Below are 115,343 nucleotides of genomic sequence, written 5' to 3'. Positions count from 1 at the left end.
ACCTTACGAATACATTCTTTCTTATAAACTTTGTTCTATTTTATATAATTATTGCCATAATCATCAATGTAACTATAATTATGAAAAAGATCTTATTTACGCTGGTAATGATAGTAACTGGACTATCTGCCGCCCTCGCTCAAACTGAAAAAGGGAGTCGATTAGCTGGTGTTCAGGTTGGTAATATTGTTATTCCAACATCCGGCGGATCTGGTACAATCATTGGCCTTCAACCAGCCTATGGGTGGTTTGTCAGCGATGGTTTAGTTGTTGGGGCTGGCATCCCCTTTTTTTACGTCGGCTCAGGGGGAACGAACATTACTCAGATTGGATTAACTCCCTTCTTACGGTATTACATTGGTCCATCTCAGGTCAAACCATACTTTGGCGGATCGATAGGGGTGCTGAATACGTCTGTATCCAGAACGGGCAGTAGCTCTGAATCCAGCACCGATGCTTTATACGGATTAACGGGCGGATTGGCTTTCTTTATTAACCGATCAGTTAGCTTTGATTTGGCCTTAACGTATACGGGAGGTAATACAGGAGCTGTAAATTCACTGATCGCGGGTAGCGCAAACTCGTTGACGCCTAATATTCCCAAGTCATTGAATATCAATTTAGGCTTCCAGGTTTATTTTGGAAAATAATCGAACATTTTTTAAAACACAGAGCCACAGAGAACACGAAGCAAAACTCTGTGTTCTCTGTGGCTCTGTGTTTTAAAAAAATTACCACAGATAATGGACTGGATTTTTGATCTGTTCGTCATAAATCCGTTTTACAGCGATCATCTGCTCAGAAGTGGGTGCAGGTCGTTGGGTAGCTTCCAGGTTTGATGTTAAATGCTCGGGTTTCGACGCTCCGGGAATAATGCAGCTAACCGCGTCGAATGTCAGAATCCAGCGTAGCGCATCAGGCGCTAAATTGGTGTCACCAGGGAAAACGGAGCGCAGCTCGTCAACAGCGGCCAAACCGGTTTCATATTCTACGCCTGAAAACGTTTCGCCTTTGTCGAAAGCTGCCCCTTGCCGGTTAAAATTCCGGTGATCTTGTGCCGAAAAAGACGTATCCATTCGGAATTTGCCCGTTAATAGTCCACTTGCCAGGGGTACTCGAACAATAACTCCGACATTCCGACGCTGCGCTTCCTGAAAAAATAGCTCAGCCGGGCGCTGCCGGAACATATTGAAAATAATCTGTACCGTCGTTACGTTCGGAAACTCAATGGCTTTCAGAGCTTCTTCAACTTTCTCAACGCTGACGCCTAAGTGCTGAATTTTTCCTTCCTGTTTCAGCCGGTCGAATTCGTCAAATATCTCCGGACGGTAATAAACTTCTGTTGGTGGGCAATGCAGTTGAATCAGATCAAGCGTCTCAAGGCCCATGTTCCGCAAACTGTCATCCACAAAAGCACGTAGTGAGGCTGGCTGGTAGGCCTCATTAACGTGCGGCTGCAACCGCCGGCCACATTTGGTTGCTACGTAAATTCGTTCGGAGCGGGAGCGTATAAGCCGCCCAACGGCTTTCTCACTTTCTCCATCACCATACACGTCGGCGGTATCGATAAAATTAATTCCGGCATCAACGGCTTCATTCAGAATACGATCGGCGTTGTCGTGACTGAAAGGATCGCCCCATTTGCCACCTACCTGCCAGGTGCCTAAGCTGATTTCGGAAATGTTAAAACCGGTTTTACCAAGTTTTCGATAATTCATACGGATTTGATTGCTGTAGCGAGGTTCTTCAGGCCACATAGCCGTAGGCTAACTTCATAATTGTCTGTTTGGTTTCTTCCTAGTTAGCCTGCGGCTACGAGGCCCTACGTTACTAGGGCGATTATAATTTCACGCCAAACCGTTCGCCCAGTTCCTCCAGACTTTCCAGGACAGGTTCTACTACCGGGATTCCATTCGTCAGTCGTTCGGCTTCCATTTCGCGTTCGGGATCGCCGGGGATCAGGACTCGTTGGCCATCAACGGCTTTTGCCTGTCGGAACCGTTGTATCCACGTATCCATGTGGGTTTTAAACTCATTGGCAGGCCGGAAGGCATCAATTCGCATAGCCCCAAAAAAATGCCCTGTGCCTACACCAACGCCCTCGTTTGCCTGCATAAAGCCAGCCGTAGCAAAAGGCGGGACCCAGGGACCATAATTCGCTCCGGATAAGACACCCGAAAAAATATCGACGATAGCGCCTAAGCCGTATCCTTTGTGTGAACCATGTTCGCGGTCAGTACCGAGTGGCAGTAAGGCGCCCCCATTGCGAACAGCGTTGGCATCCGTGGTTGGCTGACCGTCGGCATCCTGCGCCCATCCGAGCGGAATATCCTGGCCTTTCCGTTGCAGAATTTCGAGTTTACCATACGCTACGGCGGTTGAGGCAAAATCGGCCAGAAACGTGGGTTCTGTTGCTGCCGGAATGGCTACGGCAATCGGATTGGTTCCCAGAAGTTTATCTAAAGAAAATGTTGGCGCGACGAGCGGAGCTGCGTGAGTCATGGCCTGTCCGATCATATCCTGTTCAGCCGCCAGCAATGCATGATAGCCCGCAATACCAAAATGATTGGAATTCCGTACGGCAACCCAACCCGTTCCGGCGATACGTGCTTTTTCGATGGCAACCTGCATCGCCCAGGGGCCAACAACCAGACCCAAACCCCGATCGCCATCCACAACCGCTGTCGATGGGGTTTCATGGACGACTTTAATACGTGGTTGTGGATTGAGTCGACCAATATCATACAGCCGAACGTAGCCTGGTAGCCGGGCTACCCCGTGGGAATCAACACCCCGAAGGTCAGCACTGACCAATACGTCGGCGGCTAAACGCGCATCGGTTTCGGAGCAGCCAATGGCTAGAAAAATCTGTTCGGTAAAGGTTCTGAGTTGGTTTGCTGTAATCATGAAGACAAAGGTAGGTAAGAGACCGTTAATGAACCTTTAAACAACAGCACAGTTTCCGAAGTTAGATGCTAAGCTACTACCAGCTACACATCCCAATTTTCACAAAACAATAGTTGATCCATGAAAAAAAGACAATTGATCTGGGCATTATCATTCACTGTTCTATGTGCAACAACACAAGTGGCTTGTAGCTCAAAACCCTCCGACAAAGCAGAGGAAGTACAGGACAAAAAGGAAGATGTTATTGAGGCCCAGGCTGAAGGAGACTCGTCCGTAAAAGATGAGCAGGCAGAACTTGATTCGGCTCGTAAAGACTACAAAGAAGCCGTAAAAGATTCTATCAAGAACCCTTAGGACTGAATAGAGTACCGATATAAAACCGACTTCAGTAAGGTCGGTTTTTTTTTGCATTTTCAGAAGAGGTCAGTTAAACGATCGTTAAAATGTCGGATTGATTTGCGGGACTTCAAACAATGACGACCGTTTCCGATTTATAGCAAAAATCAACCCACCTCCCGTATGCTTGCTACGTTCCGCCTGATTTTTTTCTTTTCGCTGTTTATTTCGACTGTTTACGCACAGCCACAGGATACCCTGACGACTGAACAACTTCTGCAACGGAAAGGCACTGCCTACTCGGCGCTGCTCCGTCCTTCCCGTTATCTTGCTCTCGATGTAAACCATACACTCGGTGGTTTCCGACGTTATCGTTTCTTTGTTGGCGATGAGGTACACTTTAAAGCACGGGGCGAAAAATACCGTGAAGAACTCTACGACGTAACCGATAGTACGTTCAGTGTGTTGATGGCGAATGAGGTAATGAATCGGGATGAACCTGTTACGTTCCGTCTGGATGAAGTGCAGAAAGTATATCTGCACCGTCGAATTCCGTTCATAACGGCTGCCGGAACGCTCTTTCCAATTGCTGGGGGCGTATATTTAGCCGCTGACATTGTCAACAATCGAGGGTTTTACGGCAATACGTTACCGGTTGTAGGAACATTTGTGTTGAGCGGCATTATATTTCATATCATTAGTAATCCACACAATCGTCTCAACAAAAACCATCGCCTGAAGGTATTGCGAACGTATTGAATGCCAAGTACTTTGTCTGTTATTTCAATCGGTGCAAACAGAGCGGGGCTGGTTTTCGGATGAAAATTGTATTTGTGAAAAATCAAGGTAAGGCAAACGCCACATAGGTTTATACAAGTAGTTGAACTAATCCCAGAATTGCCAGGGTCTCAATTGGTATCGGCGATAAAGCACGGTATCGGGCGAAGTGGGATGGCATTGCTTATACCGATCAAATCGACTAACTACACCTTCCCAGGTTTCCGAGGCCCCTTTTAAAAAGAAACCGCCTTCGGATGCGGCAAAATAACCATGCTTTGTAACGTACTGCCGCTTGGAAAAAATAGAATTATTCCGCCCCAGGAATTGGCCTAAAGCATAGCGCGCCGGGGAGAAAAAATTAGCCAGAAAGATGATCAACAGAAAGCCGGCAAGAAGTTGAATAAGCCATTTCATGTTGGTAATAATTTATGAAGTTGTAAACTAATTTTATAGCTTCAGAATAGATTAACAATTGTTATTACAGCCCTGAGCATTTTGAGATGAGGAATAGCTTTTTATCCTATTTGACTAACCAATGAATAATGACTGAATCGAGCCAAATAGATTTAATAGATGTTCCGTAAATGTTTTATATAAGATCGATGCGTTTCCAATTAATGACAGTAAGTAAATATAATGATTGAGAATGGATAGTAAGATATTTTGTTCTGTTTTGTAAAACAGATTTACATTTGTCTCATGTCGAAATCTATCGCCGATCTGCAAGCTACCTGGTATCAGCAATATGCTACCTTTACAGACGTGTATCAGTCTGGCCGTCAATCGTTTATTCCGAATCTTCTTCCGCAGACATCGGTACAGTTTTCCGTATATCAAACACTTGAGATTCTGCATAAACGGCTGGGTAACGAAACGTTACGTCGCGCGCTGAATCCGGCCGAAACCATTGACAGTCCAGTAAAAAGTTATGCCAACAGTGACTGGCTGAAACGTAGCAATATGGTTGGCGTTAATGTTCGAACTATTGGCTCGTTCTGGAATGTCATCAATTATACGCTGACTTTACCGGCCGGCCATGATAGCATTCACCTATTGCCCATCTGGGAGCCGGGCGTAGTTGGAAGTTTATACGGCATGGTCAGCTGGCAGATCAACCCTGAATTTTTCGATGTTGAATTGGCACGCTTTGTACCGGCGCTCGATTCAGTCGAAAAACAACTTAAAGTGGTTACGAATCTGCTCCACGCCATGGGTCGAACGGTGGGGATGGACGTTATTCCGCATACGGATCGCTTTTCGGAGATGGTATTGGCTTGCCCATGTTTGTTTGAGTGGGTACAGCGGGATGAAAAATCCGGCAAACCAGATCAGCTTGCCGATCATTCCAGCTTGGTCTATCGCTACGTAGAGGAAGCCATCTGGCAGTTTCTAAAATTTCGTGGCTCGGCAGACGGTACGCCGTTGACCTTTTCCAAAGACACGTTTTTCTCAACGGACACGGCTATTTTGGCCGATGATCAGCGATTACGAATTTTATTCGGCCCTGCTCACGACTACGGGGGGCGATTAAATCGCCGGATCGCGCTGATTCGTCATCTCACCGCGCAGGGGTTCGAGACATTACCCATGACGATGGCCCCGCCATACCGTGGCCTGCACATTGATAAGAGTAATTTCACCATTGATGAGTACGGGCAAACCTGGTACCAATATGCGTTCGATAAACCAGAGGCTATGTCGCGGGTATTCGGACCATTAGCGCGGTATCGGTTCTACGAATCAAAAGACAATAACCAGCGCTGGGAGCTTGATTTTAACCGACCGAATTTACCTGCCTGGCAATACGTATGCCGTAAAGTCAGTGACTGCCAGCGGGCCTATAATTTCGATTTCATGCGGGGCGACATGGCTCATGTGCAGATGCGACCGGGCGGTGTTCCGACGGCGGTTGATGAGTATTATGATCCACTACGAGCGATTAAGAAATTCGTACAGGCTACTGGGGTTCCTTACTTTGCGTTTTTCGCCGAGACGTTTCTGGCTCCGCCCGATACGATGAGCTACGGCAACGAACTAGATCATCTCGACGCTATAGAAGCCGATTCCACATTGGGCGATTTGCAATCAATGGTGGTTGAATCTGACGAATTCAGACACCATTTCGCCAATTATTACGGCTATATCAAAACACGCCGGTTTGCGCCGAACTTCACGGTAATGACTGCCGATAAAGATGATCCACGTTTCGATGAATTCTACCGAACGGGTAATCTGTTTCGCTATTTCACCGCTCTGTTTCTGACGGACATGCCCAGTTATGTAGGGCTTGGTTTCGAGGTACGTAACCTGCATGAAAACCGGGGGGCTAATGAAGAATATACCAAACTCTACGTCTTTCAGATTGGCGATGACCGTCAACCCGATAAAGTAACGCACGAACCCTTCGCATGGGGGCAAAACGCGGATCAGTTTGTAGCAATTGGACGGATACGAGCGTTCGCCGAAAGCATCTGGCCGGAGATTGCCGGGAAAGCAACGAAATGGTTAGTGGAACCGAGCGAAGGGAAAAACTACATTGCCTGGACACATATTGAACCGTTGTGCCAGACGGGCTACGTTTTTGCGGCAAGCATGACGGGTAATTTACCTCAATCAATGCCAGAACTGCCCAAAGGTGAGGTAGTTTTCGAGGAGGCAGGTTGCCGAATTTGGCGAGTGACCAAGTCTTGACAGAGCGTTCTATTTCAGTATATTTCTGAAAACATATGTAAACGAAAATGGAAGCGGTTTCAAGCGTACCTTTACTCCCACAAATCACGACTTGACGAGTAACGTTTACACCCAAGCAGATCTAGTTGAAAACGACAATTCGTTAGAGTCTAAAAAAAACTGCCTTTATGAGTGTTGCAGAAGCTTTCGGTAGTGTAGCCAGCAATCTGGCGCAAATGGCCCCCGATAAGATTATTAATCTAAAGGCTTCCGATAGCATGTCGGCGCGGGTGGAGCAATTAGTTAATCGAAAAAAAGACGGTTTGATCACTGTAGACGAAACGGCTGAGCTAGAGCGTTTTCTTGCGCTTGACTTATTTATAAGCCTGACAAAAGCTCGCGCCCGAATTTTCCTGGCAGAATGAAACGATCGGTTTCGGCTAAAACTCGTCGTTTAGTAGCTGAACGTGCTAATTATCGCTGTGAATATTGTCAATTGCACGAAGATGATTTATTCCTGTCATTTGAAATTGATCATGTCATTAGCGTCAAACATGGTGGGGGTAACGAGTTAGCAAATCTTGCCTATGCCTGTCCCCACTGCAATAATCACAAAGGATCTGATTTAACAACATTTCTGGATTCTTATGACGACATTGTTATTCTATTTAATCCCAGAATTCACAAATGGAACGAGCATTTTAGTTCAGATAAGGGACAATTAATTGCCAAAACACGTATTGGTCAGGCAAGTATAAAACTGCTACGTCTTAATGAACCGGATTTGATTATTCTTCGCCAACTATTAACTCAGGTAGGACGTTACAAATAGACTAACAATTGCCTTACCAACTAGTGTAATTGTACCTTTGTCCTATGAATCGCAACCTCGTCGATGGTTTTAACTTTGCTTCCAAGCTGACGCCCAAACGCGTGGCGAATGCGCTGAAAGTGCTGTCGAGTTACTACGTTGCCAAACAGACGGGTCGTCCGGTGCAACGGGGACTGCCCATGTCTGTGTCGTTTGAGCCGACAACTTCCTGCAACTTGCGATGTCCTGAATGCCCGAGTGGGTTACGTTCGTTTACCCGCCCAACGGGTATGCTTGGAGAAGATCTGTACAAACGAACCATCGACGAACTCCATGAAACGTTGCTGTACCTGATCTTTTATTTTCAGGGGGAACCGTATCTGCATCCGCAATTTCTGGATTTAGTACGTTACGCTACGGAGCGCAATATCTACACGGCAACCAGCACCAACGCGCATTACTTGACGGATGCCAATGCCCGAAAAACGGTCGAATCGGGGCTGGATCGACTGATTATTTCAATTGACGGCACGACCCAGGAAGTGTATCAGCAATACCGGGTAGGCGGGAAGCTGGAGAAAGTGCTGGAAGGCACAAAGAACATTCTGCGCTGGAAAAAGGAATTGAAATCCCGGACGCCCCATGTTGTCTTTCAGTTTTTGGTGGTGAAGCCCAACGAGCATCAGATTGCCGAAGTGAAAAAACTGGCTCGCGAATTAGGCGTGGATGAAGTGGGCCTGAAAACGGCTCAGATTTACGACTACGAACACGGTTCGGACCTCATTCCGACACTCGATCAGTATAGCCGCTACGCTCCTCAGACTGATGGAACGTATCGCATCAAAAACGGTTTTGGGGACCATTGCTGGAAAATGTGGCACTCCTGCGTTATTACGTGGGATGGACTGGTCGTACCGTGCTGCTTTGATAAAGACGCTCATCATCGCTTAGGCGACCTACAAACGCAATCCTTCACTGATCTCTGGCAGGGGCCTGCTTACCAGGATTTTCGTCAGACACTACTACGTTCCCGCTCTGAAATCGAGATGTGCCGCAATTGTACGGAAGGAACCAAAGTGTGGGCGTAAACGATCATCGGTTTGCCAGAAAATCGCCTTATCAACGAACCTTAAAAAGGAGTTCCGTAAACGATTCCGACGTAGCACGCTGATCCTTGCGGGTTATATCCCGGTCGAAGAGTCGGTTTACATTATTCCCGGCCAGGTCCTCCAGTCGGCTCTCGATGCGTAGCTTGTAGCGGCCTGATTGCCACACATTGTTCGGCTTGAATCGGATCAGTTTCTCCTCTTCGCCAGATTGCCACCTGCCCGGAACATTTGCTCCATCTTCCCGAATCACGCTCAGTGTTTCTGTCAGCAAACTATAATCAAGCGATTCGCTAAAGGATACGTCCAGGGATTGTAAGCTGCCCGACTTTGGTTCGAGAAGAGTCCACTTTTTTGGATTCGGCGATAAACTATCCCGTTGAATCGCTACAAATGATTTTGTTACGTCCTTCTCCAGCGTAGCGCCCTGCTCATCGGGCCACGAAGCCGTGACCACGAGTTTATACCGATTATGCGTTTGTAAGGGCGCTCCCAAGCGTTTGTTGGGTTGCAGATCGCGTTTGATACGTCCGGGGTCCAGCCAAAGAGTAAGGATAGTTCGGTCAGGATTCCAGAGTTCGGGTTGCAGATCCAGAAACACACCGGACAACGTATCGTTGTTGTTTTTAAGCAACGTAACGTATTTCTGTGACTGCCTTTCCCGCATAGGACGTGAAAAGTGCAGGTAGATCTTCAACAAATTCTCCGGTAGCGAATCCTGAGACGGATAAATCCCCAGCAAAGCGGGACGGTCATTCGAGTCTAATGCCGGAATACTGACCTCACCCAGGCGTTTATCGTTCAGCCATACAACATAACGTAACCCTCGGGTGAAGGGAATCAGTGGTTCAAAAATGACGGTACCGTCGCCTAGCTGATACTGACCAGCTATGGCGGTTTTTTGATTGGTCAGGCGTACTGACAACTGTTTTTCCAGCGAATCAGCATCGATAGTATCTATAAAACCTTTCGGTATAGAAATACCGATGGCGCGCCTATTTTGCCAGCGAATTGTGATTTCTTTCTCTTTAGCAGAATGGCACTCAATCAGCAAGCTGGCAATAAAAAAAATCAGGCTATACAACGCGTATAGCCTGATAACTACCTGATAACGATTGTTATAAATACCGATCATTGGACGTCCAAAGATCAAGACTACCGTTTGAGCGACGTTGCAGCAGAATCATTCGTGAATCATCCAGTTTATCCAATTGGATTACGTTGGTCAGCGGCAACGAGACAAAATCGACACCAGCCGTGGCAAAATTCTCTTCTACGGGTGTGGTCAGCGCGCCCTGATAGGCTTCCAGATTTTTGTGACGCACTTTAAAGACAGGGCGGTTTGAATTCGCCATGATCAGAAACGAATCATTGCCTTTTTTCAACGTAACGATATCCAGAGGAGAGTTTCCACTGCCCATCTCGGCGACCGTTCTTCCTTTTACGTGGCTACCCGCTTTTAATTCATCAAGCGGAAACAAAACCAATGGCGTGCAGGTATAGCTGGCCAGTAAATATTTCTTGCCCTTAATCTCAGTAGTGGTAAAGGTCTTGATCGGGGCCATTGTTTCATATTTGGCGTGAGCTGCGTGGTAAATTTCGAGCGAAGCCTGATCCTGCGTCTTCGTAAAGGGAAACGGAATGCTGCGGAACGTAGAGCCAAATTCCTGGTTCGATAACCCACTGATCAACAGCTTGCCATCGGCGTAACCCATATCTGAAATCGAAGCGATACGTAGTGATTCGCCCCGACGATCTTTGGCATCTTCAGCCGGGGCGTTCGTCAACGCTAAAGTTGAAAACGCGACCTCTTTCAACGAAACAGGAGTTATTTTGTCGCCTTCAATCTTGAGCAATACGGGCGTACCATCGCTGTGTTGAATAGCGCAGTAAACTTTCTTCGATGTTGGATTAACGGCGATGTCCTGAATGGTAATGTTCTTGGCTTCAGTGCCCAGCAGAGCCGCAATTTTCTCATCAATATTCTTTATATCAACCTGAGCGGCCTTATCGATTGCACTAGCATCTTTGGTATCGATGGCAAAAACTGTTGCGCTCTTTCCATCACCGATGAACAGAACACCATCGGGGCCAAACGTCAGGGCGTTGATGGATTTGATCTCGGGTGTTCCGGTAATCAATCCGTACTGGTTACGAGTCGAGTGGGTAGTGGTCGCCAGTAATAGCCAGCCGGCACAAGCAACGGTCAGCAGCGCGTATGTTCGTTTCATATTCGTAGAATTTGGTTTAGCCACTCGTGAGTAGGGTTGATACGTTTACCAGGTGAATATAAGCAGATTAATCAATGATTTTACCTAAAAAAATACCCGCTTACGGAGAACAATGTTTATTCGTCCGTAAGCGGGTAAATTATATCCGAAGTCCTCGGTCGTTGCGCCTTCCTACTGCTTGGTAAATTCACCAGCGGCTCTTAACTCAACCTCTTCGCTAACGGGCATACCCCCTGAAGAGCCTACGCCAAAATCCGTACGTTTCAGCGTTCCGGTCATTTTAAAGCCAACTTTTTCTGGCCCTGGTTTCCCGTCACGACCCGGCATCTGTTTGGGCCCCATCATCGCAACATCCATGGTAACCGGTTTCGTAACGCCATGCATGGTCAGATCGCCGGTCATTTTGTATTTTCCGTCGGCTCCTTTCTTGAAGGATGTGCTTTTAAACGTCAGGTTTGGGTATTTAGCCGCGTCGAACCATTTTTCACCTTTCAGGTCGCCATCGCGCCGTTCGTTACCCGTATCGATGCTGTTAACATCCGTCGAAAATTCAAAGGCAGCGTCCGAAAGGTCAGGTTTGGCCGAGGTGATTTTAGCGTCGTATGTTTTGAAACTGCCATCCACTTCAGCCAGCATCATGTGCGTAACGGTAAAGCCAACTTTTGAGTGAGCTTTATCAGGTGCCCAGGTTGTTTGCGCGTACGAAGCGAGGGAAATAAACCCGGCAGCAACGGTAAAAAATAGGTGTTTCATGGATTGTGATACGTAATGGGTGAGAGATGAAATATAAGTTAACGAAACGATTAATGTATGTTCTTAAAAGTATGAAACCTAGGGAATTATACTCAGCTTACGCTACTCTTTGTAAAACCTGTCAGGCAGAAGGGCCACCGCAAAAATCAATTTCGCGATGGCCTATCGAAATGCCAGTTAGTTCTCTTTCGCCTTATCCATAAATTTTATCGTCGACAGGCTCATCAGGGGCTGAATGGACTTTGCGTCGGCATTTTTAAAAACGAAGTATACGTCATGCACGCCCTCAGTCGCTTTCAGAGTCATGAACACGGGCGGACGGGCGAACGGATTTCGTTGCGCCGGGGCTGCCCCTGGTTTGCTGTTCGATGCCCCTGCACCTCCGGTTGCCGAGCTACCCGCCGTTCCCGTCGTTGATTTTGGTCCCGATTCCATCTGAGCCATCAGCTTCGCCATATCGACTTCGGGAGCCAGCTCGACGTTTGATTCACCAACAACTGGGCCCGTCGGCGAGTCGATGTGGACTTCAATCATGCCGCCTGCGGCTCCTTCACGCCGTTGGGCCGCTGCCGTTAGTTCGAGTTGCCGGATGCCTGTCAAATCCAGCTTCTGAAAACCAATGTACGTATTCGCATAGGGAATGACATTTTCGCCTTTTCCCATCCCCTTCGCTTTGATGTCGGCGCCGTGCACGATCTGGGCGGAAGATGCTTCCATTTGTGGACTACGTAATACCAGCAGTTGCTCCGATGTCTGGGCGGGCACTTTCACTTTACCCGTTGATGCCCCCCGATCCGTGTAGGCTGCCCGAATCAGTACCGATCCCCTGCCGTTATCGCCTTCGGGGAGTTTGATCGTATATTTTCCCTGCAACGGAAGGCTGCTGAGGGTTTTGTCGTTGATGTGAAGGATATACTGAACCAGCGTACCCGCGTCGGCAACCGACATCGCCGGGTGACCCGGCATCGCTACGTCGCCCCAGACCCCAACACCGCCCTGCCGAATTTTGGCGATCAGCCGATCGTGTGCCCCCGCATCGCCGTTGTATTTCGTGGCAATGGCCGTAAAGGCTGGACCTACCGATTTTGTGTCGATCTGGTGACAAACTTTACAGTCGCTCTGGTTGATGATTGATTGAGCGACGGCGTATTGTGTCGACGCATCGACGCTACGTTGTCCCTGAATGACCTCCGCATAATCGAAACCCTCCGAGGTGTAGTCGATACTCATGGCTACCTGCGCCGGGTTAATTTGTCCGGGAGCCGCGTCTGACTTAGCCAATCCGCCGTCTTCCTGGTCGTTAACCTGAACCGCGTATTCAATCGGCTGGTCCGGGAAAAAGAACGTTTGGTTACTCGCCAGATTGACGGCAACTTTGGGCGGAGCGTTACCCGCAATAATTTTCACCGACTGACTGTTCGATGCTCCCTGCGGATCGGTAACGGTTAACGTAGCGGTGTATACGCCCGCCTTGTCGAACGTAACAGCTGGGTTGGCGGTCGCGAAGGTGCGTGGAGCAACGCCCGGTGACGTAACTTTCCATTGATACGTTAGCTTGTCGCCGTCGTTATCCTTGCTGCCATCCGAAACCAGGTTGAGTTGCAGCGGTACGGTACCTCCCTGTTTGCTGGCCGATGCCTGCACGATGGGCTTCCGATTGCCGCCATTGTATTCGATTCGGACAAGCCGGGCATTATCGCTCTTGCGGAACCAGTTGCTGCCGTATTCAAGCACGTAAAGATCACCGTCGGGACCAAATTTCATGTCAATTGGCTCCACAGGGTGGTAAGTGGGCAGAAAGCGCTCCATCGATTTGTAGTTCCCGTTGGCATCCATCGTGATGGCCATGATCCAGCCGCGCGAGAAATCAGTAACCAGCCATTTTCCTTCGTAATACGCAGGCCAGGGCCGTTTGGCGCTTTTAAAATCAGCCTGACGGTAAATCGGTCCTCCTGTGGCCGAGCGTGATCCGGTGCCGACCAGTGGAAACTCTTCCGAAACAGCGTAGGGATAGTAGATGAACGAAGGCTCTGTAGGAGGCAATTGGTTCAAGCCTGTGTTGTTAGGTGAATTATTGACGATGTGCTTTGGATCTTTTGTCTCAAGCGGTTTTTTGTTCTCGTAGTCATACACCGGAAACGCGTAGTTGTTTCCCACAAACCACGGCCAGCCGAAATTACCGGGTTTCCGTCCCTGATTCAGTTCATCGTACCCGCGTGGACCAATCTCAGAATCCTTTGTGGCATCGGGACCAACTTCGCCCCAATACAAATAGCCGGTTTTACTATCGATCGAAATTCGCCAGGGGTTCCGGTGACCCATCGAATAAATTTCAGGCCGCGTTTTTGCGGTGCCTTTCGGAAATAAATTGCCGGCGGGAACAGTGTACGTACCATTGGCTTCGGGATGAATCCGCAGAATTTTGCCTCGTAAATCGTTGGTATTCCCCGCATGACCCTGATCGTCCCAACTACTACGTCCCGGCCGTTCGTCGGTTTGGGCAGCCTGTTGATTTCCGGTGTTGTTCCCTACGGTCAGATACAAATTGCCCGTTCGATCCCAGGTCATGCCGCCACCGGTGTGGCAGCACACTTCGCGCTGGGTTGGGACCTCCAGCATCACCTTCTCATTCTGAAGCTTATTGTCGCGCAGTTCCCAGCGGGTTAGTATATGCTTTTTCTCGGTCGGATGGGCGTAATACAGATACATCCAGTGATTTTGGTCATACTTAGGATCGAGGGATAAACCCATCAGCCCTTCTTCGGCTTCGGAAACGCGACCCTCTGCTGAAGTATATTTCGTATTGACTGGAATCGTTGCAATCAGATCGACCGTTTTCGTAATGGGATCGTATTTCTTCAACCCGCCTTTGCGTTCAATAATGAAGGCCGTGCCATCTTTCAGTACCTCAAACACCATTGGTTCGTCGAGATCCTCGGCCAGAACTACAGGTGTGAACCGGGTTTCGTCTGGTTTAGCGGGTTGATCCTGGATAACGAACGAGGCTAGTCCCAGGAGGAGCACGACCTGTACGCTTAACACAAGCGGGCGGACGTAGCGATTTGTAGAAGTCAGTTGTTTCATCCGCAGTTTGGTGAATATCTGAGTCTGGACCAGATTGGCGTCTGGTCCAGACCTAGCCGTTAAGCCATAATTTTTTTCAGGTTGTTGTAGCTTGTCGTGATGCTCTCGATGCCATTCGGAGCCATATCCTGTTCCACGAAGATGTACTTCAGGCCCGCTGTTTTAGCGGCTGCAAATATCTTTTTGAAATCGACGCTGCCGTTACCAACTTCCGTAATGGTTTTGTGGTCGTCTTTCATGTCCTTGATGTGCCAGAGCGGGAAGCGGCCCGGCTGTTCGTTAAACAGCGCAACCGGATCTTTACCGGCTTTGTAAGCCCATGCCAAATCCAGTTCCATCTTCACTAACTCTTTATCCGTCTGCGATAAAATCAGCTCATACGGTGTCTTAGCACCGTCTACTGGATCGAACTCGGTTGCGTGGTTATGGTAAGCGAATCCTATTCCGGCTTTTTTGGCCGCTTCCCCCGTTTTTTGAAACACCTCAATCGACTTCTTAATCTCGTCTAACGTAGCAACCGGCGTACTGGCACAAACCAAATACGACAAACCTCCTTCGGCGGCTTCGTCGACCAACTGCTGGTAATTATCACGTAGCGTCAGCATAGGCGGCATTTTTGAAAAGTCCATTCCTCGGTCCGGCGCTCCGGGTCGTTGGCCAGCTCCACCAGGCGGTGGGCCGCCCGCTGGTGCCTGACCACCCGGCGGGGGAGTTCCTGACGTAGCGGGTGGAGTAGCGGGAGCTGGTCCCGCTGGACGTGGTTGGAAGGCCGCGCCCATGGCATGATGCGCTCGCCAGGTCATCCCCAAGCCAGACACCAGCGATTTGAATTCTTTCGCTGTATAGCCGTAGTAACCTCCTCGCGAACTGAAAGCGGACTCCACTTCTTTGTACCCCACGGCCGCCACTTTTTCCAGGGTGCTCTTGGGATCTTCATTCATTGCCCGGAAAAGTGTAAAGAGCTGAATACCAATCGGACGAGCGGTATCGGCGGTGAACAACTGGTGAGCCTGACTAAATTGAGTAAGCGCCATGCTGCCTACAGTTAAGGCACTGGCATCTCGGATAAAGCGTCTTCGTGAGGTCATGCTGGTAAAGGAAAAATGGAAAAAATTGGGTTGGCTTTGCTCGAATTATGTTCGAGCAAAGCCGTTCAAAATTAAGGTAAGGATGCGGTTATCTTGGACGGCCACCGCCACCCGCTGGTGCAGCTTGTTGTTGCTGACCACCATCGCCACCGCCTTCACCCCCTTTGACGTCGTCGTTATTCACTGAGCGGCCTTTGCGACGTTGCTCCTCAAAGGTCATTTTGCCGATGCGGTAGGTGAACGTCAGTTTCACGTTCGAGTTATAGAGGTGGTTAACGTTGACCTGCGAAAGTATCGGCGTGCTTAAGTTCGTACGCATCGTTACGCCATTTCCTATGAAGTTTTCAGCCGCCAGTCCGATACTGCCCCGCTTGCTGGCCAGGTCTTTTCGAACCCCCAGCGAGTACATGTAAAAACTACCCATCGTACCTTGTAACTGTGGATTTGGACCCCGGAAGAAGCTAAATACCTGCGCGCTCCAGCCCTTATCGAGCTGCAACTGGCTCATTAACCGACCGCCGATGCTGACACCCGAATTGCTGATCGTAATGGATTTACCGTCGGCACCTTGCGTTAAACCCTGCATGTATTGGTAGTAACCGTCCAGACCACCATTGATGCTCCATTTGGGCGTGATGTTGGTATTGAAGAATACGTTGGCACCGTACGTACGCTGAATGCCGATGTTCTGGAACGTAGTGATGATACTCCCCGCCAACGTGTCGGACGGAATCCGGATCTGTGTGATGGCGTTGTTGGTCAACCGACCGAACAGTGACGTATTGAGGTACGTTTTCTTGATCGTCGAGCTAAGACTCAGCTCAAAATTATCCGTCAACTCTGGGCTCAGCGTCGGGTTCCCGACCATGATCATTTGCGGGTTTGCTGCGTTGGGGTTTGGGTTCAACTGTTGCAAACCGGGACGCTGAATCCGGCGGTTATAAGCGGCTTTGAGGGTAGAACCTGCTTTCAGATTTTTCGATACGTTGATGCTGGGCACCAGGTTGCTGTAGCTGGGAATGTTTAACTGGGCATTTGATCGGAGTTCTGTTGACTGCGTTGCCGATATGCCGGTGTATTCGTAACGGGTACCCACTTTAAAGGTGTATTTAGACGGCGTTACGTAGGTGTACGAAATATAACCTGCACCAATATTCTGGTTATACGCCAGCGTACCGGCCGGATTCGTTGGATCATTGGCTAAGTCACCCGTACCTCTACCGACCAGGTATCGGTAATCACTATCGACCTTACGCATAATTGCCTTGCCGCCAAACTCCAGCAGCTGATTCTTTTTTATAGGCGTCTGATAATCAGTCTGAATGGTGAATTCCTGGTTGGTATTGTTGTTGATATTTTGTTGACGGCCCGTCAGTACATCTGCGTTATTAAGCAGGTCAGCGTAGAAGTTATTGGTTAGTCCCGTACGGCTGTACTGCGTCGAAATACTCCATTCCTGCTGCGGCTTAAACGTGCGGACATAGTCGATGTTCATATCCACCGAGTTCGACAAGTCTTTCCGGTTTACATCACGGTTGGTCATGCTCAGTAACGAATCTGCGATGTATGAATTGGTGAGCTGCGTTTGCTGCTGAACAAAATTGCGTGTACCGAACCGAACGTTCGCCGACAGCGACTGATCTTTTGCCAGATCGTAATCGAACCCTAGTGTATACTGACCAAATACGGGCTTATCGAAAGCGGTGCCCTGCTGACTGGTACGTAGTAACTGACCGCCAACCAGCGTCGTCTGATCCAGCGTCGAAGAAGCCCGGTTATACATAGCCCGGCCAAACCCACCCAGCGTAATACCTAGTTTACCCTGTCGATAAGAACCGTTCAGCCCCAGGTTCGACGCTCGTAGACCCACACCGGCATCGACATTGAGCGTCAGGCCGTGCAACGTGTTCTTTTTGGTGATGATGTTGATAATCCCCGCGGCTCCTTCCGCATCGTATTTAGCTGATGGACTCGTGATGACTTCGACCGATTTAATCATGTCGGCAGGCAGTTGCTTCAAGGCATCCGCTACGTTGGCTGCTACAATCGTCGATGGTTTGTTGTTGATCAATACCCGAATGTTCTGGCTACCCCGTAAGCTTACGTTTCCGTCCAGATCGACGGATAACATTGGTACACGCTTCAGCACATCCGATGCGTCGCCCCCTTTGGCGGTCATGTCCTTATCGGCATTGAAAACGAGCCGGTCTACTTTTTCTTCAATAACGGCAGCCTGCCCCGTCACAACAACTTCACCCAGTGTACGAACGTCGGCCGGGAGTTTCACCGAACCCATGTTGAGGTCGGTACCTTTGGCAACCGTAAACTGTTTGGAATCCAGGTTTTTGTAGCCAATAAACGAATATTGCAGTCGATAGTCGCCCGGAGCGAGTTTTGTCAGCGCAAAGTGGCCTTTGGCGTCCGACGTAGTACCGTCGATAGGCTTATTCGTTTTCACGTTTATAAGCGCGATGGTCGCGAATTCAACGGGTTTCCCGGAAGTCGAATCGATCAGCAGACCCGATACTTTACCATTTCCCTTTGGGGCGTCGTCGGCTACGCCCGTAAATTCTTCTTTTTTGCGGCCAAGCTGTTCCTGCCTGCCAAAGCCGCCAGGACCGCCTGGGCCGCCACCCGGAGGGCCGAATTGAGCGTATGTTGTCTGGGTTAAGTTACTCCAGAGGCCAAGTGTTAGTAGTAGAAGTAGGAATTTCTGGCGCATTGTTATTGCTATTTCAGATTGATGGACCAAAACAACAATCCTTTATTTACTCCTGAAAATGGAATAGACCGAAAGGACATAAACGTCGCCAGATTGTCATTTTCAGCCGATGAATGAGCTACGAACCACCGACGAAATGTGGGTAATAAAAAACCGAACCGTTCGTCGGTTAAAATGCCCAAACCATCGGGAAAGTCTGAAGATGTGACGATTAGCCAGGTCGCGCTTTTCTTTTTGGTTTAAACTTGTAGCTTTCCCGATAACTATGACTGTTACGCTTGCTTCCCGTCGCTACGTTCCCCTGCTCATTCACGTGCTGGGCTGGGGACTATTGGGCTACTTACTTTTTTTCTCGCATTCCTTTACGTCCGAAATACAGTTTCCACGCGTATTCTGGGTGAGGCAGGCCATCTTCTTTGGGCTGATCGTGTGCGTCTTTTATCTGAACTCGTACTGGTTGGTTCCCCGACTATTGTTACGTGGTCAGACAGGCCGGTACGTAGTGGCAGTCGTAGGTATCATCTGTACCGTGCTTATCATACTGGGAATCGTTGAATACTTGTTTGATCTGCCCATGCTGGTACACCGTGCTTTTCATCCCGATGGTAAGGGACAACCCAGAGTGTATGGCTGGATTCAGCCTAACTTGTTTTCAATTCTGCTCGTGCTGGCAATCAGTACCAGCATCGCTATGTTACAGAAGTGGCAGGACGATGCCAATTTCCGGACCGCTCTGGAGCAGGCCAAGACGGCATCGGAACTGTCGTTCTTAAAAGCGCAGATCAACCCGCACTTCTTTTTTAATACCCTGAACAACATTTACGCATTAACGCTGATCGACGTAGATACCGCCCGGGAAGCGCTCCATCGGCTCTCGCGTATGATGCGCTACGTATTGTATGAAACCCAGTCGGGTACTACGTTGCTAAGCAAAGAGCTGGCTTTTCTGAACGATTATATTCAACTTATGGAGTTGAGGCTGACGGATAAAGTAACCGTTACGGTAGATACGCCTTCGCCCCTGCGCGATCAGCCGATTGCCCCCATGATCTTTTTGCCGTTTGTGGAAAATGCCTTCAAGCACGGGGTTAGCGCAATGGATAAAAGCTGGATTCGTGTCAACATTCAGCAGAAAGAAAATCAATTGCTCATGGATGTTAGCAATACGTTGTTCGTGCAAAAAGCGCCCTCGCTCGAAGTCGGCAATGGCATTGGGCTAACCAATACGCGTCGGCGGCTCGATTTGCTGTATCCGGGGCAGTATAGTCTGGCTATTGACGACCATAACCCGGCTGGTGAATACCGTGTACACCTTACCCTGAACCTGGCATGACACTCTCCTGCATTGCCGTAGACGATGAACCCCTGGCGTTGGGACTCGTTTGCGCTTTTATTGAAAAAACACCCTTCCTGGGATTAAAAGGCCGATTCAGCAGCGCTGTAGAAGCGCTGCAATTTTTACTGCAACAACGGGTCGACGTCATTTTCCTGGACATACAAATGCCTGACCTGACGGGATTGGAACTGGCCCGGGTGCTCGAACGTAGCAATACAGGACCTCGCCCAACGCGGATTGTGTTCACAACGGCCTTCGATCAGTTTGCGCTTGACGGTTTTCGGGTCGATGCGCTGGATTACCTGCTCAAGCCATTCAACTACGAAGAATTTCTCCGGGCCGCCAGCAAGGCGCGTAACTATTTCGAACTGGTGCAACGTACCGAGCCAACACCTGTTGCGGTTCTACCCGCTGCGCCTGTCGAAATCGGTGAAGATTACTTATTTCTGAAAGTCGAATATCAATTGGTACGTATTGCCTACAGCGACATTCTGTACATCGAGGGCTTGAAAGATTACGTAAAAGTGTATCGTCAGAGCGACTCAAAACCACTCTTATCGCTAACGAGTTTGAAGACTCTGGAAGAGAAGCTGCCAGCCCGGCAATTTATGCGCGTACATCGTTCCTTCATCGTCGCCCTGGATCGGATCAATTCAGTTACCCGGAACTCCGTACAGATCGGTCCAACAACCATTCCGGTGAGTGATCAGTACAAAGATGTGTTCAGCGAGTTCATTAGCCGCTGGATGTAGATCGCTTGTCAATCGACTCCTCCCGTTTGCGTAATCTTTGAAAAAGATAATTTAATTCTTCTTGTTTTACGTATTGTGTCCATACTTGTTTCACCAAATAGATAAACTTACTAACGTACTGATGCGCCGAATAAACGATACGGCAACGTTCCCGGTAACGATTGCATAGAAATAATTAAACTTTTGCTTGGTAGAGTTAATTAAACTTCAGAAATTAATAATAGAGTCGTGTAGAGACCCGAACTACACGATTTTATCTGTTTCCAGGAAAAGTTCAAAAGATACTGATACTGTACACGATCATTCATGAATCTTAAATCGATACCTGACGAGATACTTCTTATCCGACTTCGCACGGGAGATGAAGCCGCTTTTCGGGAGATTTATCAACGATACTGGAAAAAGCTGTACAGTGTTACCCGGCGTAAAATTGACTCACTGGATGTGGTCGAAGAACTCATCCAGGATATCTTTCTCAAATTGTGGGAACGACGTAACGAGCTACGTATCGAGCGGTTGGACGCTTATTTGTTTACCGCCGTTCGTTATGCGACCATCAATCACATCAAATCAACGCTGATTCACGAGAAGTACGCGGATTACGCGTATGCTCATTTGCCGGAAGCATCATCGACAACCGAAGAGCAGATGGATCTGGATGAATTGATCGAAGCTGTTGAAAAACAATTAAGTGATCTTCCTGAAAAAACACGCCAGATTTTTAGACTGAACCGGCTGGAATATCATTCCGTGAAGGAAATATCCTCTCATCTGAAAGTGCCGGAACGAACGGTTGAATACCATCTTAGTCAGGCCATTAAAGCACTACGTACCTATTTACGGGATTACCTGTTGCCAAGTCTTCTTTTTCTTTTCTACGCATAACCTCATTCCAGCCTGACTAACTCCATAAAACTGACTGGTGTGCCGTCAGGTTCTTAACCTGACGGCACACCAGTCATGTATTGAACAGCTTTGCTTTTATAAACTATTCATAATACTCAATAGGATTATTTAGATAATATTTTTCTTATTTCTATCTTTTGTTTGTATTTTTCTCATAACTAATAAAATTATTTGCGGTCTTGGGTGTGGTTGTTTGACATAGCTACTATAAACCCGCTGTTACCGTGTCATGAGCCGAAAAAAATTTGGGCGACTCTTACAGAAATACCTTCGCGGAGAATGTACACCAGCTGAAAAAGCATTTGTTGAGCATTGGTATGGCTTACTGGAAACCGAAACCGGGGCATCAGGGCAGGAGCTTGATACGGATGAATTAGAGAACCGTCTCTGGAGTCAGATTCAACGCAAAATGCCTAAGGATGAACCAGGGCGAATTATTCCATTGGGGACCAATCGTTTTCGATGGATTGGTATTGCGGCATCTCTGCTCCTAATCGGTTGGTGGTACGTTGCTCACCAGCAGAATGATACGTCTGTTTCAGTCGGTTCTCCCATCACGCTTAATCGGGCAGACCTGATCGAACGAACGAATGCCTCTGCCAGTCCGCTCGTTGTCGCTCTGGAGGATGGAAGTACGGTCAAATTAGCCGCACACAGTTCGTTACGTTTCCCCAAACGTTTTACGACGGAAGAACGAACGGTTTATCTAACCGGCGATGCGTTCTTCTCCGTAGCGAAAATGCCTTCCCGACCTTTTTACGTACACGCAGGCAACGTAGTGACCAAGGTGCTGGGAACGAGCTTTTTTGTCAGAAGTCAATCGGATACAAAACAGGTGCGGGTTGACGTAGTGACGGGACGAGTTGCTGTTTATCAAAATGCGCCCCAAAAACAGACGACGTCAAATGGTGTCGTGTTAAGTCCGAATCAGACGGTCACTTTTTTTGATGAAGAACAGCACTTTGTAACGGGTCTTGTTGAGGCTCCTCAAGTTATACGAACAGCCGAAATCGAGAAGAAGCCAATCTCCTTCCAGTTTGATGATACGCCTTTATCGGAAGTGTTGACCCGACTCGAACGGGCGTATGGCATCGATATCGAAGTGGAAAATGAAAGCCAGAATAACTGCCCCTTAACGGCTGATTTGACCAATCAGTCGCTGTATACCCAGCTGGATATTATCTGTGCAGCTTTGAAATCGACGTACGAAGTGCAGGGAACGACGATTCTGGTCACTGGAAAAGGGTGTGGTGACTAACCGGCATTATTGGATCAGCAACGAATGAACCAACTAAATCGACCTCAGCCGCCTATGACGTAAAATCTCCATCTCCCGACCGCTTAGAAAGACGCTGGCTATGCAATCCGCATAAATCAGCGCCCAGTTAACTCCTCATCAGATAGACCGCGAATCTTGACCCGGACGAGGAATGAGTTTGTCAAATGTCCATTTAACAAAACCCTTAAAAGTATGAAAAAAAGAGAACCTGTGTGTATCAGTGGCTCTCCGGGCCAGCAGGTGAAAACACTACTATGGCTTATGAAATTTTCGGCTATTCAACTTTTTCTGATACTCATTTGTGCCAGCTTAGGCGTGGCCTTCGATGGGCATGGGCAGGAATTGATGAGCCGACCCGTTACCCTTAAAGTGGATGGTCAACGGCTCCGGGTGGTGTTGTCTCAGATAGAGCAACAAACGACGGCCCGATTTGTCTACAGTTCCAAAACGATCAATGTTAACCAGCCTATTACCTTGACGCTGACCGATAAACGGTTGAATGAAGCGCTAACCGAGTTACTAAAGCCGCTGAAACTAACGTACCGGATTGTGGGCGGACAGATTGTGCTGGAGGCTGATGCAGAGTCCCATTCGCAGGTCGTTAATCCGATAAATGAGTCGGTAGATCGTGCCGTAACGGGTACAGTCAACGACGAAAAGAATGCACCTTTGCCAGGCGTAAGTGTAGTTGTAAAAGGCTCTGCACGGGGCGCGACAACGGATGCCAACGGGAAATATCGGATAACGGTTCCTGATGGCGCTGGTGCTACGTTAACGTTTTCCTTCGTTGGCTATCAAAGTCAGGACGTAGTAGTTGGCAATCAGAGTGCGATTAACGTATCGATGGTTCCTGATGTGAGCGCACTTGATGAAGTGGTGGTTATTGGCTACGGTGCCGTTCGGAAAAAAGACCTGACGGGTTCGGTGGTTCAGCTGAAAAGTGAACAGTTGAAAGAAGTGCCAACGGCTAACGTACTGGAAGCGGCTCAGGGCAAAATTGCCGGTGCCGATATTACCCGGAGCAGCGGCCAGGCCGGAGCGGGGGTTAATATCCGGATTCGTGGGAATCGCTCGATTGGCGGCAACAACGCACCGTTAATTATTGTCGATGGTATCCAGTACAACAATCTGGAAGACATCAATGCCAACGACATCGAGACGATGGACGTACTGAAAGATGCGTCGTCGATTGCCATCTACGGATCGCGGGGAGCCAACGGGGTTATTCTGATCACGACCAAAAAAGGAAAATCGGGCAAACCTGATATTTCGTTCAATGCGTATTCAGGAATCTCGCAGGTGACCATGTACCCGAAAGCAATGGATATCAACGGCTTTCGTGATCTGAAACGCGAAGCCTGGCGAGCGGCTGGTGCCTGGAAAAGCCCGGCCGATGATCCATCCATTTTTACGAACGTAGCCGAATACGATGCCCTGCAAAAAGGCATCTGGACCGATTATCAGAACGAGTTAATTCACAACGGGTTACAGCAAAACTATCAGGTCGGTATCCGGGCCGGTTCTGATCGACTGAAGTCGTACGTATCGGTTGATTATTTCAACGAGAAAGGTATTCTGAAACTGGATGAACTGAAACGCTATACGGGGCGGCTCAATGTGGATTATACCATTACCGACTGGCTGAAAGTGGGGTTGCAGAGCCAGCTTACGTACTACAACCAGAGCGTTCGCCGTGATCCACTGAACCAGGCCAACAAAATCAGTCCGCTGGGTTCGCTGTACGATGCCAACGGTAATTTTAACTTCATTATGCTGGATGGTCAAACGGCCAACCCGCTGTCGGATGAGCAGCCCAACGTGTTTAACAACGGCATTCTGACCACTCGCATTCTGAGCAACGGGTATATCGAACTAACTCCAATCAAGGGCTTAACCCTCCGCAGTACGGTGGGCGTTAACCTGGCTTCGATTCGTAACGGAGCCTATTCGTCGCCCAAATCCATCGACCGGTCACTAACGGGTAAATCGCTGGCCACCTACAATGCGAGCAATAGCACCAGCCTGAATTGGGAGAACGTCGTAACGTATCAGCGGACGCTTGGCCAGCACGCCTTTACGCTGACCGGCATTGCCAGCTACATCGACAACAAGTCCGATAACGTAACGGCTTCAGGTGTTAATCAACTGCTGCCTTCGCAACTGTTCTACTCACTGGGGAGTGCCACTGAAGAAATTAAAATCAACTCGGCGTATTCGCAGAACGACCTGATTTCGTTTGCGACCCGGCTAAATTACTCTTTCCGCGATCGGTATCTGGTTACGTTAACGGCTCGGGAAGATGGCTCTTCAAAACTGGCTCCGGGCAATAAATGGACGTTCTTCCCATCGGCCGCGTTTGCGTGGCGGATTATCGAGGAGAAATTCATGCAGGGTGTGAAAGGGTTGAGCGACCTGAAAGTGCGGGCGAGCTACGGTATTGCCGGGAACGACCCATCGGGCCCCTATGCCACCCAGACAACGCTGACCCGCCTGGCCTTTGGTTTCGATGAAGTACCGGTTCCGGCGTATACGTTCTCCCGTAATGTCGGAAACGCTCTGTTGGGCTGGGAGTTGTCGAACACGACCAATATCGGTCTGGATTTTGGCCTGTTCAATGGTCGGCTCAATACGTCGATTGATTATTACGACACCCGAACATCAGATTTATTGCTGGATCGCGGTTTGCCGCCAACAACGGGCGTAACGACGGTCAAGCAGAACATCGGAAAAACCCGCAACCGGGGTATTGAAGTCACGCTGGGAAGTACCAACATCCGCACGCCAAACCTGAGCTGGACCAGTAACGTTACGTTCACCAAAAACAAGGAAGAGATCACGGAACTGGTTACGGGGGGTAACGACATTGGCAACGGCTGGTTCATCGGCCAACCTATCAACGTGTTTTACGATTACGAAAAACAGGGTATCTGGCAGACCTCCGAAGCGGATCAGGCGGCTAAACTATCGCCTACACAATTACCCGGCGAAATCAAGGTAAAAGACCAGAACGGGGATGGGAAAATCGACGCTGTAAACGACCGGATCATTCTTGGAAATAATCGCCCAAAGTGGAGCGGTGGTTTCGACAATACGGTCAAATTCAAGGGGTTCGATCTGAACGTATTTCTGTACGCCCGTGTCGGTCAGATGATTAACTCCGATCGTTCGGCCCGTTTCGATGCGCAGGGCGTTGGTAACAGTACGGCTGGTCTTGATTACTGGACGCCCGAAAATCCGACGAATGCGTATCCTCGTCCGAATAAAAACGGTGGTTTGAAGTACCTGTCCACGCTTGGGTACGTAGACGGAACCTTTGCCCGGATTCGGAATATTACGCTGGCCTATAACGTACCCGCTACGTTACTGCGGTCAAAGGTAATTCGAGGAGTTCGGGTATATGTGACGGGTAAAAATCTGTTCACCTTCACCAAGCTGGATTATGACCCGGAGCGGGGCGGATCGGAAAACTTCCCGATGACTAAACTGTACGTATTGGGCCTGAACGTCAATCTATAACCCTAAATCGGATCGCGAACATGAAATCATTTTTTGGTAAAAAAACGGGGTTATTGGCGGTATTGCTGCTTACGCTGGCATCCTGTCAGGACGTACTGGAAGAGTACAACCCCAGTGGCTTAACCGCCGAAACCGTCTATACCACACCCGAAGGCTTCGAAACACTGGTTAATGCGGCTTACACGTATCAACGCTGGTGGTATGGTAAAGAGGAAGCGTATAACATGGCCGAAACCGGCACCGACATCTGGACCAGTGGTGCAGGCGAAGTGTACCGCGACCTAACGCAGTACCTGAACTTACAGGGTGGAAATACCGCCCTGGCAAGCGAATGGCGGGAGTTTTACGCGGCCGTAAATCTGTGCAACGGTGGTATCAGCCGAATCGGTAACGCCGGGCTTTCGGCTGCGTTACGTCCGGTTCGGGAAGGAGAGCTTCGCTTTTTGCGGGCGTTTTACTATTGGCACATTGTTGAAACCTGGGGTGGAGTTCATTTCACGACGGAGGAAACAAACGGCATTGTTGCAACGGCCAACCGTACGCCCGTTGAAACGTTTTACAACCAGATTTTTGAGGATCTGAAATTTGCGGTAGCCAACCTTCCCGTTACGCAATCGCAATACGGTCGGGTGACGAAAGGGGCTGCGCAGGCGTTTCTGGCACGCATGTACCTGACCCGGAACATGAACAAAGAAGCGCTCGAAATGGCGCAGGCTGTAATCACCAGCAATACGTATAAGCTGGAAACCAGCTACGCCGACCTCTGGAAAATGAGCAACCTGAAAACGAAAGAGGCTATTTACGTAGTGGATTATGCCGCAAATCTGGCGATTAATGACCTGTTGAACACAACCTTCAACCCATACGGGCATGGCCGGGGAAGCAACAACGGTCACCTGCTGTTTTTGATGAAATACGACGACCGACCTGGCCTGACACGTGACATTCTCAACGGGCGTCCGTTCAATCGTTACATGCCTACCCGGTTTTTACTTGATCTCTACAGCGAGAATGATGCCCGGTACGAAGGCTCGTTTATGGAAGTCTGGCTGGCGAATTCAACCTCTCGTCCTGCTGGTATGAATCTGGGCGATACGGCCGTGTATTGCACCCGAAAAGAAATTCCGGATGCGTTCGAAGCGACGCGCAAATACCAAACGTATGATCGCAGTAAAATTTATAACGCCAACGGAACCGTAAAAGATAATCTGCGTTACCCAACCTTATCGAAGTTTATGGACCCAACGCGGGCCAGTCTGAACGAAGCTCAGAGCGCCCGCGATGTGTTCGTGATTCGACTGGCCGAAGTCTATCTGATTGCCGCCGAAGCGCAAATGAAATTGGGTAGTCTACAAGCCGCTGCTGATTACGTTAACGTATTACGTACGCGAGCCGCAAAACCTGGTAAATCGGCGGCTATGCAGATTACAGCCGCTCAGGTAACCCTTGATTTTATTCTTGATGAGCGTGCTCGTGAATTGGCTGGTGAGCAAATTCGCTGGTTCGATCTGAAACGTACGGGCAAACTGCTGGAACGCATTCGAGCCTATGCACCTGATAATGCCGTAAACTTACAGGACCATCATGTACTACGTCCGATTCCGCAAACTCAGTTGGATGCGGTAACCAATAAAACGGAGTTTGGCCAAAACCAGGGGTATCAGTAGCCGTTTATCAGAACGCTGATTCTTTACTTATTTCCCGCAGCGACGACGCATGTGATCGCTGCGGGAACATTACCGAGCTTGTGCCCTGAGCGCATGAATTTCTGTCACCCATGAAAAAACTGCTTTTACTTTTTTGCCTATTCATTTACACAAGCCATACGTGGGGTCAGGCAACGTTATCCCCTACAACCTCGGTAACCTTTACCGTTGCGCAGGATGGAAGTGGTAACTACAAAACCATCCAGGAAGCTGTCAATAGCTTCCGCGATCACATGCAGGTACGCGTTACGTTGTTTGTCAAAAACGGTACGTATGCTGAAAAACTCGTCATTCCATCCTGGAAACCCAATATTCATGTCATTGGTGAAAGTAAAGAAGGCGTAATCATTACGGGCGATGACTATTCGGGCAAAACGTATCCCGGCGGCAAAGACTGGACGGGGAATAGTAAATTCAGTACGTATACGTCCTACGTAGTGCTGGTTGATGCGCCCGATATTATCCTGGAAAACCTGACCATCCGGAACACAGCCGGGCGGGTAGGGCAGGCCGTAGCGCTACACGTGGAAGGAGACCGGTTTGTTTGTAAAAACTGCATTTTGCTGGGCAATCAGGATACGCTGTACGCAGCCGCCGAAGGCACTCGTCAGTATTACGAGAACTGCTATATTGAAGGCACAACTGACTTTATTTTCGGAAAATCGATCTCGGTTTTCCAGTCCTGTACCATCAAAAACCTGTCGGATTCATTTATCACCGCAGCCGCCACACCTGTTTACCAGCCATATGGATTCGTTTTCTTCGATTGCAAGCTGATTGCCGACCCGGCTGTTAAGAAAGCCTACCTCGGTCGTCCCTGGCGACCGAGCGCCAAAACGATTTTTATCCGGACCGACATCGGCGACCATATTTTGCCTGTCGGTTGGGATAATTGGGGCAATGCCGACAATGAAAAAACGGTTCTCTACGCCGAATACGGCAGTACGGGTCCCGGCGGTAATCCGTCGAAACGGGCGGGTTGGTCCAGACAACTTTCTGCAAAAGACGCTAAACAGTATACGTTGGCGAACATCTTTTCGGCTCAATCTGCCTGGAATCCTAAATCTCAATAATCTCGCTGTTATGAATTCGCTACCACTCGTTGGTTTATTTTTCCTGTCAACGCTGTCGGCTGTTGCGCAAACGAACAAGCCGAAAGCACCTGCGTCTCCTGCACCGGAACCCTACGTATCGAAGGTTTGGGTAGCGGATTTAGGAAATGGTACGTACAAAAATCCTGTCCTGAACGCTGATTATTCCGATCCTGACGCCTGTCGTGCGGGCGACGATTTCTATCTGGTTGCGTCCAGCTTCGACGCCATTCCGGGACTTCCTATTCTGCATTCGAAAGATTTGGTGAACTGGACCCTTATCGGCCACGCACTGAAACGGCAGCCACCTTTTGAGCATTTTGAGAAAACGCAGCACGGTAATGGCGTATGGGCTCCGGCCATACGGTATCACAACAACGAATTTTACATCTATTATCCCGACCCCGACTTTGGTATCTATCTGACCAAAGCCACGAACCCAGCGGGACCCTGGTCGGAGCCGGTGTTGGTCGAAGGCGGTAAAGGGTTGATTGATCCCTGCCCACTCTGGGACGATAATGGCCAGGTTTATCTGATCCACGGATGGGCGGGAAGCCGGGCCGGGATAAAAAGTATTCTGACCGTTAAAAAGCTGAATGCTGACGGAACGAAAGTCATAGACGAGGGCGCCATCGTGTACGACGGTCACGAAACCGACCCGACTATCGAAGGCCCCAAAATTTACAAGCGCAACGGCTTCTACTACATCTTTGCCCCAGCGGGTGGTGTTCCTACGGGTTGGCAACTGGTGTTACGTTCGAAGGATATTTATGGACCCTACGAACGGAAAGTGGTAATGGATCAGGGCAAAAGTCCGATCAACGGTCCACACCAGGGCGCCTGGGTCGACACGCCACCGATCAACGGTAAACCTGGTGAAGACTGGTTCCTGCATTTTCAGGATAAGGAAGCTTACGGACGAGTCGTTCATCTGCAACCGATGAAGTGGGTGAATGATTGGCCTGTAATCGGTATCGATGCCGACGGCGATGGCAAAGGAGAGCCTGTTGTGACCTATAAAAAGCCAGCCGTAGCGTCGGGTAAAAGCTATCCGATCGCTACACCCATTGAGTCGGATGAGTTCTCCGGTACTGCGTTAGGGCGGCAATGGCAGTGGCAGGCCAATCCCAAAGGTATCTGGCATACCACGAGTAAGCAGGGGTATTTACGATTGTATTCCTACAAGTCACCGGAGGAAGCCAAAAACGCGTGGGACGTACCGAACTTATTGTTGCAGAAATTTCCGGCTGAACGGTTTATGGCAACCACGAAGCTGACGTTCAAACCCAATCCAAAACTGGAAAATGAGCGGACTGGGTTGATAATCCTGGGCTTGAGCTATGCGAATCTGGTACTGAAAAGCGGTAAGGATGGCGTCAGTCTGGTGTATGGCGTTTGTAAAAAAGCATCCGAAGGCAAGCCAGAATCTGAAAGTGTAATCGCTAACGTAAACGCCGGTACGCCGGTTTACCTCCGGGTTGAGGTGACGGAGGGCGCTAAATGTCAGTTTAGTTACAGTTTCGATGGCCAGAATTTCACCAAAACCGGCGATCCGTTTCAGGCTGAAGTGGGTCGCTGGATTGGGGCTAAACTGGGCATTTTCTGTACGCGAAACACACAAATCAATGACTCCGGTTATGCTGACTTCGACTGGTTTCGGGTAGAGTCTGTATCTACTCAGAATCCATGATTCCTTGTGAAGTCAAGTTTCTACCCGTGGGGTCAGGTTCTCAAACCTAACTCTGCAAGGTTTCCTAAAACCTATAGATAATACCCGTTCGGTTTTGAGAAACCTCACGGGTCAGGTTTGAGAACCTGACCCCACTAATAACTCAAGATAATTTAATCAGATGAAACCCTATAGCAAGAAGAAATGGGTAGTCTGCGCTGGTATATCACTTGGTATGAGCGCCTGGATAACCTTAGCCAACGTAACGGCTTTCGCGCAACAAACGGATGCTAATGCGCCCTGGTCGGTTCGCATGGCTGATTCGGATATGAGCCGAAATCCGAAAGGGTGGATGCTTGATTTTTCAAAAGAACCCCGCTGGAATTACTGCCACGGACTGGTTTGCAGTTCGCTCGAAAAACTGTGGCAACAGTCCGGTACGGAAAAATACTACGCCTACATTAAGGAATACGCCGACGAAATGATCAACCCGGATGGTAGTATCAAAACCTATAAGTTGGATAACTACAACATCGACGCGGTTAATTCCGGCAAGTTCCTGTTTGCGCTATATGAGAAAACCCACGATCCCAAATACGAGAAAGCTATCCGGCTGCTACGTAGTCAGATGCTTACGCACCCGCGCACAAGCGAGGGCGGATTCTGGCATAAAAAGCATTACCCGCATCAGATGTGGCTCGATGGGCTCTACATGGCGTCGCCGTTTCTGGCGCAGTACGCAAAGACCTTCAACGAACCTGAGTTGTTCACCGACGTAGCAAACCAGATTCAGCTCATTGACAGGCACAATAAAGACCCAAAAACGGGCTTGTATTATCACGGATGGGACGAAAGCAAAGAGCAGCGCTGGGCCGACAAGGAAACCGGAAAATCACCACACGTATGGGGCCGCGGCATGGGGTGGTACGCCATGACTTTAGTGGACGTACTGGATTATCTTCCAGTTGACCATCCGCAGCGAAAACAGGTTCTGGACATTACTCGCCAACTGGCCAAAACACTCGCTACGTATCAGGACCCACAGACCGGACTTTGGTATCAGGTGATGGATGTCGGTAAAAAAGAAGGCAATTACCTGGAGTCGTCGGGTTCAACCATGTTCGTTTATTTTCTGGTGAAGGCCGCGAAGAAAGGGTATCTGGATAAGCAGTACCTGAACGTAGCACAAAAGGGTTACGATGGCATTCTGACTCATTTTATTAGAACAGAATCCGATGGTGGGATCAGTATTACCGATGCCTGCGCCGGGGCCGGCCTGGGTGGAACGCCCTATCGCGACGGTACGTATGAATACTATTGCAGGGAAGCCAAACGCGACAATGATCCGAAATCCATTGGCCCATTCATCATGCTGGCACTGGAGTTTGAGGGAATAAAACCACGAAAAGAATAGTATACGTCTGCGTTAGGGAGCCTTTCTGCCTGTACAATGCATTTATCGTATGAAAAATAAACTGACTATTCACTTCTTTTCTGTCTTTTTTCTGTTGTTCTGCCTAAACAGCGTAGCGCAACCTTCTACGGGTAGTTCCCGGCAGATGCTGTTACGTGATGAAGGCCTCTCCAAACTGAATTATGTCGATCTAGCCCATCCCGAACGAAACTATTACGTATCGGTTCCGGCCGGTCGGGATTTACAACTGGTCGGGCAGGGGCGGGTGATGCTTGGTACCGGTAAAGGCTACGAAGAGCGGGACATTAAGACGGGCGCCAAAGTGGCCGAACTCACTACGTTTGACGGAACCATTGCCGCCCGGCGCTTACGTAACGGACACATTATGCTCGTGGGCCTGAACTGGCAGGGGAAAAAGGGCATCGTCCTGCTTGAACTGGATCAGAATCAGGCGATACAACGAACCATTAATTATCCTGATTTCAATTACGTTCGGCTGGTTCGGGAAACGGTTGATGGTAATTTCCTGCTGACGTCCAATGATCGGGTATTTGAAGGTAAACCGGATGGCTCTATCGTGTGGCAGGCCCAGCTTACCAAACAGGAAAAAGCGCAGCACGCCTGGCAGGCTCAACGGCTGGGAAATGGCTCCACGCTGGTCAGTGGGGGCTATTCAGCCAATTTCCAGCGATTCGATCAGAAAGGTGCTTTTGTGGATAGTCTTAGTGGACCGCCCGCTGTAAATCCTCACTTTTTTGCCGGTTTTCAGATCTTAAAAAATGGCAATTGGGTCGTCGCGAACTGGCAGGGCCACGGCTCTGACCACGGAGCGAGCGGTACACAGATTCTGGAATACACGCCAGCCGGGAAACTAGTCTGGTCGTGGAAACAGGACCCTAAGCAGCAATCGTCTATTCAGGGCGTATTGGTACTGGACGGTCTGGATCTGAACCGTTTGCATGTGGAAGATGCCCAGGGAAGATTGGTGTCGAATTAACCATCTGGATAGATAAGTTTGGTTGGTGGTGTGGTGTCAGGTTCGAAAACCTGACACCACACCACCAACCAAACTTATCTATCCGGCAATACCCGGTGCAGAAAATCGGTGATGTAAGTTAACGTCGGTATAAACCAGGGGTTGAAAAACATGAACGTATGGGGCGCATCAGCAAACGTTTGTACGTCCGAATACGTACCGAACGGTTTTAGGTTGGCAATCAGATCATCGCGGCCCGCGTGCATCCGACCAACTGAACTGTTGATGAACAGAATAGGTGGCGTATTCTTGTCAATGTGATTGAGCGCCGACGCTTCCTGCCATAAATCAGGCTTTTCCGTCTTAGAGTAACCAAACCAGTACGTAGCGGCCGATGTTGATTTTGAATCATTACCTTCGGCCGATTCAGGATGAATAAACGCCAGGACGCCATCGATATCGACAATAGCCTGAACGGCACTTGAATACGTAGCATTCCCTCCTTTTCCTTCAAAAGCCGCGTTTTTGTTCGTAGTGCCGATCAATGCAGCTAGTTGCCCGCCAGCCGAGAAACCCAGTACGGCGATTCGTTTTGGATCGATATGATATGTATTTGCATGCGCCCGTAGCCAGCGGATAGCTGCCTTTATATCGTGAACGGCAGCTGGATATAGCGCTTCTGTCGATAGGCGGTACTCAACGGGAATGGCCACAAAGCCTTTACCCGCCAGTTGCCCGGCCAGCGTGTTGTTGTGCGACCGGTCGCCGGAGCGCCAGCCACCACCGTGAATCATAATAACCGCCGGATGGTTTTTTGGGGAAGTAGCCGCTGGTGAGTAGACATCCAGCAGCAGTTTTCTGTCAGCTATGGGCGTACTGTACGGAATATTTTTGGTTACACGAACACCAACGGGTAAGGTCGAATCCGCCAGTGTTATTTCGGGGTGATTTTTTTTCTCCTGCTGATACGACCGACGTACTGAAAATGATGTGTCGCGGCCACCCGTCGGACCCAATTGCGCCCAACTTGTAGTGGTCATAAACCATGTAGCGGCTAGTATAAAACATGTTCGTTGTCTGGCGATTTTCATAGACGAGGGCCTTATTTCCAGATTGATTTGGCTGTATAGAGTTCCAGATTCTTGACCTCAATGCGATTTCCCCAAAAACGTAGCCCTTCTTTGCTGGTTGAAACGGGCTTCCTTTCCATCGAATACGAGTAACGACCTCCATCGACGAACACTTCGACGGAGGTCCGATCAACATAGATATCGACTGACAGCTCCGTGCTGGTCATGTCTTCCGGCGAATAGAAAACGCCATTGACCAGATTCGCATTCAGATCATAGTCGAGTATCCGCTGACCGAAAAGAGAAAGTCCCGCGCTGGTAGCATGCGAGAGTTTAAGGGTCGCTTTGATGCGAAATCGGTCCAGCGACTGCAACGTTGTCAACTTAGCGTTCGCTTCCGTATCGGACAGCGACGCCCACTGGCCGACCCGATTGAACAGTTGTTCGGTTTCCTTAATGGGTACACTTCTCAAACGCACCCCGTTTTTGGTGTTCCGCAGTTGCAGTTCAGTGGGTAGCAGCATCATGTTGTTAAAGGGCATGCCGGGCTGCTGAATCCGGCCCCAGCCAATCTGAATGCGTCGGGGATCGCTTTGGGGCATGTTGGCAAAGGTTTGAGCTGCATAGATGCTGCCGGTTGTATACGAATGCTTACCCGACTCAGGTGTAAAAGTTTTTCCATCGAATGAGCCAAGCATATACGTAGTGGAAGCGCCATACATCACCCATTTCGACTTGCTTTTATCCCCATCAACGGGTAACTCAAATAAGTCGGGACACTCCCAAAAACCTGTTACGTGACTTTGGTACGTCCATTCTTTCAGGTTTTTTGAAGTATAGATCGAATGACCGTCCCGCTCGTTGAGCACCATGACCCAGTGACGTCCGGGTTGATACCAAAACACCCGTGGGTCACGCGTATCTTTGCTATTCCATTTCGCTTTCGAATCAATCAGTGGGTTCTTGGCATACTTTGTCCAGGTACGGCCTTTGTCCAGACTATAGGCTATGCACTGAATTTGTTTTTCCGGGTTATCCACGGTAAAAAAAGCCACCATGGCCGGTTCCTTTCCCTGATTAAAGCCTGCCGTATTTTCGTAGTCAATCACCGTTGATCCGGAAAACATCGTGCCTAAACTGTCGGGCGATAGAGCGGTTGGTAATTCGTCCCAGTGGATCATATCCTTGCTGACGGCATGTCCCCAGGACATGTTTTCCCATTCCCGTTCGTAGGGATTGTGCTGATAGAAAAGATGGTATTCGCCCTCATAGAAGATCATTCCATTGGGATCGTTGATCCAGCCTCGTCGGGTAGAAAAATGATATTGAGGGCGATTTTTCTCGGAATAAAGCGAATCCTGACCCGCAATTTGATCGGCTTGATATAGTTTACCTAATCCCTCCGGGTTGCCATCGTAGCGGATGGTAATGGTTTTACCCTGTAGGGTCTTCATGTCGCAAAACACCCAGTAGTCAGGCTTATCAGCCGCTAAGCGAATCTTGAAAGAGCGTTCAGGTTTGTCGCCCAGGCTAAACTGCATGGTTCCCCGACTCTGGGCTTGTGATACGGGTAAGTTCAAATAACGGTTGGTGATGGTTAGGGAACGACTCTGCGCCTGTAAGCCATGAGCACTACACAAAATTACCCCAATTAGGACTGTGAGTTTTACCGCTGATTTCATCAGATTCGATTGATTACAAGCTGAAGTATGTCTGGTGGTATTTTTACTTTTACAAGGTAAGGTCGGCGGTTTATAAACTCCTCCATTATTTACTGTCGATCAAGTGGGAAACACGCTTTTGAGCCAACGCGACATTTTATAAATCCAGCGTTAGTTGTCCATTGGTAGGCGTATCTTTTTCCTGAAGATTCGATAGCGATACGCCCAGTAACCGAACCCCTTGCGAGAGCGGTATAACCGAATCCAATAGACCGAGAGTCATCTGCTCCAGTATTGCTTTCTCGCTTACCCAACCTGGCAGACTGCGGCTGCGGGTAATCTGATTGAAATCAGCGTATTTCAGCTTTAGCGTAACGGTCTTTCCCAACACGCCACTACGTTCGCAGTACGACCAGACTTTCTCGATCAGCGGCTGCAATGAGCTAACCAACTCTGGGTATGTGTGCAGATCCTGCTCAAAGGTTGTTTCGGCACCAATTGATTTGCGAATCCGGTTGGGCGTTACGGGCCGCTCGTCAATAGCCCTAGCAATGCCATAATAATGTTTACCGACTTTACCGAAGTGCCGGCTCAGAAAGGCTTCACTCTGCGCCCGCAGATCCAGACCGGTGAAGATGCCGAGTTGGTTCATCCGCTCCGCTGTCACCCGCCCGATACCATGAAATTGACCAACTTTCAATGTTTCGACAAAAGCAAGTCCCTGGTGAGGCTTGATCACAAATAAGCCGTCGGGCTTGCGATAGTCGGACGCCAACTTCGCCAGGAACTTGTTGTAAGAGACACCCGCCGAAGCGGTTAAGCTGGTTTCGGACTTAATCTGGTCTTTGATAGTCTGCGCCAGTTGCGTAGCCGTGAGACCCTCATTCAGACTGTGGGTGACGTCTAAATAAGCTTCATCCAATGATAGCGGCTCAATCAAGTCGGTAAAATCGGCGAAAATCGCCCGGATCTGAGCCGACACGGCTTTGTAAACCTCGAAACGCGGTTTAACAAAAAGTAACTCGGGGCATTTGCGAATAGCAATAGAGGAGGCCATAGCGGAACGCACGCCAAACTGACGCGCTTCGTAGCTGGCAGCAGCGACTACACCCCGTTGTCGGGAGCCACCCACGGCCAGGGGTTTACCGCGCAGTTCGGGATGATCACGCTGCTCAACCGACGCATAAAAAGCGTCCATGTCGATGTGAATGATTTTACGGATTGGGCTTTCCATTGGATTGGCCATCGTTACGGAGTATAAAGCGATCCGGTAGCTGGTGAAGACATCTACGATTCTTTATAATACCGTGACTAACTCATGACGTAATTGCTCCCTATAGTTACTGGAGATTCGCGTTTCGAGAATACATCTGCGCACTGTGAAACCATATACCTAAACGGACATTTGAGATGGTCCTATAGAAACGATTTATGAGTGAAAAGAGTCGGAAGTGTCGCGTTTACTTTAGAAACTGACAAATGGGAATTCTCACGAACTTCTGTTCCCTACAGGGCTTACTTTTAAAACGATAGCAAATTTTGTGGAACATTCCGTGGAACATTACTTGGATTCGTGAAAACTATCTGGCATATTTGACACTGCAACGCACAAACCGATGGGTAAAGTCATTGCTATCGCCAACCAAAAAGGGGGCGTTGGTAAAACTACAACGACGATTAATTTGGCCGCCAGTTTGGCCGCCCTCGAATTTCAGACGCTTATTGTTGATGCTGACCCACAGGCGAATTCTACGTCGGGGCTGGGTTACAATCCGAAAGAAATCGAGAACAGTATTTACGAGTGTATGGTCGAAGGAGTTCGACCGCACGATGCGATTATCCAGACGGACTTTCCGAACCTGGACTTATTGCCATCGCACATTGACCTCGTTGGGGCTGAAATCGAGATGATTAACCTCCAGAATCGGGAGGATAAAATGAAAGACACACTCGATGGCTTGCGCGACGAGTATGACTTCATCATCATTGATTGCTCGCCCTCGCTGGGTTTGATTACGATCAACAGTCTAACCGCTGCTGATTCGGTTATTATTCCGGTTCAGTGTGAATATTTTGCACTCGAAGGATTGGGGAAACTCCTGAATACTATAAAGATCATTCAATCCCGGCTGAATACGCATTTAGCTATTGAAGGCATTTTGCTAACAATGTATGATCTACGCGTTCGGTTGTCGAATCAGGTGGTCGGTGAGGTAACGAGCCATTTTCAGCAAATGGTTTTTAGCACCATCATTCCGCGTAATATTCGGCTTAGTGAATCACCCAGCTTTGGTATTCCAGCCCTGGCACAGGATGCCGATAGTAAAGGAGCCGTTAGTTACCTGAATCTGGCCCGTGAAATTCTTGTCAAGAATGGCATGATGCCACATGAAGTTTAAGTAGTGCGGGAAACCCGCAATTTCTACCAACATAGCGGGTTTCTACCCGCGTTACAGGTATGGACAACGCAAATACTAAAGCACCAAATAAGAAGATGATAGGGTTGGGCCGCGGCTTAGGTGCCTTGCTGCACGATAGCGAAGCGGTCAATCGTCAATCGAAACCCTCGCCTTTTGAGTCGATCAGTACGATGACCGAAATTGGCGTGTTAATGATCGAAGCCAACCCATTTCAGCCCCGGACTCGTTTTGATGAAGAAGCGCTTCAGGAATTAGCCGACTCCATTCGGACGCAGGGAATCATTCAGCCCATTACGGTTCGGCAGTTGGGCAAAGATCGGTATCAGCTTATTGCGGGCGAACGGCGTTTACAGGCGTCAAAAATTGCGGGTCTATCGCATATTCCAGCGTATGTTCGTACGGCCAATGACCAGCAAATGCTGGAAATGGCGCTGATAGAAAACATTCAGCGCGAGAATCTCAATGCCATAGAAATCGCCCTTAGCTATCAGCGGCTGATTACCGAGTGCAGTCTGAAGCAGGAAGAACTGGGTGAGCGCGTTGGCAAAAATCGGACAACCGTCAATAACTACATCCGACTTCTGAAATTACCGCCCGTCATTCAGGCTTCGTTGCGCGATAATAGAATTTCGATGGGCCACGCCCGGGCGATTATCAACATCGAAAACCCCGATACGCAAATTCGGCTCTTTACGAGAGTGGTTGACGAAGAATGGTCTGTCCGGAAAGTTGAAGAAGCTGTTCGGAATTTATCCGATGACATCCACGATTCGGCTACAACCCGGCGCGTTACGTTGCCCAAACAGGAAATGCGCAGTCTCCAGTTTAAATTATCGTCGATGTTTGGTACGCGGGTCTCTATCAAAGCTGACGAGAAACACAAGGGTGAAATTAAAATTCCGTTTACCTCGCAGGAAGAGTTGACCAAAATTCTGGAGGTCCTGAACTCGCAGGGGTAACCGTGTTAAATTACCTTAAAAAGCAATCCACACAGGTGAAACGAGAAAGGCTCAGACGTTGTCTGTGCATGAAATCGTTTTCTGTTTTAGCTATAATCAGCTTGCTGGTGATGGTGCCTGTCTGGCCGCTTTTCGCTCAGAAACCAGCCATTACGCCCGCGCCAACACCAGCCGCTGTTGACTCAACCAGGCGCATGAGCTCGGCTACTGATTCCATTCCCCCGACCGTGCAGCGTAATGGCATCAAGATAGGCACTTCCGTACTGGTACCGGATGATTTAACATCGCTGGACAGGGCTGATACGCTTCGGTTAACGAAGAAGCAGGAAGCACAAATCCATAAAATCATTCCTAAAAAAGCTACCCTGAAATCGCTGATGCTGCCGGGGCTGGGGCAGGCCTACAATCGACAATATTATAAGATCCCCTTTATTTACGTTGGCTTTGGGGTGATGGGTTATTTATTTGTTAAATACAGTGGATTGGCGAACCAGGCCGAAGACGGGTATCGTCGACTTCTATATGGGGATAAAATAAGCGATGCAGAACATGTGTCGCTTAATTCAGCGATTTACCCTGCTGCACTCATAAATTCTGTTTCAACGCCATCTATAAAACCTGAATATGTTTTGATTGATGGATACCAGATTCGCACGGTATCAGTGGCTAAAAATGCCTATGATACCTACCGACGGTATCGGGATCTGAATATTTTGTTATCCGTCGCGCTATGGGGCATTAACATTGTTGAAGCGAACGTAGCCGCTCACCTAAAAACATTCGATCTATCCGACGATATTTCCATGCGTATCGAGCCGAACATACTGCCCTTACCTGGGGCAGGTATTATGCCTGGTGTTCGAGTCGCATTTACGTTTAAATAAATTCCTAAAAAGAGGAAAGAGAGTAAAGCAAAAGGGAGGAGGGTAATTTCCCCGACATATGCTTTTCTATCTTTTCGTCCTTTTCTTCTTTTGTTTATGAACATCCTTCTTCTTGGCTATGGCAAAATGGGTAAAACCATTGAGAAAATTGCGCTGGAGCGAGACCACCAAATTGCAGGTCGCATTGATGCCGATAACCATGCTGATTTAGCCAATCTCGAACCCGACGATGTTGATGTCGTTATTGAATTTAGTTCGCCAGAATCAGCGACTGAAAATATTACGTATTGTTTTGAACGCGGCTGGCCAATTGTAAGTGGTACGACCGGTTGGCTTAGCCATCGCACGGAAATCGAATCGCTATGTCGTGATCGTAAAGGCGCCTTTTTCTACGCATCGAACTATAGCATTGGTGTGAATCTATTTTTTCGGCTGAATAAAGTGCTGGCGCATTTCATGCGAAATTACCCGTCGTATCAAGTTTCTATGACGGAGATTCATCACACGGAGAAGAAAGATGCGCCCAGCGGTACGGCCATTACGTTAGCCGAAGGCGTGATGGAGCACTTACCAAATAAGCAACGTTGGGTAAACAAAGAACCGGATAAAGCCCTGATTACGTCAACCGACGCGGTTGAAATTGAATCGTTACGCGAGGGCACCGTACCGGGTACACATACCGTTCGATATGATTCTGACGTTGATCGGATTGAGATTACACACACGGCTCACAGCCGACAGGGGTTTGCGCTCGGCGCGGTAGTGGCCGCTGAATGGCTCGTGGGACGAGAAGGTGTATTTGGTATGGACGATCTCTTGGGTGAATTATAAATGATGAATGACAAATGGTTCTATAAAACCAATTCATCTTCGTAATTTCGTTATTAGTTTATCATTAGCATTATGACATTCTATTGCTCGATATTCATAATTCATCACCGCGCGGGCGCCCCGTTATAATTCATCATTAGTAAGCATGTCTGAAGTAAAAACCAGAGCCGAAGCGAAACCGGCTAAAGCTAAAAAATCAGCCATTCGCGAGTGGTTCGATTCTGTTCTATTCGCTGTTGTAGCTGCTACGCTCATTCGATGGCTTTTCATGGAAGCGTTTACCATTCCAACGCCTTCGATGGAAAATAGCCTGATGGTCGGTGATTTTCTGTTTGTGAGCAAATTGCACTACGGTACCCGGACTCCCCGTACACCATTGCAGGTGCCTCTAACGCACCAGAAAATATGGGGTACTGACATTCCATCCTACAGCACGGCTATTCAATTACCTTCATACCGCTTGCCAGGTTTCACCCATGTAAAGAACGGCGACGTAGTGGTGTTTAACGTACCACCTAGATACCTGAACGACAATATTGACTACCCTGTTGATCTAAAAACCAATTACATTAAACGATGCATTGGTATTCCGGGCGACATATTGGAAGTGCGTCAGCGCGAAGTAATCGTTAATGGGAAACCGTTTTCGAAACCACCCCGCGCTGAGCAGAAGTATTTCATTAAAACGGCAGAGGTACTTGATGCCAATTTCTTCCGTAAATATGACATTGTCAACGACTATCGCGATCCCAGTCAATCAACCGAAAACTGGAAGCCATTAGAGCAATATAATGATTCAACCAAAGCGTCGGCCATGGTTGGGTATATGGTGAACACGACTGAGGATGTCATTGCCAAATTCAAAACGTTCGATTGGGTGAAGGAGGTTGAACCCATGGCCGAGAAACCTGGCGAAGTCGATCCAAGAGTTTACGGAGCACCAACCTTCAAATGGAATCACGATAATTTCGGTCCTATTACGGTGCCGAAAAAAGGGGCAACGATTCAACTCAATGAGCAGACCATTGCCCTGTATGGGCAGGTGATTCAATTGTATGAAGGAAATGAGAAAGTAGAGGTAAGTCCTACCGCTGTTAAGATAGGTGGCCAACCTGTTACGTCCTATACCTTCAAACAGGATTACTATTTTATGATGGGCGATAATCGCGATAATTCACTTGATTCGCGTTTCTGGGGTTTTGTTCCTGAAGATCACATCGTTGGGAAAGCCGTGTTTGTCTGGATGTCGCTTGACCCCAACCCAGCCAATATCTGGAATAAAATCCGCTGGAATCGCCTTTTCCGAACAATCGACTAACGAACAAGCAAAGAAATTTTAACGCAGAGTCCTCAATTTGTGCGCGTTTGTTGCGTCAAATTGAGGACTTCTCGTTCTACGTAATTTATGACTAATCTGTCCGTTTTAAGTCAGATACGTGTACAATGCTTTCTTTATGACCCTCTTCACAAAGCCATCCCAGAAATTTAGTAGCGGTAATCAAACCTGGTTATTACGTATCCTCATCTTACTTTTTACACTAGGGAGCTGCTACTCGGCTTTGGCCAACGGCGAAAGGAATTATGCAACTATTCGGGCAAATCATAGTAAGAAGCGAGTAGCAGCAAAAACGTACAAGCATTCTACTCGCCTTAAGGCTCGATCAGTTGCTCACAAAGCCGCTAAAACGAAGGCCGTAAAGGCTGAGAGAAAGGAGAACACTACGTCATCTATGGCATTTCTGGGAGCCGGGAACGCCCGCGTTGCCGTTAGAGATCAGCACCTAAGAGGAGCGGTTTATTATCTGGCTTCGGGACATGGTGGTCCAGATCCGGGTGCTATTGGGCACTATGGAAACTATGCGCTGGCCGAAGATGAATATGCCTACGACGTAACGATTCGACTGGCACGCGCACTCATGGAACATGGTGCTACGGTTTATATGATTGTTCGTGACCCGAACGATGGCATACGGAATGAGAAAGTACTAAAAATAGACCACGATGAAGTGGCTTATCCTAACCAACGCATCCCGTTAAACCATACGATGCGGCTGCGGCAATGTACCGACGCAGTCAACAAATTACATCGTAAGCATAAAGAAGCCTATCAGCGTATGGTGACCATTCATGTTGATAGCCGGAGTGAAGGCCAAACCATCGACGTGTTTTTTTACCATCACGAACAGAGTAAAGTTGGTCAGCGCTTGGCGAAACACATCCATAAAAGCTTCAAGTCGGGCTATAAGCGCAGTCAGCCAACCCGTAACTATTCTGGAACAGTAACCGATAGAACCAGTTTGTACGTGGTCAGAAACAGCCATCCGCCAACTGTTTTCATTGAACTGGGAAACATACGTAACGAAAAAGATCAACGGCGTTTTTTGCTGGCCGATAACCGGCAGGCCCTGGCGAACTGGATCTGTACTGGTCTACAAACGGATTACAGAAAGCAGTAGCTAGCACTAACCGTCTAGCCTGGTTGGTACTACCAGTCAATTGGCGGTAAACCTTTGCTTTCTAAATAGGCGTTTGCCTGGCTAAAATGTTTATTGCCAAACCAGCCGCCCCACTGTGCTGCCATTGGCGAAGGGTGCTTGGATTTTAAAACCAAGTGCTTTTTACTGTCAATGATAGCCCCTTTCTTCTGGGCATAAGCGCCCCAGAGCATAAAAACAACATTCTTCTTTTCGTCAGAGATCAACTTAACAGCAGCATCCGTGAAGGTTTCCCAACCTTTTCCCTGATGCGAGCCCGCTTGCCCTGCCCGAACGGTCAACGTAGCGTTCAGCAGCATAACTCCTTGTTTAGCCCAGCGTTCGAGATTGCCCGATTTAGGAACTGGTTTGCCCAGGTCATCCTGAATTTCTTTGAAAATATTAACTAACGAAGGTGGTTTCGTAATACCATCCGCTACGGAAAAGGCTAATCCATTTGCCTGACCTTCGCCGTGATAAGGATCCTGGCCCAAAATAACGACGCGCGTATCCTCGAAACTGCATTGATTGAACGCGTTAAACATCAGCCGGCCAGGTGGATAAACTCGCTGTGTGCTGTATTCGAGTCGCAAAAATTCAGCTAATTGAGCGAAATACGGTTTGTCAAATTCAGGTTGCAGACGGGTTTGCCAGGATTCCGCAATAGATACATTCATTGGAAGGAACTGATAAGAGTGATTCAGCATTATAAGCCTAAAAACGCCGGAAGCCACTCCCTGAAAATTTTTTGAGAGCGGTTCTTGCGTAACAAAACTAATCAACTTAATTTTCGTTCTAAGGTTGCAAACGGTACTAAATTTATGGTTTCGTCAATCACAGAAGGCGTAAAAGTTAGCGTAAAAACGGAGTACCAGGCTGACTACTCCAGTCCGCTTCAGGCCCACTACGTATTCACCTACCGCATCACGATCGAAAATGCCAGCGACTATACCATTCAGTTGCTTCGTCGTCATTGGTTAATTTATGACTCAAACGGCACGGTTCGCGAAGTTGAGGGCGAAGGCGTTGTGGGATTGCAACCCGTGCTAGAGCCGGGCGAAGTACATGAATACGTATCAGGCTGTAACCTGCGTTCCAGCATTGGCAAAATGGCAGGCACGTACTTAGTTGAGCGCATCATTGACGGGAAACAACTGCGCGTCACGATTCCTGAGTTTACCATGATTGTGCCCTACAAACTAAATTGATCGTGTCAAATGAACCGTAGGACGGTTCATTCCTTATGTTGCTTGCTTATTTTCGGTATTTGAGTCGCGCCCGCGACGAACATTCGCTTCATTCTCCCTTTCTTTTTTCGCTGTATACGCAGGTCATTCGGGCAACGAACGGCCCAAAATCGGTATTTGACCCAATCCGGAAACTGCGAAAAGAACTTCGCCGAAATCGTCAGTTGATTTCAGTAACTGATTTTGGTGCCGGTTCCAAAGTGAATTCTTCCCGGCAACGTACCATTGGCGACATTGCGCGCCATTCGCAAAAACCTGCTCGGTTTGGTCGGCTTCTGTTCCGACTTGTTCAACGATTTCAGGCGAAAACGATTATTGATTTAGGCACTTCGTTGGGCGTAACGACGGCTTATCTGGCCGAAGCAACTAAGCCATACGATGGTCAGGTGTTAACATTTGAAGGCTGTCCGGAAACGGCGGCTATTGCCCGTCAGAATTTTACCCGTCTGCATCTGGATAACGTAACGATTACGGTTGGCAACCTGGACGAAACGCTGGTGGATCAGATAGCTTCTCTGACGACCGTTGATTTTGTCTTTTTCGATGCCAACCACCGGTATGAACCAACAATACGTTATTTTGAGGTTTGCCTGACGAAGATTCATAACGACACTGTTTTTGTGTTCGACGATATTCACTGGTCAGATGAGATGGAGCAGGCATGGAATTATATCAAAACGCATCCCTCTGTTAACGTAACAATCGACCTGTTTTGGGTAGGGCTGGTGTTCTTTCGTAAGGAGCAGCCCAGGCAGGACTTTGTTTTACGATTTTGACAACAATGCTGGAAAAATACGTTATCTTTCCATAGGCTTATTGCCCGGAACCAACCCATGAACTTCCTGAAATATACCCACTTAGGTCTTTGTCTTGCCACCTCGATGTTGTTGCTGAATATGGTTTCCTGTAAGCAAGGAGCAACCGATTCGCCGGATCCGGCAGACATAGCCTCGTTCGATTTGATTCAGCAAAAAATTCTGACGACTTCCTGTGCTACGTCGGGTTGCCATGCATCCGAAAAGGATGCTTCATTTGTTCAGCATGGTCTTGTATTGGCAGAGGGCGTTGCCTATCAGAATCTGGTGGGTGTCGATCCCAAAAATAGTGAGGCTAAAGCGGATGGACTGAAACGCGTTAAGGCCTTTGCTTCGCTGGAAAGCTTGCTTTACCACAAACTGAATAGTACGGCCAGTCACCATAGTGGAAAACAGTACGGTAATCCAATGCCCTTGGGAGGAGCCTTGTTGCCAGATGGACAGATTGAATTTGTTCGTCGCTGGATTGAAGCAGGGGCACCCAAAACGGGTAGCGTAGCGGATGCTGCTTTGTTAGACGACAAAAATGTAACGGGCGTTACGTATGAGCCCCTGCCCGTGCCAACGGCTGGGACAGGTTTCCAGATGGCCATTCCAACATTTGATATACAACCGAACTTCGAGCGGGAGTTATTTAGCCGGAAAATGGTTGGGAATACACAGGATGTTTACGTGAATCGGTATGAAACCAAAATGCGTAGCGGTAGCCACCATTTCGTAGCCTATGATTTCCGTAGCAAAACGGTGCTGCCTAATCTAAACGATGTACGTGATCTTCGGAATGCGGATAATTCCCTGAATTTAGCGACGGCCCTTACCATGTCGAATCATGTTTATTTAGCGGGTTCGCAGGCCCAGTATCAGGATTACACATTTCCGGAAGGGGCGGCTCTGTTGATTCCGGCTGGCGCTTCGCTCGATCTGAACTCGCATTTCGTCAATAAAACGACTGGGGTTATGAAAGGTGAAGCCCAGATTAATCTCTATACGGTTGATAAATCGAAAGTGCAACGTGTTGTGCAAACACTCGATTTGGGAAACACAAGTCTTACGATTCCAGGAAACGGTCGCGTGACGCTTACGAAGTCGTTTACGTTTAGCCAGGCCCGAATGATCCTCACGCTCACGTCCCACATGCATAAACTGGGTGAGAAGTTTGTCATTAAAATAAAAGGGGGTAGCCGGGACGGGGAAGTAGTGTATACCTCTACGGATTGGGAACACCCCGATATTGTTACGTTAAAAACGCCATTAGCCCTGCAAAAAGGTGAGGGGCTCACGTCCGAAATCACGTATAACAATACGACCGGCAAAGTCGTCAATTTTGGTTTGACGAGTGAGGACGAAATGGGTATTATCTTCGGCTATTATTACGAAGCCCAGTAATAGATTAATTCAGCACAAAGCCACGGCGAACGCAGAGAGCAATAAAACTCTGAGTTCGCCGTGGCTTTGTGCTGAAAATTTACCTTAATTCGGAATCAGGCCATGTGGGTCGATGACGAATTTTTTAGCGGCTCCTTTATCGAAATCCTGATACCCTTTCGGAGCTCTATCCAGACTAATGACTTCGACATTGACAGCTTTGGCAATTTGGATTTTGTCGTACAGAATCGTGTTCATCAGCTGTCGGTGGTATTTCATTACCGGACATTGACCCGTATAGAAGGAGTGCGATTTGGCCCACCCTAAACCAATCCGGATACTTAGGTTTCCTTCTTTAGCTGCCTCGCTCGAAGCACCAGGATCACCCGTTACGTATAGACCTGGAATGCCAATTGCCCCACCCGCACGAGTGATAGTCATAGCTGCATTCAGAACCGTTGCTGGTTGTTCCGTACCGGCTGAAGCGCCATGACCTCGGGCTTCAAACCCTACGCAGTCGACAGCGCAATCGACTTCGGGAACACCGATGATTTCGGCGATCTGATCGGCTAATGGTGTTTCCTTACGTAAATCAATAACCTCACAGCCAAAACTCTTCGCCTGTTCAAGGCGCTCTGGAATCATATCACCAACAATGACAACCGCAGCACCCAAAAGATGGCAGGAAGCTGCACAGGCTAATCCGACCGGACCAGCTCCTGCTACGTACACGATTGAGCCTGGACCAACGCCTGCTGTAACAGCGCCGTGGTAACCCGTCGGGAAAATATCGGAAAGCAGCGTCAGATCCCGGATTTTGGCCATTGCCTGATCTTTATCCGGAAATTTCAGCAGATTAAAATCAGCATAGGGCACCATGACGTACTCGGCCTGCCCGCCAACCCAACCACCCATATCCACGTAACCATAAGCCGCGCCGGGTCGAGATGGATTGACATTCAGACAAATACCTGTCTGGCCGACCTTACAGTTCCGGCAACGCCCGCAGGCAATGTTGAACGGAACCGATACCAGATCGCCTTCTTTAATGAATTCAACATCACGTCCGGCTTCAATTACCAGGCCCGTTATTTCATGTCCGAGTATTAAACCGGCAGGCGCTGTTGTTCGGCCCCGTACCATGTGCTGATCGCTACCGCAGATGTTCGTTGATACAATTTGCAGAATAACGCCGTGGTGGCACTTACGATCGCCAAGCGCCAACTTCGGATACTCAATGGATTGTACTTCAACCACGCCGGGTTTGATGTACGCAACGCCATGATTTTGACACATATGATTGAGGTTTAGGTGATTAGGTAATAAATAAAAACAGAAGCATGTTGATGTAAAGTGGTAACGTATCGATCGTTAGTCCTTTCTGATCTAAGTGCTTCTGTGGTTGATAATCGTTTTTGTAAGATCAGCTAAGTGCATCTACACCTGCCTGAGCAACTGCATGGTCATTCTCAACCGTGCTGCCCGATACGCCAATAGCCCCAATAATTTCTCCATCCGAATTCTTGATCGGAATACCGCCCGGGAACGTAATGAGTCCGCCGTTGGAATGCTCAATGTTATAGAGCGAACCTCCTGGTTGAGACAACTTGCCAATTTCTCCCGATGGCATATCGAAATAGCGGGCTGTTTTAGCTTTCTTCTGCGCAATATCGACTGAGCCCAACCAGGCGCCATCCATGCGCACAAATGCTGTCAGGTTGGCACCGGCATCGACTACCGCGATGTTCATTAATGTGCCAATCGCTTTGGCTTTTTCTTTTGCCGCCTTGATGGCGGTTTCTGCTTGTTCTAATGTAATACCCATAACGCAATTGTTCAGAGGATTTAATTTTGGACTCCTGAGTAAGAAGCCATAACAAAATTAACCGCCAGACAAGCGAAAGGGTTTAGCTAGACTACTAACAAATACTAGTATTGTCCAATTTTTACTGATCCATGCCGTAAAAAATATAGACTGTGAGACGAAAATCCTGTAGAATAGGCAACCTGGTAGTAGTTACCAAGTATTGGGAATGGGAGCTATTGGTTTGCGATGGGGAATTCCAGACTGTGCAACGTTTTTCGTTCACATTTACGGCTATCTATTCCGAACGTAGTGATTTCACCGGATTCATCAGCGCGGCTTTTACGCTTTGGAAACTCACGGTTACTAGAGCGATTCCAACGGCTAGTATACCAGCCAGGGCGAACATCCACCATTCGATGTCAATTTTGTAGGCAAAGTCGCTTAGCCACTGATTCATGGTGTACCAGGCGATGGGCGAGGCAATGACAATGCCAATCAGCACTAGTTTTAGAAAGTCTTTGGATAGCAAGCCGATGATGCTGGTTACACTCGCACCCAGCACTTTCCGAACCCCAATTTCCTTGGTCCGCTGTTCGGCCATGAAGGCGGCCAGTCCAAACAGGCCCAGGCAGGCAATCAGGATCGCCAGTGCCGCAAATGTTAAGGCAATGGTGCCAATACGTTGTTCGGCCCGGTACATTTCATCGAAACTTTCATTCATGAATTGGTAACTGAATGGCTGGCCGGGAGTGAGTTGCTTCCATTTGGCTTCAATCTGTTTCATTAAAACCGGTACGTTAGTACTGCTCAACCGGAACGAAGCCGATCCTGAATTGGCATCAAGTATCAGTGAAAGCGCGCCAATATTTTTCCGAAGCGATTCGAAGTGGAAGTTCTTCACGATACCCACAACCGTAAATAACTTCGTTGTTTTACTCTCCGGATCATCGAAGCGTACGATTCGTTTTCCAATAATATCCGTACCACCGAATAGTTTAGCGGCCGACTCGTTGAGAATTATACCCGATGAATCGGCGCCAAATGTCCGCGAAAAGTTACGACCCGCTGTTATCTGCATACCCAGCGTTTTTACGTAATCGTAATCGACACCCCAGGATTGCATACTCACCGCATTCTTCTGATCGATCTGGCCTTCTGGGAAGAAGGCATTATCAGACCGGGCCGAAGGGGTTGGCAGATAACCCGATATACTCCCGCTGACCACACCCGGTAGCCGCATCACTTCCTGCCTGAACGTTTCGGCCTGTTTACCCAGCGGATACACATCATTGATGGTCAGGATTTGCTCCCGGTTAAATCCTACGTTTTTGGTCTGGATATACGTAATCTGGCGGTAAACAATGATCGTCCCAACGATTAGAATGACCGACATCATAAACTGGAAAACAACCAGGCCACTACGTAGGCTACCGCTTCTGAAACCTAAATTGATTGTGCCTTTCAGCACCGAAATAGGTTGGAATGACGAGAGAAACAAGGCGGGATAACTGCCTGCCAGTAAGCCGACAATAAACGGTAAGGCGATCAGGAGGGGCAAACGATAAGGAGAAATCAACTGGTTGATGTGCAGCTGCTTAGCCGAAATAGCGTTGAATCCCGGTAAGGCGACGGCCACAATGATTACAGCGAGCAACATAGCCAGTGTAGTTGTCAGAACGGACTCCGTCATAAACTGACCAACGAGTTGATGCCGTTCGGAACCCATCACCTTTCTGACACCAACTTCCTTAGCTCGTTTGGCCGAACGGGCCGTGGCCAGATTCATGAAATTAATGCAGGCAATGAGCAGAATAAACAGAGCAACGGCTGAAAAAATATAGACGTATTGAATATCGCCGTTGGACGCCAGTTCAACCTGCTGCTTGGAGTATAGATGAATGTCGGTGAGTGGCATCAACCAGAAATCGAATCGATTACCCGCTTTGCGAAATTGATCCATAGTTGAGCCGATCATTTGTACGGCCTGAGGACCCGCGTATTTTTGGATAACGGCATCAAAGTTTTTGGCGAACACCTGAGCATCGGTGCCGGGCTTTAGTACGATGTATGTGTGATGATTGTTACTGAGCCATTGCCCCCAGGTATAATCATCGTTGAGCATACTCAGGAAGAAATCGCTACGGAAGTGTGAATTCATGGGCATGTCGCGCATCACGCCCGTCACCTTAAACGTCCGGTTGTTATTGAATAGTAATGGCTGCCCCATCGGATTTTGAGTGCCAAAATGTCGCTTGGCTGCCGACTCGCTAATGACTACGGTATTGGGTTCGGCCAGGGCTCGTTTTGGGTCGCCCGCTAGAAGAGGCAACGTAAAGACATCGAATAGGGTCGAATCGGCAAACGTAATGTCGTTTTCCCGCAGGTTCGTTGGCTCACCAGCCCGCTTCACTAACCACGTACCGCGCTGATGCAGCCGAACAAATTGCTCAACTTGCGGATAATCTTTCTTAAGCGTTGGCCCTACCGGATCGGGCGAAACGGCAAAATGCATGTCGTTTCCACCAAACTTGATTTCGGAATGCACCCGATAGATACGGTCCGCTTTTTCGTTGTACCGATCGTAGCTGAGCTCATCCAGAACGTAGAGCATGATGAGTATGCAACAGGCCAGCCCAACGGCTAGACCAAAAATGTTGATGAACGTAAAGCCCTGCTGCTTCTGGAGCGTCCGCCAGGCTATTTTTAAGTAGTTAGTAAGCATGGACAGATAGATAAGAGCAAAGTGTAAAAGGCATGATTATTTGTACCCTTTGCTTTATTCGTAACGTAGTGATTTCACAGAGTTCAGAAGCGCCTGTGTTACGTTCTCTATCGATAGCGTTCCTAAACTTTGCTGCGCTTCCGTACTCGCCGATTCCTGTTGCGGGCTACCGGTAAGGCAAAGAGCAAGAATCAATAGCATCATCAGTACTTTCATAAAGACGCTAAGAAAAGTAAGTTGTGCTTTCATGATTCTATATTGGTTGCGTAGTGAAAAGAGGCTTGTTTTAATACGTTTACACTATCATCGTGCCATTTTCGTAAGTTTCTGACTTTTAGGGGTTTGTTGTATAAAGATCTGCGAAAATGTCCACTATCGGACAAGTTTTGTACGCCAGTGGACGTAGTAAGCAAAAGTGGTTATTCGCTCCGCAAGCTTTTTACTGGATTCACCAACGCGGCTTTGATACTCTGGAAACTTACAGTAAGTAACGTAACGGTCAGCGATAACAGGCCCGCTAAGGCAAACATCCACCAGGTAATATCAATTTTGTAGGCGAATCCTGCCAGCCATTTATTCATAGCCCACCACGCAAGGGGCGACGCAATAACCAACGAGATCAACACCAGAATAACGAAATCTCTGGAAACCAGGCTGACAATGCTCGAAACCGATGCGCCAAGTACTTTACGGATACCAATCTCTTTGGTTTTCTGCTGCGTAACGAGCGATACGAGTCCGTACAGACCTAGGCAGGAAATCAGAATGGCCAGCCCCGCAAAGTAGCCGATAAGTGTACTGAGTCGTTGCTCCCGTTCGTAGAGTTGAGCAAGGCGCTGATCCAGAAACTGATAGCTAAAACCCTTCTCCGGGAAATACTTGTCCCATTCCTGCTGAATAAATTTCAGGGTCTCAGCCTTATCCTGTGCCTGGATTTTGATAGAAAACAGGGATAAATGAGGTTGGTCAATTGTAAATAACGTGCCTTCAATGGGGTCTAACAACGATTGATTGTGAAAATCTTTCAGGACACCCACAATCTTGCCTTCTTTGCCTTCGAGGTTTACTGATTTGCCCAGGGCTTCCGCTAACGATTTCCAGCCTAATTGCTTCACGCCAGTTTCATTAATCAGAAAGGCTGAGAGTTTATCGGTTGGATACGCTTCGGAAAAATCCCGACCTGCTACCATTTTCAACCCGTAGACCTGAGCAAAATTGTGGTCGACACCTACCGCACCGATGAATAAATTGTCATCAGGTTTGCGGCCCTCCGGCACTACGTTCCGTCGAATCGATCCATCGCCCATTTGCCGATTAGAAAGCGTTACCTGTCGAATGTGCGGATTATTGAGTAAGATTTCCCGGAATGTCCGCAGGCGTAGATAGGTGCTATCCGAAGGGTCGGCAAAAACATTCGTAATTTTTTCACTACGTGTATTCGCCGTAATGACAAATTCCTTATCGAAGCCCAATGGCCGATTTTGCAGGTAATGTAGTTGCTGAAAAGCCACCAGCGTTCCGATAATCAGCGCGATCGAGACCACAAATTGGACGCCCAGCAACGTCTGTCGAACAGCGCCCCCTTTGGCTTTACCGCTAATAAAGCTGCCGAACACGGCCCGTCCTTTCAACGTAGCAATTGGCTGAAATCGAGAAACAAAAAAAGCCGGATAACTACCGGCCAGTAAACCTGTTACGAGAGCAATACCGACAAAAAGAAGTAGTAACCAGCCGTCAGATAGCAAATAGCTGATGGTAAGATGCTTGCCAGTCAAATTGTTTAGAACGGGAAGCAACAGCGTAATCAGCAAAAATGAGAATCCTAAAGCAACAGTACTCAATAGCATCGACTCGCCGAGGAACTGCGCAATGAGTTGGCCTTTTTCGCTACCTAAAACCTTTCGGATACCCACTTCTTTTGCGCGCTTCAGTGATCGGGCTGTTGACAGATTCACAAAGTTGATACAGGCAATCAGAAGCGTCATCAGCGCAATGCCGATAAAAACGTAGAGATACGTAATGCTGCCAGATGGTTCGGGGGAGTTCTGCACTTCGGAGCGAAGATGAATATCGCGTAGCGGCTCCAGGGTATACACAATGTCTTTAGCAAACTGTTTGTTGGCGTGCGTCAGCAGAAATTGCGGAAACCGGGCGTTGACCTTTTCCACCGACTGTCCGGGCCGAAGCAATACGTAGGTGTATCCATGTGAGATAACCCAGTTCTGCGGGAGATTTTGCCGAACGATTTCGCTCTCGGTGGCATACATCGTCTCATAATTCGCCAGCAGATCGATATGAACATGCGAGTTATCGGGAAATGCATCGACCACGCCCGTTACGCGTAATGGGTACTTGCCTTCATACAACAGCGTTTTACCGATTGGATTTTGCCTGCCGAAATACTTGGTCGCGGTCTCATTAGTGATGATGACCGTGAATTTGTCACGTAACGCCGTATGCGGATTACCCTGCCGGAAATGGAACGTAAAAATGTCGAGCAAGGTTGAGTCGCCGAAGAAAAAACGCTCTTTGTCGTACTTAACATGTTGGCCTGGCTGCTGGTTGGGCACTTCGATCGTGGCATTACTCCGGTAAAGCCTGGCCGATTTCTCAATTTCCGAAAAATTACTCGTTAACAGGGGTGAGGCTGGTGGAGGAGTTAGCGCTAAAGGCTGTTCGAGTCCAGCGAATTTAGGCAGATAGGTCAATCGGTAAATCCGGTCGTATTTCTGCTGGAACGTATCGTAGCTGAGTTCATGACGCACAAACAGCAGAATCAGGAAACAGCAGGTCAATCCAACGGTTAATCCGACAATGTTAATCAGCGAAAAGCTCTTCTGCCGCAGCAGGTTTCGATACGCGATTTTGAGGTAGTTAGTTAGCATAGGGCATGGGGGGTGGGCATAGGGTATAGGGGTAAGGGTAGGGGGGACTACTCATTTGCCCCATGCCCCTACCCCTTTGCCCTGTGCGATTTATTCCGAACGTAGTGATTTCACGGGATTCATTAAAGCCGCTTTGATACTTTGGAAACTGACGGTTAGCAGAGCGATACCGACTGCCAGTGCACCGGCTAAAGCAAAAATCCACCAGTCGATGTCGATACGGTAGGCGAAGTCGCGCAGCCAGCGATTCATGACGTACCAGCCAATGGGCGAGGCTACCACAATAGCAATGACGACCAGCTTCAGAAAATCTTTCGAGAGTAGGCCGACAATGCTGAATACCGATGCGCCCAATACTTTCCGAACGCCAATCTCTTTGGTACGTTGGGCCGTTGTATAAGCCGATAAACCAAACAAACCCAGGCAAGCTAGGAAGATAGACAGGAAGGCGAAGACGCTGAAAATCCGCCCGGTGCGTGTTTCGGAGGCATAAAGTTTATTGAACTCTTCATCCATGAATTCGTACGAAAAGGGACGGTCTGGAATCAGTGTCCGCCATTTGTTTTCCAGAAACTGAAGCGTGTTTGGTAATTGACTGCCTGAAAGTTTGACCAGCAGAATTTCGCCCCCATTTTGTGGAAAGAGAGCCAGCGGCCCAATCTTCTGTTTCATGGATGTAAAGTGGAAATCAGCCACGACTCCCTTAACCTCGCCCAGTCGCCCGCTGACATCGAGTCGCTGGCCAATGGCCTGTTGAGGTGTCCAGCCCAACTCTTTCACCGCGGCTTCGTTAAGAATGAAGCGACTGCGGGTAAGGCTATCGTTATCCGTACGCGAAACACGGTCCATGTCGATGGCATTTAAGTTGCTACCTGCGATCAGATGCAGACTCATAGCTGGTACGTAATCTTCATCGATGGTCAGACCGGCCACCATTTTACGCTGCCCGGTGGGCATGTTTGGATGGCGCATCCCGTAGCCACCCTCAACAAAAACGGGTGACTCAGACGCTAGTGAAATATGTTGTACATCAGCATTTTGTCGAAACTCACTTTTGATGGCGGCTATCTTTTCGTTAACCTGCCTATCAACAGGAAGCATCAGTACGTGGTCTTTGCTATACCCTAATTTCTTTTGCTGAATAAAAGCCAACTGATTTCGAACCAGCAACGTACTGATAATGAGAAAAGCCGTGATGGAGAATTGAAAGACAATCAGCGCCTTTCGGAACTGCCCGGCGCCAGCAGTTTTTAGATGCCCTTTCAGAACACGTATCGGCTGAAACCGAGCGAGTACCAGCGCTGGGTAGCTGCCCGCTACCAGACTAACCACCAAACCCACACTAACCAATAAAAGCAAATTACCCGGCTGAAGCCAAACATCAGCCGAGAACTGCCGATCGGATAGCGTATTGAACAGCGGCAACGTCAGGCTCGCCAATAGTGAGGCCAGCGCTAGCGCAATAGACGTAACGATGACCGATTCGCCAATGAACTGCCCGAACAACTGCCCCTGCATAGCGCCCATCACCTTCCGAACGCCCACTTCCTGCGCCCGCTCGACCGCCCGTGACGTAGCGAGATTCACATAATTAACGCAGGCAATCAGCAGAATCAGCAGCGCAATTGAGCCAAAAATGTAGATGTAGGTCAGATCGCCGTTTGGTTCAAAACTCCCATCAACGTCCGAATGCAGATGCACACTACGTAGCGGTTCCAGATTGTACGTCAGATAGCCACCTGGAGACATTTCCTCCTTGCCGAACTGCGTTTTCATAAATCCTGGAATTTTTGCCTGCAACGGCGTAATGTCGCTGGGTTTGCGAAGAAGCAGATACGTAGCGTAGTTCGACGAAAACCATTCTTCCGATTTGGCAGCGGGCAGCGTAGCAAACGAAGTCAGCAGATCGTACTTGATCTGAGAATTGGCCGGGCAGTCGGCAACTATACCCGTTATGGAATAATCACGAAAACTCCCTCCGGTGTTGATACGTAACGTTTTACCAATCGGATTTTCTGTTCCAAAATACTTCTGAGCCGTTGATTCTGAGAGTACAACCAGATTTGGTCCAGCCAACGCTGTTTGCGGATCGCCTTTATGTAGTGGAAAGGAAAACAGTCTGAAGAAAGCCGAGTCGGCAAACACGATTCGTTTTTCACTGAATCGCTGATCACCATTCATTACGACCCCATCCCGGTTGATCATCCGAACGCCAGATTCAATTTCTGGAAATTGACGACCAAATTCCGGCGCGACTTTCGTTCCTGTTACGGGTATCTTCGCTACCTGTCCATCCATGCTGTATTCCATTGTCACGCGCACGAGTCGGTCCGCTTTCTGCTGAAAGTCATCGTAACTCAGTTCGTGGCTGATGTACATGAATAACAACAGGCATGAAGCCAGCCCTACCGACAAGCCAATCACGTTAATGCCTGAGAAAATTTTGTTTCTCCACAGATTTCGATACGCAATTTTTAGGTAGTTGGTTAGCATAGGGAAGAGGGCATTGGGCTCGTCGATTCAACTCCCAAATTCTGTACCAAATACGTAATGTGTTGACTGTTTTGGTGTTAACTAAGCCTAGTGTCCGCAAACGGACGTACTGAATGACCATTTGTGGACAACCGGACCAACTGAATTGATGGCCAGGTTTAGTTCGGTATTACATTTTTGTTAGTTGATGGATGCTTTATTAATACAAACTGGATTCTGAATAAGCCTTAGCCCTATAAGGGCGTCCTGTCAATAGCAGAGTGGCTTCTGTTCCCTTCCAACTCCGTAGGAGCGACCTATTCTACTGAATAGAGGTCACACCTACGGAGTTGACAAGGTGAACAAATTTATAATTCTATTAACAGGCCACCTCTATGAGGTTACAATCCCTTGTTCACGTTATTGTACTGCAAATTGTCCATTATGTGTTAAGTAGAACTGGGCAAACGACTACCTTCATACGTCTGATCGTGTCATAAGTGCTATTTATAATAGCCCGTAGGTTAATAGATATAATCAATGAAAAGATAAATTAAATCAATTTGATTTATAAGTAATTTCCTGATACTATTGCCTTGTAAAACAACGTGAGCGGTACAACACACACCGCTCTCAGTTAAAAATTACTGTTCTACCCTATGGAAAACTATTCAGGTGACATCAGCAAATGTCCATTCTACAGCGGGACTCAAAAAAACGAACCTGCTCAAAAAATCAGCACCGCTGGTGATGGGACACAAAATCGCGACTGGTGGCCAAATCAGTTGAAAGTCAATCTTCTTCGTCAGCATTCTTTACGCTCCAACCCAATGGGCGAGACGTTTAACTATGCGGAAGAATTCAAAAGCCTTGATTTAGAGGCTGTGAAGAATGACTTAAATGCCCTGATGACCGACTCGCAGGAATGGTGGCCCGCCGATTTTGGTCACTATGGTCCTTTATTTATTCGGATGGCATGGCATAGTGCCGGTACGTATCGTATTGGCGATGGTCGCGGTGGTGCAGGAGCCGGTCAGCAGCGGTTTGCCCCTCTCAACAGCTGGCCTGATAACGTTAGTCTCGATAAGGCTCGTCGATTGCTTTGGCCAATAAAACAGAAATATGGCCGCAAACTTTCCTGGGCCGATCTGATGATTCTTACGGGGAACGTAGCGCTGGAATCGATGGGTTTCAAAACCTTTGGTTTTGCCGGTGGCCGTGAGGACGTTTGGGAGCCTGAACTGGATGTTTACTGGGGCTCTGAAACGAAATGGCTGGGTAGCGACGTGCGTTATACAGGTGGTTCCGAAGGAGTAGCCGAGCATAGCGTGTTGGTATCAGACGAAAACGCTGATGGCCAAATCCATGCCCGCAATCTGGAAAAGCCGCTTGCTGCCGCCAACATGGGCTTGATTTATGTAAACCCTGAAGGTCCGGACGGTACGCCTGACCCAATTGCTTCGGCTAAAGACATCCGTGATACGTTCGGTCGCATGGCCATGAACGATGAAGAAACGGTTGCGCTGATTGCCGGTGGACACAGTTTTGGTAAAACACACGGTGCGGCCTCTTCTGACAATGTAGGCGTTGAACCTGAAGCGGCTGACCTGGAACTGCAGGGCTTCGGCTGGAACAACAGCTTTGGAACCGGTAAGGGCGCCGATACCATTACCAGTGGTCTGGAAGTGACCTGGACGAAAACGCCTACGCAGTGGAGCAACAACTATTTTGAAAACTTATTTGGTTTCGAATGGGAGTTAACCAAAAGCCCCGGTGGTGCTCATCAGTGGGTTGCGAAAGATGCTGATAACATTATTCCCGACGCACACGACGCATCGAAAAGCCACCGGCCAACCATGCTGACCACAGACCTATCGATGAAGCTCGATCCTGGTTTCGAGAAAATTTCAAGACATTTTCTCGAAAATCCGGATGCGTTTGCTGATGCGTTTGCCCGTGCCTGGTTTAAGCTGACGCACCGCGATATGGGCCCTCGTGCCCGCTACCTGGGTCCTGACGTACCTGAAGAAGTCCTGATCTGGCAAGATCCGATTCCGACTGTCGATCATGAACTGATTGATGAGAACGATGCGGCTGGACTGAAAGCGAACATACTGGCGTCTGGCCTGACCGTATCGGAATTGGTATCAACAGCCTGGGCTTCGGCGTCAACCTTCCGGGGTTCGGATAAGCGGGGTGGAGCCAATGGCGCACGTATCCGTCTGGCTCCTCAGAAAGATTGGGTGGCCAACAATCCGACCCAGCTGAAAAAGGTGTTGGGTATCTTGGAAAGCATTCAGGAAGAGTTCCAGGCTAATGGGAAAAAGGTTTCGCTGGCCGATCTTATTGTACTGGCAGGTTGTGCAGGCGTTGAGAAAGCAGCCAAAGAAGCCGGTTTTGCCATTACGGTTCCGTTTACACCGGGTAGAATGGATGCTTCGCAGGAACAAACCGACGTTGAATCGTTCGCCGTACTTGAGCCGGTTGCTGATGGATTCCGCAACTATCTGAAAACGAAATTTACCGTATCGACCGAAGAGTTGCTGATCGATAAAGCGCAGTTGCTGACTCTGACAGCACCTGAACTGACAGTTCTGATCGGCGGCATGCGTGCCTTAAATGCTAACTTTGATGGGTCTACACTCGGTATTTTCACCGATCGGCCGGGCGTATTGACCAACGATTTCTTCGTCAACCTGCTTGACATGAACACAAGCTGGAAGGCAACTGCTGATCATAAAGAAGTATTTGACGGACGTGATCGGGCAACTGGTGACCTGAAGTGGACGGCAACGCGCTCTGATCTTGTTTTTGGTTCAAACTCAGAACTTCGCGCTGTTGCCGAGGTATACGCTAGTTCCGATGCGAACGAAAAATTTGTAAAAGATTTCGTTGCGGCATGGAATAAAGTAATGAACCTGGATCGCTTTGAGCTAGCCTAGTTCATGTCACTATCAATAAAAAAAATAAAGCTGGCCTGATTTCAGGCCAGCTTTATTTTTTTTATTGACTTATCCTGTTCATTGTAGCCCTACAATGAAAGGTATTCCCTTTCAACTACAACATTGCGACTTTTGGCTACATCCGTTTTTTTGTGACTGCAGAACTTTGCATCAACAAAAAACGGAAACAATGAACTTAACAAACAACACAATTTTAGTCACAGGCGGAACGGGAGGTTTCGGATTTGAATTTGCATCAAAATTAATTGCTCTGGGGAACACAGTAATCATCACCGGACGAAACGCACAAAAACTTCAGGAAGTAAAACAAAAACTTCCACAAGTACATACCATACAAAGTGATGTAAGCAAAGCCGAAGACATCATCAACTTATACGAAAAAGTTAAGAAAGAATTTCCCAACCTCAATATACTCATCAACAATGCTGGGGAGATGCGGAAGATTAGTCTTCATCATCAGCACGAGCTTACAGATATTACGCGGGAGATTGAAATTAACCTAATGGGGCCAATCCGCATGGTGCAACAGTTTTTGCCACACCTCAAAACAAAAACCAATGCCGCCATTCTTAATGTGACTTCGGGTATTGCGCTCATGGCATTTCCTATATCTCCGATTTATAGTGCCAGTAAATCAGGATTACGCTCTTATACACAGGCATTAAGAGTACAACTAAAAAACACCAACATTAACGTATTTGAGTTGGTTGCTCCTGGTTCGTCTACACCCTTGAACGACAAATTTAAAAACGAAGACGGTTTTAGTGCAAGTGCGTTAATGGCGCCTGAAAAGATTGTTGATGCCGCCATTAAAGGAATGCAAAGGAATAAGGATGAAATTTATCCAGGCATCGCTAAACTAATGCGGATACTAAGTAGAATTGCACCAAAATTTTTGATTTCACAATCAGGCAAAATGGGTGCGTCATTTATGTATGGAAAGGAACAACACTAGAAAATGAAAAATTTAAAATCAGAAGCTAAATACTTCGGGAAGTTAGTATAGGCTTCAACTAGGTTTGAATTAGATCAAAAAAGATGTCGAAAATCCTGACAGGAATTTGCGACATAGGTCAAGGCAAAACCTCATCAATGCCACTAGTCTTACTTTTGAAGATGGGGAATACACAGGGGGAAAACTATACAATCGAAGGATGGGAGCACGTATGCTCTGAAAGCAAAATTGAAACGTATCAATCAATTGAAATTTCGAGGCTATTTGGGTATCTCCCTGCTCGGCAAGACAATGAAAATCACAAGAGTTAAGTAGATAATAAACAAAAGAAAAATGAAAATCATTAGTATCCTACTCGTTTTAATTTCATCGTTTTTAAGCCTCAAGCATGGTTGGGATGCCTTCCAGCCTGCTAATGCTGAACAGGCAAAAATGATGGCAGACTTAGGCATCACGAAAACCATCATGCCGTTTGTAGGCGTGGTTTCGATCATAATCGGATTTATGTTATTGTTCCCACAAACATTTTTCATTGGTAATCTACTCAATGCGATTATGATCGTATTGATAATGGCGTTGTCGCTGAATGCAGGAAATTATAAAATGGCACTGATAGAAATTCCGTTTCTTGCCCTACCACTGGTATTGATTTGGTTGAAGTATCCATTTAAAAATTAAATTCACAGCCATGGAAAACAAAAAACCATTCAGAATAAAATCTATAGCGGAAATACACCGATTGATGAATCTTCCAAAGCCATATCACCCGCTCATCGGCATTATTGATCTGAAAGGGCTTAAAAATGACCCAAATATTAACTCCGTTATTTCTGACTTATATGTTGTATCATTAAAAAGAGGCTGCGATAAATTATTTTATGGTCAGCAGAAATACGATTTCGATGAAGGATTAATGGCTTTTATCTCACCAGGGCAAATTTTGCGTGGAGAAGAAAATGGTGTACCTCATAACCTAGACGGTTGGATGCTGTTTATTCATCCCGATTTTTTATGGAACACGCCATTGGCAAAAAAAATCAAGCAATACGAATACTTTAGTTATTCCACAAACGAAGCCTTATTTCTTTCCGACAAAGAGGAAACTATCATCAACGGTATTATTGACAATATCAAACAGGAATATCATGCCAACATCGATAAATTTAGTCAGGATGTGATTATTGCCCAGCTGGAATTATTATTTACATATGCACAGCGGTTTTATGAACGCCAGTTCATTACCCGAAAAATCACAAACAGCAAAATATTAAGCCGATTAGAAGATGTATTAACAACTTATTTTAATAATGAAGATTTGCTGTCAAAAGGACTGCCTTCGGTTCAATACATCGCTGATATGCTCAACATTTCCACCAAGTACTTGAGCAGTTTATTGAAACAACTCACCGGGCAAACAACTCAACAACTCATTCACGAAAAATTGATTGAAAAAGCGAAAGAAAAACTGTCAACTACCGAACTGTCCGTTAGCGAAATCGCCTATGAATTAGGTTTTGAGCATTCTCAGTCATTTAATAAATTATTTAAAGCTAAGACTAAACAAAGCCCTTTGGAATTCAGGCATTCGTTTAACTAAGAAAAGCCTTGTTGTAATAACAGCAGTTGTCAACTGCCGACTGACAGCGTTTAATGCATCTAAGTCCAGAGGTGGTAAAACCCAAATCGAACTTAACTGCTGCTATCGACAAGCAGCAGTGTAACAGTTAGAGCCTGTTTAAAAATGTCTAAGCATGCGGTTAATATTGGATAAATACACGAATGATTCATGAGAATCGACACCACATTCGTAGTCTTTGCTTAGTCGTCTCGACCAATTCATCCAAGCAAACGTCCGCTCCACCTTCCAGCGCATGGGCACCACCTGAAAGCCGGAAAACTCGCTTACTTTCACTACTTCTAAGATTAAACCGAATGATTTCTTGAGCCAACGGGCTAACTTTTTACCATACGCGCTGTCGGCTAAAATCTTACTCATCCGCTCGTAGCCTTGCTCTGCTAAACGAGTTAGCACCACTCTGGCTGCCGGACTATCGTGCTGATTAGCAGCATGAACCACCACGACCAGAACCAAACCCAACGTGTCGACGACGATATGGCGTTTGCGCCCATTTATTTTTTTATGGCCGTCAAAACCCTTCGGTACTACGCCCCATTCACTGCACTTAACACTTTGTGAATCAATGACTCCTACGCTGGGGGAACCATTCCGTCCGGCTTTCTGTCGGCGACGTTCAACCAGAGCCTTGTTAAGTTTTTCCCACTGACCATCATTGCGCCATTTCCAAAAATAGTAATAGCATAAAGGCCAGGGTGGTAGATCGTTGGGTAGAAGTCTCCATTGACATCCCGTTTTTGTTACATACAACAACGCATTGAGAATGGCCCGGAGTGAATACTTACGTTTACGTTTGTCGGCTAGAATTTCTTCAATAACTTGCCAGCCAGAATCAGTCAGGTCTGTAGGGTACATCTTTGGTCGGATCAACCTACAACCTACAAGATAGGCTGATTCTACTTTTTCAAGCCCTAACCCCGTTTTTAAACAGGCTCTTAATGAAGCTATATTCCCCGCTTACCACAAAAGCACTCTGTCTTTAGCAAATAGACCACAACGGCGGGCCGTGAAATAAGGTACGTTTCTGTAAATTACCCCTTTTAGCGGCTTCCCTCACCATTCATGCTGGGCCTTGCGCTTTATTCCGAACGTAGTGATTTGACCGGATTTACTAATGCGGCTTTGACGCTTTGGAAACTCACAGTGAGCAAGGCAATACCTACAGCCAGCAAACCGGCTGCGACAAACATCCACCACGACAAATCAATTTTATACGCGAAGCCTTCCAGCCACTGATTCATGGCGTACCAGGCCAGTGGAGAAGCAATCATGATGGCAATCACAACCAGTTTCAAAAAATCTTTGGAGAGTAACGTAACGATGCTGGCGACGGAGGCCCCCAGCACTTTGCGGACGCCAATCTCTTTGGTACGTTGTTCGGCTGTGAAAGCCGCTAATCCAAACAGGCCCAGGCAGGCAATAAAAACAGCCAGACAGGCAAACAGCGTAGCCAATGTACCGACAACCGTTTCGCTTTTATAGATTTTCTGGAAATCAGCATCTACAAATGAATACGTGAATGGAAACGTCGGATTCATTTTTCGACAAACGGCTTCGAGGCTGGCTAACGCTTGCTTGGTCTGGCCCGGTTGCGTTTTGATCAGAATATTGCCGTAAGCCCAACGTTCTTCCAGCCGAATGACGATCGGTCGGATCGGTACGTGTAGTGAATTGAAATGGAAATCTTCGAGCAATCCGACAATCTTGCCGGGATGGGTTCCGAACGTGAGCGGCTGGCCAACCGGATCTTTGTAGCTCAGTCGCTTGGCCGTTGATTCGTTAATCAGATAATTGGTGGTGTCTGTGCTAAAGCTGGGCGAAAAATCACGACCGCGAACTAGCTTGAGTTTCATCGTTTTGATGAAATCGTACCCCACTGCTGTATTGTTGAACTGAATCGCCAGATTCGGGTCTTTACCCACCCATTTTACGCCATCCGTCGTATTGCCGTTACGTAGTGGATTCGTTTGCATGTGCGTAACGGCCTGAATACCGGGCTGCTGCAAGAGTTCCTGTTTGAACGGCTGAAATTTCTGTGCGATCTCGCCTTCGCCGGGGATACGAATCAAATTTTCGCGATCGTAGCCGAGGTTTTTTGTCTGTATGAATTGAAGTTGTCGATAAACCACCACCGTTCCGACAATCATTAGAATAGACAATACAAACTGGAAGACGACCAGCCCACGTCGAAACAACTGCGCTCCTGCACTGATACGTAGCGATCCTTTCAAGACACGTATCGGATTGAGCGACGATAGAAACAAGGCGGGATAACTGCCTGACAAAATGCCCGTAGTAAATAGTAGGCCTAGCAGGAAAATCCAGAAAAGGGGCTGACTTACGGGAAGCGTCAACTGTTTCTCTGTTAGCTGATTGAAAACGGGTAGCACTATGTTCACGAGCAAGATGGCTACGATAAGCGCCAAAACCGTCATCAGCAATGCTTCCCCCATAAACTGCCAGATGAGCGATAACCGTTCCGCGCCAACCGCTTTCCGAACCCCCACCTCCTGCGCCCGCTTAACGGATCGTGCCGTAGCCAGATTCATGAAATTGATTCCAGCGATGAGTAATAGAAAAGCCGCGACGATGATGAATAGCTGTACGTATTCAATACGTCCTCCGTCGCGCACGCCATTCTGGAAATTCGAGTACAAATAAGCCTCGGTCTCAGGCTGTAGAAACAGCTCAATGTTGAACGTAACGTTGATGTCCTTGTTACGTCCTTTCAGAAACGACTTGAGCTTGGCATTCACTTTCGCCGGATCAGCATCGGGGCGAAGCTGAAGACGCGTTCCTGGGCCACCGTTTTCCCAACCATTCAGCCAGGGTTCGCGGGTCAAGTATTTAGTCCAGTTCAGTAAAAAATCGTACTTGTCGGTTGAGTTATAGGACAAATTCTCAAAGACAGCCGTTACCTGAAAATCGGTATGGTTATCGAACCGAATGGATTTACCCAGCGCTGCTTCCGGCGTTTTGAAATAGGTTTCGGCCACTTTTCGGGATATCGCCAGATTGTTTGGCGCGTTGAGGGCTGTTTCGGCTGTACCTGCCAGCAACGGAATGTTGTACATCTTAAACCAGTCAGCCCCAACAAAGCAGCCCGTTTGACGCGCTATTTTATTCCCCACATTCAGCACATGCTCTTCCTCCGACGACAATCCGGCTGCGTAGACGATCTCAGGAAATTCCTTTTTCAGCCCATCCGCCAGAATTCCCGGTGTGTCTTCATCGGTAACAATCCGGCCATCGGCAATTTCATTTTCCATCACCCGATACAGCAGATTCGCATTCGCATACTGCTTGCCGATACTCAGCTCATCCTGTACCCAAAGCAAAATCAGCAGGCTGGACGCCATTCCCAGTGACAGACCCAGAATATTGATGAGCGAGAAGGTCTTATTACGAATCAGATTCCGCCAGGCGATTTTGAAATAGTTTTGTAGCATAGGGATAAAGAGGAGTAAAGGGATAAGGAGGAGTAAAGGGAGGAGGGGGAAGAAAGGGACGAGAGGGAATCTCCATCCTCCCTTTCTTCCCCCTCCTCCCTTTACTCCGTTTTTAATGAATTGATTGGATTCGTCAGGGCGGCTTTCATGCTTTGGAAACTGACCGTTAGTAAGGCAATCAGCAAGATCATCGCAAACGGTATGGCAAATAACCACCATTGAATCGTTGATCGAAACGCATAACTCTGAAGCCATTGACTAATAGCGTACCACGCCAACGGCGTTGCTACCACAAAAGCAATCAGAATCAACACGGCAAACTCCCGATACAGCATCTGCACAATCTCACTGACCGACGCGCCCAGCACTTTCCGAATGCCGATCTCTTTGGTACGTTGCGCGGTTGTGAAAGAGGCCAGCCCAAACAGGCCCAGGCAGGCAACCAGAATGGCCAGTCCCGTAAACAAACCAAACACCTGCCCAAATCGCTGATCGGCGCGGTATTGTTCATTGAAACGTTCATCCAGAAACGAATACTCGAACGGATTGCCAGGGAAAAAATGATTCCACTCCGTACGTATGTCGGAGATTGAACTGTTGATCTGGCTGGAAGCTAACTTAATGGAGAAATAACCTCTCACGTCGGGAATCAGGCGAATAATGAGGGGTTCGTAGGCATCGCGCAGGGATTGCTGATGAAAATTGTCAGTAACGCCTACCAGCGTAAACGTTTCGCCCCAAAATTCGACCTGTTTGCCGATGGCCTGGTCGGGCTGGTCGAAACCGAGTTGCTTAGCGGCCATTTTATTGAAGATAAGGGCTTTAGGGTCGCTGCCAAATTCCTTCGCAAAGTTACGTCCGGCCAATAGCTTCAGGTCAAATGTTTTCAGAAAGTCGTAATCAACGCCAATAACACGGTACTGTTTGCTTTTACTTTCATCAGTGCCTTTCAGCCGAATACCGCCTGCGTTCCAGTCCGACGCCTGACCCGGTACCACCGTAGAGGCTGTAATCGATCGAATGCCTGACTTACGTAATAGTTCTTCTTTAAAGGCCAACATTTTCCGCATGTACGTTGAATCGGTTCCAACAATGGGTGGATTGATCACCAGCGTTTGGTCGATGTTGAGGCCCAGGCTTTGGGCGCGCATAAACTGAATCTGATGGAACACTGCCAACGTACCGACCAACAGAAACAGTGATGCTGCAAATTGAAACACCACCAGCGATTTACGTAACACGATCCCCTGCCGTGATGTGCTAACCTTACCCTTCAGAACAGACACGGGCTGAAATCCTGACAGCACAAAGGCTGGGTACAGGCCTGATAGAAACGTGCCTGTCACAAAAAGCCCGACGAGTGGCCCCCAGAATCCAGAACTGGCCAGTAGAGAGAATGACAATAGCTGACCCGACAACCGATTGAACATCGGCAGAGACACGACAACGATGAGTAGCGCCAGTCCGACGGCGAGCCCGTTGAGCAAAACCGACTCGGTCATGAATTGCCGGATAAGCTGCCCACGTAGCGAACCCACCGCTTTCCGAACGCCCACTTCTTTGGCCCGATTGATCGCTCGGGCTGTTGCCAGATTGATGTAGTTCACCCAGGCAATCACAACAATAAAAAAGGCAATCGCCAGCAGCAGATAAACCGTTTTGCCATCGCCGTTCGGCTCGGCTTCTTCCATAAAATGGGAGTAAAGGTGAATGCTACGTAACGGTTGAAGCGTATACACCGCATCGGCATCGTATTTCTTTAATTCAGCGCCGATGGTTTTCTGAATGTACGGAACAAACTTGGCCTCAAGCGCTTTCGGATTAGCCGGTTCGCCGTTGCGATCGGGACGTAATAGCAGGTACGAGAGGGCACCATCCCACATCCAGGCATTATCCGGGTTGTTGTCTTTACCAACTTCATTAATAAACGTTACGTGTGGAATCAGCAAATCGGCGTGCAGGTGCGTATTGGCGGGCATATCCTGGTAAACGCCCGTTACCTTTACCGCTTTGCTCTGATTGAGTTTGATCGTTTTTCCCATCGGGTTCTCATTGCCGAACAACCGTTTCGCAACAGATTCAGATAGAGCAACGGTGTTGGGTTCGGCCAGTACGGTATTGATGTTACCGGCCAGTAACGGATAGGAGAAGATCTTAAAGAACGATTCGCTGGCAATAAACACCCGCTCGACCTTCAGGCTTTTTTCGCCATAGTCGGCAATGAGCGCCCGTCGTTTCAGAACTTTTACGTAATCCTCGACCTCGCCGAAGTTGGCTTTAAACGAATTTCCGGCGGCCTGTGCGCCACCTGCCCACTGCGTACTGAGTTTACCCTTGTCGTAACGATCCTGCAGAACGCGGTAAATACGGTCGCCTTTGGTGTGAAAGTCATCGTAGCTTAGCTCGAACGTAACGTATTGCAGAATAAGCAGACAGGCGGCAACGCCAAGGGCTAGTCCCAGAATATTGATTGTCGAAAAGGCTTTGTTGCGGAGCAGATTCCGCCAGGCAATTTTGAAATAATTTTGTAGCATGGGCAAGGGGTTTGGGCGGAGGGCAGAGGGGCAAGGGCAGCGGGCGGTTCATACTCACCCCATGCCCCGACCCCCTTTTCCTCTGCTATTCACTGCGTAAAGACGTGACGGGATTCATTAACGCTGCTTTAACGGATTGAAAACTTACAGTCAGTATGGCTATTCCAGCCGCCAATAGACCCACTACGGCGAACATCCACCACTCCACGTTAATTTTATAGGCAAAATCGTTCAGCCACTGATTCATGGCGTACCAGGCAATTGGACTGCCGATCAGGATTGCCAGCACAACCAGTTTCAGGAAGTCTTTCGAAAGTAATGTTACTACATTGGCAGTTGAAGCGCCGAGCACTTTGCGCACCCCAATCTCTTTGGTCCGTCGTTCAATGGTAAAAGTAGCTAGTCCCCAAAGTCCCAGACAGCAGATTGCCAGGGCTAATCCGGCAAAGACACGTAGCAACGTAAACTGTCGCGCTTCTTCTTCGTAGAGCTTCTGTAAACTCTGATCCAGGAATTCAGCTTCGTATAACGAGTTCGGGTAATAGTGTTTGAAGACCCGCTCAACAGCCGCCATCGTAGCTGGGTAGTTTTTCGTCTGTAATTTCAGACCCGCCGTATAGTAGTAGCCAGGGAAATTCAGCATGACCATCGGTTCGATAGCGTCCCGCAGTGAACTGGCGTGAAAATCGCGCACAACGCCCACAATTTCGGCAGTTATGCCATTTAGCCCGATGCTTACCTGGCGGCCCAAAATCTGCCCGGGTTTGGTATAGCCTAACGCTCTGGTGAGTGCTTCGTTGACGACAAATACGTAACGTCGTTGCTCAAAAGGAATGGCACTGGCAATCGCTAACGTATCGGCTTCCGTGAAGAATCGTCCGGCTGCCAGTTTCAGATCGTACGTGTTAAGGTAGTTGGCATCGGCGGTTTTAACGTTGATATTAATACGCTTACTTAGATTGCCTGGATCAGGGCGCATACCCGTATCAAAATTGTTCCGTGATGTTGGCGCGCCAATCGCAAAGGAAATCTGCTCAACACCCGGAATTTCACGTAACGATTGCCGAAAAGCGTCTTTATTTTTCTTCGTGTCGGGAAGCGATACCGTCACAATAGCCTCATGGCTGAATCCCAGATCTTTGTCACGGAAGAGCTTCATCTGCTGATAAATAACCAACACGCCCACGGCCAGGATAATCGATACTGAAAACTGAAAGACGACCAGCCCCTGCCGAATCCACCCCTGACTTCCCCGACCCACTTCCGCCCGCGATTTCAGCACTTTTACCGGCCTCAGCTTCGCCATAAAAAAAGCTGGATACGTACCGGCAGACAAAGCTGTCAATAAAGCCAGGATCAACATAAAGCTGATAACAATCGGAATGTCGAATACGATTTGCTTTTGGAGAAAGGCGTTGAGTGATGGCAAAACCGAATAGGATAAGAGCACGGCCATTACTGCCGAAAGTGTCGATAGCCAGAAAGCTTCGCCTAAAAACTGCCCGACTAATTGCCCGAACGTAGCACCGATCACTTTTCGGACGCCCACTTCTTTGGCGCGTGTTGTGGCCCGAGCCGTAGCCATGTTCACAAAATTGATGCAGGCAATCAGCAGCACAAACAGCCCGATGATACCAAACACCCACAGATACGTTGGCGCAATGGCCGGTACATAAACGCTCCCCTGAAACTCAGGATTCAGATGGATGTCGTGAAGGGGCTGTAGGGCTAAATAATGCGTGCTACCCCTCTGTTTATCATCATCAAAATACTTTTTTGAGGCTTTATAGATCCGAGCAGCGTACTGGTCGGCCGTTCTGCCTTCCGGTAACAACGCATAAACACTTCCCGCCGAACGAAGTCCCCACTGACTCACATCAAATGTCAGGTATGATTTCAGCGTCTTATACGATACAATCATGCTGGCATTCAGGTGCGTTTGCGCGGGCATGTCCTGCATAACACCGGATACACGTAACATCACAGTTTCGCCAAGCCGAAAGGTCTTCCCGATTGGTGACGCATTACCAAAATAATTTCGGGCTGAACTTTCAGTCAGAATGACCTGATTAGGTTGATCCAGAATGGTACGTGGATTGCCGATACGCATGGGTAGCGCGAACAGATCGAACAGTTGAGGCTCGGCGAACAGCACCCGTTCTTCCGACAGAATCTTCTCCGGCGAAATCACGACAGATGTATTCTCTTCGGCATGAATACTGGCTACAACCAGCCAGTCGGGAAAATCAGTGCGTATTGCAGCGCCGAGCGGGTAGGGGACAATACCCGTTTTCTCTACATCATTACCCGTTTTCGAAATTTCGTTGATTCGGTAAACTCGTTCGCCCAGCGGATGAAACCGGTCGAAATTCAACTCGTACTGGATAAACAACAAAATGAGCAAACAGGTCGTCAGCCCAAGGGTTAAACCAATGAGGTTAATGCCTGTGGTTGTCGGATATTTTGTCAGATTCCGCCAGGCGATTTTTAGGTAGTTGGTTAGCATGGAAAAGGGGGAGTAAAGAGAGGAGAGGGAGTAAAGGGAAGAGAGGGAAGATGGAAATCCCCTCTCTTCCCTTTACTCCCTCTCCTCTCTTTACTCCGTTTTAAGTGACTTCACCGGATTCATTAGCGCTGCTTTTACACTTTGGAAGCTCACCGTTAGTAAGGCGATGGTTATTGCCAGTAAACCCGCTACGGCAAACACCCACCATTCGATGTCGATTTTGTACGCGAAGTCAGCTAACCATTTGTCCATCGCGTACCAGGCAATCGGACTGGCAATGATGATAGCGGCTATAACAAGCTTCATGAAATCTTTGGAAAGCAAACCGACAATGCTAAATACCGATGCGCCCAGTACTTTGCGCACGCCAATTTCTTTGGTACGTTGCTGAATGGTTAGTAAGGCAATGGCAAACAGACCCATGCACGACAGAACAATAGCAATACCAGCGGCTGCCGAAAAAATGTTGGATAACCGTTCCTCCCGTTTGTACCAGCGTTCGGTGTTTTCGTCCAGGAACGAACCAATAAATTCCTGCTTTGGCGCGATCGTTTTCCAGGCGGTTTTGATGATGTCCATCGCGCCCGTCAGGTTTTGCGGGTTTACTCGTATCAGAACGTAACGCACAGGATCATTTGTCTGCATTTGGAGGGCGATGGGCTTCGCTTCCTGATGCAGCGAATACAGATTGAAGTCCGACACAACGCCGACGATCTGGAACTGCTTTTGGTCGGGTTTGATATACTTGCCCACCGGATTTGCTTCACCTAACTGCTTCGCCATGCTTTGTGTAATAAGTACGGATGTGCTTGAATCCGTGCTGAAACCAGGGCTAAAATCGCGGCCCTGAATGAGCTTGATTCCCATCGTTTTCAGGTAATCGGTATCAATACGTAGCCAGTCGCAGAGAACGTCGCGTTTGTTATACGCGAATCCAAACATCATCCGATTCGAACTGCCGTCCAGTCCAGCGCCGATATTTACCCCCGAACCTGATACCGCTACGATGTTGGGTTGATTGCTGAGCCGGTTACGTATCGCTTTTAGAGCCTCATTCCCATTAAGTTCGTTGCCAACCGGAATACTAATTACCTGCTCCTTATCCAGCCCCATTGGTTTTTGCTGGAGATACGTAATCTGCTGGCGGACAATCACCGTACAGACGATCAGCAGGCAGGCAATTGTAAATTGGGTTACAATGAGGGAGTTACGTAGCAAACCCGGCCGACTCACTTTGACCGTGCCTTTCAGTACCTCTACCGCATTGAAGCGCGTTACGTACCAGGAAGGATAGCCACCTGCGACTAACGTAATGACCAGAAAACCAAGAAACGTTATGGCCAGAACGATGGGCTGTAGAAAATCGGCTATCGTTAACTGGCTTTGAAACAAGCGATTAAACGTTGGCAGGACGCTGTACGCCATCCCTAAGCCGAGCAGCAAGGCCGCAAAGCATAGTAGCAGTGTTTCGCCCCAGATCTGACCAAACAACTGACCGCGCTGGGCACCGAGCGATTTCCGAACACCTACTTCTCGCGCCCGTGAGAGGGATTGCGCAATGGTTAGGTTGATGAAATTGATGCAGGCAATGGCCAGAATAAATAGTCCCACCAGTAGCAGCGTGAATACGTATGTTCGGCTTATACCCAAACCATGCGTGATCTCTGTATCGAAGTGGACGCTCGATAGCGGCTGAAACAACAGGCTACGCTGGAAACCTAGTCTATTTTTTGGAAAACCCTGCTCTTGCCGATTTTTAAAATCGCTAGCAAAATACTTGTCCATCGTAGCCTGCGTCCGCCGTTGCAGCGTTTGCGGGTCCGTGCCAGGCTTTAGCTTTATAAAAACGTCATGATTGCCGACGTCCCAGCGGCCTTTGTTTAGGGCGTAATCGCCTGCGTTTTCGCTACGGATTAACGCATCAAAATCGAATGAAGAGTTTTTAGGTGCATTATTCGCTACCGCCGTTACGTTGAAGGTCTGCCAGTTATCACTTATCCGCAACTGCAGTGGCTTGCCTACCGGATCTTCCGTGCCAAAGATGTCTTTCGCCATCGTCTCGCTGATGATAATGTCGCTCAGGCTGTTCATGGCTGTTTTCGAATTCCCTTTACGTAGTGGGAACGTAAACATCTGCAGAAAATCGGCATCGACCATTCTGACATTCTTAGTGTATGTCTGGTCATTCCGTCGGATACCAGCGGTACGATTAAACCAACGGGTTACGCCTTCTATTTCCGGAAACTCAGCCTTTAGTGCCGGTGAAATCGGATAAGGCATTGTGGACCCTCTATCGGGCGTACCATCGCGATTAGACGACAGAAAATAAATCTGGAAAATCCGGTCGGAGTCGGTATGGAATGTATCATACGACAATTCAAAGGTGGCTGTCAGAAACAACAGCACACCCGTACCAAACGCCACTGACAACCCAACGATGTTGATCAGCGTATGTGTACGGTTTTTCCAGAGGGTGCGGAAGGCAACTTTGAGGTAATTGCTGAGCATGAACTTTTATGGTATGTTTGTTAAAAACAACAAGCTATGTATTTCCCTACCACAAATCCTCTGTCACTGGTAAATGAAGATTTAGGTGTTTGGGCTCCGGCTGATCATCAGCGTATTATTTCCAGATTAAATGTCGGTCTGGGCATTCTTTACTATCATGAAAAAGCGATCCGGTTAGAGCCACTACCTGAAACAATGCTTGATGATTCCAAGGCGAGCCCCGTTCCTGATTTATCGCTGGTTGATAATGATTCTGATGAAACACCAATCATTATCGAAGTATGTAAAACAAAAGGCCAGAAGGATGATATTCAGAAAGTTATTCAGTTAATTGATAACGATCTATATGGCATTCGAGAAGGGTTTATTTATAATTACAAAACCCAGCAGTGGTACCGATACCGTTTTGGCGATGGTGGACTGACAACCGAATCATCCTTCTCCGACATTCTGCAACTGGATCTGAACGCCTTTTTATAAATCGTTCTACTTCACAGTCACTACGTTCGTTTCACCGGCTTTCACCGTAAACGGTAGTTTCATCTGTTGTACTTTATTCTGCCAATACGTGTATTGGTACGTACCGGGATTCAGGTTTAAGGTGAACGGGAAAGCGGGTTCCCTGTCTTTGTTTGAATCAAATTGACGGGTCGACGTGAAGCCATTTCCGTAAATTTCCAGCCGACTTTTCCCCGTGCAGGTTTTACAGTCGAACGTAACCGTTTCCGTACCCGCCTGAGGGGACTTAGGTGATTGAGGAACTTCGTTGACGCCTAATGAATCAAGGACACGATTTGTTAAGGATTGTCGCTGTTCGGCCGACAAATCCGCTACGTTGAACGTATGTTTATAGCGAAGTTTCTGCCCGTTTACCTGCTCTCCGTTTATTTCAATGGCTAACGTTTTGCCGTCGTTATCAATCGACTTGCTCAATTGTTTATACGCTGGCTTTTCAGTCTGCTGTGCTATGGCTATCGTGCTAAAAAGCAGAGCCATAAGAGCGGTCAGAATTTTCATGTCTAAAAAAGATTTATTCCGAACGTAGTGATTTCATCGGATTCACCATTGCGGCTTTAATGCTCTGGTAACTCACGGTCAGGAAGGCAATCACAACGGATAAGGCACCAGCCAAACCAAAGATCCACCAGGTCAGCTCTGTCTGGTAAGCGAACGTACCAAGCCAGGTGTTCAGCGCCCACCAGGCTAAGGGCGACGCCAGGACCACAGCAACCAAAACCAGTTTGAGGAAGTCTTTTGAGAGCAAACCGACAATGTTAGGTATGCTGGCTCCCAGTACTTTGCGAACGCCAATCTCCTTGGTCCGTTGCTCGGCGGTGAACATAGCCAATCCAAATAAACCCAGACACGAAATCAGGATAGCCAGTACACCGAAATAATTGACAAGCGTATTCACCTGCTGTTCGGAACGATAAAGGCTCTCGTATTCTTCATCCAGAAAATGGTAGTTGAACGGATAATTCGGATTGAATTCTTTAGACAGCTGTTCCAGATCAGCGATGGCTTGCTGCGTTTGTCCGGCTCGGGTTTTCACCAGTAAATAGCTCGTGTTGCGGTAGTCGAAGCAGAGAATTAAAGGCTTAATCGGCTCGTGTAATGAGTTAATGTGGAAATCCTTCATCAAACCGATAACCCGCCCTTTGCCCGGCCAAAACTTAACTTCTTTCCCAACCGGGTTTTTCATGCCCGGCGTGGCTTCGCTCATCAATTTAGCCGCTGCTTCGTTGATGAGGTAGTTGGTTGAGTCGGCAGGACTGTCTACCCGAAAATCGCGGCCCTCAAGGAGCTTGATGTTCATGGTATTTGTAAAATCCCCACCGACAAACATGCAGGAGACACTCGTTTGCAGATTAGGGTCTTTGCCCGGCCAGGTTAAGTCGCCGGATGAAGCCTGAATATTTACGGGTAGCGACATGGTGGTCGTGGCAGAAGCCACGGACGGTTTTCGCATCACTTCATGACGAAACGCTTCTACTTTTTGAGGCTGCGCAATTTCGCCTTCCAATGGAACATAAACGACGTTTTCCCGGTCAAGGCCAAGGTTTTTGGTACGTAGGTAGTTCATCTGTTTCCCCACCGCCAGCATCCCGACAATCAGAAAAATGGAGAGTGAAAACTGGAAAACAACCAACACCCGCCGGAATAGGGCCGGACCGGCACCAAATTGCAGTCTGCCTTTGAGAATCTTGATCGGTTGTAGCGACGATAGAAACAGGGCGGGATAGCTTCCTGATAAAAAGCCCGTAATGAGTACTAGTACCGCAATGATAAGCCAGAGTGCCGGATCAGCCAGATTAAGCGATAACTGTTTGGTAAATAACGTATTGAACGTCGGTAATACGTACCAGACTAGCGCCAGCGCCAGAACCGCTGCCAATAAACTCGTTAGAATCGATTCGCTCAGAAACTGTCCAACCAGCGAGGAACGTAACGCGCCAACCACTTTTCGAACCCCCACTTCCTTCGCCCGATTGGCCGAACGAGCCGTCGCCAGATTCATAAAATTGACGCAGGCAATTAGCAGAATAAATAGGGCGACAATTGAGAAAACACGAACGTATTCAATTCGTCCGCCAACGCTCACGCCATTTTTGTAATCGGAGTACAGGTGAAGGTCTGTAACCGGTTGTAGAATAGGTCGGCCTGTCTCGAAATTCTTTCCGGCAAAACGCGGGTAAATATCGGCCATCGCGGCTTCCGTCTGGGTGACAGTGGTACTTGGCTTTAGCCGGACGTATGTGTAAAAGGAGTTATTTCCCCAGGTTTTCATCCAGTCCTGTTCCTGCTCTTTCCAGTTGACAAGCCAGTCGAATTGCAGCGTAGAATTGGTCGGCAAATTCTCAAGCACAGCCCCAACGACGTAGAATTTCTTATTGTCGAGTTGCAGGGTTTTGCCCAGCGCTTGCCCACTGGGGAAGAATTTCTCAGCAATTTTTCGGGTAACAATAATCTGATTCGTCTGACGTAGCGCGGCTTTCGGATTTCCGGCAATAGCGGGTAGATCAAACACGCCAAAGAAATCGTCGGTCGCGTAGTGGCCCTTTTCCTTACCCTTTTTCTCGCCGACTTTAATTAAGTAATCCGGTCCGTAATTGATTTTCGTTACGGCCGCCACTTCCGGTACGTCTTTCGCGATGGCTTCCTGCAACGGACCCGGCGTAATGGAATTTGTAACGGTTTCGCCGTTGACAGGAAAATTGACGCGTATATAATGAATTGACTCAGCATCCGGCAGAAAGCGGTTATAGCTAAGTTCATCGCGTACCCAAAGGCCAATCAGCAAACTACAGGCCATGCCCAGCGCTAACCCGAACACGTTAATAGACGAGTAGAGTTTGTGCTTCAGCAAACTCCGAATGGCGACTTTGACGTAATTGCGGAACATAGAGTTATGGGATTAAAGGGAGGAAGGGGACGAAAGGGAATAAGGGGAAGACAACACAAACCCTCCCCTCCTTCTCGTCCCCCTCCTCCCTTTAATCCCTTATTTTGTTATACGTGGAAGTTCTCCGTTACCACTTTACCATCGAATAGGTTCACGATACGGTGCGCGAAACCAGCATCGTAGGGTGAGTGAGTTACCATGATGATGGTTGTTCCTTCGTCGTTGAGTTCGCCCAGCAGTTTCATTACGTCTTCCCCGTTTTTCGAATCGAGGTTACCCGTCGGCTCATCGGCCAGTATTAATTTGGGTTTAGCTACTACAGCCCGGGCAATAGCGGTACGTTGCTGCTGACCACCCGATAGCTGTTGCGGGAAGTGATTCCGACGGTGCATAATGCTCATCCGTTCCAAGGCTTCTTCCACACGTTTTTTGCGCTCGTCGGCGGGCGTTTTCAGATACAGCAATGGCAGCTCGACGTTTTCATAAACGGTCAACTCGTCGATCAGGTTAAAGCTCTGAAACACAAAACCAATGGAGCCTTTACGTAACTGAGCCCGCTGACGTTCAGTCATTCTGGCCACGGCAGTCCCGTAAAAGTTGTATTCACCTTCGCTGGGATTGTCCAACAAACCCAGAATGTTCAGGAGGGTGGATTTGCCACAACCAGAGGGTCCCATAATGGCTACGAACTCGCCGTCTTTGACATCCATATTGATGCCATTTAGGGCGGTGGTTTCTACTTCCTCAGTTGAGAAGAGCTTCTGAAGGTTAACTGTTTGAATCATGATTTTTAGGAGGAAAGGGAGAAAAGGGAAGAGAGGGACGAAGGGCGGGCTGCCGATTCAGGATTTTAGTAGCTTTGTCCATACTCACCTAACTCCGGATTTCATGGCTAAAGTTGAAAAGTTTGAAGATTTATTAGTTTGGCAGAAAGGCTTAACTCAGGCTATTGACTTATACAAGTTACTTGCTGATTGTAAAGATTATGGTTTACGTGACCAAATGCGACGCTCGTCGGTTTCTGTTCCATCAAACGTCGCTGAAGGTTTTGAGCGGCATACTAACAAAGAGTTTATACGATTTTTGCGCATTGCAAAAGGTTCGAATGGTGAATTGAGGACACAAATTCATTTAGCTATTGGCGTTGGTATTCTTTCTGCTGAAACAGGTTTCGAATTGTTATCAAAGAGTCGGATTATCTCAGCAATGTTGCAAAACTTGATTAAAACCCGACAGGAAAAGTTTGGGTGAACTGGAGGAAAGGGACGAGGGGGAATTACGTCTAATATTATTCCACTCGTCCCTTTCTTCCTTCTTTTAAAATTCCAATACCTCGTTATCACCAAAGTTTTCGTATGAACTCGTAATCACTTGTTCGCCTGGCTCTAATCCGCTTAGTACTTCATAGAATTCTGGGTTCTTGCGGCCTAACGTAATGGGTCGTTTAACAGCTCGTTTACCCGACTTATCCACTACGTATACCCAGTTGCCACCCGTGTCGGAGAAGAAGCCGCCAACAGGCAACAGCGTAGCTTTAGCCGCTTTACCTAACTCCAATTGGATTGGTGAGGACTGACCGCGTTTGATACCTTCAGGAGCGCCCTTTGGAAAGACCATATCTACTTCGAAACGACCACTTTTTACTTCAGGATACACGCGGCTGATTTCGAGTTCGTGCATTTTGCCGTTGAATTCAAACGAACCTTTCAGACCCGAAAACACCCGACTAATGTAGTGTTCATCAACGCCGACGCGCATTTTGAAGCCGTTCAGGTCATCAATCTGACCAATGTTCTGGCCACGGTTAATATTCGATCCAACTTCTACGTCTATACTTGACAATTGACCCGACACTGGCGCTTTAACGACTAGATTATCCAGCGTCTGTTGCCAAAGAGCCACGTTTTTCTGCGTGCGTTGCAACGTACCTTCCAGTTGTTTAATCTGAAATTTTGCGTTTTCTTCCTGATACTTTTGGGTTTCGATTTCGATGGTCCGCTGACTAGTCAATCGTTCGTAAGCCCGTTTCGCTTTCAGGTAGTCTTCTTCCGACACGACTTTATCTTTGTATAGCTTTTCCTGCCGGTCGTAGGTGTCTTTCGCCTGAGAAATTTGGGCATCTACATCAGCCAGGGTTTTACGTAGTGTAAACCGTTCGATCTGTATCCGTTGACGAGTATTCTGTAAGTCGTTGACGAGTCGATTTGCTTCGGTTTCTGATTGAAGAAAGCTTAACTTAAGACTTTGATTTTCGAGTTTCAGCAATACTTCGCCCTGTTTTACGGTATTACCGCCTTCAACCAGTTTCTGCGTTACGTAGCCACCTTCAATGGCATCAAGCCGGATCGTTTTCAGCGGTTGTACGACGCCCGTTACGGCGATGAAATCTTCAAAAGGTCCCGTTGTTACGTCCGAGACAGTGATTTTATCTTTTTCTACATTGAGCTTCGACCGTCTGTCGGCGAAGACAAATGTGTAGGCGAGCAGGCCTATAAGCAGGGCTCCTCCGCCGAAAATTGCGATACGTTGGGTAGTCCAAAATCGTTTAGGTAAGACGCGATCCATTGCATTAATGAACAAATGAGTGATTTAGTGACAGTCCGATGTTTCGGAGAGCGAATTATAGCTCGGAACTCATTTGCCATTATTCCTTTGTGCCAATGTCATGCCAGTTAAGGACTAATGTTGATTATCAGATACTTAATAGCGGAAATGACCAAGACGCTGTCCGCTTTCGGACGGAATTTGTCCGCTTTTGGCGCTGTTATTCGTGATTCGCTCAATCACTCATTCACGTCGGCCAGTACGTATGGCTGTAACGTTCGGGAGCGAGTCGCTGGATTCAAAAAGTCATACGTCAATTGAGTGACGTGGAAATATGGAAACACCGCCTGTGTGCGAACGGTAAACCCTCGTTTAGAAAGCGATTCTGCCTCTTCAGCCGTTGTAAATAGTTGTTTCCGACCCTTCTGGATTTGCAGACGTAGCGTTGAGTCGGTTCGAGCGTAGTACGTCGGTGCGTTCGCGTAAAACTCATACGACCAGAAACTTCCACCGCCTACGCCGGAACCGGGTTCGTATAAGATCGTAGGTCGTTTAACCGATTGTTCGTTTGCATAAAAAGCGGCTGTCATACCCGCCTGATAGTTCAAAAAAGTAGGGTAGAGAAACAGATTCAGGGAACAGGCCAGAACCAGCATAGCGCCTACCATTCGACCTGTGAGCGACAACAGATTTGCGGATCGGAAAATAACAAACGTAGCAAACGTAATGACCACCACCCAACTGATCGCACTAATAACCTGGTTCGGCTGAACAAGGAACAATAAGCCAATGGTCAGAACGCTGATCAGCACGCCAATAATCGTTTGGCCAATCGTCCACCGACGTAATGCGATTGGGGTTAAGTTGACCAGGAACTGGGCCGTTAATACGGCGTAGAACGGAAAAACAATATTCAGGTAGTGAGGTAGTTGAAAACTTGACAGGGAAAATAAAGCAAACGTAGCAAGCCCAGATCCAAGTGATACGTATTCGGGTAATGGATTTTGCCGTTTGAACACACCGATTACTGCTTTTCCGATGCCCACATAAAGCGGCAACGACCAGGGTAAAAACGCCCATAATAACGTATGGACGAAGAAAAATTTATCGCCCTCGCCTTTAATGGGACCCGTGTTGAAAAACCGTCCAAACTGACTATCCCAGAAAAAAAAGCGGATACCCGATACACCGGTTTTACCGAATAGTATCTTTTCAGGATGCAGATCAAATTGTTGGTATAAACAGTAAATTTCGGGTAAAGTGAATGCGAATGACAGGGCTACGGCTACATACCAGCGCGGTTTCAGTAACTCCCGCCAATGCCCGGTCAGAAGCCAGTGAAAAATTAAACCGGCACCAATTGGTATGAGTACGAAGCAACCTTTGGTCATCAGGGCGCATCCTGTCAGAAACGAACCCAGAATAAGATGCAGTACGTATCGGCGATCATCCAGAAATACGCGGTAGAAATGGTAAACGGCCCCAATAATAAGCGGCATCAGATAAGGCTCCGCACGTACATCACTGTTGGACAATACGCCGTGAAAAGCTGTAAGAAGCACCAACGTAGCAACCTGAGCGACTATTTTCGAATACGTCAGACGGGCAAACTGATACGTATAAATCACGCTGCCCAGAAAAAATAACAGGGCGGGAAATTTATAGGCAAATGTATTAATACCGAAAATTCGGTAACTTAATGCGGCTATCCAGAATGGAAAATGAGGTTTGTCGAGCCAGTCCGTACCGACGGCATAGAGATTGACAAAATCGCCCGATTGCGCCATCGTTTTAGCGATGGTCGCGTACAACGCCCCGTCGAGTTCCATAACGGGCGGAAACAGACCCGTGGCGTTCAGGAATATGCCAACGACGACAAGCGTGTAAAACCAGCGGTTATCAAAAGCGGAATACGTATCAGTCATTTATGAGTCATTGATTGTCATTAAGTTGGCATAGGTTGTCAGCTCAAACGAATAGCGAACATCGAACAATGATCACCCAATGACTATCAATGACCACCTACTAGTAAATAATGACCACCTAATGACAATAAATGACCGCTTAACGACTTTTAACTGACAAAGTACGTAAGAAAAGCGTAATTCGCTGTCGAATTAGCCTACCCGTGCAACAATTCGTTCCAGCTCTTATCTTTACTATATGCAAGATGCTAAACTCCTACTCGTCGATGATGATCCCGACGTATTGTTGGCCGCTCGTTTGCTGCTGAAGCGTCACGTCAGCTCAGTAGACATCGAAAAAAATCCCGAAAAACTGCCCTTTCTGCTTAATAATAATCGTTACGACGCGATTGTGCTGGATATGAACTTTCAGCGCGATGTGAGTAGCGGCCGGGAAGGATTTGCCTGGCTTGACCGAATCCTGGACATTGACCCAAAGGCTCGGGTGGTATTATTTACGGCTTATGGGGACGTTGAAATGGCGGTCCGCGCGATTAAAGCAGGCGCCGTTGACTTTGTACTAAAACCCTGGCAGAATGATAAATTCCTGGACACGATTCGAGGGGCGGTAGAAGGCCGAAAGGACGACAAAGAGGATATCAAAAAGGAGAAGAACGGGAAGGAACCGTCTGATAAAAAGCCTGCTAAGCAGACGAACATTATTGGTTCGGCTATGCGCCCGATTCTGGATACGGTTGAGCAGGTTGCGCCAACCGATGCCAACGTATTGATACTGGGTGAAAACGGTACAGGTAAAGATTTGATTGCCAGAGCCATTCACGATTATTCCGATCGGCGGGATAAGCCGTTCGTGAGTGTTGACGTAGGGGCATTAACCGAAAGTTTGTTTGAGAGCGAACTATTTGGTCACGTCAAGGGCGCCTTCACTGATGCCCGTGATGACCGCGCCGGGCGGTTTGAGGAAGCGAACGGCGGCACGATTTTCCTGGACGAAATCGGTAATTTATCCCCCGCCCAGCAAGCCCGATTATTAACCGTTTTACAGCAACGCCAGGTGACCCGCGTTGGCTCAAACAAAGCTCGTCCGATTGACGTACGGCTGATTTGCGCCACGAATGCAGACATAAATGAGCGCGTAGCCGAACGGCAGTTTCGGCAGGATTTGCTGTATCGGATCAATACCATCGAACTGCATTTACCCCCATTGCGGGAGCGGCCGGGTGATATTGGGCCGCTGGCCGAATTTTTCCTGAAAAAATACTCAAAGCAATACAATCGTTCGGTTTCAGGGCTGAGTCCGGCGTTATTAGCTGAGATGAAGCAATATCGCTGGCCGGGCAATGTACGGGAATTACAACATGCGGTTGAGCGGGCTGTTATCCTGGCCCGCCCGGAATTAACGCCGGGTACGTTGTTAGAGCCGAATAATTTTGTCTTTAAGAACGGAGCAACGACGGCCTCGCCAGTGAATGAAACGCTTCAGTTAGAAGATATGGAGCGCCAGTTGATTCAGCAGGCGATGCAGAAATACCGGGGAAGTATTACCGATGTAGCAAAAGAATTAGGGTTATCGCGGCAGGCATTGTATCGCCGATTAGAGAAGTTTGGCCTTTGATGACCCGTTCGGAAACAAGAAATTTACATCAAATTTTTAGGTCAGGTGTCAGACGTTATCGACACTTGGCTTAACATGGCCTAACTCCACGGCGATAGCTTCCCGTGCCATCTGTACAACCTCTTCGGCTGTTCGCCCGGCAGGTTCAATACCGGGAAGCACTTGCCACGACATCCGCGAAAATGACGTTAAAGGAAATAAGCCCTTTGGATTAAAATGGCCCGTTCCCCGGATGGCGATGGGCACGACAAGGGCGCTTGGCGCTCGTTTTAGTAACGTAGCAACACCGCCCGTAACAAACGGACGCATTTCGCCAGATAGGGACCGCGTTCGTGTGCCTTCCGGGAAAATTACAGCAGATCGTTTTGTTTCCTGAATGAGTTTGCCTAAACGCGAAATCTCGACAATTGCCTGTTTCGGATCTTTACGATCAATGAGCGCAGCACCGCTTTTTCGAAGGTTGTACGAGACGCCCGGTATACCATGAGCCAATTCGATTTTTGAGACGAAAATGGGCGTATGTCGGCGTAAAAACCAGATAATTGGCGATATGTCGAACATACTCTGATGATTGGGCACGAAAATAATTGGGCGGTCAGTAGGCAGGTCAGATCGATCATTAAATTGGATCGTACTTCCCGTCAGATACCAGCCATACGAGATGAATGCATTCATCCAGTCGACGGATTTCTTATGGGCGTTTTTCCCAAATCCGTGAAAAGATACGACCTGTGCTACGTGAAAAATGACTAATACTAAACCGAAATAAATCAGATAAATGATACTCAGAACGTAATCCAGGAGTTTTTTCATATATGACGACAGTCATGATTCGATGCCCAAAATTAGTGATCTACTGATTTTTATCAGGTAGAAAAAAACGGGAATGGGACGAATTCAATCGTTTATATTGCCGAACTTTACAAAACAGTTGGATTTTTTGTTCATTTTTCTGGGTTAGTTGCCTCATGAGTTTATCCGGTTCACGTTTGGAAGTTATGCGATTCGTTGGTGAAACAATTGACGAATCCATTGATCAATTTTTGAAGCCAGTTGAAAAATACTGGCAGCCGTCCGATCTGTTGCCTGATACAACAAAAGAGACATTTCTGGATGAAGTGAAGTTTCTGCGTGAAAGTTGCCGTGAACTGTCATACGATTATATAGCCGTACTTGTCGGTGATACGATTACGGAAGAAGCTCTGCCTACGTACGAATCGTGGCTGATGGCTATGGAAGGTATCGATCAGGATAATCCGCACAGCTGGACGCGCTGGATCCGTAGCTGGACTGCCGAAGAAAACCGCCACGGCGATTTGCTCAATAAATTTCTATATCTGTCGGGGCGAGTAAACATGCATGCGATGGAGATATCGACCCAGTATTTGATTGCCGATGGCTTTGACATTGGAACCAGCCGCGATCCGTATCGGAATTTCGTTTATACATCGTTTCAGGAACTGGCCACTAACGTATCACACCGTCGGACCGCCACACTGGCCAAACAAGCAGGCTGCAACCAACTGTCGAAAATATGCGGGGTCATTGCTTCCGACGAGATGCGCCATGCCAAAGCGTATAAAACCTTTGTGAGTCAGATTTTTGAGGTCGATCCATCAGAAATGATGCTGGCTTTTGAGGATATGATGCGCAAAAAGATTGTCATGCCGGCTCACTTCCTGCGCGAAGCCGGCGTTAACTTAGGTGAAACTTTCAGCCATTTTTCTGATGCGGCCCAGCGTTTAGGCGTTTATACGACTCAGGATTATATTGAGATTGCTGAGTCATTATTGATCGACTGGAAAATTGACTCCATCAATGGGCTGAACGATGCCGGACAACGTGCCCGCGATTACCTGATGGCACTACCTGCCCGCTTACGTCGGGTAGCTGGACGAACCAAAATTCCGGCGCTTGAGTATCCATTCAGTTGGATTGCTTCATAGATGGATCGGTTTGCTCTTGGTATCGGCTGGCGTATCATTGGTATAGTCCTTCTGACCAGTGCGATAACGTATTTCTATATTCAGGACAGTAACGGCTTGTTGCTGTTTCCCCTGTTTGTTGCTGATAGTATCTTACTTGTCAATCTGTATCGCTACGTTACTAGTCTAAATCGCAAACTGACTCGGTTTCTGGAATCGGTACGTTACTCTGACTTTGCCGTTGCGTTTCGGGCCGACAGCAACCTCGGCCCTACGTTCCAGGAATTGAATGATCAATTCAACGAGGTGCTGGATGCGTTTCGGCAGGCAAGAGCTGAGAAAGAAGCAAACCTTCACTATGTCAACACGATCGTTCAGCACGTGAGTGTTGGGTTGCTTACCTTCGATTCAGCCGGTCAGGTAGAACTAGTCAATCAGACGGCTTTGCGTTTGCTGGGTAGTTATCGGCTGCGAACGCTCAACGATCTAAATGCAACTCATCCTGATTTAGCCGATTTGCTACGTAATGCGGCCACATCTCCCACGCCCGTCTCTTATCAAACCGGTACGGATGGCGAATTATCGGTACGCTGTACTGCCGTTCGTTTGCGGGGCCGTTTAGTAACCGTGGTGTCGATGCAGAATATTCGTACAGAGTTACAGCAGCGTGAACTCGACGCATGGCAAAATCTGACGAAGGTGCTACGTCATGAAATCATGAATTCCATTACACCGATCGTATCGCTGGCTGGTACGATGCGTGATATTGTCGAAACGGATTTAGTCCCCTTAGCTGAACCAGCAACCAGCCAAAGTCAATCGTTGATTTTACCATCGTACGTTGGCGAGTCAATCAACGATTTACGCGATGCACTGGTAACGATTGAGCAGCGTGGCGCCGGGGTTATGCAATTTGTAGATGCGTACCGCCATTTTACGACAATTCCGCAGCCTATTTTTGCCGACGTACCTGTTGAGCAACTGCTACGTAGCGTGGTTAAGTTAGCACAGGCTAATGCCCCCAAAGCACAAATTAGCTGTAAAGTTTCACTGCCTAATCTGGCGATTCGGGCCGATACTGCCCAGATCGAAATGGTCCTGATTAATCTGATCAAAAATGCGGTCGAGAGTTTAGGTACTTCGCAGGTTCCGGTTATTCACCTCCAGGCCGAAGCAGTCGGGCCACGTGTTATTATTAACGTAACAGACAACGGGCCGGGTATCGAACCCGAAGCGCTGGAGCAGATCTTTATTCCCTTCTACACGACCAAGAAAAGCGGCTCGGGCATTGGCTTAAGTTTATCCCGCCAGATCATGCAACTCCATAATGGCCAGCTCTCCGCCGAATCGACACCCGGAGCGGGCAGCACCTTTAGCCTGACGTTCTGATCACTTTGATTTTTATCTTGTACCCACAGTATACTCTGATCGTATCTTTTAGACTGATTAATTACAGGGATTACAAAAGTGGATAGAGAATAAAAAGCTGTAGTTTCGCTGAAATGTTTATCTGATATGGAAAATCTGCTTGCCCGTGTAACCCTGAATCCGGCCGTTAGCCAAGGCAAACCAACCCTTCGGAATATGCGGTTTACGGTCGCGCAGCTATTGGAATTATTAGCGGCCGGAATGACTAATCAGGAAATTTTAGCCGACTATCCGTATCAGTAAGAAGCTGATATTCAGGCTGCTCTGCTCTACGCAGCTCATATTGCCAACGCTAGAACAATTATTAATTTGCCGCTTGCCTCCTGAACAGCTGTGCTGAAGTTTATTGTTGATACGCAACAGCCACCTATGTTGGCAACTTACCTGCGCTGGAAAGGATTTGATGCAATTCATACCACACATTTTCCCGACGGCCATTTGTTGCAAGACATAGAGATTGCCAAAATCACCCTTGAAGAGAGTCGAATCATTGTAACAAAAGATGCTGATTTTCCAGATTCGTTTTTTCTAAAAGGCGCTCCGCCCCGTGTCATACATATTCAGCTTGGCAACATTAGAAATCGTGAACTAACCGCTTTTCTGGAGGCTCGATGGACTATAAGCCAAGACCTTTTAATGCAGGATTCAGGCATGGTTGTATTGAATCAGGCACAGATCATTAGTTATTAAGGGCTGAAATTTTCGGTATATATTCTCGAAGAATATATGTTCCAGAGAAGCTAGTGCAATTTAGTATGAACCGGCATTGAACCCGAAGCACTGGAGCAGATCTTTATTCCCTTCTATACGACCAAGAAAACCGGCTCGGGCATTGGCTTACGTTTATCCCGCCAGATCATGCAACTCCACAATGGCCAGCTCACGGCCGAATTGACACCGGGCGTAGGCAGCACCTTTAGCCTGACGTTTTAAAATACTCGGTGTGAGTATGTATTCCAGTTAATCACCCATATTGATAGGTGCCAGATGATACGTTAAAAATCTGCAATGGGCTAGTGATAAATACTCTGTGAGCCTATTTCCTGCGTTTCAATTCAGCTACCAGCTTTCGTTTTTCTGTTGTTAGTTAACCCATTTTATGGGTAATGAAGCATTGTCTTTGGGCACTATTTTATTATTTTTGGAAGTGCTAATGTTATGTTAGTGTTAAGTAATTATTAAGAAATTGTTAACAAATATGCAGAAATCTCTCTCTTCCTTCTTCAAAAAAAGGCTATCCATAACGATGATAGCCTTTTTAATTTCGGGAACTCTGTGGGCGCAATCCACGATTCAGGGAACCGTCCTTGATGCCAAAAAAGAGCCGTTGGTCGGTATAAACATACTGGTGAAAGGCACAACTCGTGGAACTGTTACAGACGTCGCAGGTAAATTCTCGGTTAATGCGGATAATAATTCTACCCTTATTTTCTCAGGTGTAGGGTTTGTCAGGCAGGAAATACCGGTAGGCAACCAGACGGAAATTGTGGTAACTCTCGGTGAAGACAATGCCGTGCTTAGTGAGGTTGTGGTAACGGCGCTCGGTATCAAGCGCGACAAGCGCTCATTAGGGTATTCGGTACAGGAATTGAACGGACAGGATTTGTCAACGGCGAAGGAAGCGAACGTAGCGACATCGCTTGCTGGTAAGATGGCAGGTGTGCAGGTCACGCGTTCAGCGAATGGAGCCGGAGGCTCGTCGCGGGTGATTATTCGGGGAGCCAACTCACTCGTCGGAAATAGCCAGCCGCTATACGTCATTGATGGGATTCCGATGGATAACCAAAATCCCAGGGCACCCGGCAGCACCGGTGGGATCGATTATGGTGATGGTATTTCGAACATAAATCCTGAAGATATCGAGACCATGTCGGTTCTGAAGGGGCCAAATGCGGCAGCTTTATACGGCCAACGGGGCAGCAACGGTGTGGTGTTGATTACCACTAAATCCGGTAAAAATAAAAAAGGGATCGGCGTTAAATACGGGATCGATTATTCAATAGGGGATGCGTTGGTACTGCCCGATTTTCAGGATGAGTACGGCCAGGGCCTGGATGGTATGTTCACCAACTTCCGGGGAAATGATGGCAAAATATACACCTGGGCGGCATCACAGTCGGGTGGTATTCAGGGGATGCCTAAAATGAGTGGCGGTCGTGATCGCTTCACCCGAGCTAGCTGGGGCCCACGTATGGACGGTCAGCAATACGAAGATCAGTGGGGGAACGTACTGAACCTGACCCCGCAGCCAAATACCTTTCAAAAGTTTTTCAATACCGAAAAACAGATGGTTAACAACTTGAGCCTGGAAGGGGGCAACGATGCTGTGAACTACCGCCTGGCGTACTCGAATACGAACATTAACGGCTACGTACCGACCAATACATTGACGCGAAATAACATCAGCTTGCGGACCGTGGCCAAAGTAACCTCCAAGCTGGAGGCCGACTTCAAAGTCAACTACATCGCGCAGGCGGGCGTGAATCGACCGACGGTTTCGGACGCTGCCGACAATCCGGCGTATATCTTTATCAGCCAGCCACGAAGTATGCCAATGGATATTTTGGCAAATTCATCCTGGACGGCAGCCGATATTGCCAAACAGCTTGGGTATGGAACAACGCCATTTGTCGGGCTTGAAAAAACGTATGCCACCAATTCATCGACGGCGAATCCGTACTGGACCATGACCCGGACCCGCAACTCGGACGACCGTCGGCGTATCATTGGTCTGATCCGGCTGAGTTATCAATTCAACGACTGGATTCGCCTGACAGCCAGAACCGGAACGGATTTCTACACCGACGAACGGTTTCGATACCGCGACAAGGGCACGTACGTAACGACCAATAAGAACGGCGATATTACCGAAGAGGTTACCCGGACGCGGGAGGACAACAGCGACGTATTGCTGTCGCTGACGCCCAAAATCTCGGAAGATATTTCGTTTGCGTTGAACTTGGGCGCCAACCATCAGCGATACTTCTCGCGTACGACAGGAAACACAGGTAATGAATTTATTGCGCCCAACTTATTTATTATCAACAACACACTGACAAATTCGTACGTATTTGGCCTGACTGAATCGTCGATCAACTCGGTGTATGGCTCAGGGTCGGTTGGTTACAAAGACATGGCGTTTATTGATTTCTCCGCCCGGAATGACTGGTCATCAACACTGTCGCCCCAAAACAATTCATTCTTTTATCCGGCCGTTAGCGGAAGCTTAATTCTGACGGATGCCCTGCGGTTACAAAGTCCTACGCTGAGTTTCCTGAAAGTGAGAGCATCCTGGGCGCAGGCGGGTAGTTCGGGTAGTCCGTATCAGCTCAATGGAAATTACTCCCTGGATCAATATACGCAGGGTGGTATTCCGCTGGCGTCGTTTTCATCGACCATCCCTGACCCGAACCTGAAAAACGAGCTGACGACGTCGAATGAGTTTGGGCTGGAGGCTCGTTTATTCAAAAATCGTCTGGGCGTAACGTTCGCCTACTACAGCGCCAGTACCAGAAATCAGATTCTGAATGTGCCCTTGCCGCCGTCGAGTACGTTTACGTCGCGGCTGATCAATGCGGGCGAAATTCGAAACCATGGTATTGAGCTGTCTGTCAATGGAACCCCCGTCAAAACGGCGTCAGGTTTCTCCTGGGATGCAACCATCAATTATTCGCATAACCGCAACGAGGTAGTTTCTCTGGCGGAAGGCGTTTCGACGTATATACTGGGTAGTGATCGTGGAGTACAGGTCGTGGCCACACCCGGCAAGCCGTTCGGTACGATTCTGGGTAACGGATTTCAGTGGCTTCGGGATGGCGCAGGTAACCGAATCATCGACCCCGCAACGGGCCTTCCGGTGAAAACGAATGCCAAAATTCTGTACGAAATGGGCAATGCATTACCAAAATGGATCGGCGGGTTCAATAACGTCTTTCGGTACAAAGGCATTACGTTGTCGGGCCTGATTGACGTGAGTCAGGGCGGCAAAGTCTATTCGCAAAGCTTACGCGAGGAGTTGATTTACGGAACGATCAAGAAGACGTTACCAGGTCGCGACGGCAGTTACGTAGCTGAAGGTGTGGTTGGTTCGAAGGCGGCCGATGGAACCTGGACCGGAACCGCGCAGGCCAATACCAAATCGGTACGGGCGCAGGATTATTGGAACGTAGTAGCTCCCGACAAAGACAACGTAGTGGCGGAAGAGATGCTCAACGACGCCAGCTACGTTATGCTGCGGGAAATGACCCTTAACTACAGCATCCCCAGCAAATGGGTGAGCAAAACGCCATTCCGCAGTATTCGGGCGGGGGTGTATGGTCGAAACCTGTTCTACTTACAACGTAAAACCGATGGGTTCGCGCCCGAAGCGTCTTCGTTCAACGTCAATAATTCGTCGTTGGGTCTGGAATCGACTGCGTTACCCCTGCTCCGGTATGTTGGGTTTAGCCTCAACTGCGAATTGTAAACAACATCTCTGAATCGGTCAGATTCACCAAACTTGATTTGTCAATGAAAAAAATACTAACACCGATTTACCTGGCTGTGGCTTTGTTGATGGCCCAAGCATGTACGAATGATTTTGAACAAATAAATACGCCCCCTACCTCTGTTACGACGATTGATCCGGGTCTTGTCCTGTCGAAAGTTCAACGGGATGCTGCCTTTTCGGAAGGGTACGAATATCCTAACAACCAGTTTGGGTCCTGGGTGCAACAGTGGGCTGGTGGTGTGCTGATTTCGAGTTCGCGTTACGTTCAGCAGGCCGATACCGACCTCTGGGCCAGCCATTACACCTATTTGCGGAACATCAGCCAGATACGAAATCAACTGTTGAAAGGATTGGAAAATGATCCGAAGGGACGCACGAAACTGGCGATTGCCCGGATTGTCGAGATTTCGATCTGGCAGCGTTTAACCGATTTATTCGGCGACGTACCGTACTCGCAAAGTGCGCTGGGTGTCGAAAATGTAAGTAACCAACCTGCATTCGATACGCAGGAGTCAATGTACAAATCGCTGATTACGACGCTCGATGCTGCCATTGCGCAACTTAACGCGAGTGATGATAATTACGGTACGGCCGATTTTTACTACAAAGGGGACGTAGCGAAGTGGAAGAAATACGGTAACTCGCTGAAGCTTCGCTTAGGCATGCGGGTTCGGTATGCAGACGTAGCCCTGGCGCAGAAAACAGTAACCGAAGCCATGGGTCAACCACTCATGGAGTCGAACGCCGATAATGCCGCCATTCCGACCTACAACGACGCGACCAATGCGAATGTCCATCCGGTGCTGAACCACTGGCTGGCCGGAAGTCCTGACCTAAAGTATCTGGCCGATCGCTTCGTGAGTCAACTGGTTTCGACCAATGATCCGCGTCTTCCCCGCCTGGTAGAGCCTACCGTCAATTCAGTAAAAGCTGGTAAACCGGCTTATAAAGGCATTGGGGTCGCGTTGACGGATGCGTTGCTTAAAACCATTATTAAGGACGATTATTCGACGGCTTCGCAAATGACGTTTTTCAATAAAGCCTACACGCCCCCCATTCCGTGCCAGCAGTTCACTTTCGCTGACGTAAGTTTCTACAAAGCCGAAGCGGCTCTGGAAGGGTGGGGCTCGACCGCTGATCAGGCTGAGAAGTTTTATCAGGACGGGGTAAAAGCGGCTATGTCGATGGCTCCGTATAACGTAACGACCATTCCGACGACGTATACCGAGTTATCTTTTACGGGGCTAACGAAAGAGCAAAAGCTCGAAAAAATTGGTACCCAGAAATGGATTCAGTTATTTGGTCGGTCGTACGAAGCTTTTATCGAATGGCGGAGAATGGGTTACCCAAAACTGACGCCCGGTCCCAATCTGGGTTCTACGAATGGACAGATTCCCCGACGGTCCGTGTACTCCACTCAGGAAACGTTGCTGAACAAAACGAATTACGATGCGGCCGTCGCTCGACTAGCCAGTGGAGATTCGTACCTAAGCAAAGTCTGGTGGGATAAGCGCTAGTCGAAAGAAACATGTAATAGATACGTAGCACAGACTTCGGCTATGTATGTTGAATGAACCGGAAAGCGGGGATTGCTACGTAGCAATCCCCGCTTTCCGGTTAAAGTTGAGTCAGGTTATCTATCCCATCTCAATTTGCGCCCAGCCTGTCTTTTTGTATTGTCGAAGCAGAACCCAGAACGTAGCGACCGAAAAGGGAATGGCGGCCCATACGCCGTAAGGAATCAGTGTTAGGCCATAGTGTGAAAAGCCAACGACTCCCAAAACGACACTTACCAAAAGACTACGGGCCGTGTTGTTCTGCTTAAGGGCGTCCTGCACTACCGAAAAAGGCATGTAACGCGTCGACAGTAGCGATGCGCTCAGCAACATAACCAGCGAATTGCTGAACGCTAGTAACACATCGCTGATTTTATCGATACCATACCGGTAAAGAATGTAAACCGATAACAGCAGGTAGAAGGGTGTCAGCAGTTTTATAATCAGGGCTTTTAACGACCCTGCCAGTACGTCGCCGGGTTCACGAATAGGAGCGCTACCGTATATCCACGAGGCTTTGTAATTATCGGAAACGCTGAGTTGATACTGCGCCACCATGACGTAAATACCGGCGAAATAAAGGGCGAACAGATAGAAGAAATTGCTCGATCCGAGGCTACGGCTTTGGAAAGACATCGCGACAACGTACGCCAGACCGAAACCTAATTGCGGATACGTCTTCAACTTGAACTTCCGGTCGCGGCTCGTTACCCGCCAGGTGAAGGCAAACGCAGCCCGTTCGAGCGAATTCGTTGTGAACCAGCCCGATAGCCGATCTATCCAGCCTGAACCGTTCGCCTGCGTTGCCCGAACGGCAGCTACCTGAGCCATTTCCGGTCGGCTTTCCTGGTCGATACTGCTTAGTTTCTGTGTAAAATCGGCGGTCAGAAACCGGTTCATGAACCAGAGTCCGGCAAATGGGATAATTAGAGCCAGTGCCAAAAAGATCAGGTGCGTTGAATCCAGAACGGGCCGAACGACCGTTTCGACAGCCCCAGCCATCCACATGGGTGGAATCAGGTAGTGCCACCACTGGTGGTCAAGGGCTTGCGTCAGTGCCTCCTGTGAATCGATCAGACGGGGTAAAAGCTGATAACCGCCGTAAAACAGAACCGCCATCACGATCTGAAAATAGTTGATCACCTCGCGAAGCTTTTCTTCGCTGATAAACCGCATCAGGACAAGGTAAAAAACATTGGTCAGAAAGACCATCAGCACGGCCGATAGCAGACTCATGATCAGGCATAGCAGACCCGCCAGCGCCCCGAATCGAACCGCGATGACGATCACCGCAACCACCGACAGTGATAGCGCAATGGCAAACAGGTAACTGCTGATATGTACAACACGAGCCAGCCACAGCGTTCGGCTGCTAACGGGGCGGGGCAGAATGATCTGGTTATCCGACGAATCGAGAATGACCGATGAGAAATCCGAAATAAGCGTCATCGCACAAAGCGCCATGATGTAGGCAAACTGCAGCGTGAGTGGAAAGAACAGTACGTCTTTGTCGGGAATAGCCAGCATACTCAGACTGATGAGCCCGCCGACCACCGTATAGATGACCAGAATACGAGTGAAATTGCTGTTGCTTTCGGCTGACTGTTTACCGTAACGGCCCAGACTGACGAGGCTCCGGCGGTTATCCATCATCAGCTTGACCTGCACGATCGCCCGTAGTTGCCCGTAATCAGCGCCTAGTGCCTGAAATAGGGATTGCAAACGGTCGAGGAGCCAAAGAATAGTGAACGTCATAGTGTTGTCATGCTTCCTTCGTTAGGATGATAAAAACTAATTCTTCAGCGTATGGATAAATTCTTCGGCAATTCCCGTCTGCCCTTCACTACCGGTCAGTTGAGCAAATAGCTGTTCGAGCGATTCGGGACGCTGGTGCTGCAACTCGGCAAAAGTTCCATCGGCGATGATCTGACCCTGGTTGATGATAATGATCCGATCCGAAATCTTCTCTACGACGTCCATGATGTGTGAGCTGTAAAAGATCGTTTTGCCGTTATTGGCTAACTGCCGGATAATCTCTTTCACCAGCACGACAGCATTGGCATCTAAGCCGGATAGGGGCTCATCCAGAAAAATAACATCGGGATTATGCAGAAGCCCCGAAATGAGCAGCACTTTCTGGCGCATTCCTTTCGAGAACGTCGTCATGCGGGCGTCGGCGTGGTCGTTGAGTTGGAAAAGACGTAACAAGTCGAGCGCTTTCCGTTCTATCTGCGTGATGTCCAGTTCATAGAGTTGACCAATGAACTGCAGATATTCCATGGGCGTCAGCGTATCGTAGAGGGCGGCATTTTCCGGTACGTACCCGATCCGGCGTTTAATGTCGAGCGAATTGGTTTTTACGTCCATGCCCAACACCGTTGCCGTACCCGTGTAATCAGGCAGCATCCCGATCAGAATTTTGATCGTTGTGGACTTCCCGGCACCGTTGGGACCAATATAGCCTACAACCTGCCCGGCCGATACATCCAGGTCAATTCCCTTCAAGACGGGGGTTGAGCCGTAGGATTTTTGCAGATTCTGAAGTTGGATAATGGATTTCATAGAGCAGCGTGACACAATACCGGTTTTATCGGCAAGGGAAAGATACGGAAAAAGCATCGTCTAGTGGAAAAGAGAGTAGATTCGATGATGCTTTCCCCTGGGCGACTGGGCCGTTTATTCAATCATCCTCACTTTATCGCCACTCATCCAAAAAAACAACCGTTCCGGTAGTTTGTAATGCATAGTACCATCTTAAGCCTATATCTTTGTTTCACCAATCGGGAAGATCCCGACTAGATTTTAAACAAAGACAAAAACATATAAGCCATGAAAACCCTCATCAAATCACTCGCTTTAGCTCTTACAGTAAGTTTCGCCACATCAGCTGCTACGTTTGCAAATCCTAATCCCGGCGGTCGTACAGCAGCCGTAGCTTCCTATCAATCCAGTGTGTATACCACCATCAACGGCAAATTGAGTATTGCGCTTGATAAACAAACGGTCGGTGCCGTTGACGTTCGACTGAAAAATGACAAGGGTGACGTACTGTATAGCCAACACCTGGGCAAGAAAGAAAGCCAGTACCGGACTCGCCTGAATTTGAGTGAACTGCCCGACGGCGCCTATGAAGTAGAAATCACGAACGGCGTTGACAAGACAACGCATAAGTTGACCCTCTCCACAAAAACACCAACGACGCCCAGCCGCCTTGTGGCCATGAACTAACGGTTCTTCTTAGGGCCAGTAAACTCCTCACTTGTCAGAACAGGTGGGGAGTTTTTTTTTAGGAACAAGTCAATACGTTACGAAGGAAATAAATTTCTCTACACGATAGAAGAGCGGAAAAAGGTTACGTTGTGGGGTATATAGGTTTGTTTACAATCTTTAGTAGCTACAACCACCAAGCTCCCTAAGTCTATGGCTTCCAGGGTTATCCTCGATTATCAGTGGGCCAAAACGCTCTACGAACGGCATCCGGTACTGGCAGCTTTCCGTAAGCGTGTAGATGGCTTTTCAGTTATGACGGCGTTCCTGCACGAGGCTTTCGAACAGCGTCGCCAAAGCCGGTACATTGAGCCAGACCTGATTAACCGGATAACCGATTTTTTACTAGCCATCGATCAACTGGACACTAATGCCAAGGCGCCCCGCGAGCAGTTAGACGAGTGGACAAAAGACGGGATGCTACGTCGGTTCTACGATGATTTACTCCACGATGAGCCCTTTTATGAACTGACACCCGACGCGGTTTTGCTGTTACGCTGGCTTCAGGAGCTTGACCAGAACGAGTTCGTTGGTACAGAGTCGCGGTTGCGGGTTTTGTTCGATTTGCTGGAGCAGTTGGCCTATCGAAGTTCGGGCGATAAAGCAAGTCGAATTGAGCAGTTACGACGGGAAATTCAGGAGCGGGAAGCCGAAATAGAACGTATTGAACGGGGCGAACTCGACGTATGGGACGCTACGCGCATCCGTGAGAATTTTCAGCTAGTACAGGAAACGGCCCGTCGATTACTGGCTGATTTCCGGCAGGTAGAACAGAATTTTCGGCACATCGACCGGGATTTACGGGATGAAATTCTGACGACTTCGCTTTCGAAAGGACGCCTGTTGGACAATCTTTTTTCAACCATCGACGAGCGAATCTGGGAGCGTGATCAGGGGAAGAGTTTCCGGGCGTTTTGGGAGTTGCTGATGAATCAGGCCAAACAGGATGAGTTCGACGCCCTGATGAGCGAGGTTGTTCAATTGCCCGCGCTTCAGGAAGCCGCTTCAGGATTGCATGATCTCGAACGGCTCAAATTCGATCTAGTGGAAGCAGGCGGTACGGTTAACCGGGCAAACGATTTGATTATCAAAAGTCTGCGTCGGCTAATCGAGACCAATTTCTTCCGAGAGCATAAACACGTACTGCAAAAGATCGAATCAGTGCTGGAACTGGCCATACGTGTAAAAGCTAATCCACCGAAAGGCCGTGACCTGATGCACATTGACGGCAAACCACAACTCGACTTTTTCCTGAATCGTCGGTTATTTCGTCCACCTGCTGTGGTGAAGATTCGGTCGGAAACAGTCGAGGCTGGCGAACAGGATGCCGACATTTCAGCGCTGCTAACGGACAACGATGTGTCGCTGGAGCAACTGGAAGCCAATGTTGGTCAATTACTACGTCATCGTTCGCAGGTTTCGCTGGCGACGATACTGATGGAGTTTCCACCTCAGAAAGGCCTCGCCGAGATTGTTGGCTACCTGACGCTGGCAACGCAGGGCGAAGCGCAGGACAAAGCTACCGTCCGGGAAGAAGTAGAGGACGAAATTACGTTTGTGACCGACGATGGTTTGCGTACGCTCCAATTGCCGAGAATAATTTTTGTTCGATAATTTTTCTGACAGGATAAACAGGTTTTTTTTCATACAGATAAATCTTGTTTATTCTGTCAAAACCAACTGGTTGTGGACATCGCTCAAATCGAAAAAGCGCAAGTGCTGGGCGCGCTTTACAAAGGCCCGCTGTTTCAGCAACAGGACAATCCTGTTCGGGATCGACTTTGGCGTCTGCTTCTGAAACATCAAAACGGAGTTCGGAAGCACGTTGCCGAATGGGGTGGCGATCTTGAACTGGATGAAGCTGAAGGATACGCCCGCTTTATTGAACTGGATGTGGACGAGGACATTCGTGAGCAACTGCCGACGATCATTGAAAAGCGACAGCTTAACTACCCGACTACGTTACTGGTCGTGCTGCTCCGCAAGCAATTGATTGAACACCAGCGCTTTTCTACTGAAACCATGCTACGGACCAACCGGGCGGACATTCATGAACAACTAACCAATTTCCTGAACGCTGGCCAGACCGACGAAGCCAAAGTGCGCGACCGAATCGATGAGTCGATCAACACGCTCGAACGGTATGGTTTGCTACGTAGCTTAGGAAACGAAGGCGAAGAATACGAAGTCCGGCGCATCCTTAACTCATTTGTCGATGGGGAATTCATTAACGAGTTTGAGGAAAAACTTCGCCAGTACGCACTCACGTATTTCAAACAAGATCCTGACCATGACGCCGACTGATCCATATGCCAAAGCGGGTTATCGCCTGCATCGCCTGGAAGTGTTAAACTGGGGTACGTTCAATCAGAAAGTCTGGCACATTGAACCCAACGGCGACAATGCCTTGTTAACGGGCGACATCGGTGCCGGAAAATCGACGCTGGTTGATGCCTTAACCACGTTGCTGGTACGTAACGACCGCATTACGTATAACAAAGCCGCCGGGTCTGACAAGCGCGAACGGAACCTGAAATCCTACGTGTTGGGGGCTTTCAAGGGGGAGAAACTGGAGACGTCGCATAAAAGCAAAGCGGTTTATCTGCGCGATCCGGCCTCGACTCATACAGTGTTATTGGCCTATTTCATCAACCAAAATACCAATCAGGTAGTCACGCTGGCGCAGGTATTCTGGCTACCCGACGTAATGGATTCGCCCCATAAATTTTTCGTCGTTTCGGAACGGGAACTGACTATCCGGCAGCATTTTACGGGCTTCGACATCATTCGCGACCTGAAACGACGACTGAGGGAACAGAAAGAGTGGGTGTATGATACGTTTGAAGAGTATTCGACCCGATTCCGCTCACTGCTGGGTATTCGGAACGAAGAAGCCCTCGATCTGTTCTATCAGACCATTTCGATGAAGCAGGTGGCTAACCTGACCGATTTTGTGCGGGCGCAGATGCTGAGTAAAACGGATATTGATCAAACGATTGAAACCGTCATTCGGCGATTTGAGGATTTGAACGCAGCCTACGAAGCGGTGCAGCAGGCCCGGCGACAGTTGCAACTTTTGGAACCCGTTACCAGCCGTTGGCGGGAGTACCAGCAACAGGAAGCTGCTATTGCTGATCTAGCACAACTGGCCGACGAATTGCCCGTCTTTTTTGCGTATCATAAAGCCCAGCTCTATCGGGAAGAATTGGAGGCTTATGATACGTATTATGGCATTGAAGCCGGAAAACGGGATGAACTGGAACGCGAAGCGGATGACTTGCAGGAGCGCTATTACGATCTTCAGAATGAGCGCAAAAACTCAGATTCAGGTAAGCGCCTGGAGTCGATTGAGCAGACGATCAAGAGTAAAAATAGTGTCCGTGCCGAACGTACCGCCAATGCCAAACTATATCGCGAACGCTGCGAGTTACTGGAATTGCCAATAGCTCTTGATGTTGACACCTTTACCGCCAATCTGCGGCAGTTAAACCCAGTTGCTGAGCGACTGGCTGACCGTCGAAAAATGGCGGATAAAGAGTACTATAATCGGCAAAAGCAACTCGAAAAACTGACCGATGAACGTAACGAACTCCAGGATGAAATTATGTCGCTCAAACAGCGAAAAACGCAGATTCCGGGCGACTGGCTGGCAATTCGTCAACGGATTGCCGAAGCCGCTGGATTAACAGAGGCCGACCTGCCGTTTGCCGGTGAACTGATTCGGGTAAAACCAACCGAAACGGCCTGGGAAGGTGCTATAGAGAATCGCTTGTATGGACTGGGACTGAGTTTGCTGGTTAACGATGCCGACTATAGCCGCGTGGCGGAAGTTATGGAACATATCCGGCTCGGGAAACGAGTGGTGTATTACCGAACTATTGGCCATGAACATCGATACACTGACCGAGTTGCGCCACAATCACTGGTGAACAAGCTGGATATTAAAGACGACAGCCCGTTTTTCGATTGGCTTGATGCCCAAATCCGGCAGGAACATAATTTGATTTGCTGTGAATCGGTCGACGAGTTTCGCCGGACGCCTTACGCCATGACCCGCAACGGGCAGGTAAAAATGGGAAAAATGCGGCATGAGAAAGACGACCGCCGTGATCTTAACAATCGTCGGAATTACGTATTGGGATGGAGCAATGAAGAGAAAATTAACGCCCTGACCAGTCAACTGTCCCAGCTTGATGATCAGTTTGGACGAACGAAAAAGCAATTCGATGAACAGGAACGTATTCTGAAACAACTGGGTGAACAGGAACGGGCTGTAGATGAACTTCGCAAACAACGTGACTTTTCTGAACTGGATTGGCCTCACACGGCTGCCGAAATCGAACAACTCGAAACGGAGCGGTTAGCCTTGACCGAACAATCCTCAGAATTGAGTCGGTTGGAGCAGGACATTGCGAAGACTGAGCAAAAACTTAAAGCGAAAAAGGAAGCCTATAAGAAACAGGCGGAGGAGGTTGGTCGATTGAAAAACCAGACTACGGCGCTGGCTCAGAAACTTTACGACGCACTCGACACCCTGGGCGTGGTGAATCAGGACGCCGATTTGCTGGAATCGTTTTTCCGCAGCGACGACGATATTATGGAGCAGCTACCGCTCTGGCTACAACGGCTCAATCGATTGGCTATCCCCGACGATCAACTTTCCGAGGCTCACAAAACGGCTATTCTCGACCGGCTTGGCCCTGTCGATTTAAACGCTGGTAACATTGAGCGAAAGGAGGACGAACTTCGTAAACGGTTAATGGGCAAGGAGGGCGAGATTGATAAATTGACCGGGCATAAAGAACGTACCGGGCAGGATGTCGTCAAAAAAATGCAACAGTTCTGCAATGCGTTTCCCGTTGAAAGCCGTGATTACGAGGCCAGTGCCACAATCACAGCCGCCCGCGATTATGAAGAATTGTACCAACGTATCACCGACGATGATTTGCCCCGCCATCAGGAGCGTTTTCGAAAAGAACTGAAGGAAGGCACGATCAACAGCATTGTCCATCTGCAAATGCAGCTTGGTAAATCGGAAAAAGACGTCAAGGATAAAATCCAGAAAATCAACGAACGGCTGGCCGAAATTACTTACGATCCTACGCTCGATACGTATATTCAACTGGTACCCGAACCCGTTACGACGTCCGATATCGTTACGTTCAGAAATGACCTGCGTAACTGCCTGAGTAATACATCTGGTGACGTCGATAACTACGCCGAACGGAAGTTTACCGATGTCAAACAGATTCTGGATAAACTGATGAATCAGGATGAAGTAGACCAGCGGTGGCGTAGCAAAGTGACCGACGTGCGGCAGTGGTATTCGTTCGGAGCCAGCGAACGGTATAAGGAGACTCATGCCGAGAAAGAGTACTACAGCGATTCGCCGGGGAAATCGGGTGGGCAGAAGGAGAAACTAGCGTACACGATTCTGGCGTCGGCCATTTCATATCAATATAACATCACTTGGGAAGGTGCCCCGCGTACGTTTCGCCTGGTGGTCATTGACGAAGCCTTCGGACGCGGTTCCAAGGAAAGTACCCGCTATGGTCTGGAATTGTTCGGTCGGATGAATCTGCAACTGCTGATTGTGACGCCCGGCGAGAAAGTCAACGTCATTCAACGCTACGTTCAGCATGTGCATTACATCGCCAAAGGCATTGACGAACTATCGAAGGTGCGTAACCTGACTATAAAAGCGTACCAAGAGGCAAAAGAATTACACAAGACTGCACTGACCGATGATTAGCCCCGACGAAGTTCGCCGAAAAGCCGAACGATGGTGGCTCGACGTACTACGGGCCTGGCTCGACGGAACAGTTGACGGATTCTTCCCCAAAGATGTTCCGAAAATCGGCTTAGACAAAGCTGCCGATCGACTGGCCCGGTTCGCCACGATTCGGCAGGAACAGGAAGTCCTGCACCAGCAGTCGAAAGCGGTGCGGGGCTTTGGCTATTCGCTGGAATGGACAACGCAGGGGAGTCGGATGGTCGGTCAGAATGCTTATATCACCCGTATTTACCTTGACAGCCTTGCTGATTTCCTAGCCCTGATTAACCAGCAATCAGCGTTCAAACGATTCACAATACTGGCCAGCCTGACCCTGCAACAGGTGCCCGAACTGGAAACCTGGCTACGTCAATACCCCCTGCGTCTGCTCGACAACGCCGACGACTGGCCTCACTGGCTGACCATCTGCCGGTTTTTTCGGGATACGTATGAACCCGACCGTTACTACGTCCGTCAACTCCCGCTGCCTGTGCATACGAAGTTTCTGGAAGAGCGTAATAGCTTATTGCTGAATCTGCTGAGCGGTATCAGGCCCGCGTTGCTCCGGCCCGAATACAAAGACTGGCGCAAACAACTGGGATTGCGCGTACCCGAGCCGATGATTCGCACGCGGGCGTTAGACGATGCGCTACGTCTGGACGGGAAACACGATGATTTTGGGTTGCCGCTATCGACTTTTGCCCAACACATACAGACGGCCCGGCCTGGAGGAGCATCGCGAATCGTCATCTGCGAGAATCTGCTGAATTTCCTGACGTTTCCCCAGATGCCTAACGCCGTTGCCATTTGGTCGGGTGGAGGCTTTACCATTGAATGCTTAGCGGACGTAGCGTGGCTGCGCGAGAAGCAAATTCTGTATTGGGGCGACTTAGACGCCCACGGTTTCCAGATACTGAACCAGTGCCGCAAACATTTCCCGCAAACGCAAGCCATCCTGATGGATCAGGCTACGTTCGATGCCCATGATCATTTAACTAGTGCGGGCGAAGAAACAAAAGCTAGTGAGCTACCCTACCTCACCAACGATGAGCGGGAGTTATTCAACTTATTGAAACGTAACAACTGGCGGATAGAGCAGGAGCGGTTAGATGAAGGGTGGGTAACGAATACGCTGATTAGATTGTAATTAGCTGTATATCAAACTGGATTAACGTAACGCTTCGGCTGTCTTCTCGGAATAGCTATCCAATTGCTCCTCTTCAACGATCTTAACAAACGGTTGATCGGCTAAAAGTTTAATTGCCTGATCATAAGGCTTGTACAACTGATGGTTTTTAGGCCGTGCCACCAATACATCAAAACGAGCGTTATGTTGCTGAGCATAAGGACGTAGCACGGTAAACTGCCCTACGTTAAGGGTTGCCTTGTCGGTAATTGATTGCTCTAATTTTAAATCGAAACTGACTGGCTTTACCAAATTATGACTACCATTTTGCCAGGCAAACGCAAACTGATACGCGAAGTTAGTACCCTCGGGTTTGATCGTAAACGGACGCTCAAACGCTTCACGGGACAATAACCCATTTAAGCGTCGCTGAAGGCGCTTCTGATATTCTTTCAGTAAATAACTCTCATCATGGCGGACAGTATGCTGTTCGTCTTCATCGTAAAACGAGAGGTATAGTTTATAGAATTGATCGCTGATCGCCGATAAATCCGCTGTGTATAGAACAGAAGTTTTTACGTCACTAAACTGCAAAGCGCTACTATCACGAATAAAAATCTCGTTGTCAATAAGTTGGCGCGGATGCGCTTCGTAATCAGCGAAAATTTCTGGCTGTTTCGTTAATTGATTGGTTCTGGCGACAATACCCTTGAAATAGGAGCGGATGATTTTTTCGGCAAACTTGGGATACAACTTTCTGATACGTCCTAATCGCTCGGGGTGTAGGAAAATAGCCTGGCGTTGCTCAGGAAACAATAGCAACACACCAACGTTCAGTACTTCACCCAGGGACTGAGCGTACCGGTATTGCAGGAGGCTATAATAGAAGACTGAGTTCACGCGATTAATGTCGTTAAAAATTTACAAAACTCTCCAGCGCGGGCTTTAGTTTGCAACAGGTGCTTACGTATAACGCAAAGAAATGTCTGCACATATTTAATAGTACTTATAACTTTTTTGAGTGAGTAATTACGTAGAACGAGCTAATATAATTCAGCAGTTTTGTAACTTTCGGATACTGAGCAAAAAGCTAGGGTCAATTAGACTGCCAATTGGCTATTTGATAAATAAGCTAATGATCAGTTTGAAAGAATTAGTACGTATTTATGCCTTTAAGACCACATCTATTATTTAAAAATCCGAAGGAGGCTGAAACAACTTTTCGCTACTCTAATCGGGACATGAGTCAAACTAAATCAGCGAGCGATGAAAACCGACCGGTCGATTACTTTGCTCCATTAGTCGAAAGTCTCAGTCAATCGCTAATCGGCTATCAGTTCGAACAGATTCGTAGGCAACAGGAGCGAAATCCTGACCTAGCAGTGCCAGTTAATATCACATGTATAGAAATAAATTTCCCCAAGCGTTTCGATGCGACAGTATATGAACCGTACTATCGTAACACGTTTGGACTCTCGCCAGTACAATACACTAATTTTCACCAAACAGCCCTGTTCGCTGTTGTTGATGAGGTTCGTTTTCGGGGCTTTATTGGTCAAGTGCAACGGGCAATAGAAAGCCAAGATCATAATAATCCCAATTACGATACGCACATCCGGTTCGTCAGATCTTTTAGCTTACTAACCAGTGAGCGCATCCGAAGCCGCATTAAAAATCCACGCGATGTTATCTATTTGTCGTTGATTGAGGATACTGAAATTTTTCAAACACGTGTCCAACCAATTCTGACGAGTTTAAACAAATATCTAGTAGAACGAAATATTGAGTTTGTCTTCAACTATACAAACAATACTATTGAGATACCAACGATAGATGAGGGTACTCTTCTTGAAATTGCTAAGAATTTCGATATCGTACATACAATCAGTTCCGCAAACGCAGGTATCCGTGTTCGTCCTAGCGAGCTTGGGCAAGTTGTTCGCGAACTCAGATTTCGAGTAATAAATGCCAGCGAAGACTTGCCAATCATTGGCATTATTGATACTGGCGTAAGCGATCAAACTCCTTTAGCTCCTCTATTAATTGATGTAGGGAATGATTTTGACGTTACAGGAGGTAACGGCCGGGTAGATTCTGCTGATCATGGAACTGGGGTAGCCAGTTTAGCCGTCTTTGGGGAACGTTTAGCCAATATCGTTTCCGACGAATTAGAAGCTGATGCTAAAATTTTACCTATTAAAGTCCTGTCGGGTTCTACTGGTTATCTACCTAATCATGTAGTAGTGAACTACATTCGCCGGGCTAATCAAGAACACGGTGTACGCTTATTTGTCCTAACAATCTGTTACGCAGATCATTTAGAAACAAATGAGTTGACATCCGAGTATGCTTACGCGCTTGATAAGTTAGCATATGAATTAGATATACTTATTTGCATTTCAACTGGTAACCGCGATCACGATATTAGCCTGTGTGTACCAAACTATCCTACACACTTCTTAGACGATTGCTCAAACATAAAATCACCGTCGGAAAGTATGAATAACTTGACGGTCGGTGCAGTGGGAGACAATTTTGAAGAAGTACCTATTACGATTAACGACTGGCCTGTACATGATGGATCTCTACCTGCCATCTATACTCGAAAATTCCATCTTTCTCATGATATTAAGGAGGTAAATCGAAATCGGCATGTACGTAAGCCTGATGTGGTTTTCTCTGGCGGCAATTATCTGGAAGTAAATCATCCACTTTTTGGCGCAAGCCATGATAGTACCATGCGTGCCGGAATGCAGTTTTTTTCGGAAAACTTTATTGCACAGGGCTTAATACGAGATGCGGGAACTAGTTACTCTGCTCCGCTTATTGCTAATATAGCTGCTAAAATTCTTCGTCGGTTTCCCTCGCTCCGTATGCAGTCAGTTAAGGCGCTAATTGTTAACAGCGCTGATGAGTGCAATTCATTTAATCATCATGGATTAACCGAAAAACAGGAGCAGTTTATTTATGGTCATGGTAGACCATCACTGGAAAAGTGCCTGTCATCAAATGACAACGAAGTAACGATTGTTATTGAAGACAAAGTGGACAGCGGTATGACAAAATCCTATCCTATCTATTTGCCTGATTATTTACAGCACAATGGCAAAGAGAATGCATTATTAAAGGTTGAAGCTACTTTGTGCTTTAGCTTCCAGCCTATTCAGTATAATCAAATGGCTTATTGTCCTGTTAATATCACATTCGGAGTTTTTAAAAACTTGCCTTTATTTCGGCAGGAACAAATTATAGATGAGGATGGTAAAATTAGGTTAGAAGATACTGGTATAGTCGCTAACCACAAAGAGAATGTGGTATTGCATCAAAAAGGTTATTGGTCGCAAGATGGTTTTGGTAAGGGCAAGCTTCTCAGTAATGTTCAAAAAGTAGAATTAAATATTAGCCGTAGCAATCTGATAAATGAAGCTTTTGAATTTAAGATTGCAGTAGGGTGTCGTCGGCATGGCAACTTATCTGATGCTCAGGCAATTTCACTTCCTACAAGTTACAATTATTCTCTAGTCATTCGTATAAAGGAAAATCTGCCCGAAAGTCAATTGAGTAACCGACTCTTTGATGAGCTAGTTAGTCTAAATGAATTAGAGGTATTAGGTAGATTGGATCTTGAGGCTGATTTAGAAGCAGATGCGGAATAATCGACTCAATTAGCTTCCAACAAAACTTTACGTTCCTGCTCTATCAACTCAGCCCAGACACTGGTTTGAATCTTGATTGACTTCTTTACTTTACCTTGTTGTAAAAACAGGCTTCGTTTTATAGCTGTCAGTAAAGCCTTTTGAATTGTATAATACGAAAGTCCTACTGAATTGCTAATAATCCGCTGTGAGTTCTCTCTGTTGTCAAAACTGAATGGTGAATCAGCAAGCGTCTTTTTGACTAATTCTTGAATATGACTTTGGTCAGGTAGATGTAGCTCTACAGCTAAGTCAAAACGACGTAATAAAGCTTCATCAATCATATCTTTTTGATTAGTTGCTGCAATAACAATGCTGCCTTGCGGTAAGTAATCAAAGAGTTGCAAGATTGTATTAACAACACGCTTCATTTCTCCGTGATCCTGGCTATAATCCCGAACTTTACCCAACGTGTCGAACTCGTCCATAAATACGATACAGTCTTCGGTAGCGGCTCGCCGGAATATTTTAGCTAAGTTTTTACTGGTTTCGCCCAGCTTAGAAGAAACAATAGCTCCCAGGTTGATGACAATCATCATTTTCTCCAACTCTCCGGCCAATACATAGGCTGCCAAAGTCTTACCACAGCCCGATGGGCCGTAAAATAATACCTTATTTGAGATAGGTAAATCATATTGACGGAGCAGTTCGATAGAACGATGTTCCTCGATAAAATAAGCTAACTCGGAGTGGACGGCTTCTGAACAGACCAGGTTAGGAAACCGGTAATCGGACGTAAGCTTTTCAAGTATGAACTCACTTACTTCACGATCTTCTTCCCGTAATATGTGCTTAGGAGACCCTAGCTTAACGATTCCATTCGTTTGCTGTTGACGAATAGCATCCTTTAAAATCGACTGAAGCTGAAGGGCAAAATTGACTTTCTTCGTTTGCTTTGAGTGCTCAATCAGTTCATTAAGGGTAAAAAGAAGCTTCTCTTGGTCGTTCTCCAAGCCATACTTCGCTATTTCCTTAATGTAATCTATTTGTTGCATCGCTCTTTAAATTACACAAAATAAGGGATAATATCTAATGTATTTCAATGAATAACATTAAACCCGAAGACTTATTTTAAATAGGCTTTATCAGATTTGATTTTATGTGCCATACGCTAAAATAGACTCAGCTGCTTGTGCATCATATAGCCACTGGTATTGATATTGAGGTAAAATCCGTATCTAATCCAATTTTGAAAACGCCCCCTAAATCAGTAAACTTACTTTGGAGCATTTATACTTATGATTGCGAAGAGTAAAACTAGGTTAGATTATGTTTGATACACTTGACTTTGCGCAGATTATTTTCGCGCAGGAAATTAGCGCAGATCGTCGGTACGAAACTTTGGGATTGCCATCGTCAAATCGTCAGCATCTAGCTACCGTCGTTTCCTATCAACACCTCACTGATGGTTGGAACGAGGACAATGGTATTGCGTCTACGCATCAAACGGTAACGATTGCACTTGACATTGCCCTGTTGCTTACGGCTGCCGGGCAGGTTATTTATCATACATCGCTGGGGCCTAACGGCGAAATTATGATTAACCTCCGCAATGAAGGCAAGTCAGCGGAACTGCTGGCTTATCCGAATGGCCGAAACAAATTTGTGCGCATTGGACCCGATGAGCCACCACAACAAGGCGCACTGACACCCGAGTCGTTGCGAGAAACGTTACAATGGCTTAACCGATAACGTAGTACTTAATGAATGATACGCCCGTAGCGGACGAGGAAGAATTATACCGAAGTATCTACCGCACACCCTGGCATAAATATGTTGACCCTGACGGTAGGCCCACATCAAGAAATTTCAAGTTGAGACCAAAAGATGGAGGTAAATTGTCCGTCGATGTTGCCAGTCTGACTACGCCGGAGCAGTCGGTACGTGATCTTAGCAAATTTGCATTAGCGTCCCTTACCAATGTTGATGTAAAAGCCATTGGGCTTTCAACATATTATGATCCCTGTACGGTGGAAGAACACGGTTTTGATAATCCAGCTCATGCCTATATATGGGGTATGGATGATGACGATGATATTAAACCGGCACTTCTAGCCCAGAAAGCCGTTGTGATTTTGAAGTAAATAAAATCTTCCTGACATTTTACTAAAGATGGTTAACCTTTAAATCAGCCTATTTTAAGGTTAACCATCTTGGGTGACCTTATTTTTGAGGTACAATTGTTCTGCTAACCTTAAAAAAAGCCGATTTTAATGTCACTGAACCGCTACATTTAGTCAGAGCAGACCGAAAAGGACTTCATTAAAACAATCTGCGAATCGCTTTATGCCCACTCTCTACGACTTTTCGTCATCCCTGCTTATTGACGCCCGCAACGGCCTTTAGATTTGAGCCGTTGTACGATTCCAAGATGAGCCGTGTAACTTGGTGCCACTCACAAAGCGTGTTAAATGCTCGAAATAACTCAAAGAATAGGGCCACCATGGCGCGGTCAGAAAGTAGGTCCACTAACTATTCTGGTTTTCATTTTATGAACCCGACTTTCTGGATCAATCCAATTGATAATCAAATTGTTAAAAACTTGGTGGCGCCCAAGTGACGGATTTTACGGTCCGCCGTTGCGGTACGAAACGGCAAAGCGACCCACAGGTGTTGGTACAACCGGAGCATTAACCCGGCTCGTTTGCGACCCACAAATTAAGCCGGGTTTTTATACAATACCTGCTATTTCGTTTACAGACTGAGCGTGAAGGTAATGGTCATCAGATTGCCGTCGATCGAGCGATCCTGAATAATCATCCCCGTGTCCTCGTTGTAGAGCCGATCGCCAATCTGGGGCAAGACCCCAAAGAGTGCATGGAACTTCTTGATGCTGATAAAGCAGTCATTGACCCGGTCGATGTAGGTGGCCGCTACGATTGGATCTTCGTACCAGTTGGGCTGACGGGAAAGCTTTCTGATTTCGGTCAGGATTCGCTCCGATAAAAGGAACTTGATGCGAAAGGTCTCAATTCGCCACTGCTCATAGTGCAGGCTACTGATCACCGGTTGAACCGGTATGGGTATAAAGTCCATAAGTTGCTGGAAAGGGCTAGACCAGCAACTCTAGTCAGAAGAGCGGAAGGAAGAGGTATCCGTTAGACGTGTATAGGCCAAAGGTAATCTATTACGGAACTATAGTCCATAGATTAATGGTAGTTTAATCATAACACCAAACGCCGGACGTATCACACCCGGCGTTTGCTCAGCTTCAGTAAACGATGTTCAATAGAAAGCTAAATGACTGACGGAGCGGTAACGATGCCAGCCATGGTCACACGGCGTAATTTGGTTCAGCAAAGGTCAATGGTTGGTCATCAATAGCAACCAAATCCGTTTCATCCGGCTCGGCGGTTAATGCCGTTGGCCTGAAGAAACCATACAGGGCTAAGCCAATAAAAAGTACCAGTAATGGGAGGTTGATGAAAAGAGCAACGGGGTCAGCCTGGGGCTGAGCAACCAATTCAGTAGTAAGCATACAGAAATAGGGAGTTACGGAGTACATAAATACAGGCAAAACGGCCGCTTTGCCTGGGCTATTACACCCTAGACTGCTTATTGACTAAATGGTCATTTTTGGGGTATATACCACCGGGCGGCTGTATCAATTTATCCAGCTCAGGCCCTTGTATCCCCGCAGGTAAAATATCGGATGATTATGATCCCGCCATTTACACTACCCCACAATTAGCTTTTACTTGCTGGAGTTTAGCCTCTAGCTGCTTGAATCGGTCGTCTAAGGCCACCATCTGCCGGTAGAAAGCTATGCGGTGCGCTTCTACTTGCCGCTGGCTTTCTTTAACGACAGCGGTTATCATCGGTTATGAATCGTAATTGCGCCAGGTGTTGGTGAAAATACGCGTGTCTGTCTACAAAGGATAAAGACGAAAGCTCTGCCATCAGCTAGTCTTGTTTCGTGCGACCTACTTTGTTCTAGTTGGCTTGATCACCCCGTGAGGATAGATGGAGCTAAACCAGCCCGGCTGCGTCAGGCTAGCCGTTGGAGGGTAGGGTCCTCACCACTAGCTCACCATTTATAACATAAACCCATCGGATGAGCTTTAGTTGTTGACCTTCATAGTAGTTCCCCTCTGGTATGGTAATGATGATTTTCACGGGCCATACCCCACAGGGGGAACCCAGGGAGTGTACGTATGGCGGACCTACGGTAGAGGCTTGCTTCAGTACGCTGAATCTGCTGGTCAATGACGGCTGGCAGCTGGATACGGCAAACCTACCCGAAAGTGCTACTCATGCTGTATGGCTACCCATTAAAGCCTTTGACGGGAGGTCAATGACCAAGCAACTACAGAAACTGGAAAGAAGCTGGCAGGAAGCTTTAATTATTTGGTAAATCAGGGTACATTACCAGAATATATGTGTATACCCCCCGGCATGGGTGCACAGCTTGTTGACCCACCGGTTCTCATGGATTTCCCAGAATTACAGGTACAATTTCCCTTATCGCAAGAAGCCGAATTGGACAGGGTAGGGTGGCTGTAACGTCTGGATCAATCGGCTTTATCATAGTATCTGATCAAGATGAGCGAGCAGGAATTTTGAAAAGCAAGCAGCGCGGCAAGCAAATGTGGTGTTATCTAACTGATCTGGCGTTTGCTCAGCTTATTGAATTGAGCCTAGCTCGAAACGTCAAGTAAACCTAGCCAGCCAATCATGGTGGACCTCATAACCCGTGAAAGCTAGGGAGAAAATTTTAGGAAATAGGAGTCAATCAGCCTACCTTTCTGCTCGTCAAAGAACGCTTGCTTTTCCAGCGAACCTACTACTCCATTCACTCCGCTATCGATCCCATTATTGTGAGATCAACCCTATTGGTAAGCCTGACCATACTCGTTCAATTAACTGTAGCCAGCACCTTTGTTTGGGAGGCCCTTCGCCAAAAACCGCTCGCCAGTCGGCTCCGGGCCAGCTCGACCGCGCTGCTGTTCATCAGCGTGGCTTTGCTACTGACCTGGCTTTTGATCATAGAGCCATAATTGGCAGCGAGGAGGTCAGGCTGTGGTTGACGTATACACGCAAACCTCCCTCTGGCAAGCCGCGAACCAACGGTTGGCTTATCGAGTTTGTTGCTGAGCACAGTAGTATTGAATCTTTTCCCGGCTGCGCTTGAGCCGCATCTTGACCGCGCTCAGCGTGAGCTGATGGATTCTGGCCAACTCTTCCAGGCTAAGTCCCTGTTCGTATTTCTGACGCAGCAACAACTGCTCCTGCGGGGGTAGGCTAGTCAGTGCCTGCCGGGCCAGATCCAGACTCTCTTCCTGGACCCGGGCTTCACCTGATTCGCCCAGAGAATCTTCCAGACGCTCATCAATTGAGGTAGTCGGTAGCCGTTTCGCCAGGCGAATCTGATCGGCGCAGTAGTTGTAGGCAATGACGTTGATCCACGTAGAGAAGCTAGACCGCTGCTGAAAGTCGTCCAGCTTACCGAAGACTTTGATGAACACATCCTGGGTGAAGTCCTGGGCTTGTTCAGCGTCTTTGGTCATGAACAGACACCGCTGGTAGACTTTGTCAACGTACTTTTTATACAGTTCTTCAAAGCACTGGTTGGGTTGTTGGGTCAGGTGTTGACGAATCAGCTCGTCATCAGAGGTTACTTTTTTCACGCAGATGCTACCAGTAAGGATTCGATTGTATTCAATGTATCTACGTGTATTGACGATAGCAGCGATTTTAGGTAACAATATTAACTGGAAAATTTATTAGCCGGCGGTATTTGGTTGCTTAGCTGTGAGTGATCAATTTTAGTTCGGGCAGCCTCTAGCTGTGTAGGACGTGTAGAATGTGCAGGTTTAAAAACAATCTTTTTTTAATCCCTGCGCTAACGGCTAAAAGTACATTTACGACATAAAAACCCCTCTAAAACCGTGTTTTGAGTAGAATGAGTAGAATTCACCGGGCCAAAAAACACCTTTATTTATTACTTTTCTACTGCCCTAAACCCTTACGATGCGGATAGGGAAACGAGTCGCAACAGGACGATCGCTTGGTGGTTAATCGCTTGCAATCGACCGATATGATTCGTTAACGTTTCGCATCGGCTTATGATCGATTGTGAGTCCGTTTAGTGCATCTCAAGGTTTAATTTTTCCAATTCAGCCCGCATGCTATCCTGCAGATTTAGTAGTTGACTAGTCGGACACTGGCCAAGCCAGCCGGTTTTTGAGATGGTGGTCTGTGAGCTGACATCCGAACCCAGGCAGGTGCTGAGTTGATGGTAAAGTTGGTAAAAGTTCGTGATGACAACCAACCACTTGGTAAGTATCTCATGTAGTCTTATAACCGGATCGGGATCATGCCTTTGTTTTCCATGGTCCTGCATTCGGTTTTGGTTGACTCGTTGGTTCACTAAATAGATAGAAGAAAAACAAAAATAGAAGAATGAAAATAAAAAACGCCCCTTATATGTTGATAAGTTGCTGAATGGCAAATTTATATAAACACAAATGGTGGGCATGGCTCTTTGTTTTGGCCATTCGAAAATCCTGGTCACTTCGCTAAGTCGTTTTTTGCCTTTTTATGAATTTTATCCACGGCGTTTTAGGGTGAGTTTTGGACACGTGGAAAAAGGAGTGCCTAGGGGGCCTTTTCTGGTGGAGGTCAAACCACGTAGAGCCTCTTTTTAGCCAGTTGCGGAGTATATTTAGTATATTCTGGGCCTCAGAGTGGCGTACCTTTTGCCGGTTTTGCCGGGTAGTCGTGTAAGCGTTTTTAGATAAATAAGTTGACGTGTGCCCAAAACATAGTGGCCTATATATACGGTTTATGACTCAACCGACTACTGTCTCATGGAATTTATTGTGCTTCTCCTGTTGCTAGTTCTAGCAAGCCTGCTAATTGTAGCCACTGCGGTCGCTAATCACCTTCAAGCTGAGCTGAACCAGCAAAGTAAGGCTGAATATGAGGTAAAGCTTCTTATCCAGAAACAACGCTACCAGTTAGACGACTTGCAGCGTAATAACCGATTCCTGGTAGCCGAAAATAGAGCGTTAAAGGAGCAACGATTTCGGATTCAGCGGGAGCAGCTACTGGCTAGTTTAAATTAGTGGGCTTTACCATACATCCTGCTACGTAACACCACCGTAGCTTACCCTTGCCCAGCCATTAACTAACGAGCACCGCTATATAAGAAACCTGATGCCCGATCGAAATGTACCCGCTACTGCTCTGTCCTCATCCGATTTTCGAGATCATTTAGGTAATCAAGAACACGTTTGCTGATCACCTGGAGGGGCTTAATGAACAATTAAGCTTAGGCCTTACTCAGCTTAATTATATTTTATGAAGAACTTTTTATTTTCTCGCTGACCGGTTTATGCGTACTTTCTAACCCAAGCCTGCTATCGCCTATTCCTTCTCTACTGGCAAGAATGGCTGCGTTTCAGTAATTTCTACTTAGGTAATAATTATCTACATCATTCTATTCTATGTAGATACACGCTATATATAAACTTTCCAATCATGTAGATTAAGGCACAAAATGTTGTCGTTCTAGCTGCAACAGAATACACTTCGCTGGCCGGTGAGATAGTCTGTACATTTTCCATCTTGTCTTTGTGTCCAACTTAAACTAAACTGAGTAAACATGTTGAAGCACGTATCAATTCTTGCGTTACTAGCCATTGGTTTAACGAATTGCCATAGTCCGGAAAATCAGACAGCCGTTGCCCCAACGACGACCGAAACACTACTGGAAGCAGACCGGGCTCGGATCGAATTCAGCAAAACGTTAGCCAAAGCACTGGTTGACAAAGATCTGCGCGACTTTTTGAGAAAAGAAGCTTTAAAGCAATTTGACAACGATTACGATGTATTCTTTCATGCTTTGAAAGGAAAGAAAGTAAAGGAAGGGGTTACCTTTTCAGATTTATTAGCCACGTATCACAGCTCGAGGCAGGAATTTGAGTCGGTCGTCAACAGTCTGCCCAAGCTCACGATTCTGGTTCCTGATTTCATCGTCACTTCGGCTAAACGCTGGGATACCGAAAAGCTGATTCCTCAAGTTGCCGTAGCCACGACAGAATTAGAACAGAAGCGGGTCAATTACATCCAGGTTTACAATGCAGAAGGCCAGGAATCGCGCATTGATCCTGTCAAATTTCCCGACAACTTGGTCTTAGTAGTCAAAGATAACGAGCGGATTGGGGTCGCCGGTAGCGGTGGCCGGACTACCATCGATCCAACCTGGGATTTTTATTTTACCGATCAATCGAACCAATACTATTTTACGAGTACCCATTTCAACCGGGCTAAGGCAGCTCCAGCCCGATCGGGTACTGTCGCTAACACGAATCGTGTTCAGTCGACGGCTGGCGTTCAAACCATACCCAATTGCCCGCGGGAAGATGTGTACTACAGCAATGAAGATTTCAACAACAATGTATTGGAGCGGTTAGCCTACTTCCGCTTTACCAGCTATGACAAAGTTGGTTTTATTAGTGAGAATTTTACTGAAGGCAATTTAGAAATACGAGCGCAGGTTCTGCTAGGTGGACAGAGTTCAGGCGCTTTCTCGAACTATAACTTTGGTACACTGAGCATCCCCAAAACAGCGGCCTTATTATCTATTCCTGGCTATATGGACCGGGTTGAACGGGAATACGGTGCCGGTTGGCGTGAAATATTTCAAGGTGTGCTTAATGAGCATATTGCCCAAGGCATTATGGTTGAATCGCCTAGCTCGACGCTGAGCGGCCCCTGGTTGGTATGGGGGGCTGATGTGATCAGCTGGAGCCCTCATCGCTACGGCGACGAAATAAAGTACATCTTCAAAGAACACGATGAAGGAGAAACGGTAAAAGAAGTGAAGACCTTTGAGACGGGCTTTAATGCTTCTTATGGTAAGAAAGATGTCTGGAACATTGGCTTTACCGGAAAAGTGACCGGCTCGACTGAGATTAGCTACACCAATACGTCGGATGACTGTGGCGAACAGGCCGTCTATTACTGCTCCAGCTTTGGTCTGAATGCTCCCTACCGAAGTACCGGCGACATAGACTATGCTTTCGAAGTGCGCTAGGCGTTATTGATGTCTAATTTTATTCCAGTTACCCCAGCGGATGATCAATCCTGTTTGACATCTACTGGGGTAATTTTTTTAATTAATCGGATTGAATTATTACAGGTATATGGATTACTCCCCGCCGTACCTACTGTCATCAGCACGTTACGGTAGTTTTCGTAGTGTCGCAACAGCTAGGCAACGGACGTGCTAGCCACGTAGGCCTGGTTAAGAACAGCGCGGGGCGAAGGCGTTGGAGAAGTTGGAGTATTGCAGGCC

Annotated in this window: 90 protein-coding genes and 1 pseudogene; 53 read left to right on the top strand and 38 right to left on the bottom strand. The window is 47.8% G+C overall.

The window, feature by feature from the left end; all coding sequences use genetic code 11:
• The first annotated feature begins 80 nt into the window (after positions 1-80).
• Positions 81-650, top strand: coding sequence for a hypothetical protein (locus IC230_RS29620; RefSeq protein ID WP_191042695.1), 570 nt, complete (start codon positions 81-83; stop codon positions 648-650).
• Positions 651-731: 81 nt separating this feature from the next.
• Here the strand turns inward: IC230_RS29620 and IC230_RS29615 are convergent, their stop codons facing one another.
• Together IC230_RS29615 and IC230_RS29610 are read right to left on the bottom strand one after the other, a co-directional pair.
• Positions 732-1,718, bottom strand: coding sequence for an aldo/keto reductase (locus IC230_RS29615; RefSeq protein ID WP_191042694.1), 987 nt, complete (start codon positions 1,716-1,718; stop codon positions 732-734).
• A gap of 121 nt (positions 1,719-1,839) precedes the next feature.
• Complete coding sequence (locus tag IC230_RS29610; RefSeq protein WP_191042693.1) at positions 1,840-2,907, bottom strand: Ldh family oxidoreductase; 1,068 nt, start codon at positions 2,905-2,907, stop codon at positions 1,840-1,842.
• Between the two features lie 120 nt (positions 2,908-3,027).
• Here IC230_RS29610 and IC230_RS29605 point away from each other — a divergent pair, with 120 nt between their 5' ends.
• Both IC230_RS29605 and IC230_RS29600 read left to right on the top strand, forming a co-directional pair.
• On the top strand, positions 3,028-3,261 hold the full coding sequence (locus IC230_RS29605) for a hypothetical protein (RefSeq protein ID WP_191042692.1): 234 nt from the start codon (positions 3,028-3,030) through the stop codon (positions 3,259-3,261).
• 165 nt (positions 3,262-3,426) lie between these two features.
• On the top strand, positions 3,427-4,002 hold the full coding sequence (locus IC230_RS29600) for a hypothetical protein (RefSeq protein WP_191042691.1): 576 nt from the start codon (positions 3,427-3,429) through the stop codon (positions 4,000-4,002).
• Between the two features lie 126 nt (positions 4,003-4,128).
• On the opposite strand, the gene IC230_RS29595 is transcribed toward IC230_RS29600, so the two are convergent.
• On the bottom strand, positions 4,129-4,437 hold the full coding sequence (locus tag IC230_RS29595; protein ID WP_191042690.1) for a hypothetical protein: 309 nt from the start codon (positions 4,435-4,437) through the stop codon (positions 4,129-4,131).
• Positions 4,438-4,722: 285 nt separating this feature from the next.
• On the opposite strand from IC230_RS29595, the gene IC230_RS29590 reads away from it, so the two are divergent.
• The 4 genes from IC230_RS29590 (at position 4,723) to IC230_RS29575 (ending at position 8,592) form a co-directional block, all read left to right on the top strand.
• Positions 4,723-6,714, top strand: coding sequence for an alpha-amylase family protein (locus tag IC230_RS29590; RefSeq protein ID WP_191042689.1), 1,992 nt, complete (start codon positions 4,723-4,725; stop codon positions 6,712-6,714).
• Positions 6,715-6,881: 167 nt separating this feature from the next.
• Complete coding sequence (locus tag IC230_RS29585) at positions 6,882-7,118, top strand: hypothetical protein (RefSeq protein WP_191042688.1); 237 nt, start codon at positions 6,882-6,884, stop codon at positions 7,116-7,118.
• Positions 7,115-7,525, top strand: a complete 411-nt coding sequence (locus tag IC230_RS29580) for an HNH endonuclease (protein ID WP_191042687.1) — start codon at positions 7,115-7,117, stop codon at positions 7,523-7,525. The genes IC230_RS29585 and IC230_RS29580 overlap by 4 nt, the downstream gene beginning before the upstream one ends.
• A 44-nt stretch (positions 7,526-7,569) precedes the next feature.
• Entirely contained in the window at positions 7,570-8,592 is a 1,023-nt protein-coding gene (locus IC230_RS29575) for an SPASM domain-containing protein (RefSeq protein WP_191042686.1), read from the top strand.
• A 31-nt stretch (positions 8,593-8,623) separates the two neighbouring features.
• Here the strand turns inward: IC230_RS29575 and IC230_RS29570 are convergent, their stop codons facing one another.
• The 6 genes from IC230_RS29570 to IC230_RS29545 all read right to left on the bottom strand — a co-directional run bounded on the left by IC230_RS29570 (position 8,624) and on the right by IC230_RS29545 (position 18,488).
• Positions 8,624-9,745 carry a hypothetical protein gene (locus IC230_RS29570; protein WP_191042685.1) on the bottom strand — a complete coding sequence of 374 codons (1,122 nt, stop codon included), beginning with the start codon at positions 9,743-9,745 and terminating at the stop codon, positions 8,624-8,626.
• Positions 9,729-10,841, bottom strand: a complete 1,113-nt coding sequence (locus IC230_RS29565; RefSeq protein WP_191042684.1) for a hypothetical protein — start codon at positions 10,839-10,841, stop codon at positions 9,729-9,731. Before IC230_RS29565 ends, IC230_RS29570 begins: the two co-directional genes overlap by 17 nt.
• Before the next feature lie 171 nt (positions 10,842-11,012).
• Positions 11,013-11,594, bottom strand: a complete 582-nt coding sequence (locus IC230_RS29560; protein ID WP_191042683.1) for a YceI family protein — start codon at positions 11,592-11,594, stop codon at positions 11,013-11,015.
• 177 nt (positions 11,595-11,771) lie between these two features.
• Positions 11,772-14,678 (bottom strand): PQQ-dependent sugar dehydrogenase, encoded by a 2,907-nt coding sequence (locus IC230_RS29555; protein ID WP_191042682.1) that lies wholly within the window; start codon positions 14,676-14,678, stop codon positions 11,772-11,774.
• Between the two features lie 59 nt (positions 14,679-14,737).
• Positions 14,738-15,766: a sugar phosphate isomerase/epimerase family protein gene (locus IC230_RS29550; RefSeq protein ID WP_191042681.1), complete on the bottom strand. Its 1,029-nt coding sequence runs from the start codon at positions 15,764-15,766 to the stop codon at positions 14,738-14,740.
• Between the two features lie 88 nt (positions 15,767-15,854).
• Positions 15,855-18,488: an outer membrane beta-barrel protein gene (locus IC230_RS29545; protein ID WP_191042680.1), complete on the bottom strand. Its 2,634-nt coding sequence runs from the start codon at positions 18,486-18,488 to the stop codon at positions 15,855-15,857.
• Between the two features lie 265 nt (positions 18,489-18,753).
• Here IC230_RS29545 and IC230_RS29540 point away from each other — a divergent pair, with 265 nt between their 5' ends.
• The 10 genes from IC230_RS29540 (at position 18,754) to IC230_RS29495 (ending at position 33,154) form a co-directional block, all read left to right on the top strand.
• Positions 18,754-19,821, top strand: a complete 1,068-nt coding sequence (locus tag IC230_RS29540) for a sensor histidine kinase (protein WP_191042679.1) — start codon at positions 18,754-18,756, stop codon at positions 19,819-19,821.
• Positions 19,818-20,576, top strand: coding sequence for a LytR/AlgR family response regulator transcription factor (locus IC230_RS29535; protein ID WP_191042678.1), 759 nt, complete (start codon positions 19,818-19,820; stop codon positions 20,574-20,576). Before IC230_RS29540 ends, IC230_RS29535 begins: the two co-directional genes overlap by 4 nt.
• 306 nt (positions 20,577-20,882) lie before the next feature.
• The gene (locus tag IC230_RS29530; RefSeq protein ID WP_191042677.1) at positions 20,883-21,461 is read left to right on the top strand and encodes an RNA polymerase sigma factor; all 579 of its coding nucleotides are present in this window, start codon (positions 20,883-20,885) and stop codon (positions 21,459-21,461) included.
• A 250-nt stretch (positions 21,462-21,711) separates the two neighbouring features.
• A complete protein-coding gene (locus IC230_RS29525) occupies positions 21,712-22,740 on the top strand; it encodes a FecR family protein (protein WP_191042676.1) in 1,029 nt (342 codons plus the stop codon).
• Between the two features lie 213 nt (positions 22,741-22,953).
• Complete coding sequence (locus IC230_RS29520) at positions 22,954-26,277, top strand: TonB-dependent receptor (protein WP_191042675.1); 3,324 nt, start codon at positions 22,954-22,956, stop codon at positions 26,275-26,277.
• Positions 26,278-26,297: 20 nt separating this feature from the next.
• Complete coding sequence (locus IC230_RS29515; protein WP_191042674.1) at positions 26,298-27,944, top strand: RagB/SusD family nutrient uptake outer membrane protein; 1,647 nt, start codon at positions 26,298-26,300, stop codon at positions 27,942-27,944.
• Positions 27,945-28,054: 110 nt separating this feature from the next.
• Positions 28,055-29,056: a pectinesterase family protein gene (locus tag IC230_RS29510; protein WP_191042673.1), complete on the top strand. Its 1,002-nt coding sequence runs from the start codon at positions 28,055-28,057 to the stop codon at positions 29,054-29,056.
• Positions 29,057-29,066: 10 nt separating this feature from the next.
• Entirely contained in the window at positions 29,067-30,764 is a 1,698-nt protein-coding gene (locus IC230_RS29505; RefSeq protein WP_191042672.1) for a glycoside hydrolase family 43 protein, read from the top strand.
• 160 nt (positions 30,765-30,924) lie between these two features.
• Positions 30,925-32,157: a glycoside hydrolase family 88/105 protein gene (locus IC230_RS29500; protein WP_223860930.1), complete on the top strand. Its 1,233-nt coding sequence runs from the start codon at positions 30,925-30,927 to the stop codon at positions 32,155-32,157.
• Between the two features lie 49 nt (positions 32,158-32,206).
• Positions 32,207-33,154 carry an NHL repeat-containing protein gene (locus IC230_RS29495; protein WP_191042671.1) on the top strand — a complete coding sequence of 316 codons (948 nt, stop codon included), beginning with the start codon at positions 32,207-32,209 and terminating at the stop codon, positions 33,152-33,154.
• A gap of 74 nt (positions 33,155-33,228) precedes the next feature.
• On the opposite strand, the gene IC230_RS29490 is transcribed toward IC230_RS29495, so the two are convergent.
• From IC230_RS29490 to dinB, 3 genes are all read right to left on the bottom strand, one after another.
• Positions 33,229-34,173 carry an alpha/beta hydrolase gene (locus IC230_RS29490; RefSeq protein WP_223860929.1) on the bottom strand — a complete coding sequence of 315 codons (945 nt, stop codon included), beginning with the start codon at positions 34,171-34,173 and terminating at the stop codon, positions 33,229-33,231.
• A gap of 62 nt (positions 34,174-34,235) precedes the next feature.
• Entirely contained in the window at positions 34,236-35,885 is a 1,650-nt protein-coding gene (locus tag IC230_RS29485; RefSeq protein WP_191042669.1) for a GH32 C-terminal domain-containing protein, read from the bottom strand.
• 136 nt (positions 35,886-36,021) lie between these two features.
• A complete protein-coding gene (gene dinB, locus IC230_RS29480) occupies positions 36,022-37,110 on the bottom strand; it encodes a DNA polymerase IV (RefSeq protein WP_223860928.1) in 1,089 nt (362 codons plus the stop codon).
• 370 nt (positions 37,111-37,480) lie between these two features.
• Between dinB and IC230_RS29475 the strand changes: the two genes are divergently transcribed.
• The 6 genes from IC230_RS29475 to IC230_RS29450 all read left to right on the top strand — a co-directional run bounded on the left by IC230_RS29475 (position 37,481) and on the right by IC230_RS29450 (position 43,414).
• Positions 37,481-38,263: a ParA family protein gene (locus tag IC230_RS29475; protein WP_191042668.1), complete on the top strand. Its 783-nt coding sequence runs from the start codon at positions 37,481-37,483 to the stop codon at positions 38,261-38,263.
• A 59-nt stretch (positions 38,264-38,322) separates the two neighbouring features.
• On the top strand, positions 38,323-39,243 hold the full coding sequence (locus IC230_RS29470) for a ParB/RepB/Spo0J family partition protein (protein WP_191042667.1): 921 nt from the start codon (positions 38,323-38,325) through the stop codon (positions 39,241-39,243).
• Positions 39,244-39,311: 68 nt separating this feature from the next.
• On the top strand, positions 39,312-40,127 hold the full coding sequence (locus IC230_RS29465) for a DUF5683 domain-containing protein (protein WP_223860927.1): 816 nt from the start codon (positions 39,312-39,314) through the stop codon (positions 40,125-40,127).
• A gap of 96 nt (positions 40,128-40,223) precedes the next feature.
• Positions 40,224-40,958: a 4-hydroxy-tetrahydrodipicolinate reductase gene (gene dapB / locus IC230_RS29460; protein ID WP_191042666.1), complete on the top strand. Its 735-nt coding sequence runs from the start codon at positions 40,224-40,226 to the stop codon at positions 40,956-40,958.
• A 145-nt stretch (positions 40,959-41,103) separates the two neighbouring features.
• Positions 41,104-42,276: a signal peptidase I gene (gene lepB, locus IC230_RS29455; RefSeq protein WP_191042665.1), complete on the top strand. Its 1,173-nt coding sequence runs from the start codon at positions 41,104-41,106 to the stop codon at positions 42,274-42,276.
• Between the two features lie 412 nt (positions 42,277-42,688).
• Positions 42,689-43,414: an N-acetylmuramoyl-L-alanine amidase family protein gene (locus tag IC230_RS29450; protein WP_394355513.1), complete on the top strand. Its 726-nt coding sequence runs from the start codon at positions 42,689-42,691 to the stop codon at positions 43,412-43,414.
• 29 nt (positions 43,415-43,443) lie between these two features.
• On the opposite strand, the gene ung is transcribed toward IC230_RS29450, so the two are convergent.
• On the bottom strand, positions 43,444-44,109 hold the full coding sequence (gene ung / locus IC230_RS29445; RefSeq protein WP_191042663.1) for a uracil-DNA glycosylase: 666 nt from the start codon (positions 44,107-44,109) through the stop codon (positions 43,444-43,446).
• Positions 44,110-44,253: 144 nt separating this feature from the next.
• Between ung and apaG the strand changes: the two genes are divergently transcribed.
• The 3 genes from apaG to IC230_RS29430 are packed head-to-tail and all read left to right on the top strand — an operon-like array spanning position 44,254 to position 46,880.
• A complete protein-coding gene (gene apaG / locus IC230_RS29440) occupies positions 44,254-44,640 on the top strand; it encodes a Co2+/Mg2+ efflux protein ApaG (protein WP_191042662.1) in 387 nt (128 codons plus the stop codon).
• 35 nt (positions 44,641-44,675) lie between these two features.
• Positions 44,676-45,455 (top strand): O-methyltransferase, encoded by a 780-nt coding sequence (locus IC230_RS29435; protein ID WP_191042661.1) that lies wholly within the window; start codon positions 44,676-44,678, stop codon positions 45,453-45,455.
• Between the two features lie 57 nt (positions 45,456-45,512).
• Positions 45,513-46,880: a monooxygenase gene (locus IC230_RS29430; RefSeq protein WP_191042660.1), complete on the top strand. Its 1,368-nt coding sequence runs from the start codon at positions 45,513-45,515 to the stop codon at positions 46,878-46,880.
• Positions 46,881-46,964: 84 nt separating this feature from the next.
• On the opposite strand, the gene fdhA is transcribed toward IC230_RS29430, so the two are convergent.
• The 6 genes from fdhA to IC230_RS29400 all read right to left on the bottom strand — a co-directional run bounded on the left by fdhA (position 46,965) and on the right by IC230_RS29400 (position 56,766).
• A complete protein-coding gene (gene fdhA, locus IC230_RS29425; protein ID WP_191042659.1) occupies positions 46,965-48,155 on the bottom strand; it encodes a formaldehyde dehydrogenase, glutathione-independent in 1,191 nt (396 codons plus the stop codon).
• A gap of 127 nt (positions 48,156-48,282) precedes the next feature.
• The gene (locus IC230_RS29420; protein ID WP_191042658.1) at positions 48,283-48,684 is read right to left on the bottom strand and encodes a GlcG/HbpS family heme-binding protein; all 402 of its coding nucleotides are present in this window, start codon (positions 48,682-48,684) and stop codon (positions 48,283-48,285) included.
• Positions 48,685-48,961: 277 nt separating this feature from the next.
• Positions 48,962-51,388 carry an ABC transporter permease gene (locus tag IC230_RS29415; RefSeq protein ID WP_191042657.1) on the bottom strand — a complete coding sequence of 809 codons (2,427 nt, stop codon included), beginning with the start codon at positions 51,386-51,388 and terminating at the stop codon, positions 48,962-48,964.
• 54 nt (positions 51,389-51,442) lie between these two features.
• A complete protein-coding gene (locus IC230_RS29410) occupies positions 51,443-51,637 on the bottom strand; it encodes a hypothetical protein (RefSeq protein ID WP_191042656.1) in 195 nt (64 codons plus the stop codon).
• Positions 51,638-51,807: 170 nt separating this feature from the next.
• Entirely contained in the window at positions 51,808-54,273 is a 2,466-nt protein-coding gene (locus tag IC230_RS29405; RefSeq protein ID WP_191042655.1) for an ABC transporter permease, read from the bottom strand.
• Between the two features lie 90 nt (positions 54,274-54,363).
• Positions 54,364-56,766 (bottom strand): ABC transporter permease, encoded by a 2,403-nt coding sequence (locus tag IC230_RS29400; protein WP_191042654.1) that lies wholly within the window; start codon positions 56,764-56,766, stop codon positions 54,364-54,366.
• A gap of 638 nt (positions 56,767-57,404) precedes the next feature.
• Here IC230_RS29400 and katG point away from each other — a divergent pair.
• The 5 genes from katG (at position 57,405) to IC230_RS29375 (ending at position 62,260) form a co-directional block, all read left to right on the top strand.
• Positions 57,405-59,687, top strand: a complete 2,283-nt coding sequence (gene katG, locus IC230_RS29395) for a catalase/peroxidase HPI (RefSeq protein WP_191042653.1) — start codon at positions 57,405-57,407, stop codon at positions 59,685-59,687.
• Positions 59,688-59,781: 94 nt separating this feature from the next.
• Positions 59,782-60,663 carry an SDR family oxidoreductase gene (locus tag IC230_RS29390; RefSeq protein WP_223860926.1) on the top strand — a complete coding sequence of 294 codons (882 nt, stop codon included), beginning with the start codon at positions 59,782-59,784 and terminating at the stop codon, positions 60,661-60,663.
• Positions 60,664-60,831: 168 nt separating this feature from the next.
• Positions 60,832-60,978, top strand: a complete 147-nt coding sequence (locus IC230_RS34885) for a DUF2147 domain-containing protein (RefSeq protein ID WP_191042699.1) — start codon at positions 60,832-60,834, stop codon at positions 60,976-60,978.
• An 18-nt stretch (positions 60,979-60,996) separates the two neighbouring features.
• Positions 60,997-61,341 carry a hypothetical protein gene (locus tag IC230_RS29380; RefSeq protein ID WP_191042652.1) on the top strand — a complete coding sequence of 115 codons (345 nt, stop codon included), beginning with the start codon at positions 60,997-60,999 and terminating at the stop codon, positions 61,339-61,341.
• A 10-nt stretch (positions 61,342-61,351) separates the two neighbouring features.
• Complete coding sequence (locus IC230_RS29375) at positions 61,352-62,260, top strand: helix-turn-helix domain-containing protein (protein ID WP_191042651.1); 909 nt, start codon at positions 61,352-61,354, stop codon at positions 62,258-62,260.
• 138 nt (positions 62,261-62,398) lie between these two features.
• Here IC230_RS29375 and IC230_RS29370 read toward each other — a convergent pair whose 3' ends face one another.
• The 5 genes from IC230_RS29370 to IC230_RS29350 form a co-directional block, all read right to left on the bottom strand.
• Positions 62,399-63,154, bottom strand: a complete 756-nt coding sequence (locus IC230_RS29370; RefSeq protein ID WP_191042650.1) for an IS5 family transposase — start codon at positions 63,152-63,154, stop codon at positions 62,399-62,401.
• A gap of 224 nt (positions 63,155-63,378) precedes the next feature.
• Positions 63,379-65,748, bottom strand: a complete 2,370-nt coding sequence (locus tag IC230_RS29365) for an ABC transporter permease (protein ID WP_191042649.1) — start codon at positions 65,746-65,748, stop codon at positions 63,379-63,381.
• A 101-nt stretch (positions 65,749-65,849) separates the two neighbouring features.
• On the bottom strand, positions 65,850-68,282 hold the full coding sequence (locus IC230_RS29360) for an ABC transporter permease (protein WP_191042648.1): 2,433 nt from the start codon (positions 68,280-68,282) through the stop codon (positions 65,850-65,852).
• Positions 68,283-68,367: 85 nt separating this feature from the next.
• Complete coding sequence (locus IC230_RS29355; RefSeq protein WP_191042647.1) at positions 68,368-70,788, bottom strand: ABC transporter permease; 2,421 nt, start codon at positions 70,786-70,788, stop codon at positions 68,368-68,370.
• A gap of 90 nt (positions 70,789-70,878) precedes the next feature.
• The gene (locus IC230_RS29350) at positions 70,879-73,296 is read right to left on the bottom strand and encodes an ABC transporter permease (RefSeq protein WP_191042646.1); all 2,418 of its coding nucleotides are present in this window, start codon (positions 73,294-73,296) and stop codon (positions 70,879-70,881) included.
• 36 nt (positions 73,297-73,332) lie between these two features.
• Between IC230_RS29350 and IC230_RS29345 the strand changes: the two genes are divergently transcribed.
• Positions 73,333-73,776, top strand: a complete 444-nt coding sequence (locus IC230_RS29345; protein ID WP_191042645.1) for a PDDEXK family nuclease — start codon at positions 73,333-73,335, stop codon at positions 73,774-73,776.
• Between the two features lie 6 nt (positions 73,777-73,782).
• Here IC230_RS29345 and IC230_RS29340 read toward each other — a convergent pair whose 3' ends face one another.
• The 3 genes from IC230_RS29340 to IC230_RS29330 form a co-directional block, all read right to left on the bottom strand.
• Positions 73,783-74,313: a hypothetical protein gene (locus IC230_RS29340; RefSeq protein ID WP_191042644.1), complete on the bottom strand. Its 531-nt coding sequence runs from the start codon at positions 74,311-74,313 to the stop codon at positions 73,783-73,785.
• A gap of 13 nt (positions 74,314-74,326) precedes the next feature.
• Positions 74,327-76,699 (bottom strand): ABC transporter permease, encoded by a 2,373-nt coding sequence (locus tag IC230_RS29335; RefSeq protein WP_191042643.1) that lies wholly within the window; start codon positions 76,697-76,699, stop codon positions 74,327-74,329.
• 107 nt (positions 76,700-76,806) lie between these two features.
• Positions 76,807-77,484: an ABC transporter ATP-binding protein gene (locus tag IC230_RS29330; RefSeq protein ID WP_191042642.1), complete on the bottom strand. Its 678-nt coding sequence runs from the start codon at positions 77,482-77,484 to the stop codon at positions 76,807-76,809.
• 103 nt (positions 77,485-77,587) lie between these two features.
• On the opposite strand from IC230_RS29330, the gene IC230_RS29325 reads away from it, so the two are divergent.
• Entirely contained in the window at positions 77,588-77,950 is a 363-nt protein-coding gene (locus IC230_RS29325) for a four helix bundle protein (protein ID WP_223860925.1), read from the top strand.
• Positions 77,951-78,016: 66 nt separating this feature from the next.
• On the opposite strand, the gene IC230_RS29320 is transcribed toward IC230_RS29325, so the two are convergent.
• Together IC230_RS29320 and IC230_RS29315 are read right to left on the bottom strand one after the other, a co-directional pair.
• A complete protein-coding gene (locus IC230_RS29320) occupies positions 78,017-79,264 on the bottom strand; it encodes an efflux RND transporter periplasmic adaptor subunit (RefSeq protein ID WP_191042640.1) in 1,248 nt (415 codons plus the stop codon).
• A gap of 218 nt (positions 79,265-79,482) precedes the next feature.
• Positions 79,483-81,168: an ArnT family glycosyltransferase gene (locus IC230_RS29315; RefSeq protein WP_191042639.1), complete on the bottom strand. Its 1,686-nt coding sequence runs from the start codon at positions 81,166-81,168 to the stop codon at positions 79,483-79,485.
• 238 nt (positions 81,169-81,406) lie between these two features.
• Between IC230_RS29315 and IC230_RS29310 the strand changes: the two genes are divergently transcribed.
• Positions 81,407-82,783: a sigma-54-dependent transcriptional regulator gene (locus IC230_RS29310; RefSeq protein WP_191042638.1), complete on the top strand. Its 1,377-nt coding sequence runs from the start codon at positions 81,407-81,409 to the stop codon at positions 82,781-82,783.
• Between the two features lie 48 nt (positions 82,784-82,831).
• Here the strand turns inward: IC230_RS29310 and IC230_RS29305 are convergent, their stop codons facing one another.
• Positions 82,832-83,596: a lysophospholipid acyltransferase family protein gene (locus tag IC230_RS29305; RefSeq protein WP_191042637.1), complete on the bottom strand. Its 765-nt coding sequence runs from the start codon at positions 83,594-83,596 to the stop codon at positions 82,832-82,834.
• 185 nt (positions 83,597-83,781) lie between these two features.
• Between IC230_RS29305 and IC230_RS29300 the strand changes: the two genes are divergently transcribed.
• From IC230_RS29300 to IC230_RS29270, 7 genes and pseudogenes are all read left to right on the top strand, one after another.
• The gene (locus tag IC230_RS29300; protein WP_191042636.1) at positions 83,782-84,729 is read left to right on the top strand and encodes an acyl-ACP desaturase; all 948 of its coding nucleotides are present in this window, start codon (positions 83,782-83,784) and stop codon (positions 84,727-84,729) included.
• Complete coding sequence (locus IC230_RS29295; protein ID WP_191042635.1) at positions 84,730-86,097, top strand: sensor histidine kinase; 1,368 nt, start codon at positions 84,730-84,732, stop codon at positions 86,095-86,097. It abuts the gene before it with no gap.
• Positions 86,098-86,223: 126 nt separating this feature from the next.
• Positions 86,224-86,379 (top strand): DUF433 domain-containing protein, encoded by a 156-nt coding sequence (locus tag IC230_RS29290; RefSeq protein WP_191042634.1) that lies wholly within the window; start codon positions 86,224-86,226, stop codon positions 86,377-86,379.
• Positions 86,380-86,469: 90 nt separating this feature from the next.
• Positions 86,470-86,826: a DUF5615 family PIN-like protein gene (locus IC230_RS29285; RefSeq protein WP_191042633.1), complete on the top strand. Its 357-nt coding sequence runs from the start codon at positions 86,470-86,472 to the stop codon at positions 86,824-86,826.
• Between the two features lie 72 nt (positions 86,827-86,898).
• Positions 86,899-87,069 (top strand): annotated as a pseudogene (locus IC230_RS29280) (ATP-binding protein); the annotation flags it as partial.
• A gap of 313 nt (positions 87,070-87,382) precedes the next feature.
• Entirely contained in the window at positions 87,383-90,601 is a 3,219-nt protein-coding gene (locus IC230_RS29275) for a SusC/RagA family TonB-linked outer membrane protein (RefSeq protein WP_223860924.1), read from the top strand.
• 44 nt (positions 90,602-90,645) lie between these two features.
• Positions 90,646-92,142 (top strand): SusD/RagB family nutrient-binding outer membrane lipoprotein, encoded by a 1,497-nt coding sequence (locus IC230_RS29270; protein WP_191042632.1) that lies wholly within the window; start codon positions 90,646-90,648, stop codon positions 92,140-92,142.
• 120 nt (positions 92,143-92,262) lie between these two features.
• Here IC230_RS29270 and IC230_RS29265 read toward each other — a convergent pair whose 3' ends face one another.
• Both IC230_RS29265 and IC230_RS29260 read right to left on the bottom strand, forming a co-directional pair.
• Positions 92,263-93,936, bottom strand: coding sequence for a hypothetical protein (locus IC230_RS29265; protein ID WP_191042631.1), 1,674 nt, complete (start codon positions 93,934-93,936; stop codon positions 92,263-92,265).
• Between the two features lie 36 nt (positions 93,937-93,972).
• Complete coding sequence (locus tag IC230_RS29260) at positions 93,973-94,743, bottom strand: ABC transporter ATP-binding protein (RefSeq protein ID WP_191042630.1); 771 nt, start codon at positions 94,741-94,743, stop codon at positions 93,973-93,975.
• Positions 94,744-95,010: 267 nt separating this feature from the next.
• Between IC230_RS29260 and IC230_RS29255 the strand changes: the two genes are divergently transcribed.
• From IC230_RS29255 to IC230_RS29235, 5 genes are all read left to right on the top strand, one after another.
• Positions 95,011-95,409, top strand: coding sequence for a T9SS type A sorting domain-containing protein (locus IC230_RS29255; protein WP_191042629.1), 399 nt, complete (start codon positions 95,011-95,013; stop codon positions 95,407-95,409).
• Between the two features lie 192 nt (positions 95,410-95,601).
• Positions 95,602-97,062, top strand: a complete 1,461-nt coding sequence (locus IC230_RS29250; RefSeq protein WP_191042628.1) for a DUF3375 domain-containing protein — start codon at positions 95,602-95,604, stop codon at positions 97,060-97,062.
• A 72-nt stretch (positions 97,063-97,134) separates the two neighbouring features.
• Positions 97,135-97,752, top strand: coding sequence for a DUF4194 domain-containing protein (locus IC230_RS29245; RefSeq protein ID WP_191042627.1), 618 nt, complete (start codon positions 97,135-97,137; stop codon positions 97,750-97,752).
• The gene (locus tag IC230_RS29240) at positions 97,739-101,200 is read left to right on the top strand and encodes an ATP-binding protein (RefSeq protein ID WP_191042626.1); all 3,462 of its coding nucleotides are present in this window, start codon (positions 97,739-97,741) and stop codon (positions 101,198-101,200) included. The genes IC230_RS29245 and IC230_RS29240 overlap by 14 nt, the downstream gene beginning before the upstream one ends.
• Positions 101,193-102,368 (top strand): Wadjet anti-phage system protein JetD domain-containing protein, encoded by a 1,176-nt coding sequence (locus IC230_RS29235; protein ID WP_191042625.1) that lies wholly within the window; start codon positions 101,193-101,195, stop codon positions 102,366-102,368. The genes IC230_RS29240 and IC230_RS29235 overlap by 8 nt, the downstream gene beginning before the upstream one ends.
• 21 nt (positions 102,369-102,389) lie before the next feature.
• Here IC230_RS29235 and IC230_RS29230 read toward each other — a convergent pair whose 3' ends face one another.
• Positions 102,390-103,247, bottom strand: coding sequence for a DUF3037 domain-containing protein (locus IC230_RS29230; RefSeq protein ID WP_191042624.1), 858 nt, complete (start codon positions 103,245-103,247; stop codon positions 102,390-102,392).
• A gap of 341 nt (positions 103,248-103,588) precedes the next feature.
• On the opposite strand from IC230_RS29230, the gene IC230_RS29225 reads away from it, so the two are divergent.
• On the top strand, positions 103,589-106,003 hold the full coding sequence (locus tag IC230_RS29225) for a S8 family peptidase (RefSeq protein ID WP_191042623.1): 2,415 nt from the start codon (positions 103,589-103,591) through the stop codon (positions 106,001-106,003).
• 5 nt (positions 106,004-106,008) lie between these two features.
• On the opposite strand, the gene IC230_RS29220 is transcribed toward IC230_RS29225, so the two are convergent.
• The gene (locus IC230_RS29220; protein ID WP_191042622.1) at positions 106,009-107,037 is read right to left on the bottom strand and encodes an AAA family ATPase; all 1,029 of its coding nucleotides are present in this window, start codon (positions 107,035-107,037) and stop codon (positions 106,009-106,011) included.
• 274 nt (positions 107,038-107,311) lie between these two features.
• On the opposite strand from IC230_RS29220, the gene IC230_RS29215 reads away from it, so the two are divergent.
• Positions 107,312-107,734, top strand: coding sequence for a hypothetical protein (locus IC230_RS29215; RefSeq protein WP_191042621.1), 423 nt, complete (start codon positions 107,312-107,314; stop codon positions 107,732-107,734).
• An 11-nt stretch (positions 107,735-107,745) separates the two neighbouring features.
• On the top strand, positions 107,746-108,126 hold the full coding sequence (locus IC230_RS29210; RefSeq protein ID WP_191042620.1) for a hypothetical protein: 381 nt from the start codon (positions 107,746-107,748) through the stop codon (positions 108,124-108,126).
• A gap of 610 nt (positions 108,127-108,736) precedes the next feature.
• Here IC230_RS29210 and IC230_RS29205 read toward each other — a convergent pair.
• The 3 genes from IC230_RS29205 to IC230_RS29195 form a co-directional block, all read right to left on the bottom strand.
• On the bottom strand, positions 108,737-109,078 hold the full coding sequence (locus IC230_RS29205; protein WP_191042619.1) for a hypothetical protein: 342 nt from the start codon (positions 109,076-109,078) through the stop codon (positions 108,737-108,739).
• A gap of 238 nt (positions 109,079-109,316) precedes the next feature.
• On the bottom strand, positions 109,317-109,520 hold the full coding sequence (locus tag IC230_RS29200) for a hypothetical protein (protein WP_191042618.1): 204 nt from the start codon (positions 109,518-109,520) through the stop codon (positions 109,317-109,319).
• A 193-nt stretch (positions 109,521-109,713) separates the two neighbouring features.
• On the bottom strand, positions 109,714-109,860 hold the full coding sequence (locus tag IC230_RS29195) for a hypothetical protein (RefSeq protein WP_191042617.1): 147 nt from the start codon (positions 109,858-109,860) through the stop codon (positions 109,714-109,716).
• A gap of 284 nt (positions 109,861-110,144) precedes the next feature.
• On the opposite strand from IC230_RS29195, the gene IC230_RS29190 reads away from it, so the two are divergent.
• Positions 110,145-110,396: a hypothetical protein gene (locus IC230_RS29190; RefSeq protein WP_191042616.1), complete on the top strand. Its 252-nt coding sequence runs from the start codon at positions 110,145-110,147 to the stop codon at positions 110,394-110,396.
• Between the two features lie 463 nt (positions 110,397-110,859).
• Complete coding sequence (locus tag IC230_RS29185; RefSeq protein WP_191042615.1) at positions 110,860-111,039, top strand: hypothetical protein; 180 nt, start codon at positions 110,860-110,862, stop codon at positions 111,037-111,039.
• 78 nt (positions 111,040-111,117) lie between these two features.
• Here IC230_RS29185 and IC230_RS29180 read toward each other — a convergent pair whose 3' ends face one another.
• Positions 111,118-111,669, bottom strand: coding sequence for an RNA polymerase sigma factor (locus IC230_RS29180; RefSeq protein WP_191042614.1), 552 nt, complete (start codon positions 111,667-111,669; stop codon positions 111,118-111,120).
• A 1,182-nt stretch (positions 111,670-112,851) separates the two neighbouring features.
• Between IC230_RS29180 and IC230_RS29175 the strand changes: the two genes are divergently transcribed.
• Both IC230_RS29175 and IC230_RS29170 read left to right on the top strand, forming a co-directional pair.
• Positions 112,852-113,109, top strand: coding sequence for a hypothetical protein (locus tag IC230_RS29175; RefSeq protein ID WP_191042613.1), 258 nt, complete (start codon positions 112,852-112,854; stop codon positions 113,107-113,109).
• A gap of 539 nt (positions 113,110-113,648) precedes the next feature.
• Positions 113,649-115,082, top strand: a complete 1,434-nt coding sequence (locus IC230_RS29170; protein ID WP_191042612.1) for a hypothetical protein — start codon at positions 113,649-113,651, stop codon at positions 115,080-115,082.
• Positions 115,083-115,343 lie beyond the last annotated feature (261 nt).

Origin of the sequence: Spirosoma validum (assembly GCF_014699035.1) — a bacterium.
Lineage (GTDB): Bacteria > Bacteroidota > Bacteroidia > Cytophagales > Spirosomataceae > Spirosoma > Spirosoma validum.
The sequence above is the reverse complement of the archived record's forward strand: the minus strand, read 5'-3'. Positions and strand labels throughout refer to the sequence as shown.

What these genes read in the sequence shown, in the direction of transcription:
- IC230_RS29620 (WP_191042695.1), top strand. Translation starts at nt 81, where the DNA reads ATGAAAAAGATCTTATTTACGCTGGTAATGATAGTAACTGGACTATCT.
- IC230_RS29615 (WP_191042694.1), bottom strand. Translation starts at nt 1,718, where the DNA reads ATGAATTATCGAAAACTTGGTAAAACCGGTTTTAACATTTCCGAAATC.
- IC230_RS29610 (WP_191042693.1), bottom strand. Translation starts at nt 2,907, where the DNA reads ATGATTACAGCAAACCAACTCAGAACCTTTACCGAACAGATTTTTCTA.
- IC230_RS29605 (WP_191042692.1), top strand. Translation starts at nt 3,028, where the DNA reads ATGAAAAAAAGACAATTGATCTGGGCATTATCATTCACTGTTCTATGT.
- IC230_RS29600 (WP_191042691.1), top strand. Translation starts at nt 3,427, where the DNA reads ATGCTTGCTACGTTCCGCCTGATTTTTTTCTTTTCGCTGTTTATTTCG.
- IC230_RS29595 (WP_191042690.1), bottom strand. Translation starts at nt 4,437, where the DNA reads ATGAAATGGCTTATTCAACTTCTTGCCGGCTTTCTGTTGATCATCTTT.
- IC230_RS29590 (WP_191042689.1), top strand. Translation starts at nt 4,723, where the DNA reads ATGTCGAAATCTATCGCCGATCTGCAAGCTACCTGGTATCAGCAATAT.
- IC230_RS29585 (WP_191042688.1), top strand. Translation starts at nt 6,882, where the DNA reads ATGAGTGTTGCAGAAGCTTTCGGTAGTGTAGCCAGCAATCTGGCGCAA.
- IC230_RS29580 (WP_191042687.1), top strand. Translation starts at nt 7,115, where the DNA reads ATGAAACGATCGGTTTCGGCTAAAACTCGTCGTTTAGTAGCTGAACGT.
- IC230_RS29575 (WP_191042686.1), top strand. Translation starts at nt 7,570, where the DNA reads ATGAATCGCAACCTCGTCGATGGTTTTAACTTTGCTTCCAAGCTGACG.
- IC230_RS29570 (WP_191042685.1), bottom strand. Translation starts at nt 9,745, where the DNA reads ATGATCGGTATTTATAACAATCGTTATCAGGTAGTTATCAGGCTATAC.
- IC230_RS29565 (WP_191042684.1), bottom strand. Translation starts at nt 10,841, where the DNA reads ATGAAACGAACATACGCGCTGCTGACCGTTGCTTGTGCCGGCTGGCTA.
- IC230_RS29560 (WP_191042683.1), bottom strand. Translation starts at nt 11,594, where the DNA reads ATGAAACACCTATTTTTTACCGTTGCTGCCGGGTTTATTTCCCTCGCT.
- IC230_RS29555 (WP_191042682.1), bottom strand. Translation starts at nt 14,678, where the DNA reads ATGAAACAACTGACTTCTACAAATCGCTACGTCCGCCCGCTTGTGTTA.
- IC230_RS29550 (WP_191042681.1), bottom strand. Translation starts at nt 15,766, where the DNA reads ATGACCTCACGAAGACGCTTTATCCGAGATGCCAGTGCCTTAACTGTA.
- IC230_RS29545 (WP_191042680.1), bottom strand. Translation starts at nt 18,488, where the DNA reads ATGCGCCAGAAATTCCTACTTCTACTACTAACACTTGGCCTCTGGAGT.
- IC230_RS29540 (WP_191042679.1), top strand. Translation starts at nt 18,754, where the DNA reads ATGACTGTTACGCTTGCTTCCCGTCGCTACGTTCCCCTGCTCATTCAC.
- IC230_RS29535 (WP_191042678.1), top strand. Translation starts at nt 19,818, where the DNA reads ATGACACTCTCCTGCATTGCCGTAGACGATGAACCCCTGGCGTTGGGA.
- IC230_RS29530 (WP_191042677.1), top strand. Translation starts at nt 20,883, where the DNA reads ATGAATCTTAAATCGATACCTGACGAGATACTTCTTATCCGACTTCGC.
- IC230_RS29525 (WP_191042676.1), top strand. Translation starts at nt 21,712, where the DNA reads ATGAGCCGAAAAAAATTTGGGCGACTCTTACAGAAATACCTTCGCGGA.
- IC230_RS29520 (WP_191042675.1), top strand. Translation starts at nt 22,954, where the DNA reads ATGAAAAAAAGAGAACCTGTGTGTATCAGTGGCTCTCCGGGCCAGCAG.
- IC230_RS29515 (WP_191042674.1), top strand. Translation starts at nt 26,298, where the DNA reads ATGAAATCATTTTTTGGTAAAAAAACGGGGTTATTGGCGGTATTGCTG.
- IC230_RS29510 (WP_191042673.1), top strand. Translation starts at nt 28,055, where the DNA reads ATGAAAAAACTGCTTTTACTTTTTTGCCTATTCATTTACACAAGCCAT.
- IC230_RS29505 (WP_191042672.1), top strand. Translation starts at nt 29,067, where the DNA reads ATGAATTCGCTACCACTCGTTGGTTTATTTTTCCTGTCAACGCTGTCG.
- IC230_RS29500 (WP_223860930.1), top strand. Translation starts at nt 30,925, where the DNA reads ATGAAACCCTATAGCAAGAAGAAATGGGTAGTCTGCGCTGGTATATCA.
- IC230_RS29495 (WP_191042671.1), top strand. Translation starts at nt 32,207, where the DNA reads ATGAAAAATAAACTGACTATTCACTTCTTTTCTGTCTTTTTTCTGTTG.
- IC230_RS29490 (WP_223860929.1), bottom strand. Translation starts at nt 34,173, where the DNA reads ATGACCACTACAAGTTGGGCGCAATTGGGTCCGACGGGTGGCCGCGAC.
- IC230_RS29485 (WP_191042669.1), bottom strand. Translation starts at nt 35,885, where the DNA reads ATGAAATCAGCGGTAAAACTCACAGTCCTAATTGGGGTAATTTTGTGT.
- dinB (WP_223860928.1), bottom strand. Translation starts at nt 37,110, where the DNA reads ATGGCCAATCCAATGGAAAGCCCAATCCGTAAAATCATTCACATCGAC.
- IC230_RS29475 (WP_191042668.1), top strand. Translation starts at nt 37,481, where the DNA reads ATGGGTAAAGTCATTGCTATCGCCAACCAAAAAGGGGGCGTTGGTAAA.
- IC230_RS29470 (WP_191042667.1), top strand. Translation starts at nt 38,323, where the DNA reads ATGGACAACGCAAATACTAAAGCACCAAATAAGAAGATGATAGGGTTG.
- IC230_RS29465 (WP_223860927.1), top strand. Translation starts at nt 39,312, where the DNA reads ATGAAATCGTTTTCTGTTTTAGCTATAATCAGCTTGCTGGTGATGGTG.
- dapB (WP_191042666.1), top strand. Translation starts at nt 40,224, where the DNA reads ATGAACATCCTTCTTCTTGGCTATGGCAAAATGGGTAAAACCATTGAG.
- lepB (WP_191042665.1), top strand. Translation starts at nt 41,104, where the DNA reads ATGTCTGAAGTAAAAACCAGAGCCGAAGCGAAACCGGCTAAAGCTAAA.
- IC230_RS29450 (WP_394355513.1), top strand. Translation starts at nt 42,689, where the DNA reads ATGGCATTTCTGGGAGCCGGGAACGCCCGCGTTGCCGTTAGAGATCAG.
- ung (WP_191042663.1), bottom strand. Translation starts at nt 44,109, where the DNA reads ATGAATGTATCTATTGCGGAATCCTGGCAAACCCGTCTGCAACCTGAA.
- apaG (WP_191042662.1), top strand. Translation starts at nt 44,254, where the DNA reads ATGGTTTCGTCAATCACAGAAGGCGTAAAAGTTAGCGTAAAAACGGAG.
- IC230_RS29435 (WP_191042661.1), top strand. Translation starts at nt 44,676, where the DNA reads ATGTTGCTTGCTTATTTTCGGTATTTGAGTCGCGCCCGCGACGAACAT.
- IC230_RS29430 (WP_191042660.1), top strand. Translation starts at nt 45,513, where the DNA reads ATGAACTTCCTGAAATATACCCACTTAGGTCTTTGTCTTGCCACCTCG.
- fdhA (WP_191042659.1), bottom strand. Translation starts at nt 48,155, where the DNA reads ATGTGTCAAAATCATGGCGTTGCGTACATCAAACCCGGCGTGGTTGAA.
- IC230_RS29420 (WP_191042658.1), bottom strand. Translation starts at nt 48,684, where the DNA reads ATGGGTATTACATTAGAACAAGCAGAAACCGCCATCAAGGCGGCAAAA.
- IC230_RS29415 (WP_191042657.1), bottom strand. Translation starts at nt 51,388, where the DNA reads ATGCTTACTAACTACTTAAAAATAGCCTGGCGGACGCTCCAGAAGCAG.
- IC230_RS29410 (WP_191042656.1), bottom strand. Translation starts at nt 51,637, where the DNA reads ATGAAAGCACAACTTACTTTTCTTAGCGTCTTTATGAAAGTACTGATG.
- IC230_RS29405 (WP_191042655.1), bottom strand. Translation starts at nt 54,273, where the DNA reads ATGCTAACTAACTACCTCAAAATCGCGTATCGAAACCTGCTGCGGCAG.
- IC230_RS29400 (WP_191042654.1), bottom strand. Translation starts at nt 56,766, where the DNA reads ATGCTAACCAACTACCTAAAAATTGCGTATCGAAATCTGTGGAGAAAC.
- katG (WP_191042653.1), top strand. Translation starts at nt 57,405, where the DNA reads ATGGAAAACTATTCAGGTGACATCAGCAAATGTCCATTCTACAGCGGG.
- IC230_RS29390 (WP_223860926.1), top strand. Translation starts at nt 59,782, where the DNA reads ATGAAAGGTATTCCCTTTCAACTACAACATTGCGACTTTTGGCTACAT.
- IC230_RS29380 (WP_191042652.1), top strand. Translation starts at nt 60,997, where the DNA reads ATGAAAATCATTAGTATCCTACTCGTTTTAATTTCATCGTTTTTAAGC.
- IC230_RS29375 (WP_191042651.1), top strand. Translation starts at nt 61,352, where the DNA reads ATGGAAAACAAAAAACCATTCAGAATAAAATCTATAGCGGAAATACAC.
- IC230_RS29370 (WP_191042650.1), bottom strand. Translation starts at nt 63,154, where the DNA reads ATGTACCCTACAGACCTGACTGATTCTGGCTGGCAAGTTATTGAAGAA.
- IC230_RS29365 (WP_191042649.1), bottom strand. Translation starts at nt 65,748, where the DNA reads ATGCTACAAAACTATTTCAAAATCGCCTGGCGGAATCTGATTCGTAAT.
- IC230_RS29360 (WP_191042648.1), bottom strand. Translation starts at nt 68,282, where the DNA reads ATGCTACAAAATTATTTCAAAATTGCCTGGCGGAATCTGCTCCGCAAC.
- IC230_RS29355 (WP_191042647.1), bottom strand. Translation starts at nt 70,788, where the DNA reads ATGCTAACCAACTACCTAAAAATCGCCTGGCGGAATCTGACAAAATAT.
- IC230_RS29350 (WP_191042646.1), bottom strand. Translation starts at nt 73,296, where the DNA reads ATGCTCAGCAATTACCTCAAAGTTGCCTTCCGCACCCTCTGGAAAAAC.
- IC230_RS29345 (WP_191042645.1), top strand. Translation starts at nt 73,333, where the DNA reads ATGTATTTCCCTACCACAAATCCTCTGTCACTGGTAAATGAAGATTTA.
- IC230_RS29340 (WP_191042644.1), bottom strand. Translation starts at nt 74,313, where the DNA reads ATGAAAATTCTGACCGCTCTTATGGCTCTGCTTTTTAGCACGATAGCC.
- IC230_RS29335 (WP_191042643.1), bottom strand. Translation starts at nt 76,699, where the DNA reads ATGTTCCGCAATTACGTCAAAGTCGCCATTCGGAGTTTGCTGAAGCAC.
- IC230_RS29330 (WP_191042642.1), bottom strand. Translation starts at nt 77,484, where the DNA reads ATGATTCAAACAGTTAACCTTCAGAAGCTCTTCTCAACTGAGGAAGTA.
- IC230_RS29325 (WP_223860925.1), top strand. Translation starts at nt 77,588, where the DNA reads ATGGCTAAAGTTGAAAAGTTTGAAGATTTATTAGTTTGGCAGAAAGGC.
- IC230_RS29320 (WP_191042640.1), bottom strand. Translation starts at nt 79,264, where the DNA reads ATGGATCGCGTCTTACCTAAACGATTTTGGACTACCCAACGTATCGCA.
- IC230_RS29315 (WP_191042639.1), bottom strand. Translation starts at nt 81,168, where the DNA reads ATGACTGATACGTATTCCGCTTTTGATAACCGCTGGTTTTACACGCTT.
- IC230_RS29310 (WP_191042638.1), top strand. Translation starts at nt 81,407, where the DNA reads ATGCAAGATGCTAAACTCCTACTCGTCGATGATGATCCCGACGTATTG.
- IC230_RS29305 (WP_191042637.1), bottom strand. Translation starts at nt 83,596, where the DNA reads ATGAAAAAACTCCTGGATTACGTTCTGAGTATCATTTATCTGATTTAT.
- IC230_RS29300 (WP_191042636.1), top strand. Translation starts at nt 83,782, where the DNA reads ATGCGATTCGTTGGTGAAACAATTGACGAATCCATTGATCAATTTTTG.
- IC230_RS29295 (WP_191042635.1), top strand. Translation starts at nt 84,730, where the DNA reads ATGGATCGGTTTGCTCTTGGTATCGGCTGGCGTATCATTGGTATAGTC.
- IC230_RS29290 (WP_191042634.1), top strand. Translation starts at nt 86,224, where the DNA reads ATGGAAAATCTGCTTGCCCGTGTAACCCTGAATCCGGCCGTTAGCCAA.
- IC230_RS29275 (WP_223860924.1), top strand. Translation starts at nt 87,383, where the DNA reads ATGATAGCCTTTTTAATTTCGGGAACTCTGTGGGCGCAATCCACGATT.
- IC230_RS29270 (WP_191042632.1), top strand. Translation starts at nt 90,646, where the DNA reads ATGAAAAAAATACTAACACCGATTTACCTGGCTGTGGCTTTGTTGATG.
- IC230_RS29265 (WP_191042631.1), bottom strand. Translation starts at nt 93,936, where the DNA reads ATGACGTTCACTATTCTTTGGCTCCTCGACCGTTTGCAATCCCTATTT.
- IC230_RS29260 (WP_191042630.1), bottom strand. Translation starts at nt 94,743, where the DNA reads ATGAAATCCATTATCCAACTTCAGAATCTGCAAAAATCCTACGGCTCA.
- IC230_RS29255 (WP_191042629.1), top strand. Translation starts at nt 95,011, where the DNA reads ATGAAAACCCTCATCAAATCACTCGCTTTAGCTCTTACAGTAAGTTTC.
- IC230_RS29250 (WP_191042628.1), top strand. Translation starts at nt 95,602, where the DNA reads ATGGCTTCCAGGGTTATCCTCGATTATCAGTGGGCCAAAACGCTCTAC.
- IC230_RS29240 (WP_191042626.1), top strand. Translation starts at nt 97,739, where the DNA reads ATGACGCCGACTGATCCATATGCCAAAGCGGGTTATCGCCTGCATCGC.
- IC230_RS29235 (WP_191042625.1), top strand. Translation starts at nt 101,193, where the DNA reads ATGATTAGCCCCGACGAAGTTCGCCGAAAAGCCGAACGATGGTGGCTC.
- IC230_RS29225 (WP_191042623.1), top strand. Translation starts at nt 103,589, where the DNA reads ATGAGTCAAACTAAATCAGCGAGCGATGAAAACCGACCGGTCGATTAC.
- IC230_RS29220 (WP_191042622.1), bottom strand. Translation starts at nt 107,037, where the DNA reads ATGCAACAAATAGATTACATTAAGGAAATAGCGAAGTATGGCTTGGAG.
- IC230_RS29215 (WP_191042621.1), top strand. Translation starts at nt 107,312, where the DNA reads ATGTTTGATACACTTGACTTTGCGCAGATTATTTTCGCGCAGGAAATT.
- IC230_RS29210 (WP_191042620.1), top strand. Translation starts at nt 107,746, where the DNA reads ATGAATGATACGCCCGTAGCGGACGAGGAAGAATTATACCGAAGTATC.
- IC230_RS29205 (WP_191042619.1), bottom strand. Translation starts at nt 109,078, where the DNA reads ATGGACTTTATACCCATACCGGTTCAACCGGTGATCAGTAGCCTGCAC.
- IC230_RS29200 (WP_191042618.1), bottom strand. Translation starts at nt 109,520, where the DNA reads ATGCTTACTACTGAATTGGTTGCTCAGCCCCAGGCTGACCCCGTTGCT.
- IC230_RS29195 (WP_191042617.1), bottom strand. Translation starts at nt 109,860, where the DNA reads ATGATAACCGCTGTCGTTAAAGAAAGCCAGCGGCAAGTAGAAGCGCAC.
- IC230_RS29190 (WP_191042616.1), top strand. Translation starts at nt 110,145, where the DNA reads ATGATGATTTTCACGGGCCATACCCCACAGGGGGAACCCAGGGAGTGT.
- IC230_RS29175 (WP_191042613.1), top strand. Translation starts at nt 112,852, where the DNA reads ATGGAATTTATTGTGCTTCTCCTGTTGCTAGTTCTAGCAAGCCTGCTA.
- IC230_RS29170 (WP_191042612.1), top strand. Translation starts at nt 113,649, where the DNA reads ATGTTGAAGCACGTATCAATTCTTGCGTTACTAGCCATTGGTTTAACG.